Origin of the sequence: Pseudomonas sp. EL_65y_Pfl2_R96 (assembly GCF_963970905.1) — a bacterium.
GTDB lineage: Bacteria > Pseudomonadota > Gammaproteobacteria > Pseudomonadales > Pseudomonadaceae > Aquipseudomonas.
In genome coordinates, this window is record NZ_CAXAQH010000010.1 from 55,529 (window position 1) to 167,241 (window position 111,713).

The window sequence follows — 111,713 nt, forward strand, 5'->3', positions numbered from 1 at the left end:
GCAATAAGTCTTGCACCAGCGGGTGACCTGTTCGACGTATTCCGGCACTTGGCCTACCGCCGCACCCATGCCCCGTTCCGGCATGCCGTGGGGGCAGCCGAAATTCAGCTCGATGCCATCGGCCCCGGTGGCTTCCACCAGCGGCAGGATGTTTTTCCACGACGCTTCGACGCAGGGCACCATCAACGACACGATCAGCGCGCGATCCGGCCAGTCCTTTTTGACCTGGGTGATTTCCCGCAGGTTGATTTCCAGGGAGCGGTCGGTGATCAGCTCGATGTTGTTGAAACCAAGCACCTCCCGATTAGCCCCGAAGTGTGCCGAGTAACGTGACGATACGTTGACCGCTGCCGGGTCTTCACCCAAGGTTTTCCAGACCACGCCACCCCAGCCAGCCTCGAACGCGCGAACCACGTTGTAGGCTTTGTCGGTGGGCGGCGCGGACGCCAGCCAGAACGGATTGGGGGCTTTGATACCGGCGAAAACAATCGAGAGATCGGCCATTTACGCAGCCTCCACGTTGAGCATGAGTTGAGCGTTGATGGCCTCGGCAGCCAGCTTGCCGTGCTGCACGGCTTGCACGGTGAGGTCCTGATCGAGGCTGGTGCAGTCGCCGCCGGCATACACACCGGGAATGCTGGTGCGCAGCTGTTCGTCGACGAGGATTCGATCGCCCTGACGCTTGAGTTCACGGGCCAGCGGATCGGCGAGGGCGCCGGCATCGAAGGCCTGGCCGATGGCTTTGAAGATCGCGTCGGCGGCCAGTTCGAAGGTTTCGCCGGTGCTTTGCAGGCGACCTTCCACCAACCGGGTGCGGGCGAAGCGCATGCCGCGCACCTTGCCCTTATCGTCGAGCAGCACTTCTTGCGGTTGCGCCCAGGTCAGCAGGCGCACCTGATTGGCCTTGGCGATGTCCTGTTCGTGACCGGTGGCGCCCATGTCCGGGGCGCCGCGGCGGTACACCAGATTCACATCCCGGGCGCCGAGGCGGGCCATTTGCACGGCCATGTCGATGGCGGTGTTGCCGGCGCCGAGGACAATGCAGCGCTCGGCCAGCGGCAGTTGCGTCAGGTCATCGGCCTGGCGCAGTTCGCGGATGTAATCGGTGGCGGCGAGCAGGCCGGGGGCATCTTCGTGAGCGAGCCCCAACTGTTTGCTGGCGGCCAGGCCGAGGCCGAGGAACACCGCGTCGAATTGCTGATGCAGTTCGCTGAGGGTCAGGTTGTCGCCGAGCTTCTGCCCGTGGCGAATCTCGATGCCGCCGATCCCCATCAGGAATTCAAGTTCCTTCTGCGCGTAATCGTCCACCAGCTTGTACTTGGCGATCCCGTATTCGTTGAGGCCACCAGCCTTTTCCCTCGCCTCGAAAATCACCACGTCATGACCGTGCATGGCACTGCGGTGCGCGCAGGACAAACCGGCCGGGCCGGCACCGACCACGGCGATGCGCTTGCCGGTTGCGGCGGCGCGCTGGAACGGGTGTTCGCTGAAGTGGGCGTTGTCCACGGCATAGCGTTGCAACAGGCCGATCAGCACCGGCGCGCATTCCTGGGCGTTGTTGCGCACGCAGGCTTGCTGGCACAGGATTTCCGTCGGACAGACCCGGGCACAACTGCCGCCGAGGATGTTGGCGGAGAGGATTTTCTGTGCCGCGCCCTGAACGTTTTCCTGATGGATATTGCGGATGAACGACGGAATGTCGATGTCACTCGGGCAGGCATTCACGCATGGCGCGTCGTAACAATACAGACAGCGCGAGGCTTCCAGATGCGCCTGACGGTCGTTGAGTGGCGGCGCCAGATCGGTGAAATGGCCGGCGAGGGCGGCCGCGTCCTCATGGGGATGCGGGAGGTGGTTCAGGGTCTTGATCACGGTTTAAGGCCTCATGTTTTTTGAGGTGCTGCCTCTGATGGGCTGATCGTTCCCACGCTCTGCGTGGGAATGCCTCAGGGGACGCTCCGCGTTCCAATGGGACGCAGAGCGTCCCGGGCTGCATTCCCACGCAGAGCGTGGGAACGATCAGGTCCGGGAGTACAGGTTCAGCGTTTCACTGCCGTCGGCTTGTGCAACTCAGCCCGCTTGCTCAGCAAATCGAACACCGCCGGATACGCCGGCCGTTCGACATACCGCCCGGCACCACGCTCGGCCCGCAAATCACCATCGGCCCACACCACTCGGCCCTGGCTGACGGTGTGGCTCGGCACGCCGCGTACGGTCTTGCCTTCAAAGATGTTGAAGTCGACCTGCTGGTGATGGGTCTTGGCTGAAATCGTCCGTGTACCTTCCGGGTCCCACAGCACCAGATCGGCATCGGCACCTACACGGATCGCCCCTTTGCGCGGATAGAGGTTGAAGATCTTCGCGGTGTTGGTGGAGGTGAGGGCAACGAAGTGCTGCATCGACAAGCGCCCGCTGTTCACCCCTTCATCCCAAAGCACCGCCATGCGGTCTTCGATACCGGCGGTGCCGTTGGGGATCTTGCTGAAGTCGTCACGGCCGGCGGCTTTTTGTTCGGCGCAGAAGCAGCAGTGGTCGGTGGCGGTGGTGTGCAGGTTGCCTGCTTGCAGGCCATGCCAAAGGGCTTCCTGATGGCCGCGAGGACGGAAGGGCGGGCTCATCACGTAACCGGCGGCGGTCTGCCAGTCCGGGTGTTGGTAAACGCTGTCGTCCAGCAGCAGATGCCCGGCCAGCACTTCGCCGTAAACCGGTTGGCCCTTGGCGCGGGCATAGGTGATTTCGTCGAGGGCTTCCTTGGTCGAGACATGGACCAGGTACAGCGGCGTGCCGAGGGTTTCGGCGATGCGGATCGCCCGGCTCGCAGCTTCACCTTCCACCTGCGAAGGCCGCGACAGCGGATGCGCTTCCGGCCCGGTGATGCCCTGGGCCATCAACTTGCGTTGCAGGTGATAGACCAGCTCGCCGTTTTCCGCGTGCACGGTGGGCACTGCGCCCAATTCCAGACAACGCTCGAAACTCGCCACCAGCGTATCGTCGGCGGCCATGATCGCGTTCTTGTAGGCCATGAAATGCTTGAAGCTGTTGACTCCGTGATGGTTGACCAGCTCGGCCATTTCCTCGCGAACCTGTTCGCTCCACCAGGTGATGGCGACGTGAAAGCCGTAGTCCGACGCAGACTTCTCCGCCCAGCCGCGCCATTGATGAAATGCCTCCATCAACGATTGCTGCGGGTTGGGAATCACGAAGTCGATGATCGAGGTGGTGCCGCCGGCAAGCCCCGCCGCAGTACCGCTGAAGAAATCTTCGCTGGCCACGGTGCCCATGAAGGGCAGCTGCATGTGCGTGTGCGGATCGATGCCACCGGGCATCAGGTATTGGCCGCTGCCGTCGAGCACTTGCGCATCGGCGGGAACATCAAGGTTTTCACCAATGGCTTTGATCACGCCGTCGGCGCAATAGACGTCGGCGCGATAACTTTCATCATGGGTAATAACGGTGGCGCCACGGATCAACAGAGACATTCCGAGTTCCTCGCAGGCATGACCGACTGTTGCCGGTTCTAGATGTTTTATAGGAAGCAGACGCCAATCGGTGTATTCCTGTCAGCGCTGTCAAGAATAGACGCTAGCTGCAGTTAGCGGATTGAGCAAGAATATTTTTTATAAGCTTATTACTGTTTTAACTAATTGATAAATAACGATAAAAATTGAAAATCACCAAAATGGTGAGACCTCTCACCATTTTGACGCACTTGACAGGTTAGAAATATGGTCAAGATTTTCTATGTGAAATCAGCCGCTTGAGGATGGTCTATGGTTGATGCGCAACCTTGCAAAAAAGATCGACGCACCAGATTGAGTCCTGACTGTTCGGACAACTTGCCTGGCATTCGGCCTGAGTGGCATGGCAACTCACCGCGGATTCAATAGTTGGATAAATAAAGCTGATTAAGATCAGTTGGTTAGCGAAATTTTATGGCACTGCCCGATGCGCAAGCGGGGCACCCGGCACGTTTATTGATGCCGCCGCTGACACCTTGGCCGGGCCATAAAAGTTGTCAGTTTCTCCGGCCATCGTCCGGCTTGCGCACTCGCGCCAGCCCCTGATGAGCAAAAATAATCAAAAGAACAGTGGAGCGGCCATGCAACAGATCAGATCGCAAGTGACCGAGCGCGACGGCTTGTTTGAGCTCGAAGCCGGCAGCGACGTCCTCGACAGTCCCCGTTACAACCACGACATGGCACCGACCAAGGTGCGCGAACGAACCTGGAACAAATGGCACATCACCGCGCTGTGGGTCGGCATGGCGATCTGCGTACCGACCTACACCCTCGGCGGCGTGCTCACTGCCTATTTCGGCCTGACCGTCGGCGAAGCGTTGCTGGCGATTCTGTTCGCCAACATCATCGTGCTGATCCCGCTGACCCTGAATGCCTTCCCTGGCACCAAGTACGGCATTCCGTTTCCGGTGTTGCTGCGCTCGTCCTTCGGCATTCTCGGTTCCAACATTCCGTGCCTGATTCGTGCCTTGGTGGCGTGTGGCTGGTTCGGCATCCAGACCATGTTCGGCGGGCTGGCGATTCACCTGTTTCTCGGTTCGGTGTCCGATGACTGGAAAGCCCTCGGCGGTATCGGCGAAGTAATCGGCTTCATGCTGTTCTGGGCCTTGAACCTGTGGGTGGTGATTCGCGGCGCGGACTCGATCAAATGGCTGGAAACCCTTTCGGCACCCTTGTTGGTGCTGGTGGGCGTGGGGCTGCTGGTGTGGGCGATGCCGAACGTGTCGATGACCGAATTGATGGCGATCCCGGCCAAGCGTCCGGAAGGGGCCAGCGTGGTCAGTTACTTTGCCGCCGGGCTGACCGCCATGGTCGGGTTCTGGGCCACTTTGTCGCTGAATATTCCGGACTTCAGTCGCTACGCAAAAAGCCAGAAGGATCAGATTGTCGGGCAGGTTATCGGCTTGCCCTTGACCATGTTCCTGTTCGCCTCCCTCGGCGTGGTGATGACGGCCGCTTCGGTAAAACTGGTGGGCGTCACCGTCTCCGATCCGGTCACGTTGATCGGCCATATCCAGAGCCCGGTCTGGGTCGCCCTGGCCATGGCGCTGATCATCATCGCCACGTTGTCGACCAACACCGCGGCCAACATTGTTTCGCCGACCAACGATTTCCAGAACGTTGCGCCCAAGATCATCAACCGCACTAAAGCCGTGATGCTCACGGGGTTGGTCGGCTTGGCGCTGATGGCTCATGAACTGTTGAAGAAGCTGGGTCTGATCGTTTCGGATTTAAGCCTGGAGACGGTGTATTCCAACTGGTTGCTGGGTTATTCGAGCCTGCTGGGCCCGATCGCCGGGATCATGGTGGTGGATTATTTCCTGATCAAGAAACAGCAACTGGACCTGGCCGGACTTTACCGCGATGACGTTTACCCGGCGTGGAACTGGTTCGGCTTTATCGCGTTTGGTGTGCCGGTGGTGTTGACACTGTTGTCGCTGGGCAGCGATGCATTCAGCTGGTTCTACAGCTACGGCTGGTTCACTGGCTCGGCCCTTGGTGGGCTGATTTATTACGGGTTGAGTGTGATGCGGCCGAGTCCTACTGCCGTGAAATCGGCTGTTTGATCATTCCCACGCTCTGCGTGGGAATGTAGCCCGGGACGCTCCGCGTCCCAGAAGCGGACGCAGAGCGTCCATGGATGAACTCCCACGCAGAGCGTGGGAACTATCAGAAGAAAAACTGAGGAGATCATCATGAACGCTGCCGTAGACGTTCTGCAGTCCACCCATCAGCACATCAACCGCGACCGTCTGTGGCAGTCGCTCATGGAGCTGGCCAAGCTCGGCGCCACGGTCAAGGGCGGCGTCTGCCGGCTGGCCCTGACCGACCTCGATCGCCAGGCCCGGGACATTTTCGTGAACTGGTGCGAGGAGGCCGGCTGCACCGTCACCATCGACGCGGTCGGCAACATCTTCGCCCGTCGGCCCGGCCGCAATCCGAACCTGCCGCCGGTGATGACCGGCAGCCACATCGACACTCAACCCACCGGTGGCAAGTTCGACGGTTGCTTCGGCGTGCTGGCCGGGGTCGAAGTGCTGCGCACCCTCAATGACCTGGGCGTGGAAACCGAAGCGCCGCTGGAAGTGGTGGTCTGGACCAACGAAGAAGGCTCGCGCTTCGCCCCGTGCATGATGGGCTCCGGCGTGTTCGCGGAAAAATTCACCCTCGAAGAAACCCTGGCCAAGGTCGATGCCGAGGGCGTGACCGTTGGCGAAGCCCTGAACGCCATTGGTTATGCCGGGCCGCGCAGGGTCAGCGGCCATGCCGTGGGCGCCTATTTCGAAGCACACATTGAACAAGGCCCGATTCTTGAGGACGAACACAAAACCATCGGCGTAGTGATGGGCGCCCTCGGGCAGAAATGGTTCGACCTGAAACTGCGCGGCGTCGAAGCCCATGCCGGCCCGACGCCGATGCACCTGCGCAAGGACGCTCTGGTCGGCGCCTCGGTGATCGTCGGCGCGGTCAATCGCGCCGCCCTCGGCCATCAACCCCACGCCTGCGGCACAGTCGGCTGCCTGCAAGCCTACCCGGGTTCGCGCAACGTGATTCCCGGCGAAGTGCGCATGACCCTGGACTTCCGTCATCTGGAACCGGCGCGACTCGATTCAATGATCGCCGAAGTCCGCGAAGTCATCGAAACCACCTGCGAGGAACACGGCCTGACCTTCGAACTGACACCCACCGCTGACTTCCCGCCGCTGTACTTCGACAAGGGCTGCGTCGAAGCGGTACGCGGCGCCGCTCAAGGGCTTGGTCTGTCGCACATGGACATCGTCAGCGGGGCAGGGCACGACGCAATCTTCCTCGCCGAACTCGGCCCGGCCGGGATGATCTTCGTGCCCTGCGAAGGCGGCATCAGCCACAACGAAATCGAAAACGCCGCGCCGGATGATCTGGCGGCCGGCTGTGCGGTGTTGTTGCGGGCGATGCTGGCGGCTTCGGATGCGATTGCCAGTGGCAAGCAAGCGGCTTGAGCCATCGGCCTAGCGGGTATCGGTTGTTCGATAGCCTCATTCTGGTGGCCGGGATGCTCAGCGGCGGGTTTGCAGCGCTTTGAATATCAGCATCCCCGCCAGCATGGCGATGACAAACACCCAGGCCTGCCAGTGGCCCGTCGGTAGCAACACCAGCGCTGGGCCGGGGCAGATGCCGGCAATGCCCCAACCGACTCCGAAGAGCAGGCTGCCACCGATCAGGCGCCGATCCAGCTCACGGCTGATCGGCAACTGCATGGGGGCCCCCAGCAAAGACGTCGGTTGTTTGATGGCCCAATGAAACGGTCCCCAGGCCACGGCAATGGCCCCGATCATGACCAGCGCCAGGGAGGGATCCCACACGCCGGTAATGTCCAGAAAACCCAGCACTTTGGCCGGGTTTGCCATGCCGGCCAGCAACAGGCCGATGCCGAACAGCAGGCCAGCGAGGAACGCGGTCAGTTTGCGCATGTTCAATACCCCAGCAGATGGCGCAGGACGAACACCGTCACGAAGCCGGCGAACATGAAGCTTAAGGTGGCGGCAATGGAGCGCGGTGACAGGCGCGAGATACCGCACACGCCGTGGCCACTGGTGCATCCGGAGCCATAACGAGTGCCGACGCCGACACACAATCCGGCGACGATCAGGCCCACGGTACCGGTTTTGAATTCGATGGCCGGCCACACATGAAACAACGCCCACAACAACGGCGCCGCCAATAGTCCGAGCAGGAACAGGGCTTTTTCGCCCCGCCCCGAATCATGACGCTCAAGCAGACTGCCTAACAGTCCGCTGATTCCGGCCACCCGTCCGTTAGCCACCACCATGACGCTGGCGGCCAGACCGATCAGTGCACCTCCGGCCAAGGCGGACCATGGGGTGAAGTGAAGCGAATCAAGCATCATGGCAACTCTCCAGACGGGCAAGGAGCGGGCACTAAACCACTCTTTTCTGTTTGAGCATAGGGCTGCTTTTTGGGTACCCGCGTCACAAAGCCGAATCCTCAATCGTCATCCTGTTGACCCCCTCAAATTGCAGAGCCAAAAGGTGCAAATGCTCCATTGGCGGTGGTGCAAATTCATGTGTTGGGCAGGGCGTGTTTTTTTAGGCTGTCAGGGTGCGATACGAGACTTTGGCCCGGTATCGCGTCCTCTTCGATGCAGCTAAAGGAACAGCCACATGGGTAGCGAACAGATCAGGCACGCGGTCGATCGTGCGTCGCAGTCAAGGTGGGCCGGATGATTTATCTGGCGCAATTGCGAATGCAACTGGAGCGAAGTTTTTCGCTGTTGAGCTGTGATTGTGCGCTCACAGGGGATAATTCGTTGAGGTCTATCCGGTGTTTTCTGGCATTGGTGGGTGTCTGGGCTATAAGGAATGCGAGGGTATTTCTTTTCTGTGACTGGTCCGCAGGTTCGCGGTGTGGTTTGTGTCGCGGAAAATGTCGATTACTTACCGTGGGTCAGCCTATGAACAGTCTTGGGAAATGTGCTTTTTCGCCACTGTCGCTCGCACTCTGTGTGGCGATTCTGGGAGGTTGCGCCAGTCCGCCGCCTCCACCGCCCGCTGCGCCGCCACCGACACCGGTTCGTACCTGTTCGACCACCGAAAGTACCGATGTGCAGGGTGATATGAGGGCTGAGGGGCAGGTGACCCGGACCACGACCCTGACCCGTTGCGTCACTCAGTAAGCCGGGTCAGGTGTACCGGCGCGATGTGCGACCGGCGGGTGTGGCTTGAGTAGCAGGTCAGACTTCCTCGATCCTGACCCACCGCGACTCGCGTGCCGCCAAACGAATCGCCGTCGCCAGGCGTTCGACTTCCCACGCCTGCTCGAAATCCGTTCCGTCCTGACCGAGGCCGGCCAGCGCCATTACCAACTCATGCACTTCCAGGGTCTTGAGTTCGTTGTAACCCAACTGGTGCCCCGGCGCCGGACTGAAGGCGGCGTAACCCGGCAAGTCCGGCCCCGCCAACAACCGTTGGAAGCCGCCTTGCCCCGTGCGATACAGCCGCAGTTCATTCAAGCGTTCCTGATCGAACGCCAGGGTGCCCTGGGTGCCGCTGATTTCAAAACTCAGGTGATTCTTGTAACCGTGTTTGAGCCAACTGCTGCTGAATGTCCCGCGCGCGCCGTTGGCGAACCGCAGCAACGCGTGGACCTGATCGTCGACCGCGACCTCGCGTCGTTCCTGACCGCCCAACGTAACGGGGCGTTGCCCGTGCACGGTCTGGGTGTCCGCGCACACCGCCTCGACATCGCCCAGCAGATGACGGGCCATGGCCAGCAAGTGACTGCCCAGGTCTGCCAAGGCACCGCCGGCGTAATCGGCGTCGCAGCGCCAGGACCAGGGTGAAACGGGATCGGCCATGAAGTCTTCGCTGAACTCGCCCTGGAAACTGATGATCTGCCCCAACGCTCCGTTTTGAATCAAATCCCGAGCCAGGCCGATGATCGGGTTGTGCTGGTAGTTGTAACCGACCCGCGTCACCACGCCGGCAGCTTTGGCGGCAAGGCGCATGGCACTGGCTTGTTCGAGGTTCACGGCCAGCGGTTTTTCGCAGTACACCGGTTTGCCGGCGGCGAGGGCGGCCATGGCCATGGGATAGTGCAGGTGATTGGGGGTGGTGATGGCGATCAGGTTGACCTTGGGGTCATTGATCAGCTGTTGCCAGTCGCTGTGCGCGGCATCGAAGCCCCAGCTCTCGGCGCAGTGGCGGGCGCGCTGCGGATCGGCGTCAGCGAGGGCGGTGAGTTTGAGCTTCAGTGGTAATTCAAAAACAGCGCTGACGTTGCGAAAGGCCAAGGCGTGGGCGCGGCCCATGAAACCTGTGCCGATGAGTCCGATACCGAGTTCGCGCATAGCCGGGGTCCTTTGGGTTTTTATATTCAGGAGGGCTACTTATGGAATAAATATTCCCAATATGCAAATGGTGGAATAAATATTCTCGTGCTGGATCCGATAGAAGCGTCGGAAATGGTGTGCACACATGGGAAACAAAAAAGGCAGCCTTAGGCTGCCTTCGGTTTATTCGCAGAACCGGATCAGGACAGGAACCCGCCATCCACATTCAGCGAAACCCCGGTCGTGTAGCTCGACGCATCACTCGCCAGATACAACACCGCACCGGCCATTTCACTCGGGTCCGCCACACGCTTGAGCGGAATCTGCTGCAGCGCGGTTTTCAGAATGGCGTCGTTCTTCACCAGCGCCGAAGCGAATTTGGTATCGGTCAGACCCGGCAGCAGGGCGTTGCAGCGAATGCCGAATTGCGCGCACTCCTTGGCGAAGACTTTGGTCATGTTGATCACGGCTGCCTTGGTCACCGAGTAGATGCCCTGAAAGATCCCCGGCGAGATGCCGTTGATCGAGGCGACGTTGATGATGCTGCCGCCACCGTGTTCGCGCATCAGCTTGCCGGCTTCCACCGACATGAAGAAATAGCCGCGAATGTTCACGTCGACGGTTTTCTGGAAGGCACTGAGGTCGGTGTCCAGCACGTTGCAGAACTGTGGGTTGGTCGCCGCGTTGTTGACCAGAATGTCCAGGCGCCCGAACTGTTCGCGGATACCGGCGAAGACCTGGGTGATCTGCTCCATTTCACCGATGTGGCAGGCGATGGCGGTGGCCTTGCCGCCGGCGGCGATGATCGCGTCGGCGACGTGCTGGCAACCGTCGAGCTTGCGGCTCGAGACGATCACATGGGCACCTTGCTGCGCCAGCAGTTTGGCGATGGCTTCACCGATACCGCGGCTGGCGCCGGAGACGAAAGCGATCTTGCCGTCGAGGTCGAACAACTGAGTCTTGGACATGATTTTTCCTTGTTTTTGGGCCCGATCTGCGGCCGTGATCAGAGGCTGGATTTCGAGATGACTTGCAGGCTCATCTGCTCCAGCAGTTTGTTCATGTGAATGAACTGCGCGAAGCGTTTGTCCTGGGTCTGACCATGGAAGAAGCGGTAGTAGATCTGCTGCACGATGCCGGCCAGACGGAACAGGCCGTAGGCGTAGTAGAAGTCGAAATTGTCGATCTGGATGCCGGAGCGTTCGGCGTAGTAATCGACGAATTCGCGGCGGGTCAGCATGCCGGGGGCGTGGCTTGGCTGGCGGCGCATCAGTTGCACCGGCGCCGGGTCATTGGCCTCGATCCAGTAGGCGAGGGTGTTGCCCAGGTCCATCAGCGGATCGCCGAGGGTGGTCAGCTCCCAATCCAGCACGCCGATGATTTGCATCGGGTTGTCGGGGTCGAGGATCACGTTGTCGAAGCGGTAATCGTTGTGGACGATGCTCGACGTCGGGTGATCGGCCGGCATCTTGTCGTTGAGCCAGGTCTTCACCGCTTCCCACTTCGGCGCATCCGGGGTCAGGGCTTTTTCGTAGCGCTCGCTCCAGCCTTTGATTTGCCGCGCAACATAACCTTCGGGTTTGCCGAGGTCACCCAGGCCATAGGCCTTGTAGTCGACCCGATGCAATTCCACGAACTTGTCGATGAAGCTTTTGCACAGGGCTTCGGTCTTCGCTGAATCAAGCTCCAGTTCCGGCGGCAGTTCGGCGCGCAGGATGATGCCCTTGACCCGCTCCATCACATAGAACTCGGCGCCGATTACTGACTCATCGGTGCAGTGCACGTAGGCTTTGGGGCAATAGGGAAAGCCGTCCCGAAGCTGATTGAGGATGCGAAATTCACGGCCCATGTCATGGGCGGACTTGGCCTTGTGGCCGAACGGTGGCCGACGCAGGACGAACTCCTGTTCGGGGTATTCCAGCAGGTAAGTCAGGTTCGACGCACCGCCCGGAAACTGGCTGATCACAGGCAAGCCACTCAGGCCCGGAATGTGCGCCTTGAGGTACGGATCGATCAGGCTGGCATCGAGTTCTTCGCCGGTGCGGATACGGGTGGACTGGTCAGTAAGCGCCATGCTTATCCCTTCTGCTTATTTTGGAGGCCAGACATCATTGGCTAATCTAATGGCGCGCCGGGGTGGCCACAAGCGCGGCACGGTCTTATAGGTTAGCGTGTTGCCGGATAATCAGCGTTCCTGATGTGCGCGAACAGGCTCGGCGGACTATGGTTCAGGGAGCACCGCTTCCAGGAAGGAGATTCGACATGGGCTGTCCGCAAGTTTGCTCCACCGCGACCCTGCAATGCAGTTTCGGCGCGGCGCCGGCGGTACTCAACGTGCTGCCGGTGAACCGCACGATGACCGGGGGGATGCCGGCGGCGAACATCATGGACCACATTCCGCTGGTGAACGTCATGCCGTTCGGCACGTGCATGAGCATGGCCAACCCGATGGTCGCCGCGGCTACCGCTGCAGCACTTGGCGTACTGACGCCGATGCCGTGCATTCCCGCCACCGCCACCCCCTGGATCCCCGGCGGTGCGCCGACCCTGCTGCTGGGCGGCATGCCGGCCATCGATGCCAACAGCACCCTGATGTGCAACTGGGCCGGGGTGATCAAGATTGTGATGCCGGGACAAATGCAGATGCTGATTCCCTGATTCACACGATCAAACTGTGGGAGTGGGCTGCTCGCGAAGGCGGTATGTTGGGCGACATTGATGCTGGATGTGAGGGCCTCATCGCGGGCAAGCCCGCTCCCACAGGGGATCTCCTGTGAATGCAGTATGTGTGAACAACAGTGATCACTGTGGGAGCGGGCTTGCCCGCGATGGGGGCATCTCAGCCAAAACAAGGCTTTAGGCTTGAGCAGGATCGCTCCAGCGCCTGAACCACCAGCGTATCCGTGAGATCGGCTTGCCGTCCGCATCCAGCGGTCGTCCGTCGCTGGCGAAGCCTTGTTCCGGTTCCAGCAATTGACCGTTGAGGTAACGGGCCTCGACCGCAGGTTTGCCATTGGGATGAAAACGCTGATAACGGCCGTCGCGCACGCCGTCACGGTAGAACTCGGCCTCGGCCAGTTGGCCGTCGGGAAAGTAATTGAACGCCTCGCCATGCAGCAGCCCTCGGCGGTAAGTCGCCTTGCGCTGCAGCCCGCCTTCGGGGGCATAGAAACTGGCGATCCCTTGCAGCTTGTCACGGACAAACGGTAGCTGCGCCGAGACCTTGCCATTGGGGTGGTAGAGCAGAGTGGTGCCTTGCAGTTCGCCCTGGCTGTAGTGCAAATCAGCCTGCGCGCGTCCGTCATCCTTGATGTGCAGCGCACCGTCGAGCTGGCCATCGAGCAAGCGACCTTTGAGCTGTTTATCGTTCTGCTGCAAGTCCAGCGGGGTGATGGCCATGGGTTCTCCTTGTCAGTTGACCTGCACCAGACCACCCTTGATGGTCAGCATGCCGCCGCCATCCACGGTCTGCGAAGCGGCGCCCTTGTTGGTCAGGCTGATTCCGGCATCGTTGGTCATCGTCGTGCCGGCCTTGTTTTCCAACGAGGTGCCAGCCTGATTGCTCAGGGACGTGCCGGCCTTCTGGCTGATCGAAGTACTGGCCTCGGCCGCCAGATCGGCGCCGCTCTTGATCGTGAAACTGCCGCCGCTTTGCAGGGTCAGGGTGCCGGTCACCTTGATGGTCAGGTTGCCGTCCACCGTCAGGCTGTAATCACCGGTGACCTTGTGTGTGTAATTTCCCCCAGTGCTATGGGTCTGGTCAGCGCCCACGGTTACCGTACGACTGTCCTTCACATCGAGATTGTCGCTGCCCGTCTGGATGGTCACGCTGCGTTTGCCTTTCTCCAGCGTGACGGTCTCGTCGCCTTCTTTCACCGTGCGGGTGCGGGCATTTTGTACGGTGAGGGTTTCGTCATGACCGACGGTGGCGGTGGTGTCGTTGAGCACGTTGAACTTCAGATCCTTTTGCGCCTGCAAAAACACTTCTTCGGCATCCTTCTTGTCCTCGAAGCGCAACTCGTTGAAACCCCCTCCGCCCTTGGACGATTGGGTCTTGATCCCCGACTGGGTCTGATTCGCCGGCAGCGCATAGGGCAGGGCGTTGTCACCGTTGTAGACGCAACCGGTCACCAACGGTCGATCCGGGTCGCCGTCGATAAAGGTCACGATGACTTCCTGGCCGATGCGCGGGACAAATTGCATACCAAAACCCTTGCCGCTCCAGGGCAACACCACCCGGACCCAGCAGGAACTGGCTTCGTCGTTCTTGCCGTCGCGATCCCACGGGAACTGCAACTTGATCCGGCCGTATTCGTCGGTCCAGATTTCTTCGCCCGACTTGCCAACGACGATCGCCATTTGCGTGTGCATGCGCGGTTTAGGTGTGATGCGTGTCGGGCGGTAAGGCGTGGCTTTGGGGATCGCTTCGAAGCGGTTGCGATAACTGTCATGGCTGGCTTGGTGAGTGACCGCCGTCACCACCCAATCGATATTCAACGTTGAATCATCGTGCCCGGCGAGGGTGAACCAGTGCCCCGGCACCAGCCAGCGGCAGTCGCTCTCACCGACAAAGCGCTTCTCTTGACTGCGCAACCCGTCGACCCGCTGCTTGGTCAGCGCATCGCCCCGGGCCTTGGCGTTGTACCCACCCGGATGCTCGTACATCGAGCGTGGTCCGGCCACCGCTTCGGCCTGACCGTACAGCGAAGTGGACGGGGTGGTGAACTCGTAATCCGTCGCCCGATAGACACCGGCCACCGCTTGCACGCAGACCTGCCCGGAGCGAATGCCGTGCAGTTCACGCTCGCCCAACTGCTGGCCAAGATAATTCACCTTCGGCCCGTTGGGGATCTGCACAAACGCATCGTTACTGTCACCCAACACCAGCGTGTGCTTACCGCTCTCATGAGTGAAAAACCAGAAAATCCCGTCTTCCTCCAGCAACCGCGAAACGAAAACGAAATCGGTTTCACCGTACTGCACGCAGTATTCGCGTGGGGTATAAGTGCCGCTGAGCTTCAGCAGGAAATCGGTAAAACCGTGAGCCTTGAAAATCGTGGTGACGATGTCCGAGGTACTGAGGTTCTGGAACACGCGGTTGTTGCTGGCCAGGGTCAGCCACCAGAGCCATGGCTTTAGAACAAGCTGATAGCGCTCGGCAGTGGCGTCGGCGGGGAGTTGGCGGATTTCGGCGACCAGTGAGTCCATTGGGCGGGTCAGGGCGTCGTTGTGCAGGGTGGTGGTGACATGCGTAGCGACGGCTGTGGTCAGGGTGAGGGAGGCGCCGTCGTTGAGGCCGTTGAGGGTTTGCGTGCCCAGCGCATTGAGGGTTTCTTCGCCGGACAGCGACTCAGGGTAAAGCGCCGACAGCGAAGCGGCGGTGAGGGAGAGGCTGGTGTTGCTGTCGGTGGTGCGGGGCATTGAATGGCCTCAGGTGGTCAATGAGTCAGCGTCGTCGTTAAAAGACTGCCCCTTCTATTGCATCTTGTTTCAAGCAAGTGACTTGCTTGCCCGGCATTCATGCCAACACTATTCCCTTGCTGCGCCAGTACATTTTCCACTCCGCTGTAGTGGTTACATATCCAACACAGTTGGCGACATGCTGTTCGGGGCCCCATATCTTGTCGAAGTGCAACAATTGCGCATCAAGGTCATGGTTCAATTCGACCAGTTTTTTATAGATCGCATCAGCGCAGCGGATAATAGTCGTTACTTGTGGATCGCTAAGCCCCCGTACGCTCTCGGGGCGGGTCCTTAAATATACAATCAACGCCACGGCCAGGTTAGCGGCAAAGGGTGAAAGGTCTGTCGTCTGAGCAATATAAACAGCCAGTTGTGTACGATTGCTGGTGTTGAAGTTGATGTCCCATTCGAAGTCGATGTGATGGGTGGAGGATTGGTAGGCATCCGGGTTCGCTGAGCCTCTAGGCAGTTCTCCGTCACTGGTCGTTAATCGGGGCGTAAAATACGTGCGCGTTCTTCCTCCCCTCACGGGTGTTGCCGGTACGAATTCGTTCAGTGCTTCAACGCCTGCCATGACCATGGCAATCCCCTCTGTGGGCCTGGCCGCAGCGGGAAGGGTATTGCTGATGTCTTTGTAGTTGGCCAGTGCGGCAATGGTTCGGCTGGCGTCGCCTTGTAGTTGTAGAGCGCTTCCGGTAAACCCGGCGGCACTGCTCATAGCCGACCCAATGACCATTAATGAGCGATCTGTAGTTCCGATCGCCAATAATGAGGGTACTGAACTGATGGCAAGGTTTCTGTCGTAAAAGGCCACGAGGTTCGCGGCAAGCTCAGGCGCCAGTACACCTCTCACCCCTTGCCTGAGTGTGTGCTCGGCACCCAGGGCATAGATCAGAAGATCGACAAGTGTAATAACTACATGCCCATCCGATCGCTCGAAGACCAGTCGCAGCTTGGTCGAACTTTCCACTCGTTCTATGCGCATCAACTTGTAAACACATCGAACGCCTGCGAAATGCTCCTGCACCGTGTTGTTCCTGTCGCCCGCCGGGAACGCTTCGCTGAACCTGGCCTCTGTGTTCCAGGCGGTGTCGCCACGTCCTGGGCGAGTGAACCAGCAAATCACATTCATTCTTCGTATATCGGCCAGCTCTACAGCCCAGGCCGCAGTCGCAGATCCACCGTATATCGCAACGGTAGTTTTTTCCGGTGAGAGACTGAGCGGCGTTGCCCAATCCGGGGACATGAAATCATTGCCTTTGATCACGCAATTGCCGAAGCCTCTGATGTCTTCTTCCGACAGATTTCCCGCTTCGGTAGCGAGTGGTCGGGCCGGGCCGGGCCCCGGCGCGAAGATGACGTTGTCGCAGACAATGGTTCCGCCGATTTCGCCTTCGACATGAGTGGTCAGCAAATACTTTGAGCCTTCTTTGGTAATTCGAGAGATATATGAATCAGGTAGCTGGGCGCAAGAATGGCGGGTCAGGTAGTGTTGTATGGTTTGCGAAAATTGTCCTGCGGTCAGGAAACTTCGCTCTGAAAGTTGAGCAGAGGTAAATCCTCGGTCTTCCCGACCGTGACCGAGCAGGTTCCCGGTCAGCAGTTGCCTGGGTTGTCCCATGGCGTGATCGTGACTCATTTTTTGCCAGAGATCGGCGCCGCCCACCACGCCAACGGCACCTAATGTCTGATTCACAGATTTTAGATACTGTTTGACAGACAGGAGATAGGCGGCTGACGAAATACCTGTGCCGATAACGATGGTGATTGGCATGCTGGGCTCCTTCGGTAATTCAGATTGATCTGCTTTTCAAATATTCAGTTTCTCTGTAGCTCGAAGTTGCTCTTTGGCTTCATGGGCGGGACTTACTCCAACACCCACTCCGCCAACTTCCCCGTCACCTGCGTCATCAACACATTCTCAACATCCCTCGCACCCGCCGCACTGCACTTGGCCAACACCGCCTGCACAATCCCGGCATCGAACTCAAATTGCTTCCCGGTCGCGGCCTTGTACCGGCCGCGCAGTTTCTCCAGCTTCGCCAACACAATCCCTTCCAGCGTCGCCTCATCCAGCGGCCGATACGACACCACCGTCATGCGCGCCAGAAACGCCGGGCGAAAGGCTTTCAGCAGCACGTTATGCAGCGCTTCGTTGAAAGCATCGGTGCCCAGTTGCGCGACCGGTGTATCGAGCAGCAACTCAGCCCCGACGTTGCTGGTGGCGAGCATCACGGTGTTTTTGAAGTCCACCACCAGCCCGGTGCCGTCCTCCATCACGCCTTTGTCGAAGACGTTGTAGAAGGCTTCGAGCACGTCCGGGTGGGCCTTTTCGATTTCATCCAGCAACACCACGGAATAGGGTTTGCGCCGCACCGCTTCGGTGAGTACGCCACCGCTGCCGTAACCGACATAACCGGGAGGGGCGCCTTTGAGTTGGCTGACGGTGTGGGCTTCCTGGTATTCGGAGAGGTTGATGCTGATCAGGTTGCGTTCGCCGCCGTACAGCGCGTCGGCCAACGCATAAGCGGTTTCGGTTTTGCCCACGCCCGTGGGGCCGACCAGCAGGAATACGCCGACTGGTTTTTGCGGGTCGGTGAGGCCGGCGCGGTAGGCTTGCAGGCGTTGGGCGATGGTGTTGAGCGCGGTGCTTTGGCCCATCACTCGCTGGCCCATGCGCTGGCCGAGGGTGCGCACGGCGTGGGCTTCGTCGGCGAGCATTTTACCCACTGGAATGCCGGTCCAGCCCGCGATCACGGCGGCCACGGTTTTGGCGTCGACCTGTTCCGGCACCAGTGGGTCGTCCTGGCGAATGGCGTCCAGACCGGCCTCGAGCCGTACCAGTTCGGCGGCCAGATGATCGATGCGGCTATCGGTGGCTTCGTCCGGTTTGTCGTTGTCGGCGCGTTCGCTCAAGGTGAGTAATTCGCGACGGGTTTCCAGCAGTTCGCGCACGGCGATCCGTTCTTCGTTCCAGCGGATTTCCAGGTCGCGAATGGCCTGCACGTTACCCACGGATTCGGTTTCCAGCAGGGTGATGCGTTCACGGTGATCGAGCCCGGTGGCCTGTTCACGACGCAGGCGTTCGACTTCGTCTTTGAGGCTCTGCTGGCGATGGCGCAGGCTTTCCAGCGGTGGCGGTACATCGTGCTGGCCGAGGGCGACCCGGGCACAGGCGGTGTCGAGCACGCTGATGGCCTTGTCCGGCAATTGGCGCCCGGAGATGTAACGATGGGACAGTTTCACCGCTTCGTGAATCGCCGCGTCCAACACCTGCACGCCGTGGTGCTGTTCCAGTTTTGCGGCCACGCCACGGAGCATTTCCACGGCGGTGGTTTCGTCCGGTTCCTCCACCTGAACCAACTGAAATCGCCGGGCCAGGGCCGGGTCTTTCTCGAAGTATTTTTTGTACTCAAGCCAGGTGGTCGCGGCCAGGGTGCGCAACTCGCCACGGGCCAGCGCCGGTTTGAGCAGGTTGGCCGCGTCGCTACCGCCTTCCGCGCCGCCAGCGCCAATCAGGGTGTGGGCTTCGTCGATAAACAGAATGATCGGTTTGTCGGCACTGCGCACCGCGTCGATCACGCCTTTGAGCCGCTGTTCGAACTCGCCCTTGACCCCGGCGCCGGCCTGTAACAGACCGAGGTCGAGTACCCGCAGGCTGACTTCCTGCAATGACGGCGGCACATCGCCGGCGGCAATCCGCAGGGCCAGGCCTTCGACTACTGCTGTCTTGCCCACGCCCGGCGCGCCGACCAGGATCGGGTTGTTCTGCCGACGTCTGAGCAGGATGTCGATGCACTGGCGAATCTCGCCGTCGCGGCCGACGATGGGGTCGATGCGCCCGGCATGGGCGTCGGCGGTCAGGTCCTGGGTGTACTGATCGAGCACCGAATCCTGTTTCGGCTGCGGTTTGCCGGCATTGGCAGGACGTGTGCCGCCGACGTGTTCGCGCGAGCTTTCGGTCCACTCCAGCAGGTTGTTGCGCAATGCTTCCCGCGGAATTTTCAACAGCGACGAGGCGCTATTGAGCAGCAGGCTGCGGCGTTCGTCGCGGTCGAGCAAGGCCAGCAGCAGCAAGCCCGAGCGGATGCTCTCGAGGCCGAGCACGCTGGCCTGAACCACTGCGTCTTCGAGCAGGCCGATGGTTTGCGCCGAGAGCGCCGGGGTACGGGTGCTGCCGGATTTGAACAGTTCCAGGGCCTTGTTGATTTCCGCCGTCAGGGCATCGCGCTCCAGGCCGAAGCGCGGCAGCAGCCAGGCGAAGTCGCCGCCCTCGATGTCCAGCAGTTCCAGCAACAAGTGCTCTATTTCGACGTAATGATGACCCCGTTGCAGGCAGCGTTGCGCGGCTCGTTCGAGGGCGCGGCGGTTGTCCGGGTTGAGGCGTCCGATCAGGCTGGCCAGTTCCATGTTCAGGTGATCTCCAGCTGACGAAGGCGGGTTTCGATCCGTTGCACGGCGAGGCTGGTCTGGCGTTGCAGGCCGCCGTTCCAACTGAGCAAGGGCGGCGCCTGGCGACCGAGTTTCATCGGGCTGGCGCCACGCACCAACAGCACCAGCGTGCAATCCAGATCGGGGCCGAAATACAACGCGCTGAGGCTGGCCAGCGCCGGATGGGATTCGCCATCCGGCAGAAACCGCGCTGCCTGCGCCGAGGTCAGCGGGCCGAGGCTCAGGCGGATGCCGGCATGTTCATCCCAGACCCGGGTGCCGGCCACGGCGCTGCGGCCCAGTTGCAGATTGCGCCCACCCGGTTGCAGGCGGCTGCGACTGGCGGGCGGGATTTCCCGCCAGGCACCTTCGTAGGCGCTGAGTGCCACCGGCAATTCGAAGTGCTCGCGCACGATCGCGGCGAAACCGGCCAGGGAGCGACGACCGTCGGCAAACAGCGCGCTGCACGCCAGTACGGCGGAGTCGGGTACGGCTTGACGTTCCTGCAAGGCTTTGGGCAACAACCCGGTCAGCGCCCGCAGTTGCGCCTGCACCGGCGACGCGCCGGGGGCTGTGAAGCCGACCGCAATCCGGTGTTTGCGCATCACTTTGTACAGCAGGCTGAGCAAGCGATGCTGGAACAGGTCGAGGAACTCGGCCGGTGCATGATCCTTGGCCCGGGCGCGTTGTTGCAGCCATTCCTGATAGGCGTAGGGCAGGGGGCCGTCCGGTCCGCCGAGGCCAAACACTGGAGTCGTGAGCGTCGGTGGCTGGCCCGCTTCCTGGGTCAGGTTTTCGATTTCGCTGGCGGAAAACAGTGGCGTCAACGGCCCGCGCAGGCGCAAGGCTTCCGCTTGAGGGGCGGTGCCGCTGCCCAGGGATTCGGCTTGCGGGTGTTCGCGCTCCAGCAGCAGCAACGCTTGCAGCAACTCGAACGCCTGCGGATCGCGCCGCAGCTTCTGGCTCAGGCTCAGAGGGACAGCGGCATGCCGGCTTGGGGTTGCCATGTCTTGACCTCCTTATCTGACTGGACCAGTACCGTGCGCACGAAGCGATTGGCGGTGGCATAGAGTGAAAAGAATTGCGCCAGCACTGCTGAAAACAATACCGCGCTGCTGCCGACGAAATGCTGCGGATCGAGTTGCAGCTGAACTTCCAGCCCATTGCGCCAGCCGCGCCAGGCATCTTCGCCGACATGGGCGATCACCCGTTCACAGCCAAGGCCGAGCAAGCCTTCGATCTGCCGCAGGGCACTGGCTTCGTCACGCAGGTTGTGCAACTGGAGGATTTCCTTGAGGGCATCCAGCGCCTGCGGCCCCTCGACCAGTGATAGATGATTGAGGGTCAGTTGCGACACCAGCCGCCAACGGGACTCGCCGTCCAGGCGCGGCAGGCTTTGCGGGCTGGGTGGGTTGCGCAACCGGGCCCAGGCCACCGGCCCCGGTCGCTCGAAGCCCAGTGGCGTGCCGGCCGGCAGGCTCTGGGCCAGATGCCGGTTGGTGCACAGCAGTTCGGCGGTGAGGCTGTATTCGTTGGCCTCGGACAGCGGGTCGAGCCGGGTGTCCACCAGGCTCACCATCAAGTCGGTGCCCAGGCGATTCGGGGTCATGCCGCTGACCCGTCGCGCGTGCCAATAGCACTGTTTGTCGGTGCCGCCGTGCTGACTGCCATAATAAGCCGGCACCCGTTGCACACCTTGGGCGGAGCTGGCGCGCATCCCCCGGATGCTATGGATCTCGACGCTGTTTTCCCGGTGGCTGTCGGCGATCAGGCGATACTCGCTGCGGGTACCGTCCGGGCGCAGGGGCTCCGAGGTTCGTGGAAACAGGTTGATCGCCGGCGCACAGCCCAAGGCGAAGTCGCTGGCCTGAAGGTGCAGGCGGTTGGCCGGGGCACGATCGAAGACGATGTACAGGTACAGCGTCTGGCTGTCGCTGGTGGCGCCGGCCAATGGAATGTCGAAGAAGTTGAATTTGTCCGCAAAGGCGAAGTACTCGGCGAGCAGGCGCATGCCCGGATGCACGCCGTCCTCGTCCGGCAACAGCACTTCGTCGCTGGCAAAACCGACGATATCTGGCAACCCCGCCAGCACTTTCGGCACGCTGCCGACCGGTCCGGCCAGCACCTTCACGGCATGGGCGCCGAGCAGGTCATACAGGCAGGCGTTGATCACCGGCGAGGCAGCCAGGTGCACGCGCAACTGTTTGATGGTAAGCGTCGACCACTGGCTTTCACCGAGGCAACGCAGGCTCAGGCGCAGGGCTGAGCGCGCCTGCGCCACACCGGTCAGGGCCTGGGCTTCGTCGCTGCCCAGCAACAGCGCTTCGTTGATTTCCACCGGCCACAGTCGAACCGCGGCGCTGGTGCGAAAGTGGATGCTCTCGCCTTTGCTGGTGGTGACGAACAGCGGTGTGTCCCGTGGCAATGGGTAACCATCGTCCAGGTTGCCCTTGCTCGGGTCCGGCTCGAACTGCACGATCGCGCAGGACGGCAGCGGCCGCATGGCCAACGGATAAAGTTGTTCGAGCAAGGCGTCGCTGAATTCGGCGTAGTCGTCGTCGAGCCGCCGTTGCAGGCGTGCCGCGAGCAAGGCGAAACCTTCGAGCAGGCGTTCGACGTGCGGGTCGGGACATTCACCGGGGGACAGTTCCAGGCGTCTGGCGACCTTGGGATAACGCTCGGCAAAAACGCTCCCGGCGTGGCGCAGCCAGGTCAGTTCGCGTTGGTAGTAATCGAGCAGTTGCGGGTCAATCGAGTCGCTCATGACGCACCTCAAGGCCATGGCTGGCCTTCTCGATGACAAATGCCACGGGCCAGTGCTGCTGGCCGCTGCGCAACTCGCCCAGTAGCCGAATGCTCAGTTGCTGCGGATGGCCGGGGACCGGATTGACCTCGACCTCGCCCAGTTGCAGGCGCGGTTCGAAATGGGTGATCGCCTCGCGGATTTCCCGCGCCAACTGACGACGGTCATCGCTGCGCTGCTGTTGCAAGGCGGTCCAGTCAGCGATGCCGTAGTCGAGAATGCTCGGCGGAGAGGTCAGTGGGCGTTGGCCGCGTCGGGTATTGAACAGCCGCAGCAACTCCGTGTGCACCGAGTCGAGCAACCCCTGGCGATCGAACACCTGCACGGTGTCGACCTCGCTTGCGGCGAGGCGCTCGAACAACGGCGGAACAATGCCGGTGCCTGCCATGGCCGACGCGTCCGCTTACTTGGCTTTGATGAGTTTGTTGGCGGCCATGTCCCAGGTCGAGGCGGCCGTGCCTTCCTTGGTGCCGTCGTCTTTCTGGGCGGTGAGCTCCCATTTGATCTTGGTGAAGTTCAGGGAAATGGTTTCCACCGGTTTGCCACCCGTACCGCCACTGACGCTGACGTTGGACAGCACCACGTTGGTCAGGGTGTAGATGATGAACGGCATCAGCTGGCCACTGCCCTCGGCGGCGTTGCGGCCGATGGTGATCTTGGCTTCGGGGATCGGTTTGCCGGCGCAGCAATACTCGTTGAGGGAGGGCGTCGAGCTGTCGACGAATTTGGTCAGGGTGAACTCGCCGATGTGCGGCTTGCCGGAGGTCCGCTCCGAGTTGCTGACGTCGTTGGTCACCTGCATCGCCACGTTGTGGCTGTAGGACATGACTTCGATCTTGTCCTTGTAACCCTCGAGCAGGCTATCGCCTTTGATGTCGCCGCCGAGGTCGAGAATGATTGCATCCATCGCATGAAACTCCTGAAAGTAATCGCTATAGACAAGTGGGTGAATACCCAATGCCAATCAATTAAGCCGGACACTGAACCTGTTAAGCCGAACACTGAATCTGTTAAGTCGAACACTGAATCTGTTAAGCCAAACACTGAACCTGTGGCGAGGGAGCTTGCTCCCGCTGGACTGCGCAGCAGTCCCGTTTTTGGGGCCGCTTCGCAGCCCAGCGGGAGCAAGCTCCCTCGCCACAGGTTTCAGTGCTGCCACAGACTCCAGTGGTGCCACAGGTTTCAGCGGTCAGGCAGCTACCGGTGGCGGCAGGGTCGCGACCAGGCGGATCGACGCGGTCAGCTCTTCGAGCTGGAAGTGCGGTCGCAGGAACACCGTGGCCTTGTAGGCCCCCGGTTTGCCGGCCACCTCGGTCACATCCACCCGGGCTTCACGCAACGGGTATTGCGCCTTGATCTCCTGCGGCGCGTTGTCGTTGATCAGCACGTAGTCGGCGATCCAGTTGTTGAGGTAGGTCTGCACGTTGTCGCGGGTCATGAAACTGCCGACCTTGTCGCGCATGATCACCTTCAGGTAGTGCGCGAAGCGCGAGGCTGCAAGCACGTACGGCAGCATTGCCGAAATCCGCGCGTTGGCGTTCGCTTCGTTGGTGTTGTACAGCTTGGATTTGTTGGTGGTCTGGCCGCCGAAGAACACCGCCACGTCGCTGTTTTTCTTGTGGCACAGGGCGATGAAGCCGAGGTCGTTGAGCTCTTTCTCACGACGGTCGGTGATCGCCACTTCGGTCGGGCATTTGAGCGACAGATCGCCCGAGGTGGTGCGGAAGGTATGGGCCGGCAGGCCTTCCACCGCCCCACCACCTTCGGCACCGCGAATCGCCGCGCACCAGCCGTATTTGGCAAAGGCTTCGGTGATCCGTTGCGACAAGGCCCACGCGGCGTTGCCCCACAGGTACTTGCCGTGGTCGCTGCCGTTGACGTCTTCGACGTAATTGATGCCTTCCACCGGCGACGTATCAGGACCGTAAGGCAGGCGCAGCAGGAAGTGCGGCAGCACCAGCGACACGTAGCGCGAATCTTCGCTTTCGCGGAACGAGCGCCATTTGATCAGTTCCTGGCTCTCGAACACTTTCGACAGATCCCGCGGCACCGCCAGTTCGGTGAAGCTGTTCATGTCGAACAGCCGTGGGCTGGCAGCGGCAATGAACGGCGCGTGAGCGGCCGCGGCGACGTTCGAGAGTTTCTCCAGCAGGCCGATGTCCTGCGGGTGCCGGCCGAAGGTGTAGTCACCCACCAGCAGGCTGAACGGATGGCCGCCGAAGGTGCCGTATTCCTCTTCGTAGATCTTCTTGAACAGTGCGCTCTGGTCGAACTCGACGGCTTTTTCCAGGTCGTTCTGCAACTCTTTTTGAGTCACGTTGAGCAGGCGCAATTTCAGCCGGGTACTGGTCTCGGTGTTCTGCACCAGCATGTGCAGGCCGCGCCAGGACGCTTCGAGTTTTTGCAGGTCCGGGTGGTGCAACACTTCGTTGAGCTGAGCGCTGATCAGCTCGTCGATCTGGCTGATGCGGTCGTTGATCATCGCCACGGTGTCCTTGTCGATGGCCATGCCTTCGTCGAGTACCTGGGTGGCGAATTCCGCGAGCATGTCGCGGGCGTAATCCTGCTGGCTGTCGTCATGGGCCATGCGGCCTTTGGCGATTATTTCATCGAGCAGAGACAAGGTCTGGGCTGCACTGTCGCTGGCTTGGCTCTGGGCGGCGGATGAGGCGGGCATGGCGAATTCTCCCTAAGTGGATGAACGATCAAGCTTGTGGTTCGGCCGGTACTTCTGCATCGCCTGCGGGGGCAGGCGCGGCGGCTTCCGGACGGGCCGACTTGATCTCTTGCAGTCCCTCGGTGTTGGCAATGACGTCACGCAACAGCTTGTCCAGATCATCGTTGCCGTCGAGCTTGGTCAGCAGGTCGCGCAGACGCTGGCGAGCTTCGAACAGGCGCCGCAGCGGAGTGACTTGCTCGACCACCTTGACCGGGTCGAAGTCATCGATGTGTTTGAAGTTCAACTCGATGTTGAGTTTGCTGTCATCGCCGCTGAGGGTGTTGGTGACCTGCAAGGTGGCGCGCGGGCCGATCGAGGCGAGGACTTCATTGAAGTTGTCGCGGTCGATTTCGGTGAAACGCCGTTCATTCAATTTCGGGAGTGGTTCGAGAGGTTTGCCGGAGAGGTCGGCAAGAATACCGACAACCAACGGCAATTCTTTTTTCTCGATCGCGTTGCCGATTTCGACGTCGTAGGTGATTTGCACCCGGGGTGGGCGAACCCTGTCTAGCTTGTGCTGAGTACTTTCTGCCATGGTGGCTGACTCCGATGCATGAGGCGGGTGCAATGCATCGGGAGGCCCGTTTCATCGCATTCCCTTACTGGACCGTAGGTTAGAAAGGGAGGGCAGAGGACCTGTCATTCCTTTGACGAACCTTCCACATTCGTCGTGCCGACCGAACTACCCAAGACGCTAGAACAGGTCTATAAAAAAGCAAACAAAAAACAATTTTGGACCGTGTCGAGAAAAGGAAAATTCAATTTGTACACACGTCTTTTTTCTTTGCTTGTGCTGCTGTCGCTCGCCGGGTGTTCGTTGTTCGGGCCTCGTGTCGACCTCGATAACCTGACGCTGGACGTCGCGCCCCGCGCCAACGATGACACGCCGATCGCGGTGGACTTCATTGCGGTGAACGACGTGGATCTGCTCAAGCAGTTGTCGGGCATCACCGCCCGCCAGTGGTTCGCCGAACGCGAGCAGTTCCAGCGCGACTACCGGCAGCTGATGACGGTCTGGGGACTGGAGCTGGTACCCGGTCAATTCATCGACAAACAACCCTTCCCGCTGGGGGGCAAGCGGGCGGCTGGACTTTTAGTCTTCGCCAGCTATAACACTCCCGGAGCACACCGGTTACGGCTGGACGATCAGAGCAACGCCTGGCTCAAGTTCGACAGTCGCGAGATGACGCTGGTCAGCGATCACCCGAACTGAACACAGAGGTTGAGGTGCGCAAACTTGTGGGAGCGAGCCTGCTCGCGATGACGGCGGTACATTCAGCATCCATGTTGGCTGACCCACCGCTATCGCGAGCAGGCTCGCTCCCACAGGGGCTGCGGTGTTCAAGTCAGGCCGCCCATTTTTTTGCGCGGCGCCACGAGAGGTCGAAGGGAATCGTATGAGTCTGCTACCTGACGCGGTTTGCTGGCATGAGGGCATGCAGTTATTGCCCCAGCATTTTCAGTTGCAAGGGCTGCGGGCCGAGGCGCTGGTGGCGCATTTCGCCCAGGCCTGTAATCCGTGGTTCTGGGGCGTGACTCGTGTTGAGTTCGATCCTTCGGCATTGAGCGCCGGGCTCGTACGATTGATCAATGTGCAGGCGACCTTGCCGGACGGTTTGCCAGTCAATCTGCAGGCCGGTGTGGGGCCGATGCTGGAGCTCGACGTCAGTGAAGCGATCGATGCCACGGACAACGCCACCGTCACCGTGTACCTGGCAATCAGCCCGCTGTGGCGCGCCGGGCAATTGCTGCCGCTCAAGGGGCGATTGCAGTCGGTGGTCGGCGACGCATTGCCGGACCTCACCAGTGGCGAGTACCCCGAATCGATCACCGTCTGGCGTCCGAACCCGCGTTTGTGCACGCAACTGAACAAGGCGGATTCCGTCTGCCTGCCGCTGCTGAGGATTCGCAAGGAAGGTGGCGGCTTTCTTCAGTTGCCTTACACACCGCCGACACCGTGCCTGTTGCCCGAGTCGGTCGTGGGTCGCCGCGTGGCGGGGCTGTGCGCCAGGGCGCGGGAGAAATGCATGTTCCTGGCCGGTCGTTTGCGCCAGGCGCAACAGGCCGGCAATCAGGACGACGCGATGGAAATTCGGCGCCAGTTGACCGCGCTCTGGGCGCGGCTGCCGGAGGTCGAAGGTCTGCTGAGCAGTCGAGTGGCCACGCCGCAGGCGTTGTATGGCTTGTTGCTGGGGCTGGCCGGCGCCTGGTCGGCGCTCGATCCATTGGCCGGGGTTCCGGCCTTCGCGCCGCTGGATTTTCTTGAACTGCAGCGCGGTTATGAAGCTGTACTCGATTGGCTGGAAAAGACCCTCGAACTGATCCGCGCCGGTTATCGCAGCCTGGCATTCGAACGCAGCGAACAGTTCTTCTCGATTCAATTGCCCGACGACCAGCCGAGCCAACGGCTGGTCATCGGTTTGCGCATGCCCAACGGTGCCAGTGAGCAGGCCGCCAGCGAATGGCTGAGCGGGGCGATCATTGCGTCGCAGCCGCACATCGCGCTGCTCAGTCGTCAGCGCATGAGCGGTTTGTCCCATCAGGCCATGAGTCGCAATGAACAAGTGGCCTACAGCGTCGGTGACGATACACGGTTGTTCGTGGTGACGGCCGAAGGCCAATGGTTCGACGGGCAGTTGCCGTTGCTGATTGCCGCACCGGCTTCCAGGCTGGTCAGCAGTCCATGGCAAGTGGTGTTGTTTGTGGCCCAGGCGAGTGAAAGTGCTTGATCAAGGAAGGAACGTCATATGTCTGAGGGGAATGCCGGGACGGGTACACGAGGCCTCCACGAAGCGCCGCTGAGCAGTGCTTTTCGTCAGGCCTGGCAGCAATGGTCCCAGGACTGGAGCCAGTTGCCCAAGGACAGCGAAGACGAGGCGCTGGTGGACGCGGTGGTCGAACTGTCCACGCAAATCTCCCAACGACTCTGGCGAACGGCCTTCGCCAAAGTCGGTGATGCCGCCGCCGAGCAAGTCAAAGCGTTGGTCTACGCCTTTGTCGCGCTGGTCGATGAAACCTTGCTGTTCACGCCGTGGCCGGGCCAGTCGGCCTGGCAGGAAAAACCCTTGGAGTCGCGGATGTACGCCAGTCGTCAGGCCGGCGAGCGGATACCGTTGGCCATCAAGGAACTGCTGGACGAGCAGGTTCCCACTACCCGCGATCTGGCCAATGTCTATTTGCAGTGCCTGGTGCTGGGGTTTCAGGGGCGGCTGCGGGGCGAACAGAATCAGGCCCAGCATGAAAAATGGCGCCTGGCGCTGTTCACGTTTGCCTGGCAGCACGAGGCGGATTATGCCGATGTCAGTGCCCGGCTCGAACAGCCTTCGGCGGTGACGCCGCTGCAATTGCCGGTACGACTTTCGTTGCCCGACGGTTTTCGCCTGGGCCTGGGGATTCTCGCCGTGGTCCTGCTGCTGACCGGGTTGGGGCAGTTGTTCTGGCGTGACATTCGTCAGGAGCTCGAACCGGTCTTGCAACTGACCGATTCGGTGGCCACCTCGGAGCAAGACTCATGAGCACGCTGGGGATTATCGGCCTCATCATCGCCGTGCTGTTGGTGCTGGCGATTGTCGCCGTGGCGGTCTGGTGGTTGCGCACGCAAAGCGGGGCGGCGATTCGCAGTTTTTACCTGGCGGTGCGGCAGATGGAGCAGGAGCAGGGCACCCAGGACCGTTATCAGATTCCATGGCTGCTGATGCTCGGCAACGAAACCCAGGGCACCCAGCTGTGCACCCAGTGGCGTTTGCAGCCCACCGACAAACCGGGTTGGTTCGGTCGCTGGTGGTCGGACCCCGAAGGGGCGGTATTGGTGGTGCCCCAGGCGCTGTTTTTGCCGGATGAAGGCATGCACCTGCAACGGGGTGGCTGGTGGCGCTTGCTGGGGTTGATCCTGCGCTTGCGCAGTCAACGTCCGCTGGACGGAGTGATCTGGACGGTGCCGATCAGTCGGCTGGGCAATGCCGAGCAGGCGGCGGCCCTCGGCCTGGCGGCGCGTAGACGCTTTATCGATTTGTTGCAACGCTTCGGTTTGAGCCTGCCGGTGTACGTGGTCATTACCGGCATGGAAGAGTTGCCGGGCTTTCAGGAGTTGATCACCGCGCTGCCGGTCGAGGCCCGCGAATGCACGCTGGGCTGGTCCTCGCCCCACGGGGCGGATGCGGTCTGGCAGGCGCAATGGAGTGATCAGGCGCTGGATCAGGTCAATCGGGCCCTGGCGGAATCGATCATCGAAATCGGCGCCTTGTCCGGGCAGTTAAGCGTCGATTTGTATGGCTTGCCTGAACGTTTCGAAGCGTTGCGGCGCAATCTGCAAAGCCTGCTGGAGCCGGTTTTCCAGGGCAATGCACAAGGCGAGGCCCCGCGTTTTCGCGGTGTTTATTTTACCGCCAACCAGCCATCGGACGACGCCATCGACGGGTTTTCGGCCTACGACACCGTGTTGCAGCAGAGCGCCTTCGCCCGGCAATTGTGGCAGCGGCGGGTGGTCGCCGAGCGCGGTCTGGCGCTGGTGGTGCCGCGCCTGTTACGCCTGCGTCAGCGCTGGCAGCGCGTGACCGGCGGGGTGGCGCTGGTGGTTGCGTTGGTCTGGGGCGCGGGCATGCTGTGGGTCTGGCAGGATTCGGTCAAGGAGGCCCATGAACTGTCGCGCCTGCTGCAGGGGGCGCAGAAAAACTACGCGGCGGTCACCGATGAATCTCATCGGCTGGAGTCGACCCGGCGCAACGTCCAGGGTTTCTGGCGAGTGCTGGAAAAGGCGCCGGGCTGGAGCTTCACTTCAGTGGTATTTCCGACCTCCTGGTTCTCTTCACTGGATGCGCAGTTGGCGAGCGAGTTGCGCCTGACCGCCCAGAGCCATTTGATGTTGCCGTTGCGCGACCTGTTGAGCGCGGAGCTGGCGCAACTCAAGACCATCCGCAACACCGAACGACGGGGCAACGTCGAAAGCGAAGATCCTGCCCAATGGCAAAACTACGTCAAGGCCAAGGATCTGGTGGAGCGTGCGGTGCGTCTGGAGCAGCAGAACCAGTGGTTCAGTCAGGCGCTGAACAATCCCAAGGCTCCCCTCGAAGACCTGGTGTTGCTGAGCAACAACGCGTTGTTGCTGAACCTCAACGTCGGCACGTTGCACCGCGCCGGTTTTTACAACCGGGCGTTGTTCGATGCTGACGGCAGCGACTTGCGACCGCTGGATCTGACCGTCGAGCGCCCGGTGATCGAGGAAAATTTCCTCGGGCTCATGGAGCGCTGGCTGGACCAATATTTCCTGGCCGACAATTTCGTGCGCCAGGCCGGTTATCTCAAGCTGCATCTGGAACGGCTGGAAGCCGGCAGTGGCAACTCCCTCACCGAGCTCGAGGATTTGCGAGCACTGGTCGATGACCTGCAAACCGTGATCGGCTTGACGAATTCGGCGTGGGGCCGTGGCAAAGGTCAGGACCTGGTGCCTGGGTATCGCGAGTTGCTGGACAACGTGCGCAAAAGCGCCTTGCTAGGGCCGCAACTGGAACAACAGTTGGAAATGCAGGCGGCCAAGCTGCAACAGAGCTTTCGCGATCAATGGATCGTCCAGGCCGGCTCCCGGGATAATTTATTGATTCAGCAAGGCAGCGGACAACTGGTCTTGCAGGAACATGTGGTGCAGCTCAACAACGCGGTACAGGCGCTGTTCAAGCGTGATTTCGTGGCCATTGCCTTACAAGCGGATCGCTCCGAAGCCCCAAATGGGCAAGGGCAGGGCGTTGATGGCGACGACCTCGACAGTGCGCTGAACTATTTCGCCAGCTACAAGAGTTACGCCGCCGAAGAGTTGCCACGCATTCCCCCGGCGTATCGCGGCGCCTTGTTGCAAGCGGCCGAAGGCGCGGTGGTCAAGGCCATGTTGTCGAGCCTGCGCGAGCACAATGCGCAGGTCCACAGTGGCGTCTTCAATGTGCAGGCGCCCCAGGCGATTGCCTTGCAGAAAGCCTTTATCGAGGTGCGCCGCAGCGATTTGGCCACGCGTTTGCAAACGGCCTTGAATCGCCGGGCCTTGGCGGACATCGTCAGCGGCCTCGACGAAATCATCGCCCAGCCGCTGTTCAGCGGCCGCACCGAAATCAGCCAGTGGGACGGCTCGAAAAACCTCGGCCTGCAACTGTATGGCGCCAGCGACGTGCAGGATTTGAAACTGAGCCTCAATCAGCAATTCAACACCATGCTCGGTATTACCGAACGACGCACCTCGGCGCTGGAATGGCTGAAAGTCCAGCAACAGAATCTCTCGGCGTTGGATTATGAACGCGTGACGCAGTTCAGTGCGCTCAACGACGAACTGCTCAAATACAAAGAGCAGAACCCCGCCAGTTCGCCGGCACAGATCGAGCAATTGGTGAGCCGTGATTTCATCGAAATGGACGTCGCGTCCTGTGGCCAGATTCTGCAAACCGCCAACCTGTCCGGCGGGCGCGAAACATTGGCGTTGCGCGCGGTGGATCTGCAACAAACCGCCATGCAACGCTGCCAGTTCCTGCAACAGCAACAGGCCGCGGCGGCGTGGAACGAGCTGGCCAACTATTTCAACCAGTACCTGGCGGATCGCTTTCCGTTTGCCAACGGCCTTCAGGCTACCGACGCCGACCCGGCCAGGGTTCAGCATTTGCTGGAGCTGATCGACAAGCGTTTGCCGGTGGCGCAGGCCGGATTGCCGCAGAGCCAGACCCCGGAACGGTTGGCCGCCGAAGACTTTCTCAATCGCCTGAAGCAAGCCAGCACCTGGCTGGGGCCGATGTTCGTGCGCGACAAGAGCGGTGTGCTGGGAGTGGAGATGGACGTGCGCTGGCGCACCGACCGAGAGGAAGAACGCGGTGCCGATCAGGTGATTGCCTGGGGCTTGAATGCCGGCAATCAACAGATCAACTACCCCGGCGAGGCTCAGCAGAACCTGCGCTGGATGGTCGGCCAACCGATCCGGTTGACCTTGCGTTGGGCCAGGAATGGCTACCAGCGCCCGGCCAACGATCCGTTACAGCCGAGCCTGGTGGTGCGGGACCTGGAAGCGGGATGGGAGTACAGCGGTCCATGGTCGTTATTGCGCTTGATGCGTTCGCATGTATCGGTGCAGCGCCAGCCGAACATGGACTACACGGACTTTCCATTGACCTTGCGCCTGCCCGTGACCACGCAGGCCAGCACCACCACCGCGGAGCAAACCCTGATGTTCGTGCGCCTGTCGTTGATGACCCAGGGCTCGAAATTGCCGCTGTCCGTTCAGCCCCTGCCGACCCGGGCCCCGCGTTCACCGTTCATGGTGACGCGGTCGACCGCAGCCATTGAATCCCATGAGGAGGAGGGCCTGTGAATCAACCTTCAACACCGTTGCCGGAACTGATTGCGCAACTGCTCGAACCGATCAGCGAGGAGGCGCCTTGTGGTCAGGATTTGCGTTATGAGCCTGAGTTCGACCGATTGCGCGAACTGCGCCGTGAGGACGACACCAGTTTGCCGACGGGGGTGTGGCAGTCGTCGATCAAGCGTGCCCAGTGGCCGGAACTGGAAAAGCTTGCCACGAGCCTGCTGCTCGAACGCAGCAAGGATTTGATGCTCAGCGCCTGGCTGGGGGAGGCCTGGCTGCATCAGGACGGGCTCGAAGGCTTACCGGGCAGCCTGGCGCTGGTTGCCGGGTTATGCGAGCGCTATCCCGAGCACCTGCACCCGCAGGCTGAGGATGGCGACCAGTCATGGCGAGTGATACCGCTCGAATGGCTGGCGCGACGCTACACCGAAGTGTTGCTGACCCGAGTGCCGCTGTTCGATTCGCACAACGGAGAATTCGATGGCTTCTGTCTGGATGCCTGGCGTCGCTTGCAGTTGCAACAGGTGCTGGCCAGCGACAGTAAAGCGGCCAAGACCTCGGCCGAGAACGCCCGCAACGAACAGAAAAAACTCACCGAACAGATTCGCGCCACTCCGTTGTCATTCTGGTTGCGCAGCCAGGGCAGCCTGTTGCTGAGCCTGCAACACCTGCAACGCCTGGACAACTGGAGTGATACCTGGCTCGGCAACCAGGCCCCGGGCTTCAAAGCGTTGCAAGACGTGATCAAAGCATTGTTGACGCTGGTTCAGGAGTTCATCGCCATGCATCCACGAAAACCGACCCCCGCGCCTGTCGAAACGCCTGCGGTGGCGGCATCGAGCCCGGCTGCGGTGCCGGAAGTCATCCCGGCGCCCCAAGTGTTCAGCGAGCCGGCGAATCGTGAAGAGGCGTACCGGCAATTGCTGTTGATCGCTGACTATCTGGCGCGCACCGAACCCCACAGCCCGGTTCCCTATCTGATCAAACGGGGCGTGGAGTGGGGCAACAAGCCCCTGAGTGAGCTGCTTGGGGAGCTGATCAGCGCTGATGCCGAATCCCGGCGACTCTGGACGCTGTTGGGCGTTCTTTAGTGAAGCCGGGCGGCCGCCGACGGCGGCGGTAAAGCAATGGGGGTGAGTACCGGTTGACCGGAAAAAAACGCCGTCAGGTTTTTGCCGGCCAGTTCCACGGTGCCTTGGGTGGCCTCCGGGGACAATCCGGCGACATGGGGGGTCAGAATCACGTTGGCCAACCCCTTGAGGGCGTCCGGCACCTGGGGTTCGTGATCGTAGACATCCAGCGCGGCGCCGGCGATCCGTCGCTGTTCGAGCGCGCTGATCAGGTCCGCCGTGACGATCACACTGGCCCGGGCGATATTGACGATGAAGCCGTTGGGCCCCAGGGCATCAAGCACCTGCCTGTTGATCAGGTGTTGGGTGCCGAGCCCGCCGGGTGCGGCGACTATCAGAAAATCCGAGTGGCGTGCCAGTTCGGTAGGCGTCGAACAGAAGCTATAGGGCACGTCGCTGCGATGTTGGCGGTTGTGGTAGCTCACGTTCATGTCGAAGCCGTTGGCTGCACGTTTGGCGATGGCGATGCCGACGGCCCCGAGGCCGAGGATGCCCAGGCGTTTGCCGGCCAGGGACGGGCGCATGATTTTCGGCCACTCGCCCCGACGCACGGCGGCATCGGCTCGAGGAATATCCCGCACCAGCGCCAGCAACAACGCCATGGCGTGATCGGCGACGGAAGAGGCATTGACGCCAGCCCCGTTGGTGACGGTGATGCCACGGTCGGCGGCGGCTTGCAGGTCGACGTGTTCGTAGCCGGCGCCGATCACACAGATGATCTTCAGGTTGGGCAGGGCGGCGATTTCATTGGCGTACAGGCCCAATGGGCCGCGCGTCAGCACCGCCTCGATCTGACTGCCCTGTCGGGCAATGGCGGCGGCGCGCTCGGCCGGGGTTGGGGCCAGGATCAAATGAAACCCCTGACGTTCGAGAATCGGCAGGTAGTCATTGATGGTTTCAACCAGTACCAGAACAGTTGCGGTCATGCTGGGCTCCTGTGGGCAGCGGAGTGTCGGGGCTTGAACGTCGCGTCAGATTGCTGACTCCAGAGCGAATTGGCAATGGCCCACAGTCATAGGCTATTGGTTGGCAAGCACTCGTGCAGGCGTTGGCGATACCGGCGAACTTCTTAGATACAACACTAGATCAGAGCGCGGCAGATGGAGAGGGTTTGTCCGCGATGAAATAGCTGTAGCAGCTGTCGAGCCTGCGAGGCCGCTACAGCGAACGCAGCCTTTGGCAGCTGCTACATGTGGGGAGGTTCTATGCTTGGCACTGGTCCAAAGTCTGGTGGGATGAACCGGGACAAAGCGGTATGAAGCCGGAAAGCCAAGCCTAGCAGGGGGGCCAGGACAAACCGTATGTCGGGACCAGTGCCAAAGCAGCGCCAAACAATAAACAGTAAAATTTAGACACTGGGGCTGTCCCAGTGGCAAATTTGGCGAGAGCTTTGGCACCGGGCATCAACCTCTACTCTGTATAGTTATATTATACCGAGGTGCTTACATCCAGCCGCCAGCCCAGACCACACGCCCGACTATCTCCAGGTCGTTCAGACTTTCCTTAGCAACCGTCATCGTCTGATAGGCAGGATTGGTGCTGATCACCGCCACGCCACCGCCTATCTGGCGTTGTAGGCGCTTGGCATAGAGATGGTCATCCAGGCGGATCACATAGACAGCCTCTCCCTCCAGCATGTTGCGGCCATGGTCGATCAAGACCGTGTCGCCGTCACTCAACAAGCCCTCCATCGAATCACCATCGACTCTGATAGCAGACAGCCTCGACGGCTCCAGCCCCTGTTTACGCAGCGAATAGGTCGTGAACGCCAGGTGCGTCAGAATCCTAGTTCCCTCGGTCCAGGAGCCATGCCCAGCACTGCACCGTGCATCGTACAAAGCCACATAGCTGTACTTGTCATCCTCTATAACTCGCTGCACCTGCTGCTCTTCTCCAAACGCCAGCCACATCGCTGAAACGCCTGCGGCTTGCGCGATTTGCTCCAGCCTGTCGAGCGTTGGATATGTCTCACCGCTCAGATAACTGCGTATTGCCCCCTCTGAAAGACCCGAGTCGCGCGCAAAAACGCGCGCCGCTCTGGTTCCCATCGCGTCCTTGAGCCTATCCCGGAAGCATCCGATTGCCCCCACTGGAATCGGATGCTGCGTATCTAAAGCATCCGTTTTATCCGATTCCTTGTAAGTCATTGATTTCTCTCGGTTATACGTTTTTCTGAGCACGGACGCGCATAAAAAAGAATCGGATGCGCGTTTTTCCGATTGATATGCGCGGTTATCCGCGTTATGTTTATCCGCAACAGGACGTTAGACGTCCCAAAAAAACCACCCGTGAAGATGGTTCAAAACTATGAGCGATATCGACATGCCCACTGACCCTGCTAGCCGATGGGAGTGGATCAAATACCAACTCCGTGTTCGTGGCACCTCTATGGCCGAGCTTGCACGCCGGCTGGAAGTGACAGACCGCGCAATCCGCAACGCCAAATGCACGCCTTACCCGCGTATCGAACGCTCCTTAGCTGACGCTCTGAGTCTCGACCCTGCGGACATTTGGCCTGAGCGTTGGAACGCGGACGGCACCCCACATCGGCAACGGCCTGGACGCGCGGAAATAAACACGTCCTACAGCAAGGATACCGGACTCTATCCGGTAGGACACTGTAAAGCGGTAAGGAGTGCCTAAACATGCGCCGCCCAAAAGACGACAAGACGCTAGATATCTTCTCCGTACCTCAGCCAGTGCTGTCTATTCCTGGCCTTGGCAATTACGCCTCCCAAGTCAGCGAGCTGGTTAGCGAAATACTCAAAGGGTCCGAATTGGACCGCTATGAGATAGCGGCTCGTATGTCACGTCTGTCAGGCGATGACGTCAGTAAGAACATGTTAGACGCTTGGGCCAGTCCTGCCCGTGCAGATCACAACCTTCCTTTGTACCGAGCCGCGTTGCTGGAAGAGGTTTGCGCCAGCCATGTTCTAACTAACTGGCAGGTTCATTTGCGTGGCGGTCGGGTCGCATATGGCCGCGAGGCGTTGGACACAGAACTGGGGCGCCTTGAGCGAGTGGCCGCAAATGCGACTCGCCAAGCTCGAGAATTGAAAAAGCTCCTGGGTGAAGACCATGCGTAATTGGTTCACCGCTCAGGAACTGGCGGGTCTGCCGGGTGTGCCTGGCACGTCTCGCAACGTCAAGGCCATGGCAGCCCGTGAACACTGGGAAGGTCAACACCGCTTTGGTAGCAAGGCCGTCGAATACGCCTTCGCTATCCTGCCGAAAGAAACCCAGACCGCGCTGATTGCTGCATCAGTAGCAGAGAGCCAACCCCAGTCAGTGATCGCGGTTGAGTCAAATACAACCGAGCGTGACATCGTTTCAGCGTCACGCTTGAGCGAAGATCAACGTTCAGTTATGACGGCTCGCCTGGCTTTCGTCCGTGAAATCGAGCGCATGAGCCAGACGATCAGTCAGCAACGTGCCATCGACTCTCTGGTCGCACTGGCCAAAGCCGAGCAACTGAGCCCGTACCTCACCGACCGCGTACAGCGCGCCAACGACCGCAAGACCGGCGACCGTACTCTGAGCGAGCGCACCCTCAAGCGCTGGCTGGCCGACTATCGTCAGAACGGCGAAACCGGTCTGGCGCCTGCTCGCCGTCAGAAAGACATGAGCTTGCCCGCGTGGTCGGCGTCTTTCCTGACTTGCTACCAGCGTCCGACCAAGCCCAGCGTCGAAGCAGCCTATGCCGAGTTCGCACTCAAGCACCCGGCCGAGCGCCCGAGCATTCACGTTGTCCGTCGCTTCCTTAATAAACTCAGCGCCGAGGCTCGCGAGCGCGGCCGTCGTACCCCGCAGGAACTCAAGGCGCTGCAACCGTTCAAGCGCCGAACCACAAAGAACCTGTACCCCTGCGACGTTTTCACCGCTGACGGCCACAAGTTCGACGCTGAAGTCCTCAACCCGCGCACCGGGAAACCGTACCGGCCGGAAACCACCACAGTGCTCGATGTTGCCACTCGCAAAGCCGTGGGCATCTCCATTGGTGAAGCCGAGTCCACCATCGGTGTTCTGGACGCCCTGCGTGATGCTGTACAGCACGGCATGTTCGCCATGTTCTACGTGGATAACGGTTCAGGCTTCGCCAACGATACCGTGCGCGAAGTGGTCGACCGGATCGGCGGCACCATGACGCATGCACTGCCTTACAACAGTCAGGCACGAGGTTTAATCGAGCGCTCCCACCAGACCATCTGGGTCAATGCCGCGAAGAAGCTGACCAGCTACATCGGCGCCGACATGGATAAGCACGCGGGCACCAAAGTCCATCGGATCAGCCGCAAACAACTGCGCGAGACGGGCACCACCCGTTTGATCCCGACCTTCGCCGAGTTCATGGCGGGCGTTGAGTATGAACTCGACATCTACAACAACACTCCGCACCGAGGCCTGGAACGGTTCCGCGATCCGCTGACCGGCAAGCTACGCCACATGAGCCCCAACGAAGCATGGGATGCCGCTCGCGCCGAGGGCTGGGAGCCGTTGGTGGCGTCGTCTGAGCTGCTGAATGACCTGATGCGTCCGCAAGTGCTGCGCCCAACCCGTCGCGGTGAGGTCACTTGGGCAAACGAAACCTACTTCCTCGACGCCTTACGCAACTTCCACGGCGAAGAAATCCGAGTGGCCTACGACGTGCGCGACTCCTCCCGTGTATGGGTCCGCACTCTGGACGGCGACCTGATCGGCGAAGCGCTCCTGGATGGTAACGCCAGCGACTACATGCCGAAGGCCATGATTGAAAAGGCCTACGACAAGCGCGAAAGCGGCCAGATGAAACGCGCCCTGGACAAGCTGGAAACCCTGACCGGCAAGCGCGTGGAAATGATCGCACCGACCAGTGCGCCATCTGCCCAGCTCACTGCTGATCAGCTTGCCGAAGCCCAACGCTTCGCCCAACTGGCAGCCCCGAAGGCGCAGACCTTCGACCTGCCATCCGACCCGACAGCCCGTTACCACCTCTGGCACCAGCTCGCTGACCGCCTGAGCAATGGCGAAGTGCTGACGGACGAAGAGACCCAGTGGCACAGCCGCTACCCCAAACACCCGGACTTCGCCTCGATCCGCCGCATGTTCGAGTTCGCGGAACAAGCCCGCGCCTAACAAAAGATCTTTAAGGAGCTTCACATGAGTGTTTCCAAAATCGTCCCGCTGACCAACGTCGGCCTGTTGTCCGCCGCTATCGAGCGTGCTCATTCCCGCCCGATGGGCCTGCCCGGTCTGGTCGTGATGTACGGCGCCAGCGGCCTGGGCAAAAGCGTGGGCGCAGCCTTCGCCGCCAACCTGCACCGCGCCTACTACGTCGAGTGCCGCGACACCTGGAGCAAGAAAGCTTTCCTGCAAGCAATCCTGCGAGAAATGAGCATCGCCCCCGGCCAAACGCTCTCGGTGATGGTCGACCAGGTGGCCGAACAGTTGTCCCGTAGCGGCCGTCCGCTGCTGATCGACGACGTTCAATACCTGCTTGAAAAAGCCGTGGCCAACGTCCTGACCGATATCTACAACGCCAGTCAGGGCACCATCGTCCTGATCGGCGAAGAGCGTGTGCCCAGCAGCTTGGCCAAGCTGGAACGTCTGCATAACCGCGTGCTTGAGTGGGTGCCCGCTCAACCCGCCACCCTTGATGACCTGCGCAGTCTGGCCAAGGCCAGTTATCCGACCCTAAAAATTTCCGACGATCTGCTGGAGGACCTGCGCCACAAGGTGCGCGGATGCCTGCGCCGCGTCGCGGTCAACCTCTACAAGGTTTACAGCGAAACCCAAGCCATGGCCATGGACAGCATCGACCTTGCAGGCTGGGGTAGTCGCGGCTGGTTTACCGGCGAGGCCCCAGTGCGGAGGGCTGCGTAATGGGGTGTGGTCGTAAACGCATTGATCTGGATATGCAGGGTACTAAGGACAGTCGGCAGCGCATGTGGGAGTCCATTCGGGCGAGTTCGGCAGGTTTCAAAATTTTTGGTATGGCCAGTCGAGCGGGTGTTTCTGACATCAGCCTGCGTCGCTACTTAAAGGCGCTGATGAAAGGGGGATACATCGAAGTCGTCGAGGGTCGCAAGCTTGATGAGCAAACCTTCCGCTTGGTCAAAGATGTCGGCGCTGAAGCTCCTGTGGTTACCAGCAGTGGTGAACTCAGCACTGCCGGAAGAGGAACCGAGGCGATGTGGCGCACGCTGCGAATCCTGGGTGAGCTGAACGCTGTAGAACTGGCAGAACAAGCGTCGATTGCAGTTAAGACGTCGACGGACACCGCAAAGTCTTATCTGAAATGGCTCAACCGTGCGGGTTACCTAGTGGTAACTGATCGGGGAGGGCCGGGGCGTCACGCTCGGTATCGCCTGATATCCGGCAAGAACACTGGCCCACGCCCACCAATGATTCAAACCATCGGCCAAGTCTTCGACCCCAACTTGGGGGCCGTGGTTTACCGCCAATCTGATTGCGCGGAGGTGGAGCTATGAGCGTCAACTTAGCCGCCTGGGGTCCAGAGCCGCCGCTGTTCGTGCGCCTGCTCGCCGCCGAAGTCGCCGCCAGCAACAAAACCAAAGCCAGCCAGCGCATTGGGATGAGCCGCACCGCCGTCAGCCTGATCCTGGCCAACCGCTACGCGTCACCCAGCACGGCCGGTGTTGAGCGCCGTGTCATGGAAACCCTCGGCCGTATCGAGTGTGTCGCCCTGGACGACGTGGTCACCACCGATCAGTGCCAAAACTATCGCGAAAAACCGGCACCGACCCACAACCCGCAAGCCATGCAGCACTGGCGCGCCTGTCAGCACTGCACCAACAACCCCGACCGCTGCCATCAGGAGATTGACCATGCTCGCCTCCACTAATCGCACGCTGCTGAAAGTGTTGACCCCGTCACTGGCCGAACACCTGCGGGTGTTCAACCACGCCGCTCGGACTTTGCAGTCGATGCGCATCCGCCTGCTGAACCTCGACCCGATCCAAAACCGACTGACCATCGCCCCCGAGGCCGGTCGCGCACTGATCGACGCCCGTGCCGTCAGCGGTTATCAGCGCCATGCCAGCGCCGGTAGCACCCGTTACACCGTGTTGTTCCAGGGCGTGACCTTGGAATGGCGCGAAACCATCAGCGCCGCCCGTCCCGACGATTGGGCTCGCCCGACTCTCCACTGAGGAACCCTGTAATGACTGCACAACCACACACCATCCCCGAAGGCTACCGCATCGACGCGCAACGTCGGCTCGTTGCCGAAAGCATGATCAAGCCGCTTGATCTGGCCCGCGATGCCCTGGTGTTGGAACTGGTCGAGAAGGCCCGCGTAGCCAGCAAAGGCTTGGCCCTGTTCAAAGCCGCCGCGTTCGGTGACATCGACGCCTTCGTCGAGATGAGCGCTGAGGAATACGGCGCCAAGCTGGGTGGCAAAAAAGGCAATGTCAGCCTGATCAGCTTCGATGGTCGCTACAAAGTCCAACGGGCTATTCAGGAAAGCATCGCTTTCGACGAACGCCTCCAGGCGGCGCGGGCCTTGATCGACGAATGCCTTGAAGAGTGGACGGCCGGGGCGCGGCCGGAGGTTGTAACTCTGGTCAACGACGCCTTTCGCACCGATACCAAGGGCGACATCCGCACGGCACGAGTCCTTGCCTTGCGTCGCTTGGAAATTGCCGATGAACGCTGGCAGCGTGCGATGCAAGCTATCGGTGAAGCCTGCCAAGTGATCGGCTCCAAGTCCTACATCCGCGTGTACGAGCGTGTGGGTGATACCGATCAATACCAGCCCATCAGCCTTGATATTGCGGGGGTGTGAGATGACGCCGATCACCATCCGGTGCTTCTTCAGCACCGGCTCGTACCACGCCAGAGCGCCTGGCTACAAAACCACTGCCTCATCGGCAGAGTCAGCCAGAAAGGCAGCCGACCGTCTGATCGAAAAGCTGCGCCCTACCGCTGTAATTGACAGTGTGGAGGAGATTCAAGACGGCTGTCCCGCTGTGTTGAAGCTCTATCACTACCACTTCAAACAAGCCGACGAGACCTGACCATGCAGCGCTACCACGACACCACCACAGATCCGCTGCCTATTCACTCGCCGCAGCACGATACCGAACGCGCCAACCTTGCCCGTCAAACCGCCGAATTCCTGGCTCGCGGAGGCAAGGTCCAACAAATCGGTTTTTGCATGAGCAACACGCCAGCGACTTTCACCATCAACCCGGAGCGCTCGCCGGTCTATGCCCATCTGTTCGCGCCGGTTGCTGCCGCAGCGACTCCCGAAGCGCTTGTACTGCCTGAGCCAGCAATAGAGCTTGCCCAGACAGACGAGCAAAAGCTCGCGGCCTTGATCATGGCCGAGGCTGCTCTGGGTAACTCCCCCAAGTGGACAGCCAAGAAATACCACATGACTGAAAAACGCGTGCGGCAGATCGCCCGCGATTACCACATCACCTTCCATGTACAGCGATAGGACATCCCATGGCCAAGATCACCCTGACCCTTGAAGACCAGCACGACGAAAGCGGCAAACCGACTGTATCCCTGGACATGTCCGGCGCCCGAGTCGGGCCGTTCGGACAGACCTTGCACACCGAGGCGCTTCGCATCTCGCAAATGCTGTTCGGCATGGCCGCTTGTGAAGAAAGGCTCGGCGGCCTACCTGCCTGCCGCCGCCAGCCGAGCAACAACACCCTCCATTAAGCGAAACCGCCCCGGTGATCCGGGACGGTCTGCCAGGCGTGGTTGCCTGGTACTGATGAGCAGCCAACCCATGACAGATGAAACACCCCGCCAACGCAAAGCCCGTCTTGCCCGTGAGCGCAAGCGTGCAGAGCGTCAACGGAAAAAGGAAAAGCGGCTAGCCATGGGCGCCAGCAAACTGAAAATGGAAATCTACAGTGGCACGCAACGTGAGCTGGAACAGATACGTACAGCCGGAGCATTCGACGAAACCGACCATGCACTCACGATGGTGATTCACGGTGTAGCCGATCTGTCCCGACGTGACCCGGCTGCATTCCGTGCCCTGATACAACGGAGGGGAAAATGAACACCAGGAACTTGCAACTCAGCAAAATCCACATCGCCAAAAAAGACCTTGGCCTAGACGACGAAACCTATCGCACATTGCTTGGCCGGGTGGCCGGTGTGCGTTCAGCCAAAGACCTTAACCCGCGCCAGATCGGCCACGTACTGGCCGAGTTCGCCCGGTTGGGCTGGACTTCGACGTCGGCCAAACGAACTGACCGCAAGGTTCCTATCCCTGCACCGGACCGGGAAAAGCTGATGGGTAAGGTCGAGGCCTTTCTTGCCGAAGCCAAACGCTCCTGGGCGTATGCCGATGGCATGGCCATGCGCATGTTCAAGGTTGAGCGAGTGGAATGGCTGGACCCGCAACAGCTTCACAAAATGGTGGCGGCCTTAACCTACGATGCCCGCCGACAGGGGAGGCCTGAGCGATGAACGAAGATCTGTTCCCAGACGACAGCGACAAGCTTGACCCTGAAAAGATACTGGCGCATATGGAATCGCCAACCGTCCTTGCACGCTGGGAGGGCACCCTGGGTGAGATGGTCAGGATTGCCGAAGTCGAGCTGCGCAAGGCGCTCAACAACACCGATAGCGCTCCTGAGCTGGCCCGTCGGGTGGTCTATTCCATCTGCGAGCACCAGGGCGGCACGGTGATGTATCTGCCACGCGGCACAATCCTCAAGCGAGCCATGCGCGATGCGGCTATCTACCAAGACTGGCGGGACAAAGGGGTTAAACCTGCTGATATGGTCAACAAGTACGTTCTGTCGAGCCAAACGATTTATGACATCATTGCCCGCCAGCGGGCGTTGCATCGTAAGAGCGAGCCCGACTTATTCGGCTTTGATGACGGGACGCTTCATTAGGTAGCTCATAGGAGAGTGGGTATGAAAATAGTAAATGGTTTGATCGGAATACTACTCGGCTTGGCCGTTTCATTATCTGCCCACGCTGTCGTTGACAGCCCTAAACATGCGTTCAAAAACACATATGACCAACTGCTTGAGGAACTTCCTAACGTTCGCAGCCAACTGACTGAAACCGACGAGAATGGAATGAAGCGTTGGGGGGGAACAGTTCCCGTTGGCAGTGCTGCTTCAATTGTCCAGATCACTGGTAAAGGAAAGGACGCAATCACTGAATTGACGGTGATGATACTTTCTACACCATCGACAACCGATACAGATTACGACAACGCCGAGGCACTAAGAGACGTTCTTTTCCAAGGGCTGTTAGGTAGAGGCGCTGCTTTTGATCTTGTGAATGATTTTTTTGTTGAAGAGCTGGCACGTCAGCAACCTATCCTCAAGGCTGGCGGCAAACCTAAACCCGGCGTCAAGAAGATTGCTCGGGGAACGTCCCAAGTGAGTCTTGAGCTAGTTAAAGCCCCCCAAGGCCTGATGGTCATTTATTCAATGAAGTTGATTTGATAAATACAGCCCCGCCACCGTGCGGGGCTAAAACCTTAAACCCCCCTGAAATTACAACTTCTTCCCCCGTGCGCGAACCTACACCCGTTCTTTCAAACGGCAGGTTCGCACCATGCACACCGCTCCCGCTTCCCCCAAAGTCTCCCGGCCCCAGTGGCCGCGCCAACATGCGCAACTCATCCTTGCCGCAGGGGATGACCTCGCCCGCGAAGTCTTGTGGGCCAAGGTTCCAGCCGACTGGCGGGACATGGTGCAACTGCATATATCCCAGGCAGAAGCCCACACCGAGCAACACGTCCAGCAGCGTGAGAAGTTTCGCCCTGCTGTAAGTCCCACCATCCCTGTCCTTGCTGAGTATCGAGCGCCCATCCCTGTGCGCGGCAACGCCGTGGTTGCCAACCACCATCTGGCCGCTCTGCGCGCCGCCATCCACACACCGCGAGTATCTGCATGAACCTTCAATTACCGAAGCGGCGTCCTCGTGCGCCACGTATGACCGACTGGACGTTGATCACCATCGCACTGCTGTTGTGCCTGGCTATCGTCGCTCCGACCAAACTCCCGGTCGTTCTCTATAAATGTGGTCTGGTCACCCTGGGCGGTGTACTCGGCTACTGGATCGACCGCGCGTTGTTTCCCTACGCCCGCCCAAATATGGTCCGGCGTTATGAGCGCTCCATGGCTGGTGTTCGCCGCGCCCTGGTCGTGCTGGCCTGCGTCCTCGGCCTGACGTTGGGGCTCTGAGCATGCGGCGAATCCTTTTATATATAGGTGCCGCGTCGCTGGCCTCGCTTGTCGGGCTCGCAGTTTCCACCCCAGCCCATGCCGAAATTCCTTCCCATGCCGAACGCTACCGCCGCGACCTAACTCGTATCGCCCAAGCGGAGTGGGGGCTGGATGCTCCAGTGGCAACCTTCGCCGCGCAGATCCATCAGGAAAGCCGCTGGCGGTTCGACGCGAAATCGCCGGTCGGTGCGCAAGGCTTGGGCCAAGTGATGCCCTCGACCGCGACCTGGTTGGCTCAGTTGTTCCCCAAAGCCTTGGGCAAGGTCGAGCCGTTCAATCCGATTTGGTCCATGCAGGCGCTGGTCAGTTATGACCGCTGGTTGGCGGATCGTACTCAGGCGAGTGGTCCCTGCGAACAAGGGGCGTTCATCCTCTCCAGCTACAACGGCGGGCTGGGCTGGGTCATTCGCGACCGCAAGTTGGCTTCGGCAAAAGGCGCCGATCCGCTGACCTGGTTCGACTCTGTCGAGCGGCACAACGCTGGCCGCTCGGCCGCTGCCTTCAAGGAAAACCGCCAATACCCGCGCCAGATCCTGCTGCGCTGGGAAGCCCTGTACATCGCTGATGGCTGGGGCCAGGGAGTCTGCCAATGAAACGTCTGCTGGATCTTATTAGTCCAGCCACCTGGTGCGTGGCACTGATCATTGCTGTGGTCTACGGCCTGCATCTCTACCGCCAGGAAGGCTATGACGACGGCTTCGCCCTGGGCACAGCCAATGGCGACAAGATCGCCGCCGACCTTCGCGAAGCTTTCGCCCACGAAAAACTTGGATTGGCCCAAGTGGCAGCCGATGCCGCGAACAAGGCCCTTGCCGACTTACGCGCCGAGCAGGCCAAGGGCTATCAACTGGCACGCCAGTTGGCTGACACCAAAGACAACCTGCGCAAAACCACCGACAAGCTCACAGGAGAGATAACCCATGTCACCAAACTCTACCGACGCGCCCTCAATGCGCAGCCCGAGCCGCTGCCTGTTGCTGTGTTCACTACTGGCTTTGTCCGCGTGTGGAACACCGCCAACGGCATCAGTACCGCAATGCCAGCCACGAACAGCACCAGCGGAACATCTGCGCCGTCCAGCGGAGCCGGAACCGCTGACGACCTCGACTCCGGCCTTGGCCAGGATCAGCTCCTGACCAACCAGGTACGGAACGGCGAGCTGCATGGAATCTGTCGGGCGCAGCTCAACAACCTGATTGATTGGACTCTCAATGAAAGCAAATGACTACGCCAGCGTATTGGAGGCGCGTCACCACGAAAGCTCTTTAGCCGCTCATTTGGCACAACGGGAAACCTTGACTGGACCATCCGCCGAGTTCTGCCAGATGGCCGATTGTGAAATGCCGATACCCGAAGACCGACGCCAGGCCGTCGAGGGCGTGCAGTTCTGCGCCGAGTGCCAAACACGCCGCGAAAAAAGGGGCTGCAAATGATGATGATTGAAATGCCTGCCTGGCAGTTGATCAGTGTGGCGGTCGCGGTTCTCGGTGGTTTTGCAGGCTTGGTGAAGCTGCTGCTGTTGCAAACGGAGCGGCGCCTGGACCAGCGCAATGCCGTGATGGATGACCGCTTCAACGCCTTGGCCAAAGACAGCGACCGCCTGCGAAGCGTGGAACTCAACTTCGAACGGCTGCGCGCAGATCTGCCCCTGCACTACGTGCGACGTGAGGACTACGTCCGAAACCAAACCGTCATTGAAGCCAAGCTCGACGCCTTGGCGCTCAAGTTAGAAAACGTTCAGCTCAAAGGAATACGACCATGAACATTGATCCCGCCAAGGTCCGCCGCGAATCCCTGCGGTGGTACATCCTTCTGACTCTCAACACCTCCCGACCCGTGGACCCGCACGAAGCCATGGTGCTCTCAACCATCCAAGGCATTCTCCCGGATGTCACCACCCTGGAGTTGCGCCGGGAACTCGACTACCTGGCAGATCGGAGCCTCGTGACGCTGAAAAAACAGTCCAGTGGCGCTTGGATCTGCGGCCTGACCCACTACGGCGTCGACGTGGCCGAGTACACCATCGACTGCAATCCAGGCATTGCCCGCCCCGAAAAATACTGGAGCTAAGCCATGCCACCGCGCAGCAAAGTCGCCAGCCTGCCCAAGGCCGTCAAGGCCTGGCTCGACAAGGCCCTGGCCGAAAACAGCTTCAGCGAATACGAAAGCCTAGCGGCCGAGCTGTCGGCCCAGGGCTTTTCGATCAGCAAGTCGGCGTTGCACCGTTATGGCCAGGACTTTGAATCCAAGCTCTCGGCGCTCAAGGTCGCCAGCGAGCAGGCTCGCGCCGTGGTGGCTGCTGCGCCGGATGAAGAAGGCGCCGTCAACGAAGCGTTGATGAGATTGGTCCAGGAGCATCTATTCAAGCTGTTGATGGCCGACGACAAACCATTCGACTTGGCCAAGGTAGCCAAGGCGGTGGCAGAACTGGGCAAGGCCTCTATTGCACAGAAGAAATGGCAATCCGAGTACCGCGAGAAGGCCGAGGCGGCAGCATCCCGTGTCGAGAAGATCGCCAAGAAAGGTGGCTTGAATCAGGCGACGGTCGATGAGATCCGCCGCGAAATACTGGGGATGGCTGCATGAGCCTAGTAGTGATGTTTGGTTGGAATTGGGGGCTGAACAGGAACAGCTCCAAGGCTCACAAGTTTCTCGCAGCGAGGGCATTTCAGTCCTTTCCAACCCATGCCTCCTCCTTTTTGAAGGGTGACCATGTCGCCTTTTTCAAAGCAGTTGCTGCAAAGGTAGTGTTCGGGCTCGTCACCTTGAAATTCTGGTTTGAGTTTGTATGCAAAGTAGCCGGTTTCGAATGCGTGGCGTTGGTACTTGCTTTCAAGATCCACTCGGGAGTTAACCTTACTCAGAGTCGATTCAAGCTCTCCGACTCTTTTTACAAGCGCCATTTGCTCCAGTTGGGCAGTCATAAGCTGCTGCTGCAATTCCATAAGGCTCTGCGTAAGTTCAAAAACACGGCTCCTTACAGCTTCTTCATCTCGAAGGGTGAGCAAGCTTTTAGCTATATTTGCCGCAGTCTGTGCGCTGGTGACCCCAGCCGAGAACCAATCAAGCATGCTCATATTCCTGTACGCGTTATTTGGCACAGAGAGTTTAGCATCGGCAGGCGACCGGCATGAGTCTGCCCCTTATCTTGGACAGTACTGCCAGCTTGGTTGCGCCTGCGGTCCTGTTGGATTACCAAAAAGAGTGGATCGGCATCCGTGCGCCTCTCAAAGTTGGGGAGAAGTCGCGCCGGATTGGTCTCACCTGGGCGGAAGCTGCCGACAATGTTCTAGTGGCTGCGGCTGAGAAACCCGCCGGTGGCCAGACTGTTTACTACCTTGGATACAACCAAGACATGACAGTCGAGTACATCCAGGCTTGCGCTATGTGGGCGCGTGCCTACAACTACGCAGCGGAGGAAATCGAGGAAGGAATCTGGCCCGATAGCGACCCCGACAAGCACATCAAGACCTACACCATCGGCTTCCCCAGCGGACACCGCATCGTCGCGCTAACCAGCCGCCCGTCCAACCTACGGGGTCGTCAGGGTGTAGTCGTGATCGATGAAGCCGCGTTCCATCAGGACTTGGCCGAGCTGCTGAAAGCCGCACTGGCCCTGCTGATCTGGGGCGGTGAAGTCCATGTGATCAGCACCCATGATGGCACTGAAAACGCCTTCAACGAATTGATCAACGATATCCGTGCTGGTAAACGCAAGGGAGCGTTGTTCCGTTGCCCGTTCCGTGACGCGGTCGAGGATGGGCTTTATCAGCGGGTCTGCCTGCGCAAGGGCATCGAATACAAACCCGAAGAGGAAGCCGCCTGGGTCCAGGACGTCTATGACTTTTACGGCGATGCGTCGGAAGAAGAACTGGACTGCGTGCCGTCCCAGGGCGGTGGCGCCTTTCTCAGTCTTGCCCTGGTGGAGCAACGCAGTAGCCGCGACGTGCCGGTATTGCGTCTGGCCTACCCGCAGGGCTACGAGACGATGCCCGAACACCTGCGCCTGGCTGAGTCGCTGGAGTGGTGCGAAGAGCATCTGAAGCCGCTGCTTGAGGCTATCCCGCTGGATGTCCAAAGCTATTACGGCATGGACTTCGCTCGCTCCGGTGACCTCTCGGTCATCTGGCCGCTGCTCAAGGAACAGAACCTGCGCAAGCGCACGCCCTTCGTGGTCGAGCTACGCAACGTGCCATTCAAGCAACAGCGTCAGATCAAGTTCTACATACTCGACCGTCTGCCCAACTTCCTCAAAGGCGCAGACGACGCTAGAGGCAACGGCTCCCAGCTCTCGGAGGAAACCGCCATTGAGTACGGCTTCAACCGCATCGAGCGGGTGATGCTGACCGAGGGCTGGTATCGCGACAACATGCCGTCCTTCAAAGCCTCCTTGGAAGACGACACTTTTTACGACATCCCGGCCGACAAGGACGTGGTCAGCGATGTGCGCGCCTTCCGTATGGTCAAGGGCGTGGCCCGCATCCCGGAAAAACGGACCAACGAGAAAGGCGAAAAGTCCGGGCCGAAGCGCCACGGCGACGCCGGTATCGCGGCCGTATTGGCCGATTACGCCTCCCGGCAGGAAACCGAAATATTCGAATTTCACCGAGTCCAACCCGCCGCCCAGCAGGATCGCGAGATCAAGCTAGGTGCGGGTTGGCGCACCCAGAAAGGCATTTGGTAATGGCTGACTCCCGCATCGTCGACCAGTACGGTCGACCGATCCAATACGACAAACTCACAGAAGAACTGGCCGCTGCCCGCACCACCGGCATTCGCCAGGTTTGGCACCAGTCGGTGGCCAGCGGGCTGACGCCCGGTCGCCTTGCCAATATCCTGCAAGCCGCTGCCGAGGGTTCAGCCCATGATTACCTGACGCTTGCCGAGGAAATGGAAGAACGCGACCTGCACTATGCCTCAGTGCTGGGCACCCGCAAGCTGGCGATATCGGGTCTGTCCATCCGGGTCGAAGCTGCCAGCGATGACGCCGAAGATGTGCGCCGTGCCGATCAACTCAAAGAGATTGTGGACTCCCCTGAGTTCGGTGAACTGCAAGCCGACCTAACCGATGCTATGGGCAAGGGCTACGCCGTCTCCGAAATCATGTGGGACCGCAGCGGCAAGACCTGGAACCCGGAGCGCTTTGAGCCCCGCGATCAGCGATTCTTCCAGTTCGACCGCGACACCAGCCGGGAGCTGCGCCTGCTCGATGAGGCCGACCCGGTGAACGGCGTGGCCTTGGCGCCATACAAGTTCATCGTTCACTTGCCGCGCATCCGTTCGGGTCTGCCGATTCGGGGCGGTCTGGCGCGTCTCGCGGCCGTGGGCTACATGTGCAAGGCCTGGACCTGGAAGGACTGGATGGGCTTTGCCGACATCTTCGGCATGCCCATGCGTGTGGGCCGTTATGGACCGGGGGCCAGCAAGGACGATATCGCCACCCTCATGTCGGCGGTGGCCAATCTGGGCAGCGATGCGGCGGCGGTGATCCCGGACAGCATGCGTATCGACTTCACCCAGGCCGCCAATGTCACCGGCGCTGGGGACTTCTTCAAAGGCCTGGCCGAGTGGTGGGACAAGCAGGTCAGTAAAGCCGTGGTCGGTCAGACCATGTCCACCGACGACGGCTCCAGCCAGGCCCAGGCCACGATTCATAACGAAGTTCGCCTCGACCTGCTGCAAGCCGATGCCAAGGCCGAATCCAACACCCTGAACCGATACTTTGTGCGGCCGTGGTGCGATCTGAACTTTGCACCAGGTCGGCCATATCCGCGGCTGATCATTGACGTTCCCAAGCCTGAAAATACCAAGATCCTGATAGAAGCGCTCAAGGAGCTGGTGCCGCTGGGGTTGAAGGTTGAACAGTCGGTGATACGCGACAAGCTCAATATTCCCGCTCCCGCCGAGGGTGCCGAGCTGCTGGGCATCCCTGCGCCCGTTGCCACTCCGGCGCTGGCACAGGCGACCAATAGCGAGCAGGTACGTGTGAAACCCGTAGTGCAGCCGGACATCGTGGATAACCAGGTGCGGACGATGGAGCGGACGGTGGGGGGGCACCTGGATGACATGGTCGAGCAGATCAAGGAGCTGCTCGACTCAGTCAACAGCCTGGAAGAGTTTCGGGATCGGTTGATTGAAACCTATCCGGCCATGACCACCAGCCAGTTGGCGGATGCTATTGCCGATGGGCTAGCGGCCGCCAGCCTGGCTGGGCGAGATGACATCTTGCGAGGGTTGTAAATACGATCAATAGTCGCTGTTCGGGATCATCCACGAGTCTTGCGGCTCATGACCTTGTTGTATTGCTCCTACAAGGAAAGAACGAGTAGCGCTAATCGCGTCCCTGAGTGCTTCTTCCTCTGTTGCAGCACAAGTCCGTGAAGGTCTATAGGGGCCTGCTTGAGTTGGCGTATGAACGTTATGACTCAGAGTATAGAAGTACGGCTCATCGCTGGGGCTATCGCCCAGCCAGATTTTGATTCTGATCTCTGGATTCCAAAAATCATGACCAACTTCAAGAAAAAGCCTGACCTCTCGTACCAGCACATAGCTCTCAGCAATGTTTTCAATGTCAGCCAAGAAATCAACTATCTGATTCGGTTTTTTTTCCATGTTGAAGCACTCCATTAAGTTTGTTGGCTCGACGACAATATCTCACTAGGACAAAAGGATACAAAGTTAAATGTCCGCCTCTCATGGATCACTCCCATTCAAAGAACAAATTGACTTCTTCCGTGACAAAGTCAATTTGCCGACCAGCTCCTGGGCGGACATCTATACCACCGATCACGACTATGCCTTCGTCGTGGCCGGCGCGGTCAAGCGCGATCTGCTGAGCGACCTGCGTGGTGCAGTTGAGAAGTCCATCGCCAACGGCACAACCCTGGAACAGTTCCGCAAGGATTTCGATCAGGTCATCGGCAAACATGGCTGGCAGTATCGGGGCGAACGTGGCTGGCGCACTAATGTCATTTTGGAAACCAACCTGCGCCAGTCCTACAATGCTGGTCGCGAAGCGCAGATGGCCGACCCGGAGTTGCGTAAACGCCGCCCCTATGGCGTGTACCGCCATGGCGACAGTGCGCACCCGCGCCCTATGCATCTGGCATGGAACGGCACCACCTTACCGCTTGACGACGCATGGTGGACAACTCATTCGCCTTCATGTGGCTGGGGCTGCAAGTGCAAGAAATTCATGCTCTCGGCCAGGGATGTAGAACGTCAGGGCCTGACGATTGGCCCAGCGCCCGCTATTGAGTGGGAAGATCGTGTTATCGGCAAGAACAGTCCCAACGGCCCGCGCACCGTTCGCGTGCCCAAAGGTATTGATCCGGGGTTTGAATATGCACCAGGTCAATCACGACTGGCGAATTCCGTGCCCCAGCTGCGCGCCCGTGATCCTCTGCCAGCTCCGTCAGCAGCGCCAGTCCCCGTACCGGCAACGGGTCTGCCCAACCGCCAACCTACCGGCCCTCTACCGTCACCTCGACCCGTTCTGGCAAAGCGTTTGCTCCCGGCCAAAGTACCGGCTTCGAAAGCGGTGACGCAGTTCCTGGGCGAATTTGGCGCCACCGATGCCGCCCCGGCCGTGTTCCGTGACGTGACCGGCGACACCCTGGTAGTCGGCCGCGAGATGTTCACCGATGCGAAAACCGGCACGATAGCACTGGCCCAGCAACTCAAAGCACGCGAACTGCCCTTGCTGGCCGAAGCCATCAAGACACCCGACGAGATCTGGGCACGCCTGGAATGGCATCCAGACTTGGGCAAGGCCGTACTCCGGCGCCGCTACCTGGCGCACGTTCAGGTGGAGGGCAAGGCCGCCCCGGCCGTGGCTGTGTTCGACCAAGGCGCCGATGGCTGGACGGGGGCAACCGGCTTTGTTGACGACAGCGAGCAGTACCTTGAGGCCTTGCGCCTGGGTGTCCGCCTTTACCAACGCACTGAATAGGAGAGAACCATGGCCGGTGCGATGCTGGATGTTGTCATCGATACAACCACCATTGGCAAAGCCCTGGGCGAACTGTCCGAGCGCTTGGGCGACCTAACAACACCGCTCAACGACATTGCCGAATACCTGCATCAGTCCACCGATGACCGCTTTATTAAACAGGTCGCACCCGATGGTTCGCCCTGGGCGCCGCTGGCGCCCTCAACGTTGGCCCGCAAGAAAGGCGGCCGCATTCTTCGCAACAAAGGCACGCTCCAGGACACCATGCGCCACAGTGTTAGCGGCAATGAACTGGCCTTCGGCACAGACCGCCCATACGGAGCCATCCACCAGGACGGCGGCAAGGTCGAGCATGCGGCCAGGTCGCAGCAGGTTTACTTCCGTCAGGGTAAAGAAGGTTCAGTCGGCAATCGCTTTGTGAAGAAGAGCAAATCCAACTTTGCCCAGTGGGTTACCCGTGGTGCGCATGACACCGAGATCAAGGCCAGGCCTTATCTGGGGCTGTCGGCAGAGGACGATGTAGAGCTCCTGGCCATCATTCAAGATTACCTTCTGATGCCTTTATCGGGTTGACCGCCCAAAAGCCCGCTGAACGAACGATATACATCAACCTCACTGCATCGCCCCAGCGCGATAGTAAAGCACCGTTAGACAGGCGTTAGATCGGCTTCCATGGTGAATTCATAGCGAGCCGCTACTATTGGCAGAGACGGCACGCGGTATCTGCGCAGATCATTTGGAGACGAGGATGCAAGCAGTACAAGCTAAGCAACTGCTGGAGGGGGTATTAAGAGATATCCAATACCCGTCTGGGACAGGGGTTCGGACAGATGATTTTTCTGGCTTGCGGGAGGTCGATGCCAAGGTTCGCGAAGTGAAAATGATTCTTTCAGGCGTAGACGGACTCCCCCCGTCATTTCTTGAAAGCATGGAGAACGATCTGGATTTTCAAGCCAACAGCAGAAGAATTAGGCTTGAGGCTTTAGCGAACTATACGAAGAGCGCTATCAAATTTGCAGAAACTGGCGCGTTTGCCAAACCCAAGAAACTCATCCATCCGCCACCTGACTTTTCGAAATTGACGATGGTGATTCCTGGTTTAAAAGAGGAGATTGAAAACCGATGGCGTGAAACTCAGAAGTGCATACATGTCGATGCATTCACTTCAGCCATCATAATGATGGGCGGGATTCTTGAAGGTTTGTTATTGGCGAGAGCTCAGCTTAGTGTTTCAACAGCTTATCAATCATCCCGAAGCCCTAAAGACCGGACTGGAAAGCCATTACCGCTACAGGATTGGACTTTGAACAGTTTGATAGATGTGGCTACGGAAATTGGCTGGCTCAAAACAGATCGCGGAAAGTTCAGCCATGCCCTAAGAGACGCCCGAAATGTTGTGCATCCTTGGCAAGCGGTTATGACAAAGACTAGTTTTGATGGCGCTACATGTAGAACATCATGGAGTGTTTTGGATGCTTCTGTTTCAGATCTGCTCGTAAGTCTTCCATAGAAAACCTTAAACCTCCCTGAAATTACTTTTCCTTCATGACCCGCACACACTGGGGTCATGAAAACACAACTCGCCCTTAATTCAGAAATCTACAGCTCCGTCGAGCTTTCCGATGGGAAAGCGCCCGAGTGGGTAGAACTTATTCCTGCCGGTCCAAACGTCGTTGGCCGTGATGGCCGCGCCTGGCTGTTCGACGACTTCGCCTATCAGTCGGTGCAATCCAGCTTCGCCAGTCGGGCAATCGAACTGCCTATCGACTGGGAGCATTCCACCCAGCGCCGCGCCCCATATGGTGAAGACGCACCGGCCGGTGCCTGGATCAAACAACTGGACACTCGTAACGGCGCTTTGTGGGGCCAGGTCGAGTGGACGCCTCGCGGCGAACTCCAGGTTGAAAACAAGGAGTACCGCTTCCTTTCCCCCGTATTCGATTACGACATCGAGACCACACGCATCGTGCGCCTGGTCAGCGCAGCCCTGACCAACATTCCCAACTTCCTCATGACAGCGCTCAACCAAGAGCAAATGGAGAACGTCCCTGTGAAACCCTCGCCAGAGCTTTTAAAACTTGTGGGGCTGCCTGACACGGCAACCGAAGAACAATTCCTGACGGCCACCACCGAAAAACTCAAATCCACCGCCCAAGCACTCAACAACGAGTCGGCCAACCTGGACCGCTTCGTCCCACGTGCGGACTACAACGCGCTGGAAGCCCGCGCAACCAACGCGGAACAAGCCCTGAATGAGTTCAAAAAGGCTGAGCACACCAAGGCTGTCGATGCGGTGATCACCTCGGCCACTCAGGCCGGGAAGATCACGCCGGCAACAGTGGAATATCACCGCGCCATGTGCCAGGACGAAGCCGGCCTGACGCGCTTCAAGGCTTTCGTCGATGCGGCACCAGTCGTTGCCAATCCCTCCAACCTGAGCGAGCGCAAGCCCGACAACACCGTCACCGCGCTCAACTCTGAAGAGCAACAGGTCGCCAAGCTGATGGGCTTGAGCGAAGCGGAATTCATCAAGGGCAAGGCGTAACTCCCCTCTATATAAAGGAAGTGATTCATGATCATTAACGCCAGTGTCTTGAACGCGCTGTTTACTGCGTACAAGGCCGAGTTCCAAAACGCCCAGGCCACGACACCGACCGACTGGAAGCGTATCGCAACGCCTGTTCCGTCGTCGTCCGCCAGCAACACCTATGGCTGGCTGGGGCAGTTTCCGACGTTCCGTGAGTGGATCGGCGACCGTGTTCTCAAGAACATGGCGGCGCATGGTTACTCCATCACCAACAAGAAGTTTGAGTCGTCGGTGGGTGTCCCACGCGATGCCATCGAAGACGACGAGATCGGCGTTTACAAACCGCTGTTTGCCGAAATGGGGCGTGCTTCGAGTGCGCACCCGGACGAGCTGGTGTTCGCGTTACTGAAAGCAGGCTTAACCACGACTTGTTACGACGGCCAGTACTTCTTCGACACGGACCATCCGGTTTACCCGTCGACCGACGCAACTGGCGCGGCGGTGTCCGTCAGCAACTATCAGGACGGTGTAGGCCCTGCGTGGTATCTGCTCGATGTCAGTCGCGCCCTCAAGCCCATCATTTTCCAGAACCGTCGCAATTACGATCTGAAAGCGATGACCAGCATGGACGATGAAAGCGTCTTCATGCGCGACGAATTCCGCTATGGCGTTGATGCCCGTGTGAACGTCGGCTTCGGCTTCTGGCAGTTCGCCTACTGCTCGAAAGCACCACTTACTGCCGAGAACTACGGCCTGGCCCGTGCTGCCATGAAGGACTTCCAAGCTGACGGCGGTCGCCCTCTGGGTATTAACCCCGGCCTCCTGGTCGTGCCCTCTCAACTGGAAGGCGCTGCCCGCAAGATCCTGGTCAAGGATGCGGACAACGGCAACGAATGGGCAGGCACAGCCGAAGTACTCGCACCGGCCTGGCTGAGTTAAGGGGGCGTCATGACCATTGTGATCACCTCGAAACATGACGGTTTCCGCCGTTGTGGCATCGCCCACCCCAGTACGGCGTCACGCTACCCGGATGATTTCTTCTCGGAAGCGCAGTTGCGGGCTCTGGCAAAAGAGCCTCAGTTGATCCTCGCCTATGAGGAGGATGAATTCGACCAGGTACAGGACAGTCGCGATGAAAACCTCCAGGAAGTCGATCTATCGAAAGCGTCCGACACCGCACAAAACGCCCAGTCGCAAGCGCCTGAAGCAAGCACTCCAACTCTGGGTGATGCAGTGGTTCTGCCCGTCGCCCCGCTCGTGGGCAACAGTGAGCCAGGATCTGATGGTTCGGGACTTGCTCCAAGCGCACCTGTGATCGCGCCGGACAAAGAGCAACCGAAAGAGGACGGCATTGATTCCTATGACGCTCTATGGGAAGAGGCCCACCAGGAAGAGCTGGCACGTGAAACGGCCAAAGCGCAGGCCGCGAAACCTCCCGCAAAACCCAGCAAACCCAAAGCAACTAAGGCCGAGGACGAAGGTAAATGAACCTCTCACTGCCGTCCGCCAGCCAGCTCCTGGTCCGCTTTGGTGCCCGTGATATTACCGAGGTCGCGGTGCCGGACACCGAGCGCACCATTGATCCTGCTCTGCTGGTAGCCGCTGCGGCAGGCGAGCCCATGGATGATTGGCAGCCAGAAGAGGTGGCGACTGCTGTTGCGACGTTGGCCAGGATCGCCGACGCCGTGACCAGGGCGCGCAGTGAGGTTTCGTTCTACTTGCGTTTCCGCCCGGCCGGAGAGGATGCCCCGGAATGGGTGACGGATGACCTGGCCGAGATCGCCCGTTATCACCTGTACGACGATGCCGGTAAGGAAGAATCGACGGTACGTGTGCTCTACAAGGATGTGCTCAAGCGCTTGGAAACCCTCGCCAAGGAAGACAAGGAGCGCGGCGCGGCCGAGGCTGGCCGGTCAGGCATGCAGCTTACCAGTCAGCCTCGATTGATGGACCGCCGCACTTTGAGGGACTTGTGATGCTGGGCGAACTGGAAGATTTGATCGAGGCGCGCCTCAAGGAACTGGCGGACAAGATCCCGCGCCTGGCCGTGGAAAGCTACGGCGGTGAACTGAGCGACCCGGACCTTGTGTCCGGGTTGATCAAACGCTGCCCGGCCATTCTGGTGATGGTGCCCAAAGTGACGTTCCAGCGTCGCAGTCAGGGCCGTTACACGGTGCCGATCACCTTTCGCCTGGTCATTGCCACACGTCACCCTCGTGGTGAACGAGAAACCCGGCGCGGTAGCGGCCCGAAGGACATCGGCAGCTACGACCTGTGGGAGGCTTGCATGCACCAACTGGTGGACTGGCAGCCCTGGGAAGATCGCGCCTCCATCAGACCGACCGAGCTTTCCAACCTGGTCAACGGCAAGTTGGCGAGTGACCACCTGTCTGTCCTGGGACAGTCATTCGTCATCGAATTGGACTGGCAAAAGCCGGAGCTGGATCTACCGGATTTGGTCGGTATCGACATGCAGTACCACAGCCCATCGGACAACCCAGAGCCGGTGGCCAACGACACAATCAATTTGAGGGACGTGTAATGCGCGTTGTAGCCGCGCCCGGTCTACGGGTGCCCATGGAGTTAGAGGTTGATAAGCACATCGGAGCCGACGTGGTCGACGTGCCGAGCACTTCCTATTATCGCCGTCGTATCGCTTCGGGCGAGCTGTTGCCTGCCGAACCGGAGTCCGCCGAGGTTCTTCTCGTCGAATCGCCGTCTGCTGAGCAGCCGGATAGCGGTGCCAAAAAGTCTGCAAAAGGGGCCGATAAATGACTATCGAATTTGACACCATCCCGGCTTCTATCCGTAAGCCAGGGGCCTATTTCGAGTTCAACACCAGCTTGGCGGTACGAACGCTGCCGACCAACGATCAGAGTATCTGTCTGATTGTCCCGCTGGGGGAAGACGCTACCGTCAGTGCCAACGTGCCTACCCAGTTCTACAGCGCGACAGAAGCCGGGAAGCTGTTTGGCCCAGTGGCTGAAGAGATGGCTGCCGCTGCGATTAAAGCCTATCGCTATGTCGCTATTTCGGCGGTTGGCGTGGTGATGCAAGGTGAAGCGGAGCCCGACATCACCGCTGCACTGGATGCCACCGCCTTGGGCGGCTACACCATTTTGGTGCCAGCCTGGTTTAGCCAAACCGCACTGACGGCGCTGCGTACGCACATCAAGACCTACACGGATTCAATCGAACAACAGAGCATCATCGGTGTAGCAGCACTCACCAGCACCTTGTCAGCCGCTACCACCTTGGCGGCGTCGTTGAATGCGGGTGCTATCACTCTGGCCGTTCTGCCGGGTACTGCCTCGACCGCTCGACAAGTGGCTGCGGCCTATGCGGCAGTGATTGCCTCCCAAGAAGATCCGGCCCGTCCCTTCAACACTTTGGAGCTTACTGGAATCCAGGTGCCGGAGATCACCAAGCGTCTCGGCCGTACCGAGCAGGAAACCGCGCTCAGAAACGGCGTTACGCCGTTGGAAGTAGCAGCAGGCGACGTGATTCAGATCGTCCGCGCAGTCACCACCTACACCAAGTCGGCGGCTGGGGCGACGGATGTGTCGTTGCTCGACCTGACCACCATTCGCACACTTTATTACGTGCGCGTTGCGTGCCGAACTCGCATCCGTCTGCGCTTCCCTCGCTCCAAGCTTTCTTCCAAAACTCCTGCGGCAGTCCGTGGTGAGCTGCTCGATGTGCTCAATAAGCTTGAAGAGCTGGAGATCATCGAAGAGGTCGAAGCCAACGCAGATGGCTTGGTGGTCGAGCGCTCGCTTCAGGACGTGAACCGCCTCAACTCTTCCATTCCAGCCGACGTAGTTAACGGCCTTCACGTATTCGCCGGTCGCATCGACCTGCTCCTGTAAGAGGTGACTTTAGATGACTGACAGCTATGTGGGACAAATCGTCCTGGAGATCAACGGCACGGATTATGAGGTGATCAGCCTTGAGCCGAGCCTCAAAACCGGACGCAAGGTCGTCAAGACCATGAACCGCACTGGTCGAGCTACCGGCACGGCCAAAGGTATTGAAGAACACGACCTGAAAGTTTCGGTGGCAATTCCCAAAACCGGCGAACCGGACTGGCGGGCTCTGATTGACGCGAAGATCACCGTTTATCCCCAAGACGGTGGTGGCCAGCGTGAAACCTGGACGGGCTGCTCGCTGTTGGAGATGGGCACCAAGTATCAGCTTGAAGGTGAAGCCGTCCGGGATCTGACCATCGCAGCCCTGAACAACTACAAGGAATGACGCAATGATCGAGCAAACGAACAAACAGTGGGACGGCCTGACCATCACCGGCGAGTTGCGCATCGGCGTGTATTACTCCGGCCTGCGTCACAAGAACTTTACCCTTCGCGTTGGTATGGCGGGCGACTTGGTAGCCGCTCAAGAGCTGCACCCCGATGGACCATTTCAGTTGGTCACATTGGAAGTGTATCGCCGCCAGTTGCTGTCCTTGGGGGACATCCCGCCCGAGGCGCTGACCATCGAGCTGCTGCGCGAGAATCTGGCCGAAACCGACTTGGCCGTCATCGCGGACGCCGACGCGGCGCTGGAAAAAAAGCTCGCGCCGCCGAGCGCGGCAACGCCGACTGGCGACGTATCGAACACGCCTTCATCCGACACGGTTACCGACTAGACGAACTGCGTCGGATGACCCGTGCCGAGATCGATGCTCGCATCGATCTGATCATCGGCAAGCCCAAAACCACGCGCTATGTCAGCAATCGGATTCGCAAGCCATTGCCGAAGCCGAAGTAAACCGCCCATTGCCTGCATCACTACCAGGAGTATCTGATGAGTTCCGACCTGCGCGTCGCGCTTCGTATTCAGGCCCATTCGGGTAACAGCCGACGCGAGATCGAGCAGATCAATCGCGACCTGCGTAAAGCCGGCAAGGAAGGCGCCAAGTCTCTGGCCGATGAGAGCTGGAAGGCTGGCACCGCCATTACCAAGGTCGGCCAGGCTGGAGCGGTCAGTTACAAAGTCATCCGCAACGCCATGCGCGAAACGGCGAAGGCTGGCTCCGACACGCGGATCGAGGTCACCAAGACCTCTGCCGAGTTGAAGGCGATGGCCACCGCCGCTCGCAAAGCAGCGCGGGATGCCAAGACCGAACTGATCAACGCTGATCGGCAAGGTGTACAGCCATTGCGCCAGAGCGTGGAAAGAACCGAATCGTCCTTCCGCCGCATGGCCCAGAACAGCGGGCGCCATCTGCGCGCCTTGAAGACCATTGCCATGGGCGTGCGTCAGGAGTTTGACCGGCTCAAAGGTTTGGGCGGTAGTGCTCAGGGGCAATTGGCTGGTTTGGGTGTTGGGCTTGGTGTCGTATCCGGTTTGACCGGCAGCGCCCGACTAGATCGCCAGTTGATTCGTACCAAACAGACGGCGGGTATGACACCTGGGCAAAAGGACGAATGGAAGGAGGAAGGTTTCAGAATCGCCAAAGATTACGGGATCGGTCGCGAGGCTGTAGACAGTGGCTTCAACACCCTGATCGCGTCCGGTGTGAAGTATGAACCTGCTAAGAAAACGGCCGATGCCATTGGGCAAGCGACAGCTGTGACCGGTGCGGACTCGGCAATTTTGGGCAAGGCTGTTGTTGCAGGCGCGAGTGCCTTCAACATTGACCTGAACAAAGAAGGCGCCGCGCTGGACTTGCTGCAAAAGATGACCGTTGCGGGACGCCTGGGTAACGCTGAACTTGAAAACCTTGCGGACCTCTTCCCGAAGATCGGCGGCGCTGCTTCCGCCGCAGGCATGTCGATGGCCCAGGCCTTGGCTTTTACCGAAACACTGTCCACCGTTGAGATGCAGCCTGACCGATTGGGAACATTGGCCGAATCTACTTTGCGGGTGTTCAGCACCAAGCAGTATCGCGACCAGGTTCAAAAAACTAGCGGCGTTAAATTCTTCAATAAAGACGGTAGTTCGCGCAATCCGCAGGACGTATTCGGTGATCTGAAGCGTAAGTACGACAAAATGGATACGGACGAAAAACGCGCCAAGTTTATGGGCACCGTGTTCAAAGGAATGGACCAAGACACGGTCCGAGGAATGCGCATCATGTTGAGCGGTGGCCGACTCAGCACTTTTGCAGAGCAGTCCAAAGAGATTGCTGGCGCGGGTCCGGTTATCGGTCAGGACTTAAAAGAAAATACCCAGAGTGCCAGCGGGACCGCTGCCCGAATGAAAGCCACTCTCGGTCAGGCCATAGATCGTATGGCGACGCCGCTGAACAAGGGGTTTGCTGACCTCGGCACCTACTTGCTCGATGACTTAAACCTGTCCGGCGAGCAGATGCTGGCCGGTGGTGCAGCGCTGGGCGTTGGCGGTTACTACGCCGGACGCGGTGCCAAAGCTGGTGCAGGGGCGTTACTCAACAAGTTCATGGGCGGCCCCGAGACCTTGAGAAACATCGCCGTGGGCAAGGTGCTGGAAGAAGCGACCGGCATCACATCGGTGTTCGTTACCAACTGGCCAGGTGGCGGAATGAACCTTGGCGGTCCCGGTGTGCCCGATCTTCCCGGTTCGTCTTCTTCCGGCAAAGGCAAGCCAGGTGGCTTTGTCACGCCATGGCTGGCACCTGTTGCTCTGGCTGCAAGTGCCAGTCAGATCAGTGGGTCTACCGGTCAAAACACGGACGAAGACCGTCTAGCCATGGTTCCCAGGAACAAGCTTTTGGACGATGGCCAGCGCACCTATCAGTCAGCGTTCTATAGCAACCGCATTGCCTTGGCCGGTCAGAACCCTGACAAACCGCAAGATTGGCTATCGACTCAGGCCCAGCGCCTGGCGCATCAACAAACCGGTTTGACCGCCTCGGGCAACTCCGTAGAAGGCGCCAATGCCTGGGCAGCGGGTGTTGCCAACCGCGCCGTGGGGGCCGGAGCTGAGACTCAAGCCGCCAGTGCGCGCCTGCAACGACTGCTGGATCAACCTTTGGTCATTGAGTTGCGCATGGACTCGCGCATGATCCAGGCTGAGGTCGAGCGCCGCACAGACCTGCAAGTGAGGCGTGGCCAATGAGCTGGGCGGAAACCCTGCTGGATGCCTCCTTCCGAGGTGTACCACTCCAGGTCGTCGAGGAAAGCCTACAGGCCCAACGAGCAACGGCTGAACATGGCACACCCTTTAAGGACGGCGACAGCGTCGTCGATCTGGGACGTGGTGCCCGTCGGTTCCAGATGCAAGTCGTCGTGTTCGGCGTCAACTACGAGCTGGAGTTGCAAAACATCCTCCTGGCGGTGGATACGCCGGGGTCAGGTGAACTGATCCACCCGATTTATGGCAGCCTCAGCGTCGTCACTCAGACTTGGGAGGCCAAGCACAACGCTGACAATCCCGACTCAGCGACGGTCAGCCTGCTGTTTCTGGAAGACACCCCGGAGCTGCCATTCTTTGCCCGTCAGTTTGAGTTCGTTGATGTCGGCGTGACCGACGTGGAGGACGAATACACCTGGCAGGACGGCGTGTTCGATCTGTTCGGCCGCATCGACTCCCTGGTCAGCGAGATTCAAGCGTGGATTGGTGGTGGCTGGGTCGGCCTGATCGAAAAAGCCCTGGGCTTGCCTGGCATTTTCCTGCGCGTGCAGCAGCTGCGCTCGCAGATCCTCGGCGTAGTCTCCGGCGTGGCGTCCATGGCCAAACATCCTTCTGCGGCCTTCGATCCACTGACCGACCTGTTTCGCACCCCGACGCAGATCCGCAGCGCCATTCAAGGCAGCACGCCCGAAAAGCCGACCGCCTTGCTGTCCATGTCCGGCGTCCCGGCCACGGTCCCCGGCAGCGCCAGTCTGACCACCGAAGCAGCTCGGGCAGGCAATACGTTTTTGATCAGTGCCCGCCAAGGCGTGGCACCGAACGCCGACCTGTTGCCGGACGGCATGCCTGAAGATCCGGTGGCGGCGAGTGGGTTTGCCCTGGTGGTGTTGGTCATCACCGAGCTGGCGGCGGCACACGCCCAAGCGGTGGCCATCGTCATCGAAGACGAAGGCCAGAAACCGACGCTGAGCCCATTGGAGCTGGAAGGCCTGGTTAACCTGGTGCGCTCGCTGGTGCAGTCAGCCATCCTGCTCCAGCGCCGACTCTACGACGTGGAGACATCCCGGCCGATCATCGAAGCACTGCGCAACACCGCCGCGTTGATCCAGGCCCGCGCCCGTCAGGTCATTTTGCAAAGCCCTCCCATGATCGAGCGCAGGGTTGAAACCCCGGCCAGTCTTCGCCTGTTGGCGCACCGCTGGTATGGCGATCACTCCCGCGCCCTCGAACTGATCCGGCTCAATCCAGACCTGAAAACACCCCACAACATCCCGGCCGGTAAGGTATTGCGTGCTTATGCAGAATGACATCCAGACGGCACCGATCCGTCTGTCCATCGGTGGCCTGGCCCATGAGGCCTGGGACGGCTGGTCGATAGAGTCCGACCTGCTGACACCCGCCGATGCGTTTGAACTGGAGCTATACACCAAGCACTCCACGCAACTGCCTGCCGTGCTGCAAGAGGGGGCGCCTTGCTCGCTGACCCTGGGCAGTGACCGCGTGCTAACCGGCCAAATCGACGAGTTTGAACACGATATCTCGCGCCAGGGAATTTCGATGCGGATCAACGGACGAGACCGTGCGGCGCTCCTGGTCGACTGTTCGGCCCCATTCGTGTCGATGCGCGAAGCCTCACTGGCGCAAATCCTAGACCAGGTGGTAAAGCCGCTGGGCATCTTTCAGGTCGAAATCCCTGCCGACCAGGCCAAGACCCGTCGCCGCATCCAGATCGAACCCGGCCAGACCGCCTGGGAAGCGTTGCTCCAGGTGGCCGAGGCCAACGGCTTGTGGCCATGGGTCGAGCCGGACGGCCGTCTGATCATCGGCGGGCCGGACTACAACGCACCGCCCGTGGGCACGTTGGTCCTGCGCGAGGACGGTGTAGGCAACAACGTGCAACGCCTGAGCGTGCGTCGCTCCATCGCCAATCGTTACAGCCAGATCACCGTCCTCGGCCAGCACGGCCAGTATGATAACGACGGCCTCGACACCAAGCGCTCGCACCTGCGTTCGGTCATCCAGGACGAGACCCTGGCCCGTCGCGGAATCTTCCGGCCGAAGGTGATCATTGATAGCGCCAGCGAGAACCAGGACATGGCCACCACCCGCGCCCGCAAGCTGCTGGCCGATAGTCGACTGGAAGGTTTCGAAATCCGCGCCATCGTCCAGGGCCACCGAGCCGATAACGGTCAGGTCTGGAGTCCTGGACAGCGCGTCATCGTCCGCAGTCAGCCCCACGAACTGGACGGCACGTTCTTCCTGATGGCCCGCACATTGCGCCTGTCCCGTGGCGAGGGCGCTATCACCGAGTTGCGTTTACGCGAAGACAAGATGTGGATTTTGGACGGTAACAAGCAGAAGAAACATAAAGGCAAGGTCAATAAAGACGCGGCCTTTATCGAAATGATTAAGGGGCTCTGATGAGCAACATGGGGCGCTTGATACGTGAGCAAGTCGGCAGGGTGCTGGCGAATGTTCGCCTGCCTTTTCGTGCTGTTGCGGCCCGCAACACTCACGGCAAGCTGATCGGAGTTGAGGTCGAGGGGCTTTCAGGGGAGTCAGTGTCGGCGGAGCTATTCCAGCACTACGGGTTCAGCTCAGCGCCACAGCCTGGCGCCGAATACTTGGTCATTCCCGTGGGCGGTAATAGCAAACACGCCATCGTCGCCGCCAGCGAAGACGGCCGCTACCGAATCGCGCTCCAGGACGGCGAAGTGTCGATCTACACCGACGAGGGCGATTACGTGCATTTGAAGCGCGGCCGGGTGGTTGAGATCGTGACCGATACGCTGGTGGTCAAGGCCGGGGTGAAGGTGCGGTTTGAGACGCCGTTGGTTGAGATGAGCGGCGATCAGCGCGTCGACGGCAGTATCAAGGCTAACGGCGAGATTGCCGACCATACGCGGACCATGGAGGCAGATCGTGATCTCTACAATCAACACGACCATGGTGGTGGCCCCAAGCCATCGCCAGCGCAATGAGTTTCTGGTATTAATTTGGATCCAAATTAAGAGATTTCCCATATGGATACCGCTTTCTGCACTTTAAACAGCACTGAATATACAGGCCCCCAATTTGCTGCACTTCCCGATATGCAGCGAGCCCAGTACCGCCGGTATCTTGTTTGTGTCAGGTGTAAAACGACTGCCTATTTCCGTAAGGAAGCTAAGAGTGGTCAAGGTCCATGTTTTGGCGCGAGACCGCACGCTAACTGCCCTCTGGCAACACCAGAGTCTGTTCGTGGTGTCGGGAGTGGTGGTGAGCAGGATATTTTGCACAATCCGGGAACCCGTATTGTCATCGACGAGGCTCAAGGTGGCGGACAAATTGTTAATGGCGAGCCTGGCGGCAAGGGTGGGGCAGGAAGTAGCGGTGGAAGATTTACCGGGACAGGCGCTCGTCAAAACGCCGTTTCGCATCGTCGATTACGCCCGCTGCTCAAAAATCTGATTTACTCCGCAGCCTTCCGCACCTCAGATATTTATGTAGAGCTGCCAGGGCGGGGTGCCTGGCCAGCGCGTGATTTGTTCGTTAACTTTTCTGATGTCAGTAAATGCCGGTCACAGACGCTGTATGGATTTTGGGGCGTTATCTATGACACTGGCACCGGTTACGACGATTCTTTATGGATAAACACCGGCGACCGGGAGGTTGTTAGCATTGTGATTGATCCTGAGTCAGTAAAACCTTTCTTGAGTCGCCACAAGATCGCTGTCGGCGAGCTGGACGGTTCGCACATGTTGGTGTTTGGCACCATCTCGAAATCTGGCAACGGCAAACAGTACATCAAGCCAGCAAGCATCGAATTGACTGCATTGAACGATGACTGATTTGGTTTGCAAGGCCTCACCTGAAAGCGAGGCATGGGGTAGGTAAGGCAAAACCTTAAACCTCCCTGAAATACACTCCAGGCACATAGCGCTGCACCATGCCTGACTATGGACGCAGGCATAAACCCAACTACAGGCGACTTGACGGGCCAGCGTATTTTTACGCTGGCAAACGCCGTCTACATCCGCCTCATGACTCCCCTCGGAACCTGGTGGGCTGATCCCACATTGGGCTCCCGCCTGCACGAACTTCGCCGCGAAAAAGACCGCCCTCGGGTTGGCAAACTTGCCCAGCAGTACGCCGAGCAAGCACTCCAGCGCCTGCTCGATGACGGTCGCGCCAAGAAGATCACCATCACCGCCGAGCAGCCCCACAACGGCTGGCTCGATCTGCACATCGAAATCATCGACGCCACCGGCAATCCGCAGGTGTTCCGCCAACCTGTAAGGGTCATTTGACATGGCTTATACCTCCCCGGCGCTGGAAACCATTCTCGCCAACATCCTGCGGGACATTCGCAACCTCCAGGCCGAGGCTGATATCGGCACCGACAGTGACCACTACATACGCTCAGCAGCGGTAGCCGCTGCCATTGAGGGGCTGTACCAAAAACTGGCTTGGGTGTACCGCCAAATCTTCCCGGACACCGCTGACGATGACGAAGTTGTCCACGCAGCCGCAAACCGTGGTTTAACGCTCAAAGACCCCGTAGCAGCAACTGGCCCAGTCGCGCTAAAAGGCGTAGCGGGCGTCGAGCTGCTGGTGGGCGCGACCATGACACATGTCGTTACCGGGGCATCGTTCGTAGCACAATCCAGCGCGATACTTGGCACTGACGGCACCGCCACGGTCGTGGTCGAAGCGCAGACACTTGGCAGTGCCTTGAATGATCTGACCGGCGACCTGGTCATTACCAGCCCGCCTCTTGGCATGGATTCCACCGCGACATTCGTCGAGGCCACCACCGGGGGCTTAGATCAGGAGGCGGTCGAATCGCTTCTGGCCAGGCTGCTAGAAGACCTCCAGAAACCGCCCGCAGGCGGCGCGGATTATGACTATGCCCGGTGGGCGAAAGAGGTCGATGGTGTCACGGACGTCCTGGTACTGCCAAAGCGTCGCGGCGCAGGCACGGTCGACCTTGTCATTACTTCGGACGATGGCCTTCCTTCGGTCGAGGTGGTTGCCAACTGCTCGGAATACGTATCGAACCAGTGCTCAATCATCGCAGACGTCTGGGTGTACGTGCCGACCATTCGCGTCGTCAACTCCACCGCCCTGGTCGAACTTGCATCGGGTTACCTTCTTGCCGACGTGCAGGTCGCTGCACAGAAAGCCTATGACATGTTGCTTGGCGCCTTGAAGCCCCGCGATATGCTCAAGCGCTCGCAAATCGAAGCGATGATCAACAACCTGGCAGGCGTCATTGACCGCTCTGTGACAACGCCAGTTAACAACGTCAATGCGTCCGAAGATCTGGCGCTGATTGGCTGGATTCGCCCCGGAACCATCACTCTGGGGCTAATGGAATGACCAGTCTTTCCGACCAGCTCCAGTTGTTGCTGCCGCCTGTTTCTTACGACGGCACCGCTCCAACTCTCTCAGCCACGATTGAGGCGGAAGCCAACGCTCTGACCCTTACCGATACCAAGGCGGACGCGGTCTACAACGCCATTTTCCCGGACACCGGAGAAGGTCTTGCGGATTGGGAGCGAGTACTTGCCTTGCCTGATCCATGTCTGCTCGGTGTATCCCAGTCGGTCGGTCAACGGGTGCAGGCCGTCGTCAGCAAATATCAAGGGCGCGGCGGCCAGAGCAAGCCCTTCTTTATAAACCTGGCCAAGAGCTTGGGCTATGACATCACCATCACTACTTTTAGACCGGCTTATGCGGGGCTTCTGCATGCCGGTGACCCTCTCTATGGCGGTGACTGGGCCTTCACTTGGCGCGTAAATGCTCCGGCCGTAACAGTCAACTACGCCAAGGCGGGAATCATGGGGGCTGGTGACCCTCTGGCCACTTGGGGGAATAAAGCCCTTGAGTGTCGGCTTCGTCAAATGATGCCTGCCGAATCCATTTTGCTGTTTGGTTACGGAGACAACTGATGCAAAAAATCGGAGATATCACACCCACCGCAAACGCAGATGGCGAGTACCGGGAAGGTAATCCAGCAGCCGGTGTAGGGCCAACCCTAGTCAAGGCTGCATGGCTTAATACCGTTCAGCGAGAGTTGATCAATGCCATCGTAGGGCTAGGCGTTGAACTTGATCCTGCGAACGACTCGCAGCTTTTTCAGGCCCTTCAGAAGCTGTCCGGGGATACTGCTGATTGGGATGTACTCAAGCACAGACCGCCAGCACTGCTCGCAATGAGCCGCATCACATCCATTTCCGCTAACACCGCATTGACTGCGGCACAGATGGGGTTGGTGTTGATTGACGCAAATGCCGCTGCTCGCACTATCACGCTGCCGACTTCGGTAGCCGCGTTGGGCGTCGTCGATGTGATTGTTAGAAGAACAGATAACAGCACCAACCGACTAGTCGTGCAGGCAGCTGGAACCGACAAAATCAAGTTCCACACGCATCTAAACGCCGCAGGTTATCCATTTTTGGTTTTGATGGGCTCTGGTGATTGGTGGCATCTGCGTAGCGATGGTAATGGGGGATGGTGGCCCGTAGGTCGATTCGATGGCACCTCGCTTGGTAGGCCAGTATTTGAAACTACGACTTCGTTCAGCCCCGGCGGGTATGGCCCGCTCAATAGTCGCGAATACTTGCGATCCGAATGGCCTTGGCTTTGGGACCACGGGCAGCAATCCGGGATGCTGACCACTGAAGCTGCCCGAGTTGGGATGGAAGGTGGTTGGACAAGCGGAGATGGCATCGCAACATTCCGGGCGCCAGAAGGACGGGCTGAATTCATTCGGGTACTTGATGACGGCCGTGGTGTCGATTCCGGTCGGGTCGCGGGCTCATGGGCTGTCGACTTGCTCAGGGCTCACGGTCACAACATTGACTCGCCCAGCAACCCTACCGCTTTTGGCACCGGGAAGATTGCCCGAGGTAACAGGTCCGACGTCGCTGGACTCCCAGGCTCAGAACTCTACGGCGGTATTGAAACTCGCCCACGAAGTATTGCCTACCCTGGCCGAATCAAAATCATCTGAGGTCTTATGTTTACTTATCTGATCGATCAAGCAGGCGCATTGAATGGGCCTATAGAGCTTCCTCCTATTCCTGGCTTGGGTGCTCAGCGACCAAGCAATGCTGTGGAACTGTCCGAAATACTACCAGTGCCCATAACGGGGCATGCATGGGCTTTGGTGGAAGACAAGCCGCAAGAAGTAGAAGATCGACGGGGAATGGTTTACCGAACCGACTCAGGTAGATCGGAGGAGTGGACCAGACTGGGGGAGCTTCCTGACGGCTACACTGATGCCCCTTGCCCAGGGCTCCACTACGTCTGGTTTGATGGTGCCTGGCAACTCGACTCTGCGGCTCAGCTCGCAGCCGCAGCGTCAGAAGTGCGTATTGAGCGGGATTTCTTACTACGTGATGCAGGGGTAAAGATTGCCCCGCTTCAATACGCACATGACTTGGGTGATGCCACAGCAGAGGAAGAAGCTGTCCTGTTGAGTTTGAAGCTCTACAGCGTCGCTTTGAGTCGTATAGAGAAGCAACCGGGCTATCCGCTGCAAGTGGATTGGCCGATTCCGCCAGCCTCGGCGGAGTGATCTGATGGCGATGCCAATTATCATGCGAAAAGTGATGTATTGAGGCTTTGCAGGGTGTGCCAATCATCCCGTCAAGCGATGCCAAATCCGGCGCGCGCTTACACTACATAGAGCGCGCCGCGCCGACCCCATCTGATCCGCACAACCGTTGCTCAGCTAAGCCTTTGCTTCTGCTGATTAATCCCGGACAATCGCGCCCCTGTTTCGGTCAGGGCGCTGCCTGTCGGATTTTTCCGACTCGTCCTGACCGGGTGACAAGTGACCGGAAAACGGAGATCCAGCAGGATGAATGATCAGGCCAATAGCGTCGGCGAACGCTATGTAACGGCGACACCAGCGAGCCTTGCAAGCTGGAATCGCCATGACACCACATGGATGTTGGGCTTGTTTGGTACGGCCATCGGGGCCGGTACCCTGTTTTTGCCGATCAACGCGGGGCTGGGCGGCTTCTGGCCGTTGCTGATCCTGGCGGTATTGGCGTTCCCCATGACCTTTTACGCACACCGTGGCCTGACCCGCTTTGTGTTGTCCGGCCGTGAAGGCGCGGACATCACCGAAGTGGTGGAAGAACACTTCGGCATCAAGGCCGGTGCGCTGATCACGTTGCTGTACTTCTTCGCGATCTTCCCGATCCTGCTGATCTACAGCGTGGCGCTGACCAACACTGTGGGCAGTTTCCTCGAGCATCAACTGCACATCATGCCGCCACCGCGCGCCGTGCTGTCGTTCGTGCTGATTCTCGGCCTGCTGGCGGTGGTGCGCTGCGGTGAACAAGTGATCGTCAAGGCCATGAGCCTGATGGTGTATCCGTTCATCGTCGCGTTGCTGTTCCTGGCGGTGTTCCTGATTCCTCACTGGAATGGCGGCATCCTCAGCACCGCGTCCACGCTGCCTGAGTCGTCGGCGCTGCTGCACACCTTGTGGCTGGCGATTCCGGTGATGGTGTTCTCGTTCAACCACTCGCCGATCATTTCGGCGTTCGCGGTGGACCAGAAGCGTCGCTACGGCGTGCATGCCCAGGAGCGCAGCTCGCAGATCCTGTCCCGTGCCCACGTGTTGATGGTGGTGATGGTGCTGTTCTTCGTCTTCAGCTGCGTGCTGACTCTTTCGCCGGCGCAACTGGCGGAGGCCAAGGCGCAGAACCTGTCGATCCTGTCGTACCTGGCCAACCATTTCAGCAACCCGACCATCGCCTTCGCGGCGCCGTTGATTGCCTTCGTGGCCATTTCCAAGTCGTTCCTGGGCCACTACATCGGCGCCAGCGAAGGCTTGAAGGGCCTGATCGTCAAGAGCGGCAAACGCCCGGCGCCGAAGACCCTGGACCGTCTGACCGCCGCGTTCATGCTGGTGGTCTGCTGGATCGTCGCGACCCTGAACCCGAGCATTCTCGGCATGATCGAAACCCTCGGTGGCCCGATCATCGCGGCGATCCTGTTCCTGATGCCGATGTATGCGATCCGCAAGGTGCCGGCCATGGCTCGTTACCGTGGCCAAGCCTCCAACGTCTTCGTGACGCTGGTGGGCCTGGTGGCCATTTCGGCGTTGATCTACTCGCTCACCGCCTGAAACAGCGGGCGATCAATCGGGGCTGCCCCGGTTGATCGTCCCCTTCGAATGCCTGTTCAGGCGACTTTTGCTTCGCTGATGACAGTGCTCGATGGCCGCAACGGCCTTTTCGCAGGCCTTGCACAGCGTTGCCGGCGCGTCGACCAGCCTCGGTGCGAACCACTCGGGACAGAGGCTGATCACGCCCTCCGGCGAATGCATCCATTGACTGATCACGTGCTGGACCGTCCCGTCCAGGCCCTTTCTGGCTCGTAGGGCGTTGAGCCGTGGGGCGCAGAGCTGGTCCAGCGCCAGCCGGTGGATCTCGCGCAAGAACGGTGAAATCTGTACCGAAAGGTAGGCAATGCCGAATTTTTCCTGGGCAACACGTGCGCCCAGCGCCCAAAACGAGCCCACCACCACGATGTCCTCGTGGCGCCGCGCTGCGATGTAGTCAAAGGTCGGCTCGAGCAGGCTGGAGAACGTATTCCACTGCACCGCCAAAGCGCTTTTCGAGCGTTGGAGGCGGGGCGTGTCGCCGGTGGTTTCCCGGGATAACGGCTCGAATTCCAGCCCGTACTGTTCGATCGTGGCCTTGAATGCCGGCAGGCTGCACAGGGTCGCGCGATGGCCGCGCAGGTGCAGCGCATTGGCCAGGCCGATGAAGGGGAAAATGTCTTCGGCCGAACCGATGGCAATCAGGATGACCCGCATGACTCCTCCTTGAGTTGAGGCCTGTGAGGCCTCGTGGCACGCCGTCCTGGTGCCGTTATCAGGCAAAGCGTAGCTGGGCGTTTGCCGTCAGGCATAAAAAAACGCCGCTCATCTCACGATGGGCGGCGTTTTTTATGGCTTTGCAGCGTTAGGCTTGAACGACCGGGATGTTGGCGTTCGCGGCAGCTTCACGGAACTCGGCGATCTGGTCGAAGGACAGGTAGCGGTAAACATCGGCCGCCATGCTGTCGATCTTGCCAGCGTACTCCATGTATTCCTCGACGGTCGGCAGGCGACCCAGGATCGAAGCAACAGACGCCAACTCGGCCGAAGCCAGGTAAACGTTCGCGCCATCGCCCAGACGGTTCGGGAAGTTACGGGTCGACGTCGACACCACGGTGGAGTTCGGCTCTACGCGTGCCTGGTTACCCATGCACAGCGAGCAGCCTGGCATTTCCATACGTGCGCCGGCTTTGCCGTAGATGCCGTAGTAGCCTTCTTCGGTCAGCTGGTGAGCGTCCATTTTGGTCGGCGGCGACAGCCACAGACGGGTTGGAAGCTGACCCTTGACCTGATCCAGCAGCTTACCGGCAGCGCGGAAGTGACCAATGTTGGTCATGCACGAACCGATGAACACTTCGTCGATCTTCTCGCCAGCAACGCTGGACAGCAGACGGGCGTCGTCCGGGTCGTTCGGTGCGCAGAGCACAGGCTCTTTGATGTCGGCCAGGTCGATTTCGATGACTTCAGCGTATTCGGCGTCAGCATCGGCAACCATCAACTCAGGGTTGGCGATCCAGGCTTCCATCGCTTGAGCACGACGTTCCAGGGTACGGGCATCGCCGTAGCCTTCGCCGATCATCCAGCGCAGCAGGGTGATGTTGGAGCTCAGGTACTCGGTGATCGACTCTTTCGACAGCTTGATGGTGCAACCGGCAGCCGAACGTTCGGCCGAAGCGTCGGACAGCTCGAAAGCTTGCTCGATGCTCAGGTTGTCCAGGCCTTCGATTTCCAGAATGCGGCCGGAGAAGGCGTTCTTCTTGCCTTTCTTCTCCACGGTCAACAGGCCAGCCTGAATCGCGAAGTAAGGAATGGCGTGAACCAGGTCGCGCAGGGTGACGCCCGGTTGCATTTTGCCTTTGAAGCGCACCAGGATCGATTCCGGCATGTCCAGCGGCATAACGCCGGTGGCGGCGGCGAACGCAACCAGACCGGAACCGGCCGGGAACGAAATGCCCATCGGGAAACGGGTGTGGGAGTCACCACCGGTACCGACGGTGTCCGGCAGCAGCATGCGGTTCAGCCAGCTGTGGATGATGCCGTCGCCCGGACGCAGGGAAACGCCGCCGCGGGTCATGATGAAGTCAGGCAGGGTGTGGTGGGTGGTCACGTCGATCGGCTTTGGATAAGCCGCGGTGTGGCAGAAGGACTGCATCACCAGATCGGTCGAGAAGCCCAGGCACGCCAGGTCTTTCAGTTCGTCACGGGTCATGGGACCGGTGGTGTCCTGAGAGCCGACGGTGGTCATCTTCGGTTCGCAGTAGGTGCCAGGACGAACGCCTTTGCCTTCAGGCAGACCGCAGGCCTTGCCGACCATTTTCTGTGCCAGGGTGTAGCCCTTGCCGGTGTCGACAGGTGCTTCAGGCAGTTTGAACAGATCGGTAGGGCCCAGGCCCAGCTCGGCACGGGCCTTGTCGGTCAGGCCGCGACCGATGATCAGCGGGATACGACCGCCAGCACGAACTTCGTCCAACAGCACCGGGGTCTTCATTTCGAAGGTGGTCAGGACTTCGTCGGTGCCGTGTTTGCAGACTTTGCCAGCATGCGGGTACAGGTCGATCACGTCGCCCATGTTCATGTTGGTGACGTCGAATTCGATTGGCAGTGCGCCAGCATCTTCCATGGTGTTGTAGAAGATCGGAGCGATCTTGCTGCCGAAGCAGAAACCGCCGGCACGCTTGTTCGGCACGTGAGGAACGTCGTCGCCGAAGAACCACAGTACGGAGTTGGTGGCCGATTTACGCGAAGAGCCGGTACCCACGACGTCGCCGACGTAGGCGATCGGGAAGCCTTGACCGCGCATTTCTTCGATTTGCTTCATCGGACCGGTGACGCCTTGTACGTCCGGCACGATGCCGTCGCGCGCCATTTTCAGCATGGCCAGGGCGTGCAGCGGGATGTCCGGGCGGGACCAGGCATCAGGGGCAGGGGACAGGTCGTCGGTGTTGGTTTCGCCAGTCACCTTGAACACGCGCAGGCTGATCTTGTCGGCCAGCACAGGACGGTTCTTGAACCACTCGCCGTCGGCCCAGGATTGCAGAACGCCTTTGGCGTGAACGTTGCCGTTCTTGGCTTTTTCAGCCACGTCGTGGAAGGCATCGAACATCAGCAGGGTGTGCTTGAGTTGAGCGGCAGCGACAGGGGCCAGTTCGGCGCTGTCGAGCAGGTCAACCAGGGTCACGATGTTGTAGCCGCCCTGCATGGTGCCGAGCAGTTCAACAGCGCGTTTCTTGTCGATCAGAGGGGATTTTGCTTCGCCTTTGGCGAGGGCAGACAGGAAGCCGGCCTTTACATAGGCTGCTTCGTCCACGCCTGGCGGAATGCGATTGGTGATCAGGTCAACGAGGAAGGCTTCTTCGCCCGCCGGGGGATTCTTCAGCAGCTCGACCAGGCCTGCAGTTTGTTCGGCGTTAAGCGGCTGGGGAACGATACCCAGTGCTGCACGCTCTTCGATATGTTTGCGGTAGGCTTCAAGCACAGTTATTACCCTCATCAGTGGTCCCAAATGGGTGTCCGGGACGCTCATCCCGAAATTGCCGTACTCATGCGCTGCGTGGCGTTTTGGGCCACTTAGCCAGAATTACCGGCAATTCCTTACAGAAGCTGCTTTCAAAGTTTTACGCCTGCAGAACGGGGAGCTGATGAGGGTTGGCGTTGGGCTTTTCCCCGCTGGAAAAACCCTTCGCCAACACCGCTCTGAAGGAACGACTGTGCTCGTGACGCTTTGAAAACAGCTTCTAACGGACATTGGCGCCTTAAAAGGCTGGCTGATTCTACGGCAAAAAAAATTTAAAGGTAAGTTCGCCCCAAAACTTTGAGGGGTGATGAATGTTAGACAAAGGGCTAACATGCTGGCCTGTTCTGCTTTCCCGTGTTTTGCCTACCTATGCCCAATCAGACCATCAAGACCCCCTGCGTCGGCCTCTGCTCAACTGTTTACGGTGATCTGGTGTGCCGTGGCTGCAAGCGTTTTCACCACGAAGTGATTCACTGGAACGGTTACAACGAGGAAGAAAAGCGCGCGGTGTGGCTGCGTCTTGAGCAACTGTTGTCGCAGGTGATGGCCAGCAAGGTGGAAATTTTCGATCCCGCGTTGCTGCGCCTGCAGCTGGAGCAGCGCAAGATTCGTTTTGTGCCGCATCAGTCGGAATATTGCTGGGCTTATCAACTGATTGCCCGGGGCGCGCGGGTCATCAACAATCTGGAAGCCTACGGGATGGTGCTGCTGCCGGAGTTCCGCGACTGGAACCTGCCGGAACTGCGCGATGCCATTGATCGGGAATTTTTCCTGCTGTCTGAAGCGCATTACCAGCGCTACATTGCGCCGGGGTTTCTCAAGGATGCTTTCGGCGGCTGATTTTTAAAGTCAAAAGATCGCAGCCTTCGGCAGCTCCTATAGGGGAATGCGATCCATGTAGGCGCTGCCGAAGGCTGCGATCTTTTGATCTTGCTTAATGCTGGGTCACGATCTCTTCCAGATGATCCATGACCGTATCCGGCTTGAGCACCAGCACATCGCTTTCCAGCGCATCGAGCACCACTTCCGCCGTATTACCGATCAACGCCCCCGACAGCCCGGTCCGGGCCACGGTGCCGATCACCGTCACGGAGGCCCCCAGCTTATGGGCCATGTACGGAATCAACACATCCGCCGGACCTTCCGCGATATGCAGGTGGTCGTCATCAATGTCGAACTCGGCCTGAAAGGCTTTGCATTGCTCGCGATAGCGGGCCTCAATGGTTTCGCTGAGCTGAAACGTCGGGTCGGCCGACGACAGCATCGGCGATGGGTGAGCGCTGATCACGTGCAAATGGGCCTTGGCCAGGCTGGAAATGTCGTAGCCATGGTCGATGATGCTGGCGTGCAAGGTGCGGTGTTCGCCGTCGAGGTTGCCGACATCGATGGCCGTCAGGATCACGCCGCCGGTCCAGGGTCTGGCGTTTTTCACCAGCAGCACCGGAGTCGGGCAGTAGCGCAGCAGTTTCCAGTCCGCCGGGGTCAGCAGGGCCTTTTTCAGCGGGCTGTCGGGGAAATGTTGCTTGACCACCAGCCCGCAACCTTCGGCCTGCTGCACATCGATAATGGTGTCGTGCAGGCTTTCGTTCCAGGCTTGTTCGGTGGTGACGTTGTAACCGTCTTCCAGCAGGGCGGCCTTGAGCACGCTGAGCATCGCGCTATGGTCGTGCTTTTTATCGCAGACCAGCAGGTGCAGATGAGCCTGGGTCACGCCAGCGATCAATTTGGCCCGTTTGAGCGCCAGGCTTTCCGAGTGTTCGGGTTCAATGACCACCAGGATGCTGCGAATGGCTTGCATGATCGGGATCTCCAGGAAGGTAAAATCACTGCGTTGGACAACTATAGTTGCTGGTCGGGCATTCGCGACTTGATGCACATCAACGGTCGCGGCTGGTGGTCTGTCGGCAGGCCGGTATAATCGGCGCCCTTCGTTTTGAACCTTTTATCCGTGAGCCCCATGATCCTTCCCGAAATTCACGAGTTCCTCGGCTGCCGCACGCCCGATGGCTGGGTCCAGGCTGCGCTGGCGGATCAGGAAACCCTGCTGATCGACCACAAAAACTGCGAATTCAAGGCGGCCAGCACGGCGTTGAGCCTGATTGCCAAGTACCACTCCCACGTCGACCTGATCAACCTGATGTCGCGTCTGGCCCGGGAAGAGTTGGTGCACCATGAACAGGTCATGCGCCTGATGAAAAAGCGCAAGATCGAGCTGCGTCAGTTGTCCGCCGGGCGTTACGCCTCGGGCCTGCGCAAAGTGGTGCGCAGCCACGAACCGGTGAAACTGGTGGACACGCTGGTGGTCGGCGCCTTCATCGAGGCCCGTAGCTGCGAGCGTTTCGAGGCGCTGGTGCCGCATCTGGATGAAGAGCTGGGCAAGTTCTATTTCGGTCTGCTGAAAAGCGAAGCGCGGCATTTCCAGGGTTACCTGAAACTGGCCTATCAGTACGGTGACGCCAAGGACATCGCCCAGGTGATCGACAAGGTTCGTGACGCCGAGCAGGCGTTGATCGAGTCGCCGGATGTGGAGTTTCGCTTTCACAGCGGTGTGCCGGTAGCGGCGTGAGATTGGGTGTACGCCACCTGCAAAACGGCCTAACGACTCAACCCCAGGCGCTCATGCCATTGGGCGATGGACTCTTCCGGATAGACGTCGAATTGCTGGTCGCCCGGATGCGCCTCGACTTCCACCCACGGCGCCTTGGAGCCGAGCATCAGATGGGTGTGCTCCGGCGGCACCGGCAAGGGAGTGTCGATGGCCGAGGCAAACGGGTGAATCAGCTCCGGCCATTCAGGGCTGAACAGCCATAACCCCGAACCGCAAAGGGAGCAGAAATGCCGCTCGGCGGTGCTGTGGCGGGCGCGTTTATCGCCTTCGTCCTTGAGCCGCGCATGGTAAATCGCGATGTGCTTGCGACCGCGCACTTTGAGGCTCAGGGCATCTCCCCCCAGGTTGATCGCATAACCGCCACCGCCCTGGGTCTTGCGACAGATCGAGCAGTAGCAACGCTGATAAGGGTAGGGGTGGGCGCTGGTCAGGCTGAACGACACCGCGCCGCAATGGCAGGAGCCTTCGAGCTGCATGGGGACCTCCGATGGGGCTTGGGATGGTAAGCGTTTCTGGACAGTTGAATGTATGGTGGCTGGTCTGGCGCCTTCGCGAGCAGGCTCGCTCCCACATTTGATCTTCAGTGTTCACACATAATGTGTGCACAGAAAATTCCCTGTGGGAGCGAGCCTGCTCGCGAAAAACGATAACGCGGTCTACCGGCTGGGCACCCGCCACAAGTACCACGCCGCCACGGTCCGATAAGGGCGCCACGCCAGCCCGATTTCAATCATCTGCTTACGCGTCGGCTGTACCTCCAGCCCTTTCAACCGCCGATAACCCTCACGCACCCCAAAGTCGTCGGCGGGTAAAATGTCCGGCCGCTCCAGGCTGTAAATCAGCAGCATTTCCACCGTCCAGCGACCTACCCCGCGCAAGGTCATCAAGCGCTCGATCAACGCTTCATCGTCCATGGCCAGCGCCGTGGCGTAATCCGGCACCACCCCGTCCAGAGCCGCCTGAGCGATGCCTTGAATGGTCGCGATCTTGCTGGCGGAAAAGCCGCAACCACGCATCTGTTCGAAGTCGGTCGCCAGAATTTGCTCGGGTCTTGGGAAGGTACTCTGGGGAAACAACGCCAGCAGCCGGCCGACAATCGCATCACCGGCCTTTGCATGCAGTTGCTGATAGGCAATCGCCCGCACCAGCGACTCATAAGGATCCCGAGCCGCATGGGGCTGATGCAGGCAGGGGCCGATGGTGCTGATGTGGCGTTGCCAGTCGGCATCGAGGGCCGAGAGGAATTCGCTGGCCAGTTGATAGGTGTCGGGCATGGAGCATCCTGAGGGGCGGGTGACTGCGGGAAGATTAGTCGCCCCCCCGCGGCGTCGCACTCCATTGCTTGCGGTCAAACTTTCCCGGTCGGGGCCAGCAGGGCGTTCACTTGACCATAGGTGAACGCCTTGAGGTGGCTGCTGTCGAGCGTGCCGGTTTGCAGAAAGCTTTTGGCCAGGCCTGCCATGGCGCCGTAGAGGAATTCGGCGATGCTTGAGCCTGCGCTCAAACGGCGCACGCCGAGAGCTTGCAGTTCTTCAGGCGAAGGCAGGCCCGGGAAGCCAAGCACGTTCACCGGCAGCGTGGTGCCCTGGCACAGAGCGTCGATCTCGTACGCCGCCGTGACGCCAGCGGCGAACAACCCGTCGGCACCGGCCGCCTGATACAACGCGGCCCGCTTGAGCGTCTCTGCCACGCGATCTTCGGCCGGCACCAGGCCCTTGAGGTACACGTCAGTGCGGGCGTTGATGAACAGCTTCACGTCCCGGCGATTGGCGACCTGGCGCGCGATTTCGATTTTGCGGGCCAGCAGCTCGGGCGGGGCAGCACCGTCCTCGATATTGATCCCCACGGCACCGGCGGTGATGACGGCGTCGATCACCTCCGCCACTCGCCCCAGGTCATCGGAGTAACCCGCCTCGATGTCCACGCTCAACGGCACGCTGATGACCCGGGCGATGGACTCGACAGTGGAAACCAGCCGTTCCAGCGGCAAGGTGTTGCCATCCGGATAACCGTGAGCCCAGGCCACCGCCGCACTGCTGGTGGCGACGGCTTTGCTGCCCAGTTGTTCCACCAGTCGCGCTCCGGTGGCGTCGGCGACGTTGGTCAGAATCAGCAGGCCGCTCTGGTGCAGTTGATGGAATTGAGTGTCGAGTGTGTCCATCGAATGTCCTTCCTTATGACTCGTTATTGAATAAACGGTGGAGTGATCAGAATGCGAGTTGTTGGGTGATTTGCACCGCGGCGCTTTCCAGTCTGAGCAGAAAGGCCTTGCGCGGTTGTCCACCACCATAGCCGGTCAACGAGCCGTCTGCGCCGATCACCCGATGACAGGGCAGCACAATCGCCAGACGGTTTTGTCCGTTGGCCATGCCCACGACGCGACTGGCGCCGGGTTTGCCCAGATGTGCTGCGATGGCACCATAAGTGCTGGTTTGGCCGTAGGGGATTTTCATCAGTTCGGCCCATACCTGTTTGGCGAAAGCGCTGCCGGGCAGGTGCAGTGGCACGTTGAATTCGCTCCGTTTGCCGGCGAAATATTGCGCGAGTTCTTCTTCGATCTGCTGCAAATGCCCGTTGTGACCGGGTGCCACAGCGTAGCCGTAACGGTTCTGCAGTTCTTCGATTTCCCTGGTCAATGCCGGTCGATCGAGAAACTCCAGCAGCACCAGCCCACGCTGCTCGGCCATGGCGATCATCGGCCCCAGCGGTGTGGTCAGCCGGGTGAACAGCAGTGGCTCGCTGTGGGCGGCGCGGCCGGGCGTGATGTGGAACGACTTTTGAAACGCATCGCGAAAGCCGCTCAGGGATTCGTAGCCGGAGCCGAACGCCGCATTGTCGATGGATTCGCCCTGTTTGATGCCACCGAGGGCGATGCCAAGGCGTCGGCTGCGCAGCCAGGCGTGAAAGGTCATGCCGAAATGCTGCTTGAACCAGCGACGCAGTTTCAGCGGCTCGATGCCTTCGGCGAGCAACTGGGCATCGGTCCAGCGCAGGTCGGGATCCGCGTCGACGGATGTGAGCAGTCGCTGCACCCAGTCCGGCGCGATGGCCGCGGCGTCCAGCGGCTTGCACCGCAGGCAGGCCCGATAACCCGCCGACATCGCCTCATCGGCATGGGCGAAGAACTCGACGTTTTCCGGCTTCGGTTTGCGCGCCGTGCAACTGGGGCGGCAGAAGATGCCGGTGGTTTTGACCGCGGTAAAGAACACCCCCTCGTAGGCGGTGTCGCGTTCGAGCATGGCGCGAACCATCTCGGCGTGGGGCGGGAGCACAGCGTTTTGTAGGTTCATGGGTTGAGCATAAGCCGCGTCGCTTGGCGCCTCCACCGGAAAATCGACAGAGAATTCGTACTGGAAATCGATAGAGAACCCTACATCGATTGTGCAGGTCCGAAAGATCAGGCCCGTCGTGCCATCAATAACACTGATGCCGCCGCCGACAACAACCCCGCGCAGCAGCGATTGAAAATCCGCTTGCCCCGTGGTTCGGCGAACCAGCGGCGCATGTGCAGGCCCATGCAGGAATAGGCGCTGATGGCGATCCATTCCAGCAGCAGGAATAACGCACCGAGCACGGCGAATTGCGCGGCAATCGGTCGAGTCGGGTCGACGAACTGCGGCAGGAATGCGGTGAACAGCAAAATAGCCTTGGGATTACCCGCCGCCACCAGAAACTCCTGCCGCGCCAGGGCCAGGACTCCCAAAGACTTGCCGGTGATGTGCTGCTCGGCCTCGGGATTGGCGCGCCACAGTTGCCAAGCCAGGTACAACAAGTAAGCGGCGCCGACGATCTTGATCGCATAGAACAGCCATTCCGAGGTTTGCAGCACTACCGACAACCCGGCGGCGGCCAGGCCGATCATTCCGGCAAACGCCAGCAAGCGACCGACACCGGCCACACCGGCGCGACGATAACCGTAACGGGTGGCGTTGCTGACCGACAGCAGATTGTTCGGGCCGGGGGCCATGTTCAGAGCGAAGCAGGCCGGGAGAAACAGGGTGAGGGTGGCGAGGTCCATGAACGGGGCTCCAGTAACCAGAGCCCTATTTTTATCATGAGTGACGAGTGGCTTGGCCCATACAGCAGTGGATGCAAATCGCCGTACACTTGTGCCAGGTTGGTTAATGCCAATGCCAGTCAGTCAGCCCGCTCCCACAGGTTCCTGACTGGCACAACCAAGGGCAGCCCCTACAGGGAATTTCCTTCGTCATTGAGGTTGTGTCAGGCATAAAAACGGTGAGATCAATCGCAAGGGCGCACTATTTGATCTGCACAATAACCGGGCCTTCCGTCACGATCGGCGGGTTCGCGTGGATATTCGAGGCGTTTTTCTGAATCCAGTCGCGCGCGACTTTCAAGCTCGCATCGCTGCCGGCCTTGTCCGTGCAAACAGTCACCGACGTACCGCCATCCCCCGTATTCAGCAGTGTGTAGCTTACGAGGCCAGGCACTGTGCGCAGGGTCGCTTCGACGTCGGCGTTGCGCTCTTCCAAAAGCTCGAAAAGCTGCTTTGCTCCAGCACCCAGGTAGGTTCTTATAACCGCATACATGGTCGTCTCCTTTGGGGGTTACCGTCTTGATGCCAATCCAGATCCGCTGATGGCCGCTATCCCTCAGGTTTCAGTTCGTCCCGATGTATTCAGCTTAGCCAAAGGCCGGCGACACGGGAAATGCAACGACCACCGGCCTCTTTTGGCCCAGAGTGGGGGACGCACGGGACACACCACGATTGTTCGGCATTTGCCTTAAGTCGTGGTCTGTCCCTTTTTATGTTCACCCATACCGCTGAAGATCAACATCAAAGGATCGCAGCCTTCGGCAGCGCCTACGCGGGACGTGGTGCTTCAACAGGGGGTGTACCGTCGTGAAACATCGTTTTCAGTTGAGCACGCAGTTGCGGTGAGTCGGTGTGCTTGTGAACACTGACCGCATGCTGTGCAGCGGCCTCGAGCAGTTCGTTTTCAGAGTCTGCGGACAGGGCGACCGAGCATTTGGAATCGCTTGGAAACTCGCGGCAGTCGATGTATTTACGCGCCATGATCTTCTCCTCCCTACGACGAAGGCAGGCCGTGGCCTGCGTGAACGATCACTCGACGCGCCACCCCATACATCGAGTCGCATCGAATGTGCCGACTCTTAAAGTATAGGCCCGCCACAAGGCGCATCGCGACAGTCTTGCAACGACCGTAGGCGCTGCCGAAAGCTGCGATCTGTTGATCTTCGGCGGTTTAAAAGATCGCAGCCTTCGGCAGCGCCTATAGGGGATCTTCGTTGGTTTTTACGGTGCGAGGAAAGGTGGCAGTGAATGTCGTTCCGCTCGTTAGAGAAGACGTTACAGCCACGTCGCCATCGTGCGCCCTTGCGATCTCACGAACAATGAACAGGCCCAGCCCGACGCTTCTAAGTTCAGCATTGTCATGACTGCCACGGATCATCGGTTCGAACAGGTCCTTGAGCAACTCCGGCGGTATGGGGGTGCCAATGTTGTGCACTGTAATAATGACTGCTCGATCTTCGATGCACGAAGAGACGGTGACTCCGCTATCGGCAGCACCGTAGGCGACTGCATTGGCGACCAGGTTGCCGATGAGCTGATAGAGCCGATCACTGTCGGCGGTAAAGTCACCTTGCCCATCACGCAGGTGGGTCAACTCATGCCCGGGGAACGCCAGGCTCAATTCGTCCAGGCAGTCGGCCACCAGTTCGTGTAGATCGACGGGTTTGGGCAGGACCGCGATACCTCGCCCGACCTGCGTCAAGGTGAAATCCAACAGGTCAGCCACCAGACGCTGTGCGCGCTCTGCCGAGTGGGTGATGTGGCCAAGTATTTGTGCCTGTTTAGTGTCCATCTCCCTGCGGCCCAGCAGTTCCGTGGCCATTTTTATCGCCGACAAGGGGTTGCGCAGGTCGTGACTGACAATCCCGATAAGCTGCTCGGCGAACAGGGCCCTGTCTTCCGCCGCGGCGTAAGTGATGCGCAGCTTGTCTTGGGTAATATCCATTACCCGTTGATCCTTGAGGTGTTTTGCCAAATGTCTTTCGGCGAGCATTCGGGCATTGAGCAGCTCGCGCTCGTACCTTTGCCGATCTACGGCTTTGAACAGCGTCATTTCATGAAATATGCCAGCAGAACTCTCACAACGGATGGCGCTGAGCATCATCGCAATTGAATGTCCGTTGTAGTGAACGAGATCGAATTTGACATCAGCGATCACGCCCTGGATTTGCATAAGGGGCGCCCAGTACGTCCGATGAAACGTCCTCCCTTCAGGGCTCATCAGGTCTTGGATGTGACGACCGAGCAGCTCCTGCCTGCGGTAGCCAATCCAGCGGCAGAAGGTGAGGTTGACCTGTGCGATCTGGCCATTTTCTGCGGTAAGCAGCAAGCCACATTCAGCTTCGTCGAAGAGAATTTCAGAACCGGGCAGCGAATCGTCATCTGCGGGCATTTGTATTCACTGACCAATGGGGCCGATATCTGGAAAATTATAGACACCACTCGCACAGGAGCCCTCAAGATTTACAACTTTCGCAGCGATTATCAGGCCGCGAGGTTTGGGGTACCCACTGCGAATGACAGGAGAGGGGTGTTTTCTTCAATACGGCGTTCAGGCGTCTCATTACCTTGAGGCCTGGTTCAACAGAATTGAAGAAGGTATGCAATGAGTCTGATTCTTTCCATGGCGGCGTTTGCCCTGGCGGCTTCGATTACACCGGGGCCGGTGAATATTGTGGCGTTGAGTTCCGGGGCGCAGTTCGGCTTTCGCGCCAGTCAACGGCATGTGGCCGGGGCGACGCTGGGGTTCGTGCTGTTGTTGGTGTTGATGGGGTTGGGGTTACATGAGGTGCTGAAGTTGTGGCCGTTCATGACCCGAGTGGTGCAACTGGCCGGGGTGGCGTTTCTGCTATTCATGGCCTTCAAATTGGCCACGGACAACGGTCATCTCGATGCCAAAGAGTCGGGGCGGGCACCGTCGATGCTGTATGGCGCGGTGATGCAATGGCTCAACCCGAAAGCCTGGCTGGCCTGCGTGGCGGGAATGGGCGCGTTTGTCGCCGATGGCGAAGCGCGGCTGGTATGGCAGTTTGCGGCGGTGTATCTGGTGATCTGCTATCTGTCGGTGGGTTGCTGGGCGTATGCCGGGACGTTTTTACGTGGCTACCTGAGCAATCCGGCGGGGATGCGGTTGTTCAACCGGGGCATGGCGTTGTTGCTGGCGGTAAGTGCGGTGTATTTGCTGTTGCCGTAAGTTTGCGATGTTGGTTCCCGGCACAACTCTTATTGCCAATGCTTTCCCTGTGGGAGCGGGCTTGCCCGCGATGGCGTCTGGTCAGCCAACAATGATGTCGAATGGACTACCGCTATCGCGGGCAAGCCCGCTCCCACAGGGATTTTTGTGGCAGTTCCACCCATCAAGGCTTGTGGCGAGGGAGGATGAGTTAGCCGCGATACTGCCCCGGTGTCGCCGCCAGATGCTGTTTGAATGCGCGCTGAAAATGCGCCTGGTCGGCAAACCCTGCTTCCAGCGCCACATCGGCGATCAACCTGCCGCTGCGCAGTCGGTCCCGGGCGAACTGGATGCGTCGGTTGATCAGGAACGCATGAGGCGTCATACCGTAATGCTGCTTGAAGGCGCGGATCAGGTAGGACGGCGACAGTTGCGCCGCCTCGCAAATGTCCTCGAGCTTGAGCAGGTGCGTGCAGTTGTCGCGGATATAGTCGGCGGCCCGTTCCAGCTTGAAATTGGGTTCGCGCAGCGGTTGATCGATGGGGTTGAGCCGCTGTTGCACCTCGGTGAAAAACTCTACCGCCGCACTGTGTTTACGCAGCACGTCGTGCTGTGGATCGACCAACACCTCGTACAAGTGCTTCAGGCCGGCGAACAGCTCGACGTCGCGATTGTGGGTGACGGAAAACCGGCGAAACGCCGAGTCCTGGCTGAAGCCGAGCTGATGCTGCAAATCGGTCAGCCAGGGTGTTTCGACATACAACATCAGGTACGACCAGGGCTGGTCGTCGATCGGATTGCAGGCATGTACATCGCCGGGGTTCATCAACACCACGGTGCCGGCGCTGACCTGAAACTCCGATTGTTCGTGGAGGTAGGTGCTGCGCCCGGCGGTGATCGCACCAATGGAAAAGTGTTCGTGGGAATGCCGGGCGTAGCAGACCTCGCGACCGTCGGCGATGGAACGGGCTTCGATGAAGGGCAGAGCGTCTTCACGCCAGAAGCGCGGGGCTTTGTCTGCAACTTTGGCGACGGTGTGCTTCATCTCGGTGTCCTCGACAGGCCAGCAACCGAGTGTATTAGCTCTGGCCGGCAAAGGCTCGTTCCAGTTCGGCGATGTCGAGCTTTTTCATCTGCAACATCGCTTGCATGGCACGCTGGGATTTTGCCGTGTCGGCGTCTTGCATCATGTGCATCAGCGCCACCGGCACAATTTGCCACGACACGCCGAATTTGTCCTTCAGCCAGCCGCATTGCTGCGCCTGCACAGGGCCTCCGGCAGACAGGTTGCCCCAGAAGTGGTCGACTTCCTCCTGGTTATGGCAATTGACCTGGAACGACACCGCTTCGTTGAAGGTGAACACCGGCCCGCCATTGAGTCCGGTGAAGGTCTGGCCATCGAGCTCGAAACTGACGGTCATCACCGAACCTTCCGCGCGGCCATGGATTTCCTGGCCGGCCTTGCCGTAATGGGTGATGGCGGTGATTTTCGAGTGATCGAAGATCGAGCAATAAAACTTCGCCGCCGCTTCGGCCTGATCGTCGAACCACAGGCAGGGGGTGAGTTTTGGAAAGCGTTGCATGGCGGTTGTCCTCGGCAGGTTGAGCACGCTGGATTATCAGCGTAGTCAGTCCGTCGTCGACGGGTGGCGCCGTAGATCGACAACTGGCCCGACTGCTGTGTTTATCGATGTAGTCGTTATGACTCTATTGAGTCGTTATGACTGCTTTCGGGTGCAGTCGTATTGACTTCACTTGTCGCAGCATATTGATTTAATTGAACAAATAAGTTGGCACGAGACGTGATGTTTCACCGTATAACTGATCTCTTCTGGAGTACGGAACAATGTTCGATTTCTTCAGCGTGGTGGCCTGAGATGCGCAAACTCGTCGCCGCTCCGGTTTTCAGTCTCGGATTTCGACCGTTCTTTTTGGCTGGAGCCGGTTTTTCTACGGTGGCGCTGGCCATCTGGGCGCTCTGGCTGTACGGCCGATTGCCTGGCGCGCAACCGATTGGCGGGATGCTGGCCTGGCACCGATATGAAATGCCTTTCGGATTTGCCTGCGCAATCATCGCCGGATTCCTGCTGACAGCGGTGCCGAACTGGACAGGGCGTCCGGGGCTGCGCGGTGGGCCCTTGATCGGTCTGCTGCTGGTGTGGCTGTTGGCGCGGCTGGCCTGGTTGATGCCGATGCCTCCTACCTTCTTGCTGGTCTTGCAGATTCCTTTCCTGCCGCTGCTGGCGTGGGTGCTTGGACGGGATTTGGTCGCGGCCGGCAAACGTGACAATTATCCGATTCTATTGGTGATTGTCCTGATGGCGGGTTGCCAGGCGATGACGTTGTGGGGGATCGCAACCGATGACATCGGGTTGCAACGGCGTGGTGTGCTGGCGGCATTGTGGCTGGTGGCGGCGTTGATGAGTGTGATCGGCGGGCGAGTGATTCCGTTCTTCATCCAGCGTGGCTTGAACCGTTCCACTGCGCCACCGACTCATCCATTGCCCACCAGAATATTGCTGCTGAGCGGATTGCTGGCGGCGGTGTCTTCCGCCGTCGGTTTGAATGATGTCCCCCGTCTTTGGCTGGCGGCGTTGTATCTGCTGTTGGGAGGTTTGCACCTGGCCCGTCTGTGGCGCTGGCATGATCGGGGAATTTGGCGAGTACCGCTGCTCTGGTCGTTGTATCTGGCCTATGCCTGGCTGGCGATCGCAGCACCGGCCATGGCGCTGTGGCACGTCGGCGTGATGCCGCAACAGAGCCTGGCCACGCATTCCCTGGCGGTTGGCGGGATCGGCGGGTTGATTCTGGCAATGATTGCTCGTGTCAGCCTCGGTCATACCGGGCGATTGTTGCAGCCCCCGAAAACGGTGGTTCTGGGGTTTGCCTTGCTGGTGATTGCCGGCGTGTGCCGAGTGTTTGTCGTGCCGTTTTCCGGGGTTGGGCTGGGGCTGTCGGCGCTGCTTTGGTGTGTTGCTTTCGGCCTGTTCCTGACGCGCTACACCGGGATCCTGCTCAAACCGAGGGTCTAGTGTCTTGTCTTGTACCGGCGATGGCCTTCGTGCGACCGGTGGTCGATGAACATGGCTTGTGGGTCAAATTGCGCTTAGCTGTAGGGATAACCCAAGGCGCGCGTAATCCCGCTGACCTTGTAGGAGCGAAGCTGCTCGCGAGGGCGTCATTTCTGTCACCCCGCGTTATCGTTCTTCGCGGGCAAGTCGGATCGCCGCACCGCTCGCTCCTACAGAAAAATAATGGCGTCGCGGCAGAGGCGCGCCTTCAGAACACCGTGAGTCTGAGGAAACCCGCCATGCTGACCCTTAACATCAATGGCAAGGACCAGGAGCTGGATGTCCCGGCGGACATGCCGTTGCTCTGGGTGCTGCGCGATGTTGCGCACCTGACGGGCACCAAGTTCGGTTGCGGCATGGCCCAGTGTGGCGCCTGCACCGTACACGTCGACGGCGCGCCGCTGCGCTCCTGCATCACCCCCGCCACGGCAGTGGCCCACGGGCAGAAAATTCTCACCATCGAAGGCCTGTCCAGCGACGGCTCGCACCCGGTGCAACAAGCCTGGGCCGAGCTCGATGTGGTCCAGTGCGGTTATTGCCAGTCCGGGCAGATCATGTCGGCGGCAGCGTTGCTGGCAAAGATCCCCAAGCCTACGGACAGCGACATCGACCAGGCGCTGTCCGGCAATATTTGCCGCTGCGGCACCTACCCAAGAATTCGCGCCGCGGTCAAACGCGCCGCCGAGATCGGTTGAGGCCACGTGTTGAAAGGAGTCTGAGCAATGAACAGCATCAACCCTGTCTCGCGTCGTGGCTTTCTCAAGGGCAGTGCCGTGTTGGGTGGCGGTCTGGTGGTGGCGTTTGTCATCCCTGGCGGCCATCGCTTTGCTCTGGGCGCCGAGAATCAAGGCAATGTCTTCGCGCCCAATGCCTTTTTACGCATCGGCAACGACAACAGCATCACCGTGCTGCTCGGCCATTCGGAAATGGGCCAGGGCATCTGGACCAGCCTGACCATGTTGATTGCCGAAGAGCTGGACGCCGACTGGTCGAAAATCCGTGTCGAACATGCACCGGCCTCGGCCGCCGACTATGGCCTGCCGGCGTTTGGCGGGATGCAAATCACCGGCGGTTCGACCTCGACCTGGATGGAGTTCGATCGCTATCGCCAGGCCGGAGCGGCGGCGCGCTTGATGTTGATCGAGGCGGCGGCCAAGCGATTCAACGTCGCACCTTCGCAGATCCGCACCGAGTCGGGGGTGGTCATCGCCGGCGACAAGCGCGCCACTTACGGTGAATTGGCGGATGACGCCGGCAAGCTGCCGGCGCCGGACCCGGCCTCGATCAAGTTCAAGGAAGCCAAGGACTGGAAGGTCATCGGCAAACCCACCAAGCGCCTCGACACCCCGGAGAAAATCACCGGGCGCGCCAAGTTCGGCATGGACGTGCAATTCGACGGGCTCATGACGGCGATGGTCGCTCGCCCACCGGTGTTCGGTGGCAGCGTCAAATCCTTCGAAGGCGCTGAAGCGCTGGCGGTGCCGGGCGTGCACAAAGTAGTGCAGGTGCCCACGGGGGTCGCGGTGATTGCCGATCATTATTGGGCGGCGAAGCTGGGGCGCGATGCGCTGAAGGTCGAATGGGACCTGGGGCCGAACGCCGGACTGGACAGCCAACAGCTGCTGGAAAGCTTCCGTAAACTCGCCGCCACCCCCGGCACCTCGGCCAGCCAGGCCGGTGATGCGGCGGCGATGCTGGGTAAAGCGGCGAAGACGATTGAGGCCGAATACAGCGTGCCGTACCTGGCCCACGCGCCGATGGAACCGCTCAATTGCACGGTGAAAATCTCCAAGGATAAATGCGAAATCTGGACTGGCACACAGTTTCAGACCCTTGATCAAATGATCGCGGGGAAGATCACCGGGCTCAAACCCGAACAGGTCGAAATCCACACCCAATTCCTCGGCGGCGGTTTCGGCCGTCGGGCCAACCCGACCTCGGATTTTGTCAGAGAAGCCGTGTATGTCGCCAAGGCGGCGGGCGAGCCGGTGAAAACCGTCTGGTCCCGAGAGGATGATATTCGCGGCGGTTACTATCGCTCGGCGTTCCTGCATCAGGCGCGCATCGGGCTGGGTGCCGACGGCATGCCGATGGCCTGGAAGCATGTGCTGGTCGGGCAGTCGATCCTGACCGGCACGTCGTTCGCGGCGACCATGGTCAAGGATGGCGTCGACAAAACCTCCGTCGAAGGCGTGGCCGACAGTCCTTATCTTGAAGGTCTGGCCAATCACCAGGTCGATCTGCATTCACCGCAAACAGGCGTCAGCGTGTTGTGGCTGCGTTCGGTGGGGCACACCCACACCGCATTCGTCATGGAATCGTTGATCGATGAACTGGCAGACGCGGCCGGCAAGGATCCAGTGGAATACCGACGAGCCTTGCTCAAGGCGCACCCGCGGCATCTGGGCGTGCTGAATCTGGCGGTGGAGAAAGCCAACTGGAAAGCACCGTTGCCGGACGGCCATGCATTGGGCGTGGCGGTGCATGAGTCCTTTGGCAGTTACGTTGCCCAGGTGGCCGAGGTGTCGCAGGACAACCTGGCGATTCGGGTGCACCGGGTAGTGTGCGCGGTGGACTGCGGCATTGCGGTCAACCCGCAGGGCATCGCCGCGCAGATGGAGTCAGGCATCACCTTCGGTCTCGGATTTACCTTGCACAGCAAGCTGACGTTCAAGGACGGTCAGGTGGTGCAGTCCAATTATCATGACTATCAGGTACTGCGCTTGAACGAGATGCCCGTGGTCGAGGTGCATATCGTCCCCAGCAGCGATAAACCCGGCGGCATCGGCGAGGTCGGTGTGCCGGCCGTGGCGCCGGCCGTGGCGAATGCGGTGTTTGCCCTGACCGGGCAGCGTCTGCGGGAACTGCCGCTGCAACTGTCGGGGGTGTGAGATGAGACGACATCTGGTCCTGGGCGCAGTGGTGCTGATCGGGCTGAGTGGCTATGCCTCGGACCTGTTCGCTGACGATAAGGAGGCGGTGAAGGCGTTCGAGACGGTGCAGAAGGTGTTCCAGAGCCCGCGTTGTCAGAACTGTCATATTCCCGGTGATTCGCCGTTGCAATTCGATGCCGGCAATCCTCATGCGATGCGTGTGGTTCGCGGGATGGACGGTAAGGGGGCCGCCGGTTTGCCGTGCGCTACGTGCCATGCCGAAAGCAATCCGCCGGCCAGCTATGGCCCTCATGCTCCGCCCGGGGCGCCGCATTGGAGCCTGCCGCCGGCCGCGCACAAAATGGCCTGGATCGGTCTGCCAGCCAACAAGTTGTGCGCGATGATCAAGGATCGCTCCAGTAATGGCGATCGTGATTTCGCGGCGTTGATCAAGCATGTCAGTGACGACAAGCTGGTGCTCTGGGGCTGGAATCCGGGTGAGGGGCGGGCGCCGGTGCCGGTGCCTCACGACATCTTTGTCACCCAGTTCAAACGCTGGGCGGACGCTGGAGGGCCGTGTCCGGTGGCGGGTAGCTGACCAGCGGCGCGTTTATAGGGAGTCAAACCAGGTGTGAACGACTCTAACGTTCATATCCATCAAGGGAGTGAGTAATGCTAGCCCCAGACAAACCGGTCAAACCCGGCGTTGGCGCAGACATGCACACGCCGAACGCGCTCGATAGCGCAGTGCAGGATCGCGAGGTACTGCGCGACTTGTCGCGCAAGGCCGAGCAAGAGCTGATGGGCGTGCAGATGGCGAGCATGGATGAGTTGACGCTGCTTTCCAATCGTCATGGCTTCGAGGCCCTGGCCCGGTTGGGGCTGGAGGCCTGTCAGCAGATGGGCAAGCCCGCGACTCTGCTGTTTTTCGACCTCGATCACTTCAAGCGCATTAACCGGCTGTACGGCCGCACCGAGGGCGACAATGCCCTGAAAACCTTCGCCGATGTGCTGCGTATCGCCTTTCGTGAAAGCGATGTGATCGGCCGGTTGGGCAGTGATGAGTTTGCCGCTTTGTTGACCGGCGCCAGCGCGGTGGAGATCGTCGCGATCAGGACGCGGCTCGAAGAAATGCTCGATGAGCGCAATGCCACGGTGCATCGTGGCTATGACATTCGCTTCAGTGTCGCGCAAATCGAATTCGATCCCGACCATCACAAAACAGTCGATGGCCTGATGCTGGCGCTTGATGAGGTTCGTCATCAAGGCCAGGTTGAGTTTTGAGGGCTGCCCCGCAAGTCCGCTGCAATTCGGGATGCCGTTCGCAATAACGAGCCGTCGTGCCTGAACCGCCCGATCATCTGCAGTCCGGTCGGCAGTTGCGCTTCGGCGCGAGGCAGCGGGATATTCACCTGCGGCCAGCCGAACGCTCCCCAGAACTTGATGAAATCCGACGGTCCGGTGCTTTCCAGGCCCACCGGCGCGACCATCCCGCATGAGGCGCCGAGCATCGCGTCGAAGGGTTGGCAAAGCTCATTCAGTTGCGGTGCAAGGGCTGCCAAACGGCTCTTGGCGGCGGATTCCTGTTCCCATGTTGTCGCCGCCGCTCGATTGAACATTGCCAGTGTCGAGGGGCTCAATTGTGTCCGGTGTTGTTGGAACTCCTTCGCCAGCGAGCGGGCACCTTCGCAATCGTTGATCAACTGATGATCGTCGAACACACCGGCAAACTCATCCGGTAGCCGCACTTCGCTGACATCAGTGCTCCGGCTTGGCGCAGCAGCGTCACTACGTGGGCATCCCGGGACGGTTGATGGCCGGTATAGATGGGCGAATAGAATTGCGTCGGATAGGCAGCGGTGTCGAAGATGTCCTTGATGCCCACGGGTACGCCGGCCAACAGGCCACGGCCATTGTTTTGCGCCGCATCGGCGCGAACCTGCCGGGCATCGAACGAAACGAAGGCCTGGATATCCGGCTCGTGCGCCTGAATGCGTTCAAGAAAGGCGTCGGCGATGGCGGCAGCGGTTGTATCGCCATTGACCACCGCTTCGCTGAGGGCAGTAGCGTCAAGGGACGGGCGGATCATTTGGCAAACAACTGGTCGATGTTCTTGAACGCCTTGAACTCCAAGGCATTGCCGCAGGGGTCGAAGAGAAACATCGTGGCTTGTTCGCCCACCAATCCCTGAAAGCGGATACCCGGCTCGATCACGAAGTGCGTACCCAGGGCTTTCAAGCGTTCGGCCAGCGCCTGCCATTCCTCCATCCCCAATACCACACCGAAATGCGGCACCGGTACGTCGTGGCCATCCACGGCGTTGGTATGGGCAGCTTCCTGAGAAGCGTTTTTCGGGGCCAGATGAATCACCAGTTGATGGCCGAAAAAGTTGAAATCGACCCAGTGATCGCTGGAGCGACCTTCTTCCAGACCGAACACTTCACCATAGAAGCGCCGGGCAGCGGCCAGATCGTAAACCGGGATGGCTAAGTGAAAAGGGGACAGTTGCATCGGACGTGCCTCGACGGGTTGAGAGTTAAGACCGAGTTTAGTCCTGTGCTTTTTGATTGAAAGACGATAGTTTTTGCAGCGAGCTCAAATTATTTCGATCAGTTGGGGGCCGTATGCTGCGGGAACTGAAAACTTTCATTGCCGTGACGCGCCATGGCACGTTCGCTGCGGCAGGCATGCACATCGGCCTGACTCAGTCGGCGGTCAGTGCGCAGATCCGCAACCTGGAGCAGGCGTTGGGCATACGTCTGTTCGATCGCACTGGACGTCAGGCCCTCCTCAATGCGGCGGGGCAGCGAGCGTTGCCGATGGCTCAGGAAATTCTCGAAACCTTCAACCGCATGGCCGTCAGTGATGACATCAGCGAGTTTCGTGGCGAATTGAAGATCGGCGCGGTGGCCACCGTCCAGACCGGGTTGTTGCCACGGGCGCTGTTGCGCCTTCGGCAACAGGCGCCATTGCTGGAGGCGAAACTGGTGCCGGGGGTATCCCTGAGCCTGTTGAGCCAGGTGGACACTGGGGAAGTGGACCTGGCGATTCTGATCAAGCCGCCGTTTGAATTACCCAAGGAACTATCGGTGCAAGTGATTCGCCGGGAGCCGTTTGTGCTGATCGTGCCGGTAGATCTTGAGGAGGACGACCCGCTGCAGTTACTCGTCAACCACCCCCACGTACGCTACGACCGCAATTCATTCGGCGGGCGACTGGTGACGCGTTTTTTGCGCGAGCAGCAGATTGATGTGCGGGTAGCTCTGGAGCTGGATGAGCTGGAAGCTATCGTGAAAATGGTTGAGTGCGGATTGGGCGTTTCATTGTTGCCCAAGGCTGGGCTGTGGCTTGAACATGGCGCCAGGGTGAGGGTGATAGAGTTGGGCGAACTGACATTCTATCGGGAGATCGTGCTGTTGCAGCGTTATAGCCAGCGGATGCAGCCGATCCAGCAGCTGTTTGCCCGGTGTCTGACACAAATCGACGACTGAACACCATCCCCTGTGGGAGCGAGCCTGCTCGCGATGACAATGTCAGATGCACGGCATGTATCGACTGACGAACCGCTATCGCGAGCAGGCTCGCTCCCACAGGGGGGTTGCATCGATTTTGAAATGGCAGGCATAAAAAAACCCGCCTGAAGAGGCGGGTTTTTAGCGGCTAACCGAAGATCACTCTTCGATGTTGCCCATGGCGGTGGTGTTGAAGCCGCCGTCTACGTACATGATTTCACCGCTGATGCCGGACGCCAGGTCCGAGCACAGGAAGGCGCCGGCGTTGCCGACTTCTTCGATGGTGACGTTACGACGCAACGGAGTTTGCGCTTCGTTGACGGCCAGCATTTTGCGGAAGTTCTTGATGCCGGAAGCGGCGAGGGTGCGGATCGGGCCGGCCGATACGCAGTTGACGCGAGTGCCGTCCGGGCCCAGGGAGCCGGCCAGGTAACGTACGCCAGCTTCCAGAGAAGCCTTGGCCATGCCCATTACGTTGTAGTTAGGCATGGTGCGCTCGGCGCCCAGGTACGACAGGGTCAGCAGGCTGCCATTGCGGCCTTTCATCATTTCGCGACCCGCCTTGGCCAGGGCCACGAAGCTGTAGGCGCTGATGTCGTGAGCGATGCGGAAACCTTCACGGGTGGTGGCTTCGGTGAAGTCGCCGTCCAGTTGGTCGCCCGGGGCGAAGCCGACGGAGTGCACGATGCAGTCCAGGCCGTCCCACTTCTTGCTCAACTCTTCGAAGACCTTGGCGATTTCTGCATCGCTGGCCACGTCGCACGGGAAGCACAGTTCAGGGCTCGAGCCCCAGCCTTGTGCGAACTCTTCGACACGACCCTTGAGTTTGTCGTTCTGATAAGTGAAGGCAAGCTCAGCGCCCTCGCGATGCATGGCGGCAGCGATGCCGGATGCGATGGACAGCTTGCTGGCGACACCGACGATCAGTACGCGCTTACCGGCGAGAAAACCCATGTGTTGCTCCTCTCTTTCAGGTTTATTGCGCAGTGGCTGGTGCCAGAAAAGCGGCCTCCAGCAACTGCTGTGTATACGGATGTTGGGGGGCGGCAAAAATACGTTGCGCGTCTCCCTGTTCGACCACTTGGCCATGCTTGACCACCATCAGCTGGTGGCTCAGCGCTTTGACGACAGCCAGGTCATGGCTGATAAACAGATACGTCAGGTTGTACTTGGTTTGCAGTGAACGTAGCAGCTCCACCACTTGGCGTTGCACGGTCCGGTCGAGGGCCGAAGTCGGCTCGTCCAGCAGAATCAACGCCGGTTTTAGCACTAATGCCCGGGCAATGGCGATTCTCTGCCGTTGCCCACCGGAAAATTCATGGGGGTAGCGGTGCCGGGTTTCCGGGTCCAGACCTACCTCCTTGAGTGCCGCAATAATCGCTTGTTCCTGTTCTGCCTCGGTGCCCATCTTGTGGATCCGCAGGCCTTCGCCGACGATCTGGCTCACGCACATCCGTGGGCTCAGGCTGCCGAAGGGGTCCTGAAACACCACCTGCATTTCCCGTCGCAGCGGCCGAATTTCGTGCTGCGTCAGGCAGTCTAGCTGCTTGCCTTCAAAACGGATGACGCCTTTGCTGCCGATCAGCCGCAATATCGCCAGGCCGAGCGTCGATTTGCCGGAACCGCTTTCTCCCACAATCCCCAGAGTCTGGCCCTGGGGCAGGCTGAAATTGATCCCGTCTACCGCTTTGATATGGTCCACGGTCTTTTTCAGAAAGCCTTTCTTGATCGGGAACCAGACTTTCAGGTCCTCGACCTGCAGCAATGGCGGCCCGATAACATTGGTCGCAGGCGTTCCGCTCGGCTCCGCTGCCAGCAGTTCCCGAGTGTACGGATGCTGCGGCGCGCGGAACAATTCTTCGCACGATGCCTGTTCGACGATGCAACCGCGCTGCATGACACATACGCGATGCGCAATTCTTCGCACAAGGTTCAAATCATGACTGATCAGTAACAATGCCATGCCCAGACGGGCCTGCAATTCCTTGAGCAGTTCGAGGATTTTCAACTGAACGGTCACGTCCAGCGCGGTGGTCGGTTCGTCGGCGATCAGCAGTTCCGGCTCATTGGCCAGGGCCATCGCGATCATTACCCGCTGACGCTGGCCGCCGGACAATTCGTGGGGCAGAGCCTTGAGGCGCTTGTGCGGTTCGGGGATGCCGACCATTTCCAGCAGTTCCAGCGTGCGTTTGGTTGCGATTTTGCCGGTCAGGCCTTTGTGGATGCCCAGCACCTCGTTGATCTGCTTCTCGATCGAATGCAGGGGATTGAGCGAGGTCATCGGCTCTTGAAAGATCATCGCGATCCGGTTGCCGCGGATGTGGCGGATGGTTTTCTCTTTCAGGCTCAGCAGGTTTTGCCCGGAATACTCGATGGTACCGGACGGATGCCGGGCCAGCGGGTAGGGCAGCAGCCGCAGGATCGAATGCGCGGTCACCGATTTACCGGAGCCGCTTTCACCCACCAGGGCCAGGGTTTCGCCGCGCTTGATGTCGAAGCTGACGCCTTCGACCACCCGCTGAACGTGCTCGCCGACGACAAATTCGACGGCCAGGTCGCGCACTTCGATCAGATTGTCCTGATTCATTTCACTTCCTCGGGTCGAAGGCATCGCGAGCGGACTCGCCGATGAACACCAGCAGACTCAACATCAGCGCCAGCACCGCAAACGCACTCATGCCGAGCCACGGCGCTTGCAGGTTGGATTTGCCCTGGGCCACCAGTTCACCCAGGGACGGTGCGCCCGGTGGCAGGCCGAAGCCAAGGAAGTCCAGTGCGGTCAGGGTGCCGATGGCGCCGGTCAGGATGAACGGCATGAAGGTCATGGTCGAGACCATGGCGTTGGGCAAAATGTGGCGGAACATGATCGCACCATTGCGCATGCCCAGCGCCCGGGCCGCGCGAACGTATTCCAGATTCCGCCCGCGCAGGAACTCGGCGCGCACCACATCCACCAGGCTCATCCACGAGAACAGCAGCATGATCCCCAACAGCCACCAGAAGTTCGGCTGCACGAAGCTGGCGAGGATGATCAGCAGGTACAGCACCGGCAACCCGGACCAGATCTCCAGAAAACGCTGCCCGGCCAGATCGACCCAGCCGCCATAAAAACCCTGCAAGGCCCCGGCGATCACGCCGATGATCGAGCTGAGAATGGTCAGCGTCAAAGCGAACAGCACCGAAATCCGGAAGCCGTAAATCACCCGGGCCAACACGTCGCGGCCCTGGTCATCGGTGCCCAGCAGGTTATCGGCGGACGGCGGCGCGGGGGCCGGGACTTTCAGGTCGTAGTTGATGCTCTGGTAGCTGTAGGGAATCGGCGCCCACAAAACCCAGGCGTCCTTGGCCTTGAGCAGTTCGCGGATGTACGGGCTCTTGTAGTTGGCTTCCAGCGGGAATTCGCCGCCGAACGCGGTTTCCGGGTAACGCTTGAGTGCCGGGAAATACCAGGTGCTGTCGTAATGCACCACCAGCGGTTTGTCGTTGGCGATCAGCTCGGCGCCGAGGCTTGCGCCGAACAGAATCAGAAACAGCCACAACGACCACCAGCCACGCTTATTGGCCTTGAACAGTTCGAAACGTCGGCGATTGAGAGGGGACAGGCTCATCTCAATGCTCCCGGCTTTCGAAGTCGATACGCGGATCGACGAAGGTGTACGTGAGGTCGCCGATCAGCTTCACCACCAGCCCCAGCAGGGTGAAGATGAACAGCGTGCCGAAGACGATCGGGTAGTCGCGGTTGATCGCTGCTTCGAAGCTCATCAAACCGAGGCCGTCGAGGGAGAAGATCACCTCCACCAGCAGTGAGCCGGTGAAGAAGATGCCGATGAGCGCTGAAGGGAAACCGGCGATCACCAACAGCATGGCGTTGCGAAACACATGGCCGTAGAGCACGCGGTGACGGGTCAGGCCCTTGGCTTTGGCGGTGACCACGTATTGCTTGTTGATTTCGTCGAGGAAGCTGTTTTTGGTCAGCAGGGTCATGGTGGCGAAATGGCCGATCACCAGTGCGGTGACCGGCAGTGCCAGGTGCCAGAAGTAATCGAGGATCTTGCCGCCGGTGCTGAGCTCATCGAAGTTGTTCGAGGTCAGGCCCCGTAGCGGGAACCAGTCGAAATAACTGCCGCCGGCGAACACCACAATCAGCAGAATGGCGAACAGGAACGCCGGGATCGCGTAGCCGACGATGATCGCCGAACTGGTCCACACATCGAAGTGGCTACCGTGTCGCGTCGCCTTGGCGATCCCCAGCGGGATCGACACCAGGTACATGATCAGCGTGCTCCACAGCCCGAGGGAGATCGACACCGGCAGCTTTTCCTTGATCAGGTCGATGACCTTGGCGTCACGGAAGAAGCTGTCGCCGAAATCCAGGGTGGCGTAGTTCTTGATCATGATCCACAAGCGTTCCGGCGCCGATTTATCGAAGCCGTACATGTGCTCGATTTCCTTGACCAGCGCCGGGTCCAGGCCTTGCGCCCCACGATACGCCGAGCCGGCCACCGACACTTCGGCACCGCCGCCGGCAATGCGGCTGGTGGCGCCTTCGAAGCCTTCGAGCTTGGCGATCATCTGTTCCACCGGCCCACCGGGGGCGGCCTGGATGATCACAAAGTTGATTAGCAAAATGCCGAGCAGGGTCGGGATGATCAGCAGCAGTCGCCGAAAAATATACGCCAGCATCTGATTACTCCGTGCCCGCAGGGTCGGCTTGCAGTTTGGTTTCGACTTCTATCGGCAATGTCGCGTCGGGCTTGACCCACCAGGTATTGATGCCGATGTCATATTTGGGCGATACCTTCGGGTGGCCGATGTGGCTCCAGTACGCCACGCGCCACGTCTTGATGTGCCAGTTGGGGATCACGTAATAGCCCCATTGCAGTACCCGGTCGAGCGCTCGGGCATGGGCCACCAGGCTTTGGCGCGAATCGGCGTTGATCAGTTGCTCGACCAGTTGGTCCACCACCGGATCTTTCAAACCCATGGAGTTGCGGCTGCCGGGTTTGTCGGCGGCGTCGGTCATCCAGTACTCGCGCTGTTCGTTACCCGGCGAGTTGGACTGCGGGAAGCTGCCGACGATCATGTCAAAATCCCGGGAGCGCACGCGGTTGATGTATTGCGAGACGTCGACCCGACGGATCACCAGATCAATGCCCAGATCACTGAGGTTGCGCTTGAACGGCAGCAGTATCCGCTCGAACTCGGTCTGGGCCAGTAGAAATTCGATGGTCACCGGTTTGCCGGTGGCGTCGACCATTTTGTCGTCGACGATCCGCCAGCCGGCCTCTTGCAGCAACTGATAGGCTTGGCGCTGCTGAGTGCGGATCATGCCGCTGGCGTCGGTCACCGGGTTCTGGAACGCTTCGCTGAACACTTGCTCGGGAATCTTGCCGCGGAACGGGTCGAGGATCGCCAGTTGATCGGCGTCCGGCAGGCCGGTGGCGGCCATTTCCGAGTTTTCGAAAAAACTGCGGGTGCGCGCGTAGGCGCCGTTGAACAGTTGTTTGTTGGTCCATTCGAAGTCCAGCAACAGGGTCAGCGCGTGGCGCACGCGCACATCCTGAAGCACCGGGCGGCGCAGGTTGAACACGAAGCCTTGCATGCCGGTGGGTTTGCTGTTGGCGATCTCTTCCTTGATCAGCCGACCTTCGGTCACCGCCGGAATGTTGTAGGCCTTGGCCCAGTTTTTCGCGACCGATTCCAGCCAGTAGTCGAACTGACCGGCCTTGAGTGCTTCCAGCGCGACGGTGTTGTCGCGGTAGTAGTCGGTGGTCATCACGTCGAAATTGTAGAAGCCACGATTGACCGGCAGGTCCTTGCCCCAGTAATCCTTGACCCGTTCATAGCGTACCGAACGTCCGGCCTTCACTTCGCTGACCTTGTACGGGCCGCTGCCCAGCGGCAGTTCCAGATTGCCCTTGTTGAAGTCGCGGGTCGCCCACCAATGTTTGGGCAGTACCGGTAACTGGCCGAGGATCAGCGGCAGTTCGCGATTGTTTTTGTGCTTGAACTTGAATAGCACTTTGAGCGGGTTTTCGGCGATCACTTCTTCCACATCGCTGTAATAGCCGCGGTAGAGCGGGGCGCCGTCCTTGATCAGGGTCTGGAAGCTGAACACCACGTCTTCGGCACGCACCGGGTGGCCGTCGTGGAAACGTGCTTCGGGACGCAGGTAGAAGCGCACCCAGCTGTTGTCCGGGGCTTTTTCGACTTTGCCGGCGATCAAGCCATATTGAGTGAACGGCTCATCGAGACCCTGTTTGGTCAGGGTGTCGTAGATCATGCTGATGTCGTCGGCCGGCACGCCTTTGTTGATGAACGGATTGAGGCTGTCGAAGCCACCGAACCCGGCCTCACGGAAGATCCCGCCCTTGGGCGCGTCGGGGTTCACGTAATCGAAGTGTTTGAAATCGGCCGGGTATTTCGGCGGCTCGTTGTACAGGGTCAGGGCATGTTGCGGGGCGGCGCTGGCCAGCCCGGCGAACAACAGACCGCTGGCCTGCAAGAGCAGGGCGCGTACGGGTTTCATTGATCTTTCTCCGAAGATTTCAGCCACCACGCGCTCAGGCCCAGGGTGTAGGGTGGCGTCGTGACGAAGGCGAACCGGTTGCGGTAGGCCAGGCGGTGATAATTGAGGTACCAGTTGGGAATGATGTAGTGCTGCCACAGCAGCACCCGGTCCAGCGCCTTGCCGGCGGCGACTTGTGCATCACGGGTCTGGGCGGCGAGCAGTTGTTCGAGTAAGTGGTCGACCACCGGGTTGGCGATGCCTGCGTAGTTCTTGCTGCCTTTTACCCCGACCTGGCTGGAGTGGAAATACTGCCATTGTTCCAGACCCGGGCTGAGGGTCTGGTTGAGGGTCATCAGGATCATGTCGAAATCGAACTGATCGAGGCGCTGTTTGTACTGGGCGCGATCGACCGTGCGCAGCCGTGCGTCGATGCCGATGCTGGCGAGGTTCTCGACGTAAGGCTGAAGAATGCGTTCCAGGTTAGGGTTGACCAGCAAGATCTCGAAGCGCAGCGGTTGGCCAATAGCGTTCTGTAGTCGCTGACCATTGAGCTTCCAGCCGGCCTCGGAGAGCAGGCTCAGGGCCTTGCGCAGGGTTTCCCGTGGAATGCCGCGGCCTTCGGTCTGCGGCAGGCTGAACGGCTCGGTGAGCAGTTTGGCGGGTAATTGATCGCGATAGGGCTTGAGCAGCAGCCATTCGTGACCGACCGGAAGTCCGGTGGCCGAGAACTCGCTGTTGGGGTAATAACTCATGGCGCGTGTGTAGGCGCCGCTGAACAGCGTGCGGTTGGTCCACTCGAAATCGAACATCAGCCCCAGCGCTTCACGGACCTTGATCTCGGCGAAGGTGGACCTCCGAGTGTTCATGAACAGGCCCTGGCTCTGGGTCGGAATCTGATGCGGGATCTGCGCCTTGATCACATCGCGACGGCGCACGGCGGGGAAGTCGTAGCCGTTGTCCCAGTTTTTCGCCTGATGCTCGATGTAGATGTCGAACTCACCGGCCTTGAACGCCTCGAAAGCCACGTCGCTGTCACGGTAGAACTCGACTTCCATGCGATCGACGTTGTACTTGCCGCGATTGACCGGCAGGTCCTTGCCCCAGTAATCCTTGACCCGTTCGAAGACGATCTGTCGGCCGGGCGTTACTGAAGTGATGCGATACGGCCCGCTGCCCAATGGCGGCTCGAAGGTGGTGGCCTTGAAGTCGCGACCTTCCCAGTAATGCTGGGGCAGCACCGGCAACTCGCCCAGGCGCAGGATCAGCAGTGGATTGCCGGCGCGTTTGAAGACGAAACGGATGCGCCGTGGGTTGAGGATATCCACCCGCGACACTTCCTGAAGGTTGGTGCGGTATTGCGGATGTCCTTCCTTGAGCAGCAACCGGTACGAGAACGCCACGTCGTAAGCGGTGATCGGCGTGCCATCGTGAAAACGCGCTTCGGGGCGCAGGTTGAACACCACCCAGCTGCGGTCTTCGCTGTATTCCACCGATTGGGCAATCAGGCCATAACTGGAGGTCGGCTCATCGCCGGACGGCGCGTATTGGCCGGTGCCGACCATCAACGGTTCATTGAGTTCGTTGATGCCGTATTGCAGGAAGTTGCCGGTGGAAACCGGGCTCGAGCCTTTGAATGTATAAGGGTTGAGCGTATCGAAGGTGCCAAACGCCATCACCCGCAGCGTACCGCCCTTGGGCGCTTGCGGGTTGACCCAGTCGAAGTGGGTAAATCTGGCCGGGTACTTGAGCGTGCCGAACTGCGCATAACCGTGGCTTTCGCTGATCGTCGCGCTTGCGGAGGCGCTCAAGGCCAGGCTGATCAGGAAAAGGAGGAGGGGACGCTTCAAGTCAGAGATCCGATCCAGGCGGCTTGGGCTTTGTGGGCCGTACAGTAACAGCTTGTATCGACAGGAAAAAGACGGGGCTTAATGCGTTGTTAATTGTGAGGTGATAGTCCGGCGGATCGCAGAACCTGTGGCGAGGGAGCTTGCTCCCGCTCGGCTGCGAAGCAGTCGTAAACCTAAGTATGCGGCGTGTCAGAAATTACCGGGTTTCAGGTTTTGGGGCTGCTTCGCAACCCAGCGGGAGCAAGCTCCCTCGCCACAAAGCCCCTCGACAGGGCGTGCTGTTTAATGCGGCGAAGCAACCGTCAGCATCTGCCCCGGCTTCAGCGCCTGGCCAACCCGCGGGTTCCAGCGCTTGAGGTGCTGCATTTCAACGTTGAAGCGCTTGGCAACCATGTACAACGAGTCGCCTTGCTGGACCTTGTACTGGGTCTGCGGCTTCTGTTTGTCTGCCTTGCTGCCGGCTTTACTGTTCGCCGCCACGACGGTGTTGACGCGCCCGGAACTGCGCTTGGTGGTGTCCTGCATCACCAGGGTCTGGCCGACCTTGAGGTTTTTGCCGTTCAGCTTGTTCCAGCGTTGCAGGTCTTTGACGTCGACCTTGTTGGCCTTGGCAATGGTAGCCAGATTGTCGCCGCGCTTGACCCGGTAAGCGCGCTTGAGGCTGGCGATTTCGCTGTCGTCGGCACCTTCGAACACCGGTTTGAGCGGTCGCTGACTGATCAGCTCCTCAGGGCGCATGGTCGACAGGCTGGCGGTCAGCAGTTGCGCCTTGGACGTCGGCACCAGCAGATGCTGGGGGCCGTCGATGGTGGTGCGTTGCTTGAAGGCCGGGTTGAGCTGGAACAGCTCGTCTTCGTCGATGTTGGCCACCGCGGCAACCTTGGACAGGTCCATGCGCTGGTTGATTTCGACGACCTGGAAGTACGGTTCGTTGGCGATCGGGTTGAGGTTCACGCCATAGGCTTCAGGCGCCAACACCACTTGCGACAGGGCCAGCAGCTTCGGCACATAGGCCTGGGTTTCCGCTGGCAGCGGCAGGTTCCAGTAGTCGGTCGGCAAGCCGAGTCGTTCGTTGCGCTCGATGGCCCGGCTGACCGTGCCTTCACCAGCGTTATAGGCCGCCAGGGCCAGCAGCCAGTCGCCGTTGAACATGTCGTGCAGGCGGGTCAGGTAATCCATGGCCGCGGTGGTCGACGCGGTGATATCGCGACGGCCATCATAGAAACGGGTCTGGCGCAGGTTGAAGTAACGCCCGGTGGACGGGATGAATTGCCAAAGACCCACCGCGTCGGCCCGGGAATAGGCCATCGGGTTGTAGGCGCTTTCAATCACCGGCAACAGCGCCAGTTCCAGCGGCATGTTGCGTTCTTCAAGGCGTTCGACGATGTAGTGAATGTAGAGGCTGCCGCGTTCGCCGGCATTTTCGAGGAAGGACGGGTTACTGGCGAACCACAGGCGCTGTTGCTCGATGCGCGGGTTGACGCCCAGATTGTCCTGCAACTGGAAGCCCTGGCGCATGCGCTCCCAGACGTCCTGCGGTATTTGCGGTGTTGGTTTTTCGCTGAGCCAGATGGGTTTTTGCTTGGCTCGAGCGGCAATATTCGGAGTGTGTGTCGCTTCGGTCTGCGGCACATGGCTGGAACAGCCCGCCAAAGTGGCGGACACAGCCACCGCGATGGCTTGAGCCAAGCGGGTCAATGCGTCTGAATTGATGGCTTTGCGAGTAGATGACGACATTGGCTGGAAGTAAGTTCCGGGCAAAAATGTCGGGCGATTCTAGAAAGCGCACCCCCTGCGGTCAACCATTCAGAATTTTTGTATCATCAAGCAGCCTCCCTAGAACGTATCTTTCCAAGCTCGAAGAGCAGCAAAAACCGCACTCGGAGCCCGGTTATCGGTTCCGTTCCGTTCGTCCACTTTTTCTTTAACGGATGTTTCGCCGGTACGCAAAAACGGATTGGTGAGCTTTTCCAGTGCCAGCGTCGAAGGCAATGTCATGATTCCGGCTTCGCGTTGCCGGGTTACTTTGGCCAGTCGTTCGAGGGTATCGGAGTTGCCCGGTTCGACCGCTGCGGCAAACTTCAGATTGCTCAGGGTGTACTCGTGGGTGCAGTAGACCAGCGTGTCTTCGGGCAGCGCTGCGAGACGGCTCAGCGAGTGATGCATTTGCTCGGGCGTGCCTTCGAACAGGCGTCCGCAACCGGCGGCGAACAAGGTGTCGCCGCAAAACAAATGGCCCTGGTGATAAAAGGCGATGTGCCCCAGGGTATGGCCCGGCACCTGGATGACGTCGAAGTCCCAGCCCAGCACGCTGATGCAGTCATTGTCCTTGAGGGCCACGTCCCGCGCCGGGATGGTTTCGCTGGCCGGGCCGTAGACTGTTGCGTCTGTCGCTTTTTTCAGCCGCTCGACGCCGCCGACATGGTCATGATGGTGATGAGTGATCAGAATATCGCTTAACACCCAACCCGGGTGTGCCGCGAGCCAGGCCTGTACTGGCGCGGCATCGCCCGGATCGACCACGGCACAGCGCTGGGTGCTGTGGTCTTGTAGCAACCAGATGTAGTTGTCGGTGAACGCGGGCAGGGCACTGATCTGTATCATCGTCGGATTCGCCAAGCGGAAAACAATGGTGCATCTTAGAACTTCCTGGCGCTTTGGAGAATGCAATGACCGATAAAGCGTTCGCTCAGGCTGATCCTGACTGGCTGGCATTGATCAGCGCGGCCCGTGAATGGCTGTCCGGCCCCATCGGGCAATTTCTGCTGGACGAAGAACGGCGCATGCTCGAAGACGAGTTGGGGCGCTTCTTCGGCGGCTACCTGGTGCATTACGGCCCCTCGGCGCAGACGCCACCGTCGGCGCCGCAGGTCCAGCGCAATGTACGGCTCGGTGCGCCATTGCCGGGGGTCGAGATTGTTTGCGAAGAGCAGGCCTGGCCGTTGAGCGAGCACGCCGCCGATGTGGTGGTGTTGCAGCATGGGCTGGATTTCTGCCTGTCGCCCCACGGTTTGCTGCGTGAAGCGGCGAGCAGCGTGCGCCCCGGCGGGCATCTGCTGATTATCGGGATCAACCCCTGGAGCAGTTGGGGCCTGCGTCGTGTGTTCGCTCATGACGCCTTGCGCAAGGCCCGCTGCATTTCGCCGTCGCGGGTCGGTGACTGGTTGAACCTGCTGGGCTTCGCGCTGGAGAAACGCCGCTTCGGGTGCTATCGTCCGCCGCTTGCGTCGCCTGCCTGGCAAGCCCGTCTGGCCGGTTGGGAACGCAAGGCCGGTGACTGGCAATTGTCGGGTGGCGGCTTCTATTTATTAGTCGCGCGCAAGATCGTGGTGGGCCTGCGGCCGGTGCGTCAGGAACGACGCGAGCCGATGGGCAAGCTGATTCCGCTGCCGATGGCCAAGGTCAACCGTCGTCACCTTGAGCCGTAATACACTTTTTATATTCCCGGTCGGGTATGCCCCGGCCTCGGGCATCGTCGGTCACCGATCGGCGAGCCACCGCATTTTCTGGATAGATTGGCATGAGCGATAGCGTAGAACTCTTCACCGATGGCGCCTGTAAAGGCAACCCTGGCCCGGGTGGCTGGGGCGCGTTGCTGGTGTGCAAGGGCGTTGAAAAAGAACTCTGGGGCGGCGAAGCCAACACCACCAACAACCGCATGGAATTGATGGGCGCGATCCGTGGCCTGGAAGAACTCAAACGCTCCTGCGACGTGCTGCTGGTGACCGACTCCCAATATGTGATGAAAGGCATCAACGAGTGGATGGCCAACTGGAAGAAGCGCGGTTGGAAAACCGCGGCGAAGGAACCGGTGAAAAACGCCGACCTGTGGAAGCTGCTCGACGAACAGGTCAACCGCCACAACGTCACCTGGAAATGGGTGCGCGGGCACATCGGCCATCACGGCAACGAACGGGCCGACCAACTGGCCAACCGTGGCGTGGATGAGGTGCGCGGGTACAAGCAGGCTTGATTCCGACGTGGCACCGTGGCGCGGCCAATCGCGAGCAGGCTCGCTCCCACATTTGATCTCCATGGAGCACAAATTCAGTGTGCGCCCCCCGTTTGATGTGGGAGCGAGCCTGCTCGCGATTGGGCGCAACACGGTGTACCTGAAAGACCCCGCGAGCGTGTTAACATCGCCGTTTTTGCACGATTGACCCGTTGAGAGCTGAGCACTGATGGCCACCAGATCCGTTGTACTCGATACCGAAACCACCGGCATGCCGGTGACCGACGGCCACCGGATTATCGAAATCGGTTGTGTCGAGTTGATCGGTCGGCGCCTGACCGGCCGGCACTTCCATGTTTACCTGCAACCGGATCGCGAGAGTGACGAAGGCGCCATCGGCGTCCACGGCATCACCAACGAATTTCTGGTGGGCAAACCGCGTTTCACTGAAGTGGCCGATGAGTTTTTCGAGTTCATCAAGGGCGCGCAGCTGATCATCCATAACGCGGCGTTCGACGTTGGCTTCATCAACAACGAATTTGCCCTGATGGGCCATCATGATCGCGCGGACATCACGCAACACTGCACGATCCTCGACACCCTGATAATGGCCCGGGAACGTCACCCGGGGCAGCGCAACAGCCTCGACGCCTTGTGCAAACGCTATGGCGTCGACAACTCCGGCCGTGAACTGCACGGCGCCTTGCTCGACTCCGAGATTCTCGCCGACGTTTACCTGACCATGACCGGCGGCCAGACCAGCCTGTCGCTGGCCGGTAATGCGTCCGATGGCAATGGTTCGGGCGAAGGCGCGGACAACTCCGCCACCGAAATCCGTCGCCTGCCGGCCGATCGTCAGCCGGCCCGGATCATCCGCGCCAGTGAAGAGGATCTGGCCCAGCATGTTGCGCGGCTCGAAGCCATCGCCAAATCCGCCGGCGCCCCGTCGCTGTGGCAGCAATTGGCCGAGGCCAAGGCTCAGGCCTGATCTTGATGGGTTTTTGTGGCGAGGGAGCTTGCTCCCGCTCGGCTGCGCAGCAGTCGCAAATCCTGCCGGCACGGTGTATCTGAGCGAATTCAGGGGGCCGCTTCGCAGCCCAGCGGGAGCAAGCTCCCTCGCCACAGGTAATCATTCTGAATATTGAGATTGCCGGCCACATGATAGTGCGCCCGCCAACCCACTTCAGGGCATCCCGCTCGCCACATGCGCTCCAACCCTCTACCCTGAGGTTATTGGCAGGCCACGGTCTGCCGCTTCAGGACGCCGAGCCTCATGTATAAAGATTTGAAATTCCCGGTCCTGATCGTCCACCGCGACATCAAGGCCGACACCGTTGCCGGTGATCGTGTGCGTGGCATCGCCCGGGAACTGGAGCAGGAAGGTTTCAGTATCGTTTCGGCGGTCGATTACACCGAGGGGCGTCTGGTCGCTTCGACCCATCATGGCCTCTCCTGCATGTTGATTGCCGCCGAAGACGCCAGCACCCATTCTCATCTTCTACAGAACATGGCCGAGTTGATCCGTCTGGCACGGGTTCGGGCACCAGACCTGCCGATCTTCGCCCTGGGCGAGCAGGTAACGCTGGAAAACGCCCCGGCCGACGCCATGGCTGAGCTCAATCAACTGCGCGGCATTCTCTATTTGTTCGAAGACACCGTGCCCTTCCTCGCCCGTCAGGTCGCCCGCGCGGCGCGCAAGTATCTGGACGGTTTGTTGCCGCCGTTTTTCAAGGCACTGGTGCAACATACCGCCGACTCCAATTATTCCTGGCACACGCCAGGCCATGGCGGCGGCGTGGCGTATCACAAGAGCCCGGTGGGGCAGGCGTTTCACCAGTTTTTCGGGGAAAACACCTTGCGTTCGGATTTGTCGGTGTCAGTGCCGGAACTCGGTTCGCTGCTCGATCACACCGGTCCCTTGGCGGAAGCCGAAGCTCGAGCGGCCCGCAACTTCGGCGCCGATCACACCTTTTTCGTGATCAATGGTACCTCGACCGCCAACAAGATCGTCTGGCATTCCATGGTGGCCCGGGATGATCTGGTGTTGGTGGACCGCAACTGCCACAAGTCGGTGTTGCACGCGATCATCATGACCGGCGCGATCCCGCTGTACCTGTGCCCGGAGCGCAATGAGCTGGGGATTATCGGCCCGATTCCGTTGAGCGAATTCAGCCGTGAGTCGATCCAGGCCAAGATCGACGCCAGCCCGCTGACCCAGGGCCGCGTGCCGAAGGTCAAGTTGGCGGTGGTGACCAACTCGACTTACGACGGCCTCTGTTACAACGCCGAACTGATCAAGCAGAACCTGGGCAATAGCGTCGAGGTGCTGCATTTCGACGAGGCCTGGTTTGCCTATGCGGCGTTCCACGAGTTCTTCACCGGCCGTTACGGCATGGGCACTTCCCGCAGCGAAGACAGCCCGCTGGTGTTCACCACTCACTCCACACACAAATTGCTCGCGGCGTTCAGCCAGGCGTCGATGATTCACGTTCAGGACGGTGGTGCGCGGCAACTGGATCGCGACCGTTTCAACGAAGCGTTCATGATGCATATCTCGACTTCGCCGCAGTACAGCATCATCGCTTCGCTGGACGTGGCCTCGGCGATGATGGAAGGGCCGGCCGGTCGTTCGCTGTTGCAGGAAATGTTCGACGAGGCCCTGAGCTTTCGCCGGGCCCTGGCCAATCTGCGCCAGCATATCGCCGCCGATGATTGGTGGTTTTCCATCTGGCAGCCGCCCTCGGTGGAAAGCATCGAGCGGGTGTTCAGCCAGGACTGGCTGCTGCAACCCGATGCCGATTGGCATGGCTTTGGCGGCGTGACCGACGACTACGTGCTGCTCGATCCGATCAAGGTCACGCTGGTAATGCCGGGTTTGACGGCGGGCGGTGCCCTGAGTGCGCACGGGATTCCGGCGGCGGTGGTCAGCAAATTCCTCTGGGAGCGTGGGCTGGTCGTGGAAAAGACCGGGCTGTATTCGTTCCTGGTGCTGTTTTCCATGGGCATCACCAAGGGCAAATGGAGCACGCTGCTGACCGAGTTGCTGGAGTTCAAGCGCAGTTACGACGCCAACGTCAGCCTGGCCACCTGCCTGCCGTGCGTGGCACAACAGAATATCGCCCGTTATCAAGGCATGGGCTTGCGCGATTTATGCGATCAATTGCACGCCTGTTATCGCAGCAACGCCACGGCCAAACACCTCAAACGCATGTACACGGTGCTGCCGGAAGTCGCCATGAAGCCGGCGGACGCCTATGATCAATTGGTACGCGGTGAAGTGGAGGCCGTTTCGATCGATGCTCTGGACGGGCGGATCGCGGCGGTGATGCTGGTGCCATACCCGCCGGGGATCCCGTTGATCATGCCCGGCGAGCGTTTCACCGAGTCGACCCGTTCGATCATCGATTACCTGAAGTTTGCCCGTACATTCGACAGTAGCTTCCCCGGGTTTGTCGCCGATGTGCATGGCTTGCAACACGAAGATGAGGGCAATGGACGGCACTACACCGTCGATTGCATCAAGGAATGAGGACCTTTGCGAGTATGCAACCCGTCATGAATCCCAAATACCCAGGCCTGTCGGTGCGTGTCGCCGATGAGGGCTTTGCGGCTTATATCTGGGGCAGTGATTTCAGTTTTGAAGTCGCCGCCTACGGCGCCGCCGAAATCGGTAAGCCGGTGGCGCAGTGGCCAGTGACGCCGATTACCCCGTACCGCAAGTGTTATGGCATCGATCCCGAGGAGTTCAGCAGTTTTCGCGATGCCGCCGACAGCGAGATTTTCATGGCCTATCTGGACGACGAGCCGGTGGGGCATCTGGTGGTCAGCACCAACTGGAACGGTTTCGCTCATATCGATGAGTTGGCGGTGCATGCTCCGGCACGCCGTCATGGTGTGGCCAAGGCGCTGCTGGACGTGGCGCAGTTCTGGAGCCGCAAGAAGAAACTGCCGGGCATCATGCTGGAAACCCAGAACAACAACCTGGGGGCCTGCCGGCTTTATGAGCGGTGCGGCTATGTGGTCGGCGGGACCGATCATCTGCGCTATCGCGGGATCGACCCGAACACCGCCGAAGTGGCATTGTTCTGGTATCGGTTGTTCGATAACCCGCTGGAAAACCCGCTCAGCTCGCCAGCATCGCCACGGCTTGTTCCGTGATGATGTCCAGCAGCGCCTGAGTCGCCGAGGAGGGCTCGACGTTTTTCAGGCTCAAGGCATAGACACTGATCGGTACGGCAGGCGCCAGCGGGCAGGCGTCGAGCCCGGCCGATTTGGCGCCGAGGGCGGTAAACGGGTCGACGATGGCCAGGCCTTCGCCGGCCTCGACCATGCTGCGCATCATTTGATGAGTCTGGACCCGGGTCTGGATGACCGGGGAAGGGCGCAACGCATGCAGCTTGGTGTCCAGCGCGGGGCTTAGCGGGTCGTGACCTTCCAGGCCAACCATCGACTGACCGGCCAGGTCTTGCAGCGAGATGTACTTCTGTTTCGGTTGCAGCCAGCCATGGGGCGCCAGCAGCTGGAGTTTGCCTTGAGCGATGACCTGGCAATGGATGTCGTCGTGGTCCGGGTCGTGCAAGCTCAGGCCCAGATCGCTTTCACGCAGCAGCAGGCTTCTGACAATCTCGCGGGTCGGCTGGCTCAGGAGGGTGCAAGGTGCGTCGGGGAGGCGTCGGCGCAGGGCCGCGATGCTCTGTGGCAACAATTGTTGCGCCAGAGGCGGGGTACAGATGATTCGCAGGGGTGGGGCCAAATATTGCTTGAGGCTGCTGGCCAGTCGCTGGACCGGCTCAAGGGCTTCGTAGACGCGGGCAATCTCGACCTGTAACTCCCGCGCCTCACGCGTGGCTTGCAGACGGCCACGCACGCTGGCAAACAGCATGAAGCCCAACTGATCCTCGGCGTCACGCAGCGTGCGTTCAACCTCGGCCACCGGCAACTGCAGCCATTCGGCGGCGGTCCCCAGGTGACCGGTCTGCAAGAGCGCCTGGATCACTTCGATATGACGTAAACGCATGCGT

At 59.8% G+C, this 111,713-nt stretch carries 115 protein-coding genes, 1 other RNA gene and 2 pseudogenes (1 of these 118 cut by a window edge); 72 read left to right on the plus strand and 46 right to left on the minus strand.

Features of this window, described 5'->3' with window-relative positions; genetic code table 11:
* The 3 genes from preA to hydA all read right to left on the minus strand — a co-directional run.
* A protein-coding gene (gene preA / locus AACY49_RS12890; RefSeq protein ID WP_258696122.1) for an NAD-dependent dihydropyrimidine dehydrogenase subunit PreA crosses the window boundary here: on the minus strand, window positions 1–504 show its start. The gene continues 771 nt to the left of window position 1, outside the view; the window shows 504 of its 1,275 coding nt (coding positions 1–504); its start codon is at window positions 502–504; its stop codon lies off the left edge, out of view.
* Window positions 505–1,872, minus strand: coding sequence for an NAD(P)-dependent oxidoreductase (locus AACY49_RS12895; RefSeq protein WP_339524141.1), 1,368 nt, complete (start codon window positions 1,870–1,872; stop codon window positions 505–507).
* Window positions 1,873–2,039: 167 nt separating this feature from the next.
* Entirely contained in the window at window positions 2,040–3,479 is a 1,440-nt protein-coding gene (gene hydA / locus AACY49_RS12900; protein WP_339524143.1) for a dihydropyrimidinase, read from the minus strand.
* Between the two features lie 620 nt (window positions 3,480–4,099).
* On the opposite strand from hydA, the gene AACY49_RS12905 reads away from it, so the two are divergent.
* Window positions 4,100–5,584 carry an NCS1 family nucleobase:cation symporter-1 gene (locus AACY49_RS12905; protein ID WP_339524145.1) on the plus strand — a complete coding sequence of 495 codons (1,485 nt, stop codon included), beginning with the start codon at window positions 4,100–4,102 and terminating at the stop codon, window positions 5,582–5,584.
* A 129-nt stretch (window positions 5,585–5,713) separates the two neighbouring features.
* Complete coding sequence (locus tag AACY49_RS12910; RefSeq protein ID WP_339524147.1) at window positions 5,714–6,997, plus strand: Zn-dependent hydrolase; 1,284 nt, start codon at window positions 5,714–5,716, stop codon at window positions 6,995–6,997.
* A gap of 57 nt (window positions 6,998–7,054) precedes the next feature.
* Here AACY49_RS12910 and AACY49_RS12915 read toward each other — a convergent pair whose 3' ends face one another.
* Window positions 7,055–7,468 (minus strand): DUF6691 family protein, encoded by a 414-nt coding sequence (locus tag AACY49_RS12915; RefSeq protein ID WP_258696117.1) that lies wholly within the window; start codon window positions 7,466–7,468, stop codon window positions 7,055–7,057.
* A 2-nt stretch (window positions 7,469–7,470) separates the two neighbouring features.
* Window positions 7,471–7,905, minus strand: a complete 435-nt coding sequence (locus tag AACY49_RS12920; RefSeq protein WP_339524150.1) for a YeeE/YedE family protein — start codon at window positions 7,903–7,905, stop codon at window positions 7,471–7,473.
* Window positions 7,906–8,238: 333 nt separating this feature from the next.
* Between AACY49_RS12920 and AACY49_RS31820 the strand changes: the two are divergent.
* Window positions 8,239–8,328: pseudogene (locus tag AACY49_RS31820) on the plus strand (DUF1652 domain-containing protein); the annotation flags it as partial.
* Window positions 8,329–8,748: 420 nt separating this feature from the next.
* On the opposite strand, the gene AACY49_RS12925 reads toward AACY49_RS31820, so the two are convergent.
* The 3 genes from AACY49_RS12925 to AACY49_RS12935 form a co-directional block, all read right to left on the minus strand.
* Window positions 8,749–9,864 carry a Gfo/Idh/MocA family protein gene (locus AACY49_RS12925; RefSeq protein ID WP_339524152.1) on the minus strand — a complete coding sequence of 372 codons (1,116 nt, stop codon included), beginning with the start codon at window positions 9,862–9,864 and terminating at the stop codon, window positions 8,749–8,751.
* A 182-nt stretch (window positions 9,865–10,046) separates the two neighbouring features.
* On the minus strand, window positions 10,047–10,814 hold the full coding sequence (locus tag AACY49_RS12930; protein WP_030130434.1) for an SDR family oxidoreductase: 768 nt from the start codon (window positions 10,812–10,814) through the stop codon (window positions 10,047–10,049).
* 38 nt (window positions 10,815–10,852) lie between these two features.
* On the minus strand, window positions 10,853–11,920 hold the full coding sequence (locus AACY49_RS12935; RefSeq protein WP_339524158.1) for a phosphotransferase family protein: 1,068 nt from the start codon (window positions 11,918–11,920) through the stop codon (window positions 10,853–10,855).
* A gap of 188 nt (window positions 11,921–12,108) precedes the next feature.
* On the opposite strand from AACY49_RS12935, the gene AACY49_RS12940 reads away from it, so the two are divergent.
* Window positions 12,109–12,504: a DUF4280 domain-containing protein gene (locus AACY49_RS12940; RefSeq protein ID WP_258696113.1), complete on the plus strand. Its 396-nt coding sequence runs from the start codon at window positions 12,109–12,111 to the stop codon at window positions 12,502–12,504.
* 198 nt (window positions 12,505–12,702) lie between these two features.
* Here AACY49_RS12940 and AACY49_RS12945 read toward each other — a convergent pair whose 3' ends face one another.
* From AACY49_RS12945 to tssB, 10 genes are all read right to left on the minus strand, one after another.
* Complete coding sequence (locus AACY49_RS12945) at window positions 12,703–13,245, minus strand: toxin-antitoxin system YwqK family antitoxin (RefSeq protein WP_339524160.1); 543 nt, start codon at window positions 13,243–13,245, stop codon at window positions 12,703–12,705.
* Window positions 13,246–13,257: 12 nt separating this feature from the next.
* Entirely contained in the window at window positions 13,258–15,267 is a 2,010-nt protein-coding gene (gene tssI, locus AACY49_RS12950; RefSeq protein ID WP_339524162.1) for a type VI secretion system Vgr family protein, read from the minus strand.
* Window positions 15,268–15,364: 97 nt separating this feature from the next.
* Window positions 15,365–17,083: a hypothetical protein gene (locus AACY49_RS12955; protein WP_258696110.1), complete on the minus strand. Its 1,719-nt coding sequence runs from the start codon at window positions 17,081–17,083 to the stop codon at window positions 15,365–15,367.
* Between the two features lie 92 nt (window positions 17,084–17,175).
* Complete coding sequence (gene tssH, locus AACY49_RS12960) at window positions 17,176–19,719, minus strand: type VI secretion system ATPase TssH (protein ID WP_339524165.1); 2,544 nt, start codon at window positions 19,717–19,719, stop codon at window positions 17,176–17,178.
* Between the two features lie 2 nt (window positions 19,720–19,721).
* Window positions 19,722–20,747 (minus strand): type VI secretion system baseplate subunit TssG, encoded by a 1,026-nt coding sequence (gene tssG, locus AACY49_RS12965; protein ID WP_258696108.1) that lies wholly within the window; start codon window positions 20,745–20,747, stop codon window positions 19,722–19,724.
* Window positions 20,711–22,504 (minus strand): type VI secretion system baseplate subunit TssF, encoded by a 1,794-nt coding sequence (gene tssF / locus AACY49_RS12970; protein WP_258696107.1) that lies wholly within the window; start codon window positions 22,502–22,504, stop codon window positions 20,711–20,713. Before tssF ends, tssG begins: the two co-directional genes overlap by 37 nt.
* Window positions 22,488–22,931, minus strand: a complete 444-nt coding sequence (gene tssE, locus AACY49_RS12975) for a type VI secretion system baseplate subunit TssE (protein WP_258696106.1) — start codon at window positions 22,929–22,931, stop codon at window positions 22,488–22,490. The genes tssF and tssE overlap by 17 nt, the downstream gene beginning before the upstream one ends.
* A 15-nt stretch (window positions 22,932–22,946) precedes the next feature.
* Entirely contained in the window at window positions 22,947–23,450 is a 504-nt protein-coding gene (locus AACY49_RS12980; RefSeq protein WP_258696105.1) for an Hcp family type VI secretion system effector, read from the minus strand.
* 282 nt (window positions 23,451–23,732) lie between these two features.
* A complete protein-coding gene (gene tssC, locus AACY49_RS12985; protein ID WP_258696104.1) occupies window positions 23,733–25,220 on the minus strand; it encodes a type VI secretion system contractile sheath large subunit in 1,488 nt (495 codons plus the stop codon).
* A 28-nt stretch (window positions 25,221–25,248) separates the two neighbouring features.
* The gene (gene tssB, locus AACY49_RS12990; RefSeq protein WP_320390854.1) at window positions 25,249–25,797 is read right to left on the minus strand and encodes a type VI secretion system contractile sheath small subunit; all 549 of its coding nucleotides are present in this window, start codon (window positions 25,795–25,797) and stop codon (window positions 25,249–25,251) included.
* 228 nt (window positions 25,798–26,025) lie between these two features.
* Between tssB and AACY49_RS12995 the strand changes: the two genes are divergently transcribed.
* The 5 genes from AACY49_RS12995 (at window position 26,026) to tssA (ending at window position 33,683) form a co-directional block, all read left to right on the plus strand.
* On the plus strand, window positions 26,026–26,475 hold the full coding sequence (locus AACY49_RS12995; RefSeq protein ID WP_320390853.1) for a type VI secretion protein: 450 nt from the start codon (window positions 26,026–26,028) through the stop codon (window positions 26,473–26,475).
* Window positions 26,476–26,659: 184 nt separating this feature from the next.
* A complete protein-coding gene (gene tssK / locus AACY49_RS13000; protein ID WP_339524172.1) occupies window positions 26,660–27,991 on the plus strand; it encodes a type VI secretion system baseplate subunit TssK in 1,332 nt (443 codons plus the stop codon).
* An 18-nt stretch (window positions 27,992–28,009) separates the two neighbouring features.
* Window positions 28,010–28,777 (plus strand): DotU family type IV/VI secretion system protein, encoded by a 768-nt coding sequence (locus tag AACY49_RS13005; protein ID WP_258696100.1) that lies wholly within the window; start codon window positions 28,010–28,012, stop codon window positions 28,775–28,777.
* Window positions 28,774–32,598, plus strand: a complete 3,825-nt coding sequence (locus tag AACY49_RS13010; protein WP_339524175.1) for a type VI secretion system protein — start codon at window positions 28,774–28,776, stop codon at window positions 32,596–32,598. The genes AACY49_RS13005 and AACY49_RS13010 overlap by 4 nt, the downstream gene beginning before the upstream one ends.
* Window positions 32,595–33,683: a type VI secretion system protein TssA gene (tssA, locus tag AACY49_RS13015; protein WP_258696098.1), complete on the plus strand. Its 1,089-nt coding sequence runs from the start codon at window positions 32,595–32,597 to the stop codon at window positions 33,681–33,683. The genes AACY49_RS13010 and tssA overlap by 4 nt, the downstream gene beginning before the upstream one ends.
* Here tssA and AACY49_RS13020 read toward each other — a convergent pair.
* Window positions 33,680–34,648 (minus strand): 2-hydroxyacid dehydrogenase, encoded by a 969-nt coding sequence (locus tag AACY49_RS13020; protein WP_320390848.1) that lies wholly within the window; start codon window positions 34,646–34,648, stop codon window positions 33,680–33,682. The genes tssA and AACY49_RS13020 overlap by 4 nt on opposite strands.
* Before the next feature lie 516 nt (window positions 34,649–35,164).
* On the minus strand, window positions 35,165–35,869 hold the full coding sequence (locus tag AACY49_RS13025; RefSeq protein WP_339524178.1) for an XRE family transcriptional regulator: 705 nt from the start codon (window positions 35,867–35,869) through the stop codon (window positions 35,165–35,167).
* Window positions 35,870–36,044: 175 nt separating this feature from the next.
* On the opposite strand from AACY49_RS13025, the gene AACY49_RS13030 reads away from it, so the two are divergent.
* The 24 genes from AACY49_RS13030 to AACY49_RS13140 all read left to right on the plus strand — a co-directional run bounded on the left by AACY49_RS13030 (window position 36,045) and on the right by AACY49_RS13140 (window position 47,524).
* A complete protein-coding gene (locus AACY49_RS13030; RefSeq protein WP_339524351.1) occupies window positions 36,045–36,365 on the plus strand; it encodes a helix-turn-helix domain-containing protein in 321 nt (106 codons plus the stop codon).
* A gap of 2 nt (window positions 36,366–36,367) precedes the next feature.
* Window positions 36,368–36,808, plus strand: coding sequence for a hypothetical protein (locus AACY49_RS13035; RefSeq protein ID WP_339524180.1), 441 nt, complete (start codon window positions 36,368–36,370; stop codon window positions 36,806–36,808).
* On the plus strand, window positions 36,801–38,834 hold the full coding sequence (locus AACY49_RS13040; RefSeq protein ID WP_339524182.1) for a DNA-binding protein: 2,034 nt from the start codon (window positions 36,801–36,803) through the stop codon (window positions 38,832–38,834). Before AACY49_RS13035 ends, AACY49_RS13040 begins: the two co-directional genes overlap by 8 nt.
* Before the next feature lie 24 nt (window positions 38,835–38,858).
* Entirely contained in the window at window positions 38,859–39,581 is a 723-nt protein-coding gene (locus tag AACY49_RS13045; protein ID WP_339524184.1) for an AAA family ATPase, read from the plus strand.
* A 62-nt stretch (window positions 39,582–39,643) separates the two neighbouring features.
* Window positions 39,644–40,189: a hypothetical protein gene (locus AACY49_RS13050; RefSeq protein WP_339524186.1), complete on the plus strand. Its 546-nt coding sequence runs from the start codon at window positions 39,644–39,646 to the stop codon at window positions 40,187–40,189.
* A complete protein-coding gene (locus AACY49_RS13055) occupies window positions 40,186–40,563 on the plus strand; it encodes a hypothetical protein (RefSeq protein ID WP_339524190.1) in 378 nt (125 codons plus the stop codon). Before AACY49_RS13050 ends, AACY49_RS13055 begins: the two co-directional genes overlap by 4 nt.
* Window positions 40,547–40,870, plus strand: a complete 324-nt coding sequence (locus AACY49_RS13060) for a hypothetical protein (protein ID WP_339524192.1) — start codon at window positions 40,547–40,549, stop codon at window positions 40,868–40,870. The genes AACY49_RS13055 and AACY49_RS13060 overlap by 17 nt, the downstream gene beginning before the upstream one ends.
* Before the next feature lie 11 nt (window positions 40,871–40,881).
* Complete coding sequence (locus AACY49_RS13065; protein ID WP_339524194.1) at window positions 40,882–41,505, plus strand: DUF3164 family protein; 624 nt, start codon at window positions 40,882–40,884, stop codon at window positions 41,503–41,505.
* A gap of 1 nt (window position 41,506) precedes the next feature.
* Window positions 41,507–41,737 carry a hypothetical protein gene (locus tag AACY49_RS13070; protein WP_339524196.1) on the plus strand — a complete coding sequence of 77 codons (231 nt, stop codon included), beginning with the start codon at window positions 41,507–41,509 and terminating at the stop codon, window positions 41,735–41,737.
* A gap of 2 nt (window positions 41,738–41,739) precedes the next feature.
* Window positions 41,740–42,162 (plus strand): hypothetical protein, encoded by a 423-nt coding sequence (locus AACY49_RS13075; protein ID WP_339524198.1) that lies wholly within the window; start codon window positions 41,740–41,742, stop codon window positions 42,160–42,162.
* A gap of 8 nt (window positions 42,163–42,170) precedes the next feature.
* Window positions 42,171–42,392 (plus strand): hypothetical protein, encoded by a 222-nt coding sequence (locus tag AACY49_RS13080; RefSeq protein WP_339524200.1) that lies wholly within the window; start codon window positions 42,171–42,173, stop codon window positions 42,390–42,392.
* An RNA gene (locus AACY49_RS13085) (hammerhead ribozyme type II) lies at window positions 42,391–42,461 on the plus strand. Before AACY49_RS13080 ends, AACY49_RS13085 begins: the two co-directional genes overlap by 2 nt.
* 1 nt (window position 42,462) lies before the next feature.
* The gene (locus tag AACY49_RS13090) at window positions 42,463–42,741 is read left to right on the plus strand and encodes a hypothetical protein (RefSeq protein WP_339524202.1); all 279 of its coding nucleotides are present in this window, start codon (window positions 42,463–42,465) and stop codon (window positions 42,739–42,741) included.
* Window positions 42,738–43,154, plus strand: coding sequence for a gp16 family protein (locus AACY49_RS13095; RefSeq protein ID WP_339524205.1), 417 nt, complete (start codon window positions 42,738–42,740; stop codon window positions 43,152–43,154). Before AACY49_RS13090 ends, AACY49_RS13095 begins: the two co-directional genes overlap by 4 nt.
* Entirely contained in the window at window positions 43,151–43,588 is a 438-nt protein-coding gene (locus AACY49_RS13100; protein WP_339524207.1) for a Mor transcription activator family protein, read from the plus strand. Before AACY49_RS13095 ends, AACY49_RS13100 begins: the two co-directional genes overlap by 4 nt.
* A gap of 21 nt (window positions 43,589–43,609) precedes the next feature.
* The gene (locus tag AACY49_RS13105; protein WP_339524209.1) at window positions 43,610–44,152 is read left to right on the plus strand and encodes a hypothetical protein; all 543 of its coding nucleotides are present in this window, start codon (window positions 43,610–43,612) and stop codon (window positions 44,150–44,152) included.
* Window positions 44,153–44,264: 112 nt separating this feature from the next.
* On the plus strand, window positions 44,265–44,606 hold the full coding sequence (locus AACY49_RS13110) for a hypothetical protein (protein ID WP_339524211.1): 342 nt from the start codon (window positions 44,265–44,267) through the stop codon (window positions 44,604–44,606).
* A complete protein-coding gene (locus AACY49_RS13115) occupies window positions 44,603–44,896 on the plus strand; it encodes a putative holin (RefSeq protein WP_339524213.1) in 294 nt (97 codons plus the stop codon). The genes AACY49_RS13110 and AACY49_RS13115 overlap by 4 nt, the downstream gene beginning before the upstream one ends.
* Window positions 44,897–44,898: 2 nt before the next feature.
* Window positions 44,899–45,531 (plus strand): transglycosylase SLT domain-containing protein, encoded by a 633-nt coding sequence (locus tag AACY49_RS13120; RefSeq protein WP_339524215.1) that lies wholly within the window; start codon window positions 44,899–44,901, stop codon window positions 45,529–45,531.
* On the plus strand, window positions 45,528–46,163 hold the full coding sequence (locus AACY49_RS13125; RefSeq protein ID WP_339524217.1) for a DNA-packaging protein: 636 nt from the start codon (window positions 45,528–45,530) through the stop codon (window positions 46,161–46,163). The genes AACY49_RS13120 and AACY49_RS13125 overlap by 4 nt, the downstream gene beginning before the upstream one ends.
* A gap of 115 nt (window positions 46,164–46,278) precedes the next feature.
* On the plus strand, window positions 46,279–46,371 hold the full coding sequence (locus tag AACY49_RS31825) for a TraR/DksA C4-type zinc finger protein (RefSeq protein ID WP_445262639.1): 93 nt from the start codon (window positions 46,279–46,281) through the stop codon (window positions 46,369–46,371).
* Window positions 46,368–46,700, plus strand: a complete 333-nt coding sequence (locus tag AACY49_RS13130; protein WP_320391692.1) for a hypothetical protein — start codon at window positions 46,368–46,370, stop codon at window positions 46,698–46,700. The genes AACY49_RS31825 and AACY49_RS13130 overlap by 4 nt, the downstream gene beginning before the upstream one ends.
* On the plus strand, window positions 46,697–47,008 hold the full coding sequence (locus AACY49_RS13135) for a hypothetical protein (RefSeq protein WP_071552223.1): 312 nt from the start codon (window positions 46,697–46,699) through the stop codon (window positions 47,006–47,008). Before AACY49_RS13130 ends, AACY49_RS13135 begins: the two co-directional genes overlap by 4 nt.
* A gap of 3 nt (window positions 47,009–47,011) precedes the next feature.
* Entirely contained in the window at window positions 47,012–47,524 is a 513-nt protein-coding gene (locus AACY49_RS13140; RefSeq protein WP_339524224.1) for a DUF3486 family protein, read from the plus strand.
* A 2-nt stretch (window positions 47,525–47,526) separates the two neighbouring features.
* On the opposite strand, the gene AACY49_RS13145 is transcribed toward AACY49_RS13140, so the two are convergent.
* Window positions 47,527–48,009 (minus strand): hypothetical protein, encoded by a 483-nt coding sequence (locus tag AACY49_RS13145; protein ID WP_339524226.1) that lies wholly within the window; start codon window positions 48,007–48,009, stop codon window positions 47,527–47,529.
* Between the two features lie 59 nt (window positions 48,010–48,068).
* Between AACY49_RS13145 and AACY49_RS13150 the strand changes: the two genes are divergently transcribed.
* Entirely contained in the window at window positions 48,069–49,622 is a 1,554-nt protein-coding gene (locus tag AACY49_RS13150) for a hypothetical protein (RefSeq protein WP_339524228.1), read from the plus strand.
* Window positions 49,622–51,178: a DUF935 domain-containing protein gene (locus AACY49_RS13155; RefSeq protein WP_339524230.1), complete on the plus strand. Its 1,557-nt coding sequence runs from the start codon at window positions 49,622–49,624 to the stop codon at window positions 51,176–51,178. Before AACY49_RS13150 ends, AACY49_RS13155 begins: the two co-directional genes overlap by 1 nt.
* Before the next feature lie 6 nt (window positions 51,179–51,184).
* On the opposite strand, the gene AACY49_RS13160 is transcribed toward AACY49_RS13155, so the two are convergent.
* On the minus strand, window positions 51,185–51,550 hold the full coding sequence (locus tag AACY49_RS13160; protein ID WP_339524232.1) for a hypothetical protein: 366 nt from the start codon (window positions 51,548–51,550) through the stop codon (window positions 51,185–51,187).
* A gap of 70 nt (window positions 51,551–51,620) precedes the next feature.
* On the opposite strand from AACY49_RS13160, the gene AACY49_RS13165 reads away from it, so the two are divergent.
* From AACY49_RS13165 to AACY49_RS13275, 23 genes are all read left to right on the plus strand, one after another.
* Window positions 51,621–52,889 carry a PBECR2 nuclease fold domain-containing protein gene (locus AACY49_RS13165; RefSeq protein ID WP_339524234.1) on the plus strand — a complete coding sequence of 423 codons (1,269 nt, stop codon included), beginning with the start codon at window positions 51,621–51,623 and terminating at the stop codon, window positions 52,887–52,889.
* A 9-nt stretch (window positions 52,890–52,898) separates the two neighbouring features.
* On the plus strand, window positions 52,899–53,462 hold the full coding sequence (locus tag AACY49_RS13170) for a phage virion morphogenesis protein (protein WP_339524236.1): 564 nt from the start codon (window positions 52,899–52,901) through the stop codon (window positions 53,460–53,462).
* A gap of 175 nt (window positions 53,463–53,637) precedes the next feature.
* The gene (locus AACY49_RS13175) at window positions 53,638–54,399 is read left to right on the plus strand and encodes a hypothetical protein (protein WP_339524238.1); all 762 of its coding nucleotides are present in this window, start codon (window positions 53,638–53,640) and stop codon (window positions 54,397–54,399) included.
* Between the two features lie 57 nt (window positions 54,400–54,456).
* Window positions 54,457–55,434, plus strand: a complete 978-nt coding sequence (locus tag AACY49_RS13180) for a phage protease (protein WP_339524240.1) — start codon at window positions 54,457–54,459, stop codon at window positions 55,432–55,434.
* 27 nt (window positions 55,435–55,461) lie between these two features.
* On the plus strand, window positions 55,462–56,355 hold the full coding sequence (locus AACY49_RS13185) for a Mu-like prophage major head subunit gpT family protein (RefSeq protein ID WP_339524242.1): 894 nt from the start codon (window positions 55,462–55,464) through the stop codon (window positions 56,353–56,355).
* A gap of 9 nt (window positions 56,356–56,364) precedes the next feature.
* Complete coding sequence (locus tag AACY49_RS13190; protein ID WP_339524244.1) at window positions 56,365–56,904, plus strand: HI1506-related protein; 540 nt, start codon at window positions 56,365–56,367, stop codon at window positions 56,902–56,904.
* The gene (locus tag AACY49_RS13195) at window positions 56,901–57,392 is read left to right on the plus strand and encodes a phage protein Gp36 family protein (RefSeq protein ID WP_320391710.1); all 492 of its coding nucleotides are present in this window, start codon (window positions 56,901–56,903) and stop codon (window positions 57,390–57,392) included. The genes AACY49_RS13190 and AACY49_RS13195 overlap by 4 nt, the downstream gene beginning before the upstream one ends.
* Window positions 57,392–57,958: a phage protein Gp37 gene (locus AACY49_RS13200; RefSeq protein WP_320391711.1), complete on the plus strand. Its 567-nt coding sequence runs from the start codon at window positions 57,392–57,394 to the stop codon at window positions 57,956–57,958. The genes AACY49_RS13195 and AACY49_RS13200 overlap by 1 nt, the downstream gene beginning before the upstream one ends.
* Window positions 57,958–58,191: a hypothetical protein gene (locus AACY49_RS13205; RefSeq protein ID WP_339524248.1), complete on the plus strand. Its 234-nt coding sequence runs from the start codon at window positions 57,958–57,960 to the stop codon at window positions 58,189–58,191. Before AACY49_RS13200 ends, AACY49_RS13205 begins: the two co-directional genes overlap by 1 nt.
* Window positions 58,188–59,285: a phage tail sheath C-terminal domain-containing protein gene (locus AACY49_RS13210; RefSeq protein ID WP_320391713.1), complete on the plus strand. Its 1,098-nt coding sequence runs from the start codon at window positions 58,188–58,190 to the stop codon at window positions 59,283–59,285. The genes AACY49_RS13205 and AACY49_RS13210 overlap by 4 nt, the downstream gene beginning before the upstream one ends.
* A gap of 13 nt (window positions 59,286–59,298) precedes the next feature.
* Window positions 59,299–59,670, plus strand: coding sequence for a phage tail protein (locus AACY49_RS13215; RefSeq protein ID WP_339524252.1), 372 nt, complete (start codon window positions 59,299–59,301; stop codon window positions 59,668–59,670).
* 4 nt (window positions 59,671–59,674) lie between these two features.
* On the plus strand, window positions 59,675–60,061 hold the full coding sequence (locus tag AACY49_RS13220; protein WP_339524254.1) for a hypothetical protein: 387 nt from the start codon (window positions 59,675–59,677) through the stop codon (window positions 60,059–60,061).
* 158 nt (window positions 60,062–60,219) lie between these two features.
* On the plus strand, window positions 60,220–62,454 hold the full coding sequence (locus AACY49_RS13225; protein ID WP_339524256.1) for a phage tail tape measure protein: 2,235 nt from the start codon (window positions 60,220–60,222) through the stop codon (window positions 62,452–62,454).
* Window positions 62,451–63,776 (plus strand): DNA circularization protein, encoded by a 1,326-nt coding sequence (locus tag AACY49_RS13230; RefSeq protein WP_339524258.1) that lies wholly within the window; start codon window positions 62,451–62,453, stop codon window positions 63,774–63,776. The genes AACY49_RS13225 and AACY49_RS13230 overlap by 4 nt, the downstream gene beginning before the upstream one ends.
* Window positions 63,766–64,890: a phage baseplate assembly protein gene (locus AACY49_RS13235; RefSeq protein ID WP_339524260.1), complete on the plus strand. Its 1,125-nt coding sequence runs from the start codon at window positions 63,766–63,768 to the stop codon at window positions 64,888–64,890. The genes AACY49_RS13230 and AACY49_RS13235 overlap by 11 nt, the downstream gene beginning before the upstream one ends.
* A complete protein-coding gene (locus AACY49_RS13240) occupies window positions 64,890–65,450 on the plus strand; it encodes a phage baseplate assembly protein domain-containing protein (protein ID WP_339524262.1) in 561 nt (186 codons plus the stop codon). The genes AACY49_RS13235 and AACY49_RS13240 overlap by 1 nt, the downstream gene beginning before the upstream one ends.
* Window positions 65,451–65,492: 42 nt before the next feature.
* Window positions 65,493–66,299: a hypothetical protein gene (locus AACY49_RS13245; RefSeq protein WP_339524264.1), complete on the plus strand. Its 807-nt coding sequence runs from the start codon at window positions 65,493–65,495 to the stop codon at window positions 66,297–66,299.
* Between the two features lie 141 nt (window positions 66,300–66,440).
* The gene (locus tag AACY49_RS13250) at window positions 66,441–66,758 is read left to right on the plus strand and encodes a phage GP46 family protein (protein ID WP_339524266.1); all 318 of its coding nucleotides are present in this window, start codon (window positions 66,441–66,443) and stop codon (window positions 66,756–66,758) included.
* Between the two features lies 1 nt (window position 66,759).
* Complete coding sequence (locus tag AACY49_RS13255) at window positions 66,760–67,830, plus strand: baseplate J/gp47 family protein (protein WP_339524268.1); 1,071 nt, start codon at window positions 66,760–66,762, stop codon at window positions 67,828–67,830.
* Window positions 67,827–68,402 carry a YmfQ family protein gene (locus AACY49_RS13260; RefSeq protein WP_339524270.1) on the plus strand — a complete coding sequence of 192 codons (576 nt, stop codon included), beginning with the start codon at window positions 67,827–67,829 and terminating at the stop codon, window positions 68,400–68,402. Before AACY49_RS13255 ends, AACY49_RS13260 begins: the two co-directional genes overlap by 4 nt.
* Complete coding sequence (locus AACY49_RS13265; RefSeq protein WP_339524272.1) at window positions 68,402–69,466, plus strand: phage tail protein; 1,065 nt, start codon at window positions 68,402–68,404, stop codon at window positions 69,464–69,466. The genes AACY49_RS13260 and AACY49_RS13265 overlap by 1 nt, the downstream gene beginning before the upstream one ends.
* Window positions 69,467–69,472: 6 nt before the next feature.
* Entirely contained in the window at window positions 69,473–70,033 is a 561-nt protein-coding gene (locus tag AACY49_RS13270; protein ID WP_320391732.1) for a tail fiber assembly protein, read from the plus strand.
* Between the two features lie 285 nt (window positions 70,034–70,318).
* Window positions 70,319–71,599, plus strand: a complete 1,281-nt coding sequence (locus AACY49_RS13275) for a serine/threonine transporter (protein ID WP_339524275.1) — start codon at window positions 70,319–70,321, stop codon at window positions 71,597–71,599.
* Between the two features lie 12 nt (window positions 71,600–71,611).
* On the opposite strand, the gene AACY49_RS13280 is transcribed toward AACY49_RS13275, so the two are convergent.
* Both AACY49_RS13280 and acnB read right to left on the minus strand, forming a co-directional pair.
* On the minus strand, window positions 71,612–72,292 hold the full coding sequence (locus AACY49_RS13280; protein WP_339524277.1) for a glycosyltransferase: 681 nt from the start codon (window positions 72,290–72,292) through the stop codon (window positions 71,612–71,614).
* Between the two features lie 148 nt (window positions 72,293–72,440).
* On the minus strand, window positions 72,441–75,050 hold the full coding sequence (gene acnB / locus AACY49_RS13285) for a bifunctional aconitate hydratase 2/2-methylisocitrate dehydratase (protein ID WP_320394526.1): 2,610 nt from the start codon (window positions 75,048–75,050) through the stop codon (window positions 72,441–72,443).
* Between the two features lie 408 nt (window positions 75,051–75,458).
* Between acnB and AACY49_RS13290 the strand changes: the two genes are divergently transcribed.
* Window positions 75,459–75,929: a DUF1289 domain-containing protein gene (locus AACY49_RS13290; RefSeq protein ID WP_048394589.1), complete on the plus strand. Its 471-nt coding sequence runs from the start codon at window positions 75,459–75,461 to the stop codon at window positions 75,927–75,929.
* Window positions 75,930–76,023: 94 nt separating this feature from the next.
* Here AACY49_RS13290 and AACY49_RS13295 read toward each other — a convergent pair whose 3' ends face one another.
* Window positions 76,024–76,887 (minus strand): universal stress protein, encoded by an 864-nt coding sequence (locus AACY49_RS13295; RefSeq protein WP_258696094.1) that lies wholly within the window; start codon window positions 76,885–76,887, stop codon window positions 76,024–76,026.
* 159 nt (window positions 76,888–77,046) lie between these two features.
* Between AACY49_RS13295 and AACY49_RS13300 the strand changes: the two genes are divergently transcribed.
* Complete coding sequence (locus tag AACY49_RS13300) at window positions 77,047–77,655, plus strand: tRNA-(ms[2]io[6]A)-hydroxylase (RefSeq protein WP_008010271.1); 609 nt, start codon at window positions 77,047–77,049, stop codon at window positions 77,653–77,655.
* A 29-nt stretch (window positions 77,656–77,684) separates the two neighbouring features.
* On the opposite strand, the gene AACY49_RS13305 is transcribed toward AACY49_RS13300, so the two are convergent.
* The 8 genes from AACY49_RS13305 to AACY49_RS13340 form a co-directional block, all read right to left on the minus strand.
* Window positions 77,685–78,173 (minus strand): GFA family protein, encoded by a 489-nt coding sequence (locus AACY49_RS13305; protein WP_339524285.1) that lies wholly within the window; start codon window positions 78,171–78,173, stop codon window positions 77,685–77,687.
* Between the two features lie 180 nt (window positions 78,174–78,353).
* On the minus strand, window positions 78,354–78,971 hold the full coding sequence (locus AACY49_RS13310) for a DNA-3-methyladenine glycosylase family protein (RefSeq protein WP_339524287.1): 618 nt from the start codon (window positions 78,969–78,971) through the stop codon (window positions 78,354–78,356).
* 74 nt (window positions 78,972–79,045) lie between these two features.
* Complete coding sequence (locus tag AACY49_RS13315) at window positions 79,046–79,858, minus strand: isocitrate lyase/PEP mutase family protein (RefSeq protein WP_339524289.1); 813 nt, start codon at window positions 79,856–79,858, stop codon at window positions 79,046–79,048.
* Between the two features lie 46 nt (window positions 79,859–79,904).
* On the minus strand, window positions 79,905–80,987 hold the full coding sequence (locus AACY49_RS13320) for a bifunctional transcriptional activator/DNA repair enzyme AdaA (protein WP_339524291.1): 1,083 nt from the start codon (window positions 80,985–80,987) through the stop codon (window positions 79,905–79,907).
* Between the two features lie 107 nt (window positions 80,988–81,094).
* Entirely contained in the window at window positions 81,095–81,715 is a 621-nt protein-coding gene (locus tag AACY49_RS13325) for a LysE family translocator (protein ID WP_339524293.1), read from the minus strand.
* A 241-nt stretch (window positions 81,716–81,956) separates the two neighbouring features.
* The gene (locus tag AACY49_RS13330; RefSeq protein WP_258696088.1) at window positions 81,957–82,247 is read right to left on the minus strand and encodes a hypothetical protein; all 291 of its coding nucleotides are present in this window, start codon (window positions 82,245–82,247) and stop codon (window positions 81,957–81,959) included.
* Between the two features lie 275 nt (window positions 82,248–82,522).
* Window positions 82,523–82,735: a DUF1059 domain-containing protein gene (locus AACY49_RS13335; protein ID WP_205889300.1), complete on the minus strand. Its 213-nt coding sequence runs from the start codon at window positions 82,733–82,735 to the stop codon at window positions 82,523–82,525.
* 217 nt (window positions 82,736–82,952) lie between these two features.
* Entirely contained in the window at window positions 82,953–84,146 is a 1,194-nt protein-coding gene (locus AACY49_RS13340) for a PAS domain-containing sensor histidine kinase (RefSeq protein WP_258696087.1), read from the minus strand.
* A 213-nt stretch (window positions 84,147–84,359) separates the two neighbouring features.
* Here AACY49_RS13340 and AACY49_RS13345 point away from each other — a divergent pair, with 213 nt between their 5' ends.
* Window positions 84,360–84,947 (plus strand): LysE family translocator, encoded by a 588-nt coding sequence (locus tag AACY49_RS13345; protein WP_258696086.1) that lies wholly within the window; start codon window positions 84,360–84,362, stop codon window positions 84,945–84,947.
* A 190-nt stretch (window positions 84,948–85,137) separates the two neighbouring features.
* On the opposite strand, the gene AACY49_RS13350 is transcribed toward AACY49_RS13345, so the two are convergent.
* Both AACY49_RS13350 and AACY49_RS13355 read right to left on the minus strand, forming a co-directional pair.
* On the minus strand, window positions 85,138–85,971 hold the full coding sequence (locus AACY49_RS13350; RefSeq protein WP_339524301.1) for an AraC family transcriptional regulator: 834 nt from the start codon (window positions 85,969–85,971) through the stop codon (window positions 85,138–85,140).
* 34 nt (window positions 85,972–86,005) lie between these two features.
* Window positions 86,006–86,509, minus strand: coding sequence for a VOC family protein (locus tag AACY49_RS13355; RefSeq protein WP_258696084.1), 504 nt, complete (start codon window positions 86,507–86,509; stop codon window positions 86,006–86,008).
* 294 nt (window positions 86,510–86,803) lie between these two features.
* On the opposite strand from AACY49_RS13355, the gene AACY49_RS13360 reads away from it, so the two are divergent.
* The 5 genes from AACY49_RS13360 (at window position 86,804) to AACY49_RS13380 (ending at window position 92,154) form a co-directional block, all read left to right on the plus strand.
* A complete protein-coding gene (locus tag AACY49_RS13360) occupies window positions 86,804–87,958 on the plus strand; it encodes an NnrS family protein (RefSeq protein ID WP_339524304.1) in 1,155 nt (384 codons plus the stop codon).
* Window positions 87,959–88,236: 278 nt separating this feature from the next.
* The gene (locus AACY49_RS13365) at window positions 88,237–88,692 is read left to right on the plus strand and encodes a (2Fe-2S)-binding protein (RefSeq protein WP_007937751.1); all 456 of its coding nucleotides are present in this window, start codon (window positions 88,237–88,239) and stop codon (window positions 88,690–88,692) included.
* Between the two features lie 27 nt (window positions 88,693–88,719).
* Window positions 88,720–90,888 carry a xanthine dehydrogenase family protein molybdopterin-binding subunit gene (locus tag AACY49_RS13370; RefSeq protein ID WP_339524306.1) on the plus strand — a complete coding sequence of 723 codons (2,169 nt, stop codon included), beginning with the start codon at window positions 88,720–88,722 and terminating at the stop codon, window positions 90,886–90,888.
* 1 nt (window position 90,889) lies between these two features.
* Complete coding sequence (locus AACY49_RS13375; protein WP_339524308.1) at window positions 90,890–91,468, plus strand: hypothetical protein; 579 nt, start codon at window positions 90,890–90,892, stop codon at window positions 91,466–91,468.
* Between the two features lie 74 nt (window positions 91,469–91,542).
* Window positions 91,543–92,154 carry a GGDEF domain-containing protein gene (locus tag AACY49_RS13380; protein WP_339524310.1) on the plus strand — a complete coding sequence of 204 codons (612 nt, stop codon included), beginning with the start codon at window positions 91,543–91,545 and terminating at the stop codon, window positions 92,152–92,154.
* Here AACY49_RS13380 and AACY49_RS13385 read toward each other — a convergent pair.
* Together AACY49_RS13385 and AACY49_RS13390 are read right to left on the minus strand one after the other, a co-directional pair.
* Window positions 92,133–92,959, minus strand: a pseudogene (locus AACY49_RS13385) (amidase family protein). The gene AACY49_RS13380 and the pseudogene AACY49_RS13385 sit on opposite strands and share 22 nt — an antisense overlap.
* Complete coding sequence (locus AACY49_RS13390) at window positions 92,956–93,381, minus strand: VOC family protein (RefSeq protein ID WP_258696079.1); 426 nt, start codon at window positions 93,379–93,381, stop codon at window positions 92,956–92,958. The pseudogene AACY49_RS13385 and the gene AACY49_RS13390 overlap by 4 nt, the downstream one beginning before the upstream one ends.
* A 113-nt stretch (window positions 93,382–93,494) precedes the next feature.
* Between AACY49_RS13390 and AACY49_RS13395 the strand changes: the two genes are divergently transcribed.
* Window positions 93,495–94,361 (plus strand): LysR family transcriptional regulator, encoded by an 867-nt coding sequence (locus AACY49_RS13395; RefSeq protein WP_339524314.1) that lies wholly within the window; start codon window positions 93,495–93,497, stop codon window positions 94,359–94,361.
* A gap of 180 nt (window positions 94,362–94,541) precedes the next feature.
* Here the strand turns inward: AACY49_RS13395 and fabI are convergent, their stop codons facing one another.
* From fabI to gloB, 8 genes are all read right to left on the minus strand, one after another.
* On the minus strand, window positions 94,542–95,336 hold the full coding sequence (gene fabI, locus AACY49_RS13400) for an enoyl-ACP reductase FabI (RefSeq protein WP_253424056.1): 795 nt from the start codon (window positions 95,334–95,336) through the stop codon (window positions 94,542–94,544).
* A 22-nt stretch (window positions 95,337–95,358) separates the two neighbouring features.
* Window positions 95,359–96,969 (minus strand): ABC transporter ATP-binding protein, encoded by a 1,611-nt coding sequence (locus AACY49_RS13405; RefSeq protein WP_339524319.1) that lies wholly within the window; start codon window positions 96,967–96,969, stop codon window positions 95,359–95,361.
* A gap of 1 nt (window position 96,970) precedes the next feature.
* Window positions 96,971–97,990 carry an ABC transporter permease gene (locus AACY49_RS13410; protein ID WP_339524321.1) on the minus strand — a complete coding sequence of 340 codons (1,020 nt, stop codon included), beginning with the start codon at window positions 97,988–97,990 and terminating at the stop codon, window positions 96,971–96,973.
* 1 nt (window position 97,991) lies between these two features.
* Window positions 97,992–99,065 carry a microcin C ABC transporter permease YejB gene (locus AACY49_RS13415; protein ID WP_339524323.1) on the minus strand — a complete coding sequence of 358 codons (1,074 nt, stop codon included), beginning with the start codon at window positions 99,063–99,065 and terminating at the stop codon, window positions 97,992–97,994.
* Between the two features lie 4 nt (window positions 99,066–99,069).
* Window positions 99,070–100,911 (minus strand): extracellular solute-binding protein, encoded by a 1,842-nt coding sequence (locus tag AACY49_RS13420; RefSeq protein WP_339524325.1) that lies wholly within the window; start codon window positions 100,909–100,911, stop codon window positions 99,070–99,072.
* The gene (locus AACY49_RS13425; protein ID WP_445262640.1) at window positions 100,908–102,716 is read right to left on the minus strand and encodes an extracellular solute-binding protein; all 1,809 of its coding nucleotides are present in this window, start codon (window positions 102,714–102,716) and stop codon (window positions 100,908–100,910) included. Before AACY49_RS13425 ends, AACY49_RS13420 begins: the two co-directional genes overlap by 4 nt.
* A gap of 306 nt (window positions 102,717–103,022) precedes the next feature.
* Complete coding sequence (locus AACY49_RS13430; RefSeq protein ID WP_339524329.1) at window positions 103,023–104,477, minus strand: transglycosylase SLT domain-containing protein; 1,455 nt, start codon at window positions 104,475–104,477, stop codon at window positions 103,023–103,025.
* A gap of 99 nt (window positions 104,478–104,576) precedes the next feature.
* On the minus strand, window positions 104,577–105,344 hold the full coding sequence (gene gloB / locus AACY49_RS13435; protein WP_339524331.1) for a hydroxyacylglutathione hydrolase: 768 nt from the start codon (window positions 105,342–105,344) through the stop codon (window positions 104,577–104,579).
* A 65-nt stretch (window positions 105,345–105,409) separates the two neighbouring features.
* Between gloB and AACY49_RS13440 the strand changes: the two genes are divergently transcribed.
* The 5 genes from AACY49_RS13440 (at window position 105,410) to AACY49_RS13460 (ending at window position 110,850) form a co-directional block, all read left to right on the plus strand.
* On the plus strand, window positions 105,410–106,168 hold the full coding sequence (locus AACY49_RS13440) for a methyltransferase domain-containing protein (protein ID WP_320390821.1): 759 nt from the start codon (window positions 105,410–105,412) through the stop codon (window positions 106,166–106,168).
* A gap of 92 nt (window positions 106,169–106,260) precedes the next feature.
* Entirely contained in the window at window positions 106,261–106,713 is a 453-nt protein-coding gene (rnhA, locus tag AACY49_RS13445; protein WP_003180633.1) for a ribonuclease HI, read from the plus strand.
* Window positions 106,714–106,921: 208 nt separating this feature from the next.
* Window positions 106,922–107,680 carry a DNA polymerase III subunit epsilon gene (gene dnaQ, locus AACY49_RS13450; protein ID WP_258696069.1) on the plus strand — a complete coding sequence of 253 codons (759 nt, stop codon included), beginning with the start codon at window positions 106,922–106,924 and terminating at the stop codon, window positions 107,678–107,680.
* A 285-nt stretch (window positions 107,681–107,965) separates the two neighbouring features.
* Entirely contained in the window at window positions 107,966–110,221 is a 2,256-nt protein-coding gene (locus tag AACY49_RS13455; protein ID WP_339524336.1) for an Orn/Lys/Arg decarboxylase N-terminal domain-containing protein, read from the plus strand.
* Between the two features lie 14 nt (window positions 110,222–110,235).
* Window positions 110,236–110,850, plus strand: coding sequence for a GNAT family N-acetyltransferase (locus tag AACY49_RS13460; protein ID WP_258696067.1), 615 nt, complete (start codon window positions 110,236–110,238; stop codon window positions 110,848–110,850).
* Here the strand turns inward: AACY49_RS13460 and AACY49_RS13465 are convergent.
* On the minus strand, window positions 110,816–111,709 hold the full coding sequence (locus tag AACY49_RS13465; protein ID WP_339524338.1) for a LysR family transcriptional regulator: 894 nt from the start codon (window positions 111,707–111,709) through the stop codon (window positions 110,816–110,818). The two genes, AACY49_RS13460 and AACY49_RS13465, sit on opposite strands and share 35 nt — an antisense overlap.
* Window positions 111,710–111,713 lie beyond the last annotated feature (4 nt).

Bases quoted from the DNA above. Each gene is read 5' to 3' on its own strand.
- AACY49_RS13060 (WP_339524192.1), top strand. From the start codon at position 40,547: ATGCTCGCCTCCACTAATCGCACGCTGCTGAAAGTGTTGACCCCGTCA.
- AACY49_RS13330 (WP_258696088.1), bottom strand. From the start codon at position 82,247: ATGTATGCGGTTATAAGAACCTACCTGGGTGCTGGAGCAAAGCAGCTT.
- AACY49_RS13280 (WP_339524277.1), bottom strand. From the start codon at position 72,292: ATGCGGGTCATCCTGATTGCCATCGGTTCGGCCGAAGACATTTTCCCC.
- rnhA (WP_003180633.1), top strand. From the start codon at position 106,261: ATGAGCGATAGCGTAGAACTCTTCACCGATGGCGCCTGTAAAGGCAAC.
- AACY49_RS13110 (WP_339524211.1), top strand. From the start codon at position 44,265: ATGCACACCGCTCCCGCTTCCCCCAAAGTCTCCCGGCCCCAGTGGCCG.
- AACY49_RS12905 (WP_339524145.1), top strand. From the start codon at position 4,100: ATGCAACAGATCAGATCGCAAGTGACCGAGCGCGACGGCTTGTTTGAG.
- AACY49_RS13155 (WP_339524230.1), top strand. From the start codon at position 49,622: ATGGCTGACTCCCGCATCGTCGACCAGTACGGTCGACCGATCCAATAC.
- fabI (WP_253424056.1), bottom strand. From the start codon at position 95,336: ATGGGTTTTCTCGCCGGTAAGCGCGTACTGATCGTCGGTGTCGCCAGC.
- AACY49_RS13325 (WP_339524293.1), bottom strand. From the start codon at position 81,715: ATGGACCTCGCCACCCTCACCCTGTTTCTCCCGGCCTGCTTCGCTCTG.
- tssE (WP_258696106.1), bottom strand. From the start codon at position 22,931: ATGGCAGGCACCGGCATTGTTCCGCCGTTGTTCGAGCGCCTCGCCGCA.
- AACY49_RS13135 (WP_071552223.1), top strand. From the start codon at position 46,697: ATGAACATTGATCCCGCCAAGGTCCGCCGCGAATCCCTGCGGTGGTAC.
- AACY49_RS13455 (WP_339524336.1), top strand. From the start codon at position 107,966: ATGTATAAAGATTTGAAATTCCCGGTCCTGATCGTCCACCGCGACATC.
- AACY49_RS13115 (WP_339524213.1), top strand. From the start codon at position 44,603: ATGAACCTTCAATTACCGAAGCGGCGTCCTCGTGCGCCACGTATGACC.
- AACY49_RS13035 (WP_339524180.1), top strand. From the start codon at position 36,368: ATGCGCCGCCCAAAAGACGACAAGACGCTAGATATCTTCTCCGTACCT.
- tssF (WP_258696107.1), bottom strand. From the start codon at position 22,504: ATGAGCGACTCGATTGACCCGCAACTGCTCGATTACTACCAACGCGAA.
- AACY49_RS13215 (WP_339524252.1), top strand. From the start codon at position 59,299: ATGACTGACAGCTATGTGGGACAAATCGTCCTGGAGATCAACGGCACG.
- AACY49_RS13260 (WP_339524270.1), top strand. From the start codon at position 67,827: ATGACCAGTCTTTCCGACCAGCTCCAGTTGTTGCTGCCGCCTGTTTCT.
- AACY49_RS13230 (WP_339524258.1), top strand. From the start codon at position 62,451: ATGAGCTGGGCGGAAACCCTGCTGGATGCCTCCTTCCGAGGTGTACCA.
- AACY49_RS12925 (WP_339524152.1), bottom strand. From the start codon at position 9,864: ATGCGCGAACTCGGTATCGGACTCATCGGCACAGGTTTCATGGGCCGC.
- AACY49_RS13175 (WP_339524238.1), top strand. From the start codon at position 53,638: ATGCAAGCAGTACAAGCTAAGCAACTGCTGGAGGGGGTATTAAGAGAT.
- AACY49_RS13030 (WP_339524351.1), top strand. From the start codon at position 36,045: ATGCCCACTGACCCTGCTAGCCGATGGGAGTGGATCAAATACCAACTC.
- AACY49_RS12980 (WP_258696105.1), bottom strand. From the start codon at position 23,450: ATGGATGCAATCATTCTCGACCTCGGCGGCGACATCAAAGGCGATAGC.
- AACY49_RS13190 (WP_339524244.1), top strand. From the start codon at position 56,365: ATGACCATTGTGATCACCTCGAAACATGACGGTTTCCGCCGTTGTGGC.
- AACY49_RS13335 (WP_205889300.1), bottom strand. From the start codon at position 82,735: ATGGCGCGTAAATACATCGACTGCCGCGAGTTTCCAAGCGATTCCAAA.
- AACY49_RS13390 (WP_258696079.1), bottom strand. From the start codon at position 93,381: ATGCAACTGTCCCCTTTTCACTTAGCCATCCCGGTTTACGATCTGGCC.
- AACY49_RS13370 (WP_339524306.1), top strand. From the start codon at position 88,720: ATGAACAGCATCAACCCTGTCTCGCGTCGTGGCTTTCTCAAGGGCAGT.
- AACY49_RS12945 (WP_339524160.1), bottom strand. From the start codon at position 13,245: ATGGCCATCACCCCGCTGGACTTGCAGCAGAACGATAAACAGCTCAAA.
- AACY49_RS13095 (WP_339524205.1), top strand. From the start codon at position 42,738: ATGAACACCAGGAACTTGCAACTCAGCAAAATCCACATCGCCAAAAAA.
- AACY49_RS13270 (WP_320391732.1), top strand. From the start codon at position 69,473: ATGTTTACTTATCTGATCGATCAAGCAGGCGCATTGAATGGGCCTATA.
- AACY49_RS13380 (WP_339524310.1), top strand. From the start codon at position 91,543: ATGCTAGCCCCAGACAAACCGGTCAAACCCGGCGTTGGCGCAGACATG.
- AACY49_RS13350 (WP_339524301.1), bottom strand. From the start codon at position 85,971: ATGAAGCACACCGTCGCCAAAGTTGCAGACAAAGCCCCGCGCTTCTGG.
- AACY49_RS13225 (WP_339524256.1), top strand. From the start codon at position 60,220: ATGAGTTCCGACCTGCGCGTCGCGCTTCGTATTCAGGCCCATTCGGGT.
- AACY49_RS13405 (WP_339524319.1), bottom strand. From the start codon at position 96,969: ATGAATCAGGACAATCTGATCGAAGTGCGCGACCTGGCCGTCGAATTT.
- AACY49_RS13080 (WP_339524200.1), top strand. From the start codon at position 42,171: ATGGCCAAGATCACCCTGACCCTTGAAGACCAGCACGACGAAAGCGGC.
- AACY49_RS13375 (WP_339524308.1), top strand. From the start codon at position 90,890: ATGAGACGACATCTGGTCCTGGGCGCAGTGGTGCTGATCGGGCTGAGT.
- tssB (WP_320390854.1), bottom strand. From the start codon at position 25,797: ATGGCAGAAAGTACTCAGCACAAGCTAGACAGGGTTCGCCCACCCCGG.
- AACY49_RS13355 (WP_258696084.1), bottom strand. From the start codon at position 86,509: ATGCAACGCTTTCCAAAACTCACCCCCTGCCTGTGGTTCGACGATCAG.
- AACY49_RS13180 (WP_339524240.1), top strand. From the start codon at position 54,457: ATGAAAACACAACTCGCCCTTAATTCAGAAATCTACAGCTCCGTCGAG.
- AACY49_RS13165 (WP_339524234.1), top strand. From the start codon at position 51,621: ATGTCCGCCTCTCATGGATCACTCCCATTCAAAGAACAAATTGACTTC.
- AACY49_RS13360 (WP_339524304.1), top strand. From the start codon at position 86,804: ATGCGCAAACTCGTCGCCGCTCCGGTTTTCAGTCTCGGATTTCGACCG.
- AACY49_RS13305 (WP_339524285.1), bottom strand. From the start codon at position 78,173: ATGCAGCTCGAAGGCTCCTGCCATTGCGGCGCGGTGTCGTTCAGCCTG.
- hydA (WP_339524143.1), bottom strand. From the start codon at position 3,479: ATGTCTCTGTTGATCCGTGGCGCCACCGTTATTACCCATGATGAAAGT.
- AACY49_RS13340 (WP_258696087.1), bottom strand. From the start codon at position 84,146: ATGCCCGCAGATGACGATTCGCTGCCCGGTTCTGAAATTCTCTTCGAC.
- AACY49_RS13200 (WP_320391711.1), top strand. From the start codon at position 57,392: ATGCTGGGCGAACTGGAAGATTTGATCGAGGCGCGCCTCAAGGAACTG.
- AACY49_RS13290 (WP_048394589.1), top strand. From the start codon at position 75,459: ATGCCCAATCAGACCATCAAGACCCCCTGCGTCGGCCTCTGCTCAACT.
- tssG (WP_258696108.1), bottom strand. From the start codon at position 20,747: ATGGCAACCCCAAGCCGGCATGCCGCTGTCCCTCTGAGCCTGAGCCAG.
- AACY49_RS13255 (WP_339524268.1), top strand. From the start codon at position 66,760: ATGGCTTATACCTCCCCGGCGCTGGAAACCATTCTCGCCAACATCCTG.
- AACY49_RS13410 (WP_339524321.1), bottom strand. From the start codon at position 97,990: ATGAGCCTGTCCCCTCTCAATCGCCGACGTTTCGAACTGTTCAAGGCC.
- AACY49_RS13320 (WP_339524291.1), bottom strand. From the start codon at position 80,987: ATGAACCTACAAAACGCTGTGCTCCCGCCCCACGCCGAGATGGTTCGC.
- AACY49_RS13415 (WP_339524323.1), bottom strand. From the start codon at position 99,065: ATGCTGGCGTATATTTTTCGGCGACTGCTGCTGATCATCCCGACCCTG.
- AACY49_RS13100 (WP_339524207.1), top strand. From the start codon at position 43,151: ATGAACGAAGATCTGTTCCCAGACGACAGCGACAAGCTTGACCCTGAA.
- AACY49_RS13025 (WP_339524178.1), bottom strand. From the start codon at position 35,869: ATGACTTACAAGGAATCGGATAAAACGGATGCTTTAGATACGCAGCAT.
- AACY49_RS13005 (WP_258696100.1), top strand. From the start codon at position 28,010: ATGTCTGAGGGGAATGCCGGGACGGGTACACGAGGCCTCCACGAAGCG.
- AACY49_RS13295 (WP_258696094.1), bottom strand. From the start codon at position 76,887: ATGCAAGCCATTCGCAGCATCCTGGTGGTCATTGAACCCGAACACTCG.
- AACY49_RS13065 (WP_339524194.1), top strand. From the start codon at position 40,882: ATGACTGCACAACCACACACCATCCCCGAAGGCTACCGCATCGACGCG.
- AACY49_RS13210 (WP_320391713.1), top strand. From the start codon at position 58,188: ATGACTATCGAATTTGACACCATCCCGGCTTCTATCCGTAAGCCAGGG.
- AACY49_RS12915 (WP_258696117.1), bottom strand. From the start codon at position 7,468: ATGCGCAAACTGACCGCGTTCCTCGCTGGCCTGCTGTTCGGCATCGGC.
- AACY49_RS13125 (WP_339524217.1), top strand. From the start codon at position 45,528: ATGAAACGTCTGCTGGATCTTATTAGTCCAGCCACCTGGTGCGTGGCA.
- AACY49_RS13145 (WP_339524226.1), bottom strand. From the start codon at position 48,009: ATGCTTGATTGGTTCTCGGCTGGGGTCACCAGCGCACAGACTGCGGCA.
- AACY49_RS13075 (WP_339524198.1), top strand. From the start codon at position 41,740: ATGCAGCGCTACCACGACACCACCACAGATCCGCTGCCTATTCACTCG.
- AACY49_RS13185 (WP_339524242.1), top strand. From the start codon at position 55,462: ATGATCATTAACGCCAGTGTCTTGAACGCGCTGTTTACTGCGTACAAG.
- AACY49_RS13120 (WP_339524215.1), top strand. From the start codon at position 44,899: ATGCGGCGAATCCTTTTATATATAGGTGCCGCGTCGCTGGCCTCGCTT.
- AACY49_RS13105 (WP_339524209.1), top strand. From the start codon at position 43,610: ATGAAAATAGTAAATGGTTTGATCGGAATACTACTCGGCTTGGCCGTT.
- AACY49_RS13205 (WP_339524248.1), top strand. From the start codon at position 57,958: ATGCGCGTTGTAGCCGCGCCCGGTCTACGGGTGCCCATGGAGTTAGAG.
- AACY49_RS13070 (WP_339524196.1), top strand. From the start codon at position 41,507: ATGACGCCGATCACCATCCGGTGCTTCTTCAGCACCGGCTCGTACCAC.
- dnaQ (WP_258696069.1), top strand. From the start codon at position 106,922: ATGGCCACCAGATCCGTTGTACTCGATACCGAAACCACCGGCATGCCG.
- AACY49_RS13010 (WP_339524175.1), top strand. From the start codon at position 28,774: ATGAGCACGCTGGGGATTATCGGCCTCATCATCGCCGTGCTGTTGGTG.
- AACY49_RS13040 (WP_339524182.1), top strand. From the start codon at position 36,801: ATGCGTAATTGGTTCACCGCTCAGGAACTGGCGGGTCTGCCGGGTGTG.
- AACY49_RS13045 (WP_339524184.1), top strand. From the start codon at position 38,859: ATGAGTGTTTCCAAAATCGTCCCGCTGACCAACGTCGGCCTGTTGTCC.
- AACY49_RS13310 (WP_339524287.1), bottom strand. From the start codon at position 78,971: ATGCCCGACACCTATCAACTGGCCAGCGAATTCCTCTCGGCCCTCGAT.
- tssH (WP_339524165.1), bottom strand. From the start codon at position 19,719: ATGGAACTGGCCAGCCTGATCGGACGCCTCAACCCGGACAACCGCCGC.
- AACY49_RS13420 (WP_339524325.1), bottom strand. From the start codon at position 100,911: ATGAAACCCGTACGCGCCCTGCTCTTGCAGGCCAGCGGTCTGTTGTTC.
- AACY49_RS13440 (WP_320390821.1), top strand. From the start codon at position 105,410: ATGACCGATAAAGCGTTCGCTCAGGCTGATCCTGACTGGCTGGCATTG.
- AACY49_RS13265 (WP_339524272.1), top strand. From the start codon at position 68,402: ATGCAAAAAATCGGAGATATCACACCCACCGCAAACGCAGATGGCGAG.
- AACY49_RS13465 (WP_339524338.1), bottom strand. From the start codon at position 111,709: ATGCGTTTACGTCATATCGAAGTGATCCAGGCGCTCTTGCAGACCGGT.
- AACY49_RS13140 (WP_339524224.1), top strand. From the start codon at position 47,012: ATGCCACCGCGCAGCAAAGTCGCCAGCCTGCCCAAGGCCGTCAAGGCC.
- AACY49_RS13090 (WP_339524202.1), top strand. From the start codon at position 42,463: ATGACAGATGAAACACCCCGCCAACGCAAAGCCCGTCTTGCCCGTGAG.
- AACY49_RS13235 (WP_339524260.1), top strand. From the start codon at position 63,766: ATGCAGAATGACATCCAGACGGCACCGATCCGTCTGTCCATCGGTGGC.
- AACY49_RS13275 (WP_339524275.1), top strand. From the start codon at position 70,319: ATGAATGATCAGGCCAATAGCGTCGGCGAACGCTATGTAACGGCGACA.
- AACY49_RS13160 (WP_339524232.1), bottom strand. From the start codon at position 51,550: ATGGAAAAAAAACCGAATCAGATAGTTGATTTCTTGGCTGACATTGAA.
- AACY49_RS13395 (WP_339524314.1), top strand. From the start codon at position 93,495: ATGCTGCGGGAACTGAAAACTTTCATTGCCGTGACGCGCCATGGCACG.
- AACY49_RS13430 (WP_339524329.1), bottom strand. From the start codon at position 104,477: ATGTCGTCATCTACTCGCAAAGCCATCAATTCAGACGCATTGACCCGC.
- AACY49_RS13220 (WP_339524254.1), top strand. From the start codon at position 59,675: ATGATCGAGCAAACGAACAAACAGTGGGACGGCCTGACCATCACCGGC.
- gloB (WP_339524331.1), bottom strand. From the start codon at position 105,344: ATGATACAGATCAGTGCCCTGCCCGCGTTCACCGACAACTACATCTGG.
- AACY49_RS12935 (WP_339524158.1), bottom strand. From the start codon at position 11,920: ATGGCGCTTACTGACCAGTCCACCCGTATCCGCACCGGCGAAGAACTC.
- AACY49_RS13315 (WP_339524289.1), bottom strand. From the start codon at position 79,858: ATGGACACACTCGACACTCAATTCCATCAACTGCACCAGAGCGGCCTG.
- AACY49_RS13460 (WP_258696067.1), top strand. From the start codon at position 110,236: ATGCAACCCGTCATGAATCCCAAATACCCAGGCCTGTCGGTGCGTGTC.
- tssC (WP_258696104.1), bottom strand. From the start codon at position 25,220: ATGCCCGCCTCATCCGCCGCCCAGAGCCAAGCCAGCGACAGTGCAGCC.
- AACY49_RS13055 (WP_339524190.1), top strand. From the start codon at position 40,186: ATGAGCGTCAACTTAGCCGCCTGGGGTCCAGAGCCGCCGCTGTTCGTG.
- AACY49_RS13195 (WP_320391710.1), top strand. From the start codon at position 56,901: ATGAACCTCTCACTGCCGTCCGCCAGCCAGCTCCTGGTCCGCTTTGGT.
- tssI (WP_339524162.1), bottom strand. From the start codon at position 15,267: ATGCCCCGCACCACCGACAGCAACACCAGCCTCTCCCTCACCGCCGCT.
- AACY49_RS12930 (WP_030130434.1), bottom strand. From the start codon at position 10,814: ATGTCCAAGACTCAGTTGTTCGACCTCGACGGCAAGATCGCTTTCGTC.
- AACY49_RS13300 (WP_008010271.1), top strand. From the start codon at position 77,047: ATGATCCTTCCCGAAATTCACGAGTTCCTCGGCTGCCGCACGCCCGAT.
- AACY49_RS12920 (WP_339524150.1), bottom strand. From the start codon at position 7,905: ATGATGCTTGATTCGCTTCACTTCACCCCATGGTCCGCCTTGGCCGGA.
- AACY49_RS13345 (WP_258696086.1), top strand. From the start codon at position 84,360: ATGAGTCTGATTCTTTCCATGGCGGCGTTTGCCCTGGCGGCTTCGATT.
- AACY49_RS31825 (WP_445262639.1), top strand. From the start codon at position 46,279: ATGCCGATACCCGAAGACCGACGCCAGGCCGTCGAGGGCGTGCAGTTC.
- AACY49_RS12955 (WP_258696110.1), bottom strand. From the start codon at position 17,083: ATGCCAATCACCATCGTTATCGGCACAGGTATTTCGTCAGCCGCCTAT.
- AACY49_RS13240 (WP_339524262.1), top strand. From the start codon at position 64,890: ATGAGCAACATGGGGCGCTTGATACGTGAGCAAGTCGGCAGGGTGCTG.
- AACY49_RS13245 (WP_339524264.1), top strand. From the start codon at position 65,493: ATGGATACCGCTTTCTGCACTTTAAACAGCACTGAATATACAGGCCCC.
- AACY49_RS13050 (WP_339524186.1), top strand. From the start codon at position 39,644: ATGTGGGAGTCCATTCGGGCGAGTTCGGCAGGTTTCAAAATTTTTGGT.
- AACY49_RS13020 (WP_320390848.1), bottom strand. From the start codon at position 34,648: ATGACCGCAACTGTTCTGGTACTGGTTGAAACCATCAATGACTACCTG.
- AACY49_RS12940 (WP_258696113.1), top strand. From the start codon at position 12,109: ATGGGCTGTCCGCAAGTTTGCTCCACCGCGACCCTGCAATGCAGTTTC.
- tssK (WP_339524172.1), top strand. From the start codon at position 26,660: ATGAGTCTGCTACCTGACGCGGTTTGCTGGCATGAGGGCATGCAGTTA.
- AACY49_RS12910 (WP_339524147.1), top strand. From the start codon at position 5,714: ATGAACGCTGCCGTAGACGTTCTGCAGTCCACCCATCAGCACATCAAC.
- AACY49_RS13170 (WP_339524236.1), top strand. From the start codon at position 52,899: ATGGCCGGTGCGATGCTGGATGTTGTCATCGATACAACCACCATTGGC.
- AACY49_RS13150 (WP_339524228.1), top strand. From the start codon at position 48,069: ATGAGTCTGCCCCTTATCTTGGACAGTACTGCCAGCTTGGTTGCGCCT.
- AACY49_RS13130 (WP_320391692.1), top strand. From the start codon at position 46,368: ATGATGATGATTGAAATGCCTGCCTGGCAGTTGATCAGTGTGGCGGTC.
- AACY49_RS13365 (WP_007937751.1), top strand. From the start codon at position 88,237: ATGCTGACCCTTAACATCAATGGCAAGGACCAGGAGCTGGATGTCCCG.